Here is a 98,050-nt window from a genome sequence, read left to right on the forward strand (position 1 = left end):
GAGCGGGTGTCGAACGCATTTTGCGCTTTGCGTTCAAGCTGGCGCAGTCGCGTCCGCGCAAGCTGCTGACGGTGGTGACCAAATCGAATGCGCAGCGCCACGCGATGGTGATGTGGGACGAGATCGCGCTGCAGGTCAGCCGCGAATTTCCGGACGTGACGTGGGACAAGGAACTGGTGGACGCGGCCACCGCGCGCATGGTCAACCGACCGGCATCGCTGGACACCATCGTGGCCACCAACCTGCACGCCGACATCCTCAGCGATCTGGCCGCGGCGCTGGCAGGCAGCCTGGGCATTGCGCCGACGGGCAATATCGATCCCGAACGCCGCTATCCATCCATGTTCGAACCCATCCACGGGTCGGCTTTCGACATCATGGGCAAGGGGTTGGCGAACCCGGTGGGCACGTTCTGGTCGGTCGTCATGCTGCTTGAGCACCTGGGCGAAAACGCCGCCGCCGCCCGCTTGATGCAAGCCATCGAAAGCGTGACCGCGAATCCGGCCTTGCATACCCGCGACCTGGGCGGCGCCGCCACGACGGAGCAGGTGACGGCGGCGGTCTGCGCGCAGCTGGAGGCGGGTGGGCAGGCGCGGGCGGCGTAGACGGGCATTACCCGGAGACCAGACCCCAGGCATAAGACCCGGGGCGGTGTCCGGCGACACAACAAGAAGCGAAGTCCATTCGTATCCCAAGGAGACAAGCATGTCCAAGCAAGCCTTATGCGCGCGCGCCCTGGCGTTCGCGTGCCTGTTGAGCCTGCCGCTGGCGGGCGGCATCGCGATGGCGCAGCCGTATCCCGCGCGGCCGGTGAACCTGGTGGTGCCTTTCCCGGCCGGCGGCACGACCGACGTGCTGGCCCGCGCGCTGGGACAGGAACTGGCCAAGCGGCTGGGCCAGCCTGTAGTCGTGGAAAACAAGCCGGGCGCGGGGTCCACCCTGGGCGCGGATTACGTGGCCAAGGCTGCGCCCGACGGCTACACGTTACTGATGGGCGCGGTGCACCACACCATCGCCACCAGCGTCTACAAGAGCCTGCACTACGACTTTCAGAAGGACTTCGCGCCTGTGACGACGGTGGCGCTGGTGCCCAACGTGCTGGTCATCAACCCCAAGCTGGACGCGAAGAACGTGCAGGGGCTGTTGACGCTGGCGCGGGCCGCGCCGGGCAAGCTGACCTATGGGTCCAATGGCATGGGCACGGGGCAGCACCTGATCGGCGCGCAGTTCGAGCACGCAGGCCACGTGCAGTTGCTGCACGTGCCGTACAAGGGCAGCGGTCCGTTGACGACCGACCTGCTGGGCGGCCAGATCGACATGTCGTTCGACACCATCACGCCCGTGCTGGCGCACATCCAGAGCGGCAAGTTGCGCGCACTGGCCGTAACCACCAATCAGCGGTCGGCGGCGCTGCCCGACGTGCCCACGATGGAAGAGGCGGGGTTGAAGCCCTTCAACATGGGGACGTGGTTCGGCGTCTTGGCGCCGGCCGCCGTCCCGAAGGACATCGTGACGAAGCTGAACGCCGACATGGTTGCGATCATCAAATCGCCGGACTTTTCGCGTCGCATGGCGGAGATCGGCGCGGTGCCCATCGGCGACACGCCGGAGCAAATGCGGGCCCGGATCGGGACCGACACCGAAAACTACGCCAAGCTGGTCAAGGACGCAAAAGTCGCGATTAACTGAGGGGGCCGGCCAGGCGCGGCCGGCGAGGCGCGGTCCGCTAGGCGCGGCCGGCTAGGCGCGGATCCAGCCCCGGGCGATGGGCAGCGCCAGCAGTTTGCGGTAGACGTCCTGCGTGGCCCGCGTGAACGGGGCGCCCACGCGGCTCCAGAGTGGCGCGGCCACGCCCGCCGCGATGGGCGCCAGGATCAAGCCGCCCGCAATGTCCAGTGGGAAATGCACGCCCAGGTACACGCGGGACGTGCCGACCACGGCGGCAGCCAGCAGGGTCGTCCAGCCCCATCCCGCCCAGCGCCGGTCAAAGAGCAGCGCCCACGCGAAAGTGGCGATGATGATGGTGTGGTTGCTGGGGAACGACGACGTTGCCTTGTGCGGGAAGAACGCCTGTCCCAGGCCAATCGCGAAGGGGCGCGGATGCGGCCACAGCGCGCCGCACAGATAGCTGGCGAACAGCGCGACGGCGATGCTCGCCAGCACCTTCAGCGCCAGGTTGCGTTGCGCCTCGCCGCCCCACAGCCACAGCGCGGCAAGCGCCACCGGCACCAGCAGGATCAGCGGGTTGGCCACCAGCATGGCCGTGTGAATGCGCCAGGCTGGGGTGGAGGGATCGGCGTTGATCAGAAGAAAAAGGGACTGGTTGAGACTTTCCAGAAAACTCATGACACGTCATCGCAGCGTAATAATCGATAGCCGCGATGGTAATGAGCGTTCCCGTCAATCCGCTTCCAAAATGCGCCGTCCGCGCCCGCTTTTACTTCTGGATGCGTTTGCCGTCCGCATTGACGACGAGCTCGCCGTCTTCCTTCGTGAAGGCGCCCTGTTGGGGCGTCGGAAGGATGTCCAGGACCAGTTCGCTGGGGCGGCACAGGCGTGCGCCCAACGGCGTGGACACGAAGGGCCGGTTCAGCAGGATGGGGTGCTGCTCAATGGCGTCCAGCAGCGCGTCGTCGGACAGCGAGGTATCGTCCAGGCCCAGCTCCAGGTAGGGCGTGCCCTTTTCGCGCAGCGCGTCTCGCACGCTGACGCCGGCCTGTTTGAACAAGGCTTTCAGCGTGGCGCGGGACGGCGGTGTTTCCACGTACAGCACCACGTTCGGCTCGATGCCGGCATTGCGGATCATGGCCAGCGTATTGCGGGACGTGCCGCACTTGGGGTTGTGATAAATGGTGACGTCGGACATGGTGACTCCTTGATGCGGTAGTTCGTCTGCAAGAGGGTGAGCATAGTGCATCCGCGGCGCGCGATCAGGCGCGCAGCTTCTTGCCCAGCCGGCGCCAGCCGATGACCACGCCGGTCAGGCTCAGCGCGGCGCCGCCCAGGCTCAGGAAAATCAGCAGCGCGTCCCATAGCGGCCGGCGCGACAGCAGGCCCGTCCAGTCCCAGCTATGCAAAAAGGCGAACAACCAGCGGCTGACGCGGTTGCTGCGGTCTTGCCGGCCCTGGATCAGGCCGGTGCGCGGGTCCAGATAGACCCAGGTGGCTTGCGGGTTGTCGTAGACCAGCCGCCACATGGGCAGGGGCTTTTCGATGTGGCCAAGCATGGCGTGTTCATCGCGCGCGTAGTAGTAAAGGTCATAGGCGCGCAGTACCTGCACCTTGCGCAGCGCCGCGCCGGGCACCAACTGCGTGGCCGCCTGCCGCAGATCCGTTTCGGTGAAGGCATGCGGTGTTGCCTGGGTGGCGGATAGCACCTGGGGCGCGCTGGCGGGGCCACGCGCCAGCACCACGTCCTGCCCGGCGGCGTGCGTCCAGCTCAGTTCGCGCGGTGCGGCGGGCAAGGCGGCGATCAGTGCCTTTGGCGGCGCCAGGGGGGCCGTGCCGGCCGGGCCTGCATACGCCGCCCGGTCCAGCGGCGCGGCCGTGCTGGTGAAGAGCTTCCAGGGGTTCATCGACATCAGCCCGCTGAAGATCCATGTCAGGGTGACGGCGGCGAACAGCAGGCCGCTAAGGTGGTGCCAGCGCATCATGGGTTCACGATAGGGCGAGCGGCTGCCGCTGGCGTAGGGCCGCGAAAAGCGCCAGCGCAGGATCCCCACGAGGGTGCCCGTCAAGGCCACGGCGACACCCGCGACGGACAGCCACACCACGATGTCGTGCCACCAGGGGTCCAGCGCATTGCCGCGGAATGGATACAGCCAGTGGATCCACGCGCCCGCATAGTTCCACAGGCGCTCGCTGCGCGTGGCGTCCAACACCACCGCGCCGGTCGCGGATGAGATATAGAGCCGCGTCCGGTCGGGGTCGTCCATGTCGACGCGGTGCAGCGGGCGGTGCGGTTTAAGCGCGCCAGAATGCGTGTACACGTCTTCCTGGATGGCGCCGCGGTAATGCGCGGCGTATCGGCCGCCGAACCAGGCGCTGGCGGTGGCCTGCGCGACGGCGGCGTCGGCGGGCGGCAGCACGGCGCCCGTGACGGCATCCACGATGCTGGGCGCGTCGCGCGGGCCGCCGGGCACGGCATAGACCGGCGCGCCGCCGCGCGTGGCGGCCAGGCTCAGGCCCGATGCGCCGCGGGCGCTGGCGCCAACCGCCGCCAACGCCTGTTCGGGGGTGATGGCGACCGTGGCGATCATGGCGGCGTCCAGGGGCGCCAGGTGCGACAGGCGTTCCTGTGGCGTCACCTTGGGGTAGCCCACGTACATCATCACCACGCCGCTTACGAACCACATGGCGAAGAACAGGCATAGCACGACGCCCGCCCAGCGGTGGATCAGGTAGAGCCAGCGCTTGGCGCGGGCGGTCAGCGGCGGGCCGGCAGGATGGCGCGGCGAAGGGGGCGAACGGGGCGAAAGGGGCGAAGGGGGCGAAAGGGGCGGACGGGATGGCGTGGCGTTCATGGCATGTCCATTTTCGCGGGTCAGAATCGCGCCTGCAGCGTCAGCTCCACCGAGCGCGGCGCGCCCAGGTAGAACATCGTCGGCGTCGCGTTGGCGGCATAGACCTTGTCGGTCAGGTTGCGCACGCGTGCCGTCACATTCAGCCGGGGGTTGATCCGATGCGACAGTGCGGCGTCGAACACCGTGTAGGACGGCGCCCAGACCGTGTTGGCCGCGTCCGCGTAGGCGCGGCCCACATGGCGCGCGGCCAGGCTGGCGTTCCAGTCCGGCACGAAGGCGTAGTCCAGCCACACGTTGGCGATGCGGCGGGGCGTGTTGGTGGGCACGTTGCCATTGCGCGATACCGCGACGCCGCCAACGGATTGGGAAAAGTCGTCGTACTTCGGGTCCACGAACGCCACGTTGCCTTGCACGGACAGCTTGGACGTCAGCTGCAGTCCGGCGGCTAATTCGATGCCGCGCGCCGACTGCGCGCCGACGGGAACGCTGACCCCGGGGTTGTCCGGGTCGGACGTGGCCATGTTCTTGCGCTTGATCTCGTAGACCGACACCGTGGCCGAACCACGACCGTCCCAGAAGTCGAACTTGCCGCCCACTTCGGTTTGCGTGCCGGTGGTGAGCTTGTCGTTGTTCAACACGTCCGCGAACGAGGCGGTGGCCAGCAGGCCGGATGGCGGATCCGCCGCCGTGGCGTACTGCGCATACAGCGAGGCCTCCGGGGTGATCTCCCAGTTCACGCCCAGGCGTCCCGTCACGGGCGAATAGCGCCGGGATGCGCTGGCGGGCGACGCCGCCGTGACGGCGCGGCGGTTGGTCAGATCCAGGTCGATGAAGTCCTTGCGCAAGGCCGATACGATCGCCACGCCGGGCAACACCTCGGTGCGGTTCTCCAACGTCAGCGCAATCGTGCGAATGCGGTTGTCGCGGTCGGCGGCGTGGCCGCGCGTCATGCCGGGAATGTCGTAGAAGTCGCCGGGCGAAAAGTCGTACGGGTCCACGGCGTCCACCTGGGCGGGCCGGCTGGTGGGATAGCGCGTGACCTTGTTCTGACTGATGTCCGCGCCGAACGACCAATCGCTGGGCAGGCCGCCAAGCGTCGACCGCAGCACGCCTTCCACGCGGTTGCCCAGCAAGCTTTGCTCGTGGCGCTGCAACAGCGCGCCGGACCGCAGCACCAGGCTGTTGCCGGCGTTGAAGCGGTAGTTCTCCAGATTGCGGAAATCGCGTTCGGCGCGGTAGTAGTACAGCGTGTTCTTGAACGTCAGCGCCGGCCCGGCGCGCCATTCGGTCAGGGACCGGGCCCACAGCACCGATTGCTCGTACAGGCTGTCGTTGACGTTGTAGTTCTTGAACCGCGTGCCATCCAGGATGCGGCCGGCGCCTTGCACCACGCCGCCTGTGCCGGTTTTCAGCGGCGTGCCCCAGTAGGGGCGGTCCACCTGCTCGCGCTGGTACTCGAAGGCGAAGGTCTGGGTCACGTCGTCGCCCACATCGGACAGCAGCGAGACCGCGATCTGGCTTGCTCGAGACGCGTTGCCGTCGACCCAGCCGTGGCTGGCGCCGGTGTTGGCGTCGATGCGCAGGTAGTGCCCACGGCCCCCAGGTGCGCCAGCCAGTTGCTGGTTCACGCCCGCCGACCCTTGACGGCTGTCGAACGAACCCAGCCGGAATTGACCGTCGTAGAAGGTGTCGCGCTGGGGCAGCTTGGTCACGTAGTTGATCGCGCCGCCCACCGCGCCCGCGCCGAACAGGAAAGTCGAGGGCCCGCCGATGGCCTCGACGCGGTCGTAGATCCAGCTATCCACCGGGCGCGCGGCCACGGCGTCGTACTGCACCGAGATGCCGTTGAACAACTGCGTCACCTGACCGCCGGAAAAGCCCCGGTAGCTGACCGCCCCGGCGTTGCCGGGGGGCGATGCGTTGTCCACGCCGGGGATGCCACGCGCGATGTCTTGCGTGTTCAGCGATCCGCGGGCGTCGATCTGTTCGCGCGAGATCACCGTGACGCTGGCGGGTGTTTCACGCAGGGTCAGCCCCAGGCGGCTGCCCGTGCTGTCGCGGGCGTCCAGGTTGATCGGGCCGTTGGGGGCGGGTTCCGGCTGCCCGGCGCCGTAGACGGTGGTGGGCGCCAGCGTTTCCACGGCGGGTTCGGTGGTCAGGGCCTGGGCCGAGGCGCTGGCAAGCGCGCCCAGCAGCAGGGTGTAGCGGGTGGTTTTCTTCATGTCTGGAACCGGAGGGCGGCCCATGCGCCCGGTACCCCGCCGGGTAGCAGGCAGGGCAGGCGGGATCGCAAGGCCGTTCGCAGGGATCGGGATGACGGCACGCGACCTGGCGCGTAACGCGCGCGGACGTAACGTGCCGACGGCGAAGGCGGGCAGGCGCGGACAGGTTCCGCCGTCAGGCGGCAGTGCTGCGCCGACTTAGTTCGCGGGCGGTGCGCGCGGCTGGGCCGCGCTCCAGGCATGAAGGGGATTGGCCGCCAGGAAGAACAGCGGCGGGTAGGTGATGGCGCGGCCGATGGGGGCGGGCAGCACCGGCACGGGCGCGGGCAAGATGCCCACGCCGGCCTGTGGGTTGCGGCACAGCGGGCAGTGATGGCCATCGCCATGGGCGTCGGCCTGGCTGCCGTCGCCGCCATCGCGCGGCACTTCCAGCGTCAGGCCGGACTGCGTGTCGCCGTCGCTGACGCAGTAGTCCACGCTGATGCGAAGCGTGTGGTGACCGCCCGGGGACAGGCTCAGGGCATGTGCAAGCGACGGCGCCAACGACGCCCACAGAATCGCGGCAAGCGCGATCCACAGGGTGGGGCGGGTCAGGAAGGAAGCGAAGCACATGGAGCCGGATTATATCGGAGCAGATCGGCCATCCGCACGCGATATCCCGGCCTGCCTGCGGCATTTCGCCGCAGTTTCACACGGACAGGTGCCGACGAACGTCCTCGCCGTCGATGGCGCTGCGGTCGCCGCTGGCCACCACCTCGCCGCGCGAGAGCACGACGAACTGGTCCGCCAGTTCCCGGGCGAAATCGAAGTACTGTTCGCACAGCAGGATGGCGATGTCGCCCCGTTGGCGCAGCATGTGGATCACCCGTGCGATGTCCTTGATGATGGACGGCTGGATGCCTTCGGTAGGCTCGTCCAGGATGATGAGCTTGGGCTCGGCCACCAGCGCCCGCGCGATCGCCAGCTGTTGCTGCTGCCCGCCGGACAAGTCGCCGCCGCGCCGCGACAGCATGCTCTTTAGCACCGGGAACAATTCGAAGACGTCTTCCCGGATGCGGCGCGCGCGCGACGCGGGCTGAGTCGCCATGCCCATCAGGATGTTCTCTTCCACGGTCAGGCGGGCGAAGATGTCGCGGCCTTGCGGCACATAGGCGATACCGCGCGCGGCGCGTTGATGCGGCGCCAGGCGGGTGATGTCGGCGCCGTCGAAAACGATGTTGCCGCTGGCGACGGGCAGCACGCCCATCACGCATTTCAGCAGCGTGGTCTTGCCGACGCCATTGCGGCCCAGCAGCGCCAGGCATTCGCCTTGCGCCACCGACAGCGATACGCCGCGCAGCGTATGGCTGCCGCCGTAGTATTGGTTGATCCTGCTTACGTCCAGCATGTCAGCGCCCCAGATAGACTTCGATCACGCGCGGGTCGGCCTGCACCTTGCTCATTGGCCCTTCGGCCAGCACCGAGCCTTCATGCAGCACCGTCACCTTGCCGTCGCCCGCGATCTGATTGACGAAATCCATGTCGTGTTCCACCACCATCAGCGAGTGCCGTCCGCGCAATTCGTTCAGCAGTTCCCCGGTGCGTTCGGTCTCGGCGTCGGTCATGCCCGCGACCGGTTCGTCCAGCAGCAGCAGTTGCGGTTCCTGCATCAGCAGCATGCCGATCTCGAGCCATTGCTTCTGGCCATGCGACAGCAGGCCCGCGGGCCGCCATACCTCGGGGCGCAGCCGGATCAGGTCCAGCGTTTCGCCGATCTTGTCGGCCTGTTCGCCCGTCAACCGCGAAAACAGCGTGGGTCGGACGCGTTTGTCGGTCTTCATCGCCAGTTCCAGGTTTTCGAAAACGGTGTGCTGTTCGAACACCGTCGGGCGCTGGAATTTGCGGCCGATGCCGGCATGCGCGATCTGCGCCTCGTTCAGGGTCGTCAGGTCGATGCTCTGGCCGAAGAATGCGGTGCCCGCCGTGGGGCGGGTCTTGCCGGTGATCACGTCCATCATCGTGGTCTTGCCCGCGCCGTTGGGGCCGATGATGCAACGCAGCTCGCCCACGCCGATATCCAGCGTCAGGTCGTTCAGCGCCTTGAAGCCGTCGAAACTGACCGTGATGCCTTCCAGGTAGAGGATGGCGCCGTGGCTGGTGTCCAGGCCCTTGGGGCTGACGCGGCCGTAGCCGGCTTCACCGCTGGGGCCGCCTTCCAGCGCGGCGGATTCGATGTGCGTGCTGGTCATGCCTTGTTCTCCTGGAAGCGGGCCGCCACGCGGCGGGCCAGGCCGACGATGCCGGTGGGCAGGAACAGCGTGACCAGCACGAAGATCAGGCCCAGCGCATACAGCCAGTATTCGGGCAGCACGCTGGTGAACCAGGTCTTCAAGCCGTTGACCGCGCCGGCGCCGATGATGGGGCCGATCAACGTGCCGCGTCCGCCAGTGGCCACCCAGATGACCATTTCGATGGAGGTCTCGGTGGACATCTCGCTGGGATTGATGATGCCGACCTGCGGCACGTACAAGGCGCCCGCGATGCCGCACAGCACGGCCGACAACGTCCACACGAACAGCTTGAAACCCAGCGGGTCGTAGCCGATGAAGCGCAGCCGGCTTTCGGCGTCGCGCACCGCCGTCAGCACGCGGCCCAGCTTCGATTGCGTGACCAGGCGCGCCAGGACCAGGGCGCCGGCAAGCGCCGCCAGCGTGATCCAGTACAGCGCGGCACGCGTGCCCGGCGCCGTGATGTCGAAGCCCAGGATGCGCTTGAAATCGGTAAAGCCGTTGTTGCCGCCGAAGCCGGTATCGTTGCGGAAGAACAGCAGCATCGCGGCAAAGGTCAGCGCCTGCGTGATGATCGAAAAGTACACGCCTTTGATGCGTGACCGGAAGGCGAAGTAGCCGAAGACGAAGGCCAGCACGCCCGGCACCAGCACGACCAGCAGCATGGCGTACCAGAAGTGTTCGGTGAAGGACCAGTACCAGGGGTAGCTTTTCCAGTCCAGAAACACCATGAAGTCGGGCAGGTTGCTCTGGTAGACGCCGTCGCGGCCAATGGCGCGCATCAGGTACATGCCGTGGGCGTAGCCACCCAGGGCGAAGAACAGGCCATGGCCCAGCGACAGGATGCCGGCGTAGCCCCACACCAGGTCCAGCGCCAGCGCGGCCATCGCGTAGCACATGAACTTGCCCAGCAATGCCACGGCATAGGCCGACACGTGCAGCGCATGGCCCGGCGGAAACACCAGGTTCAACAGGGGCAGCAGCGCAAGCAGGGCGACGGCCACCGCCAGCGCCGTCCAGACGCGGCCCGAAAACAGGGGGCGCCGGGCCAGCAGGTTCAGATCGGTCAGCGCGGTCTGTTTCATTCAACGCTCCGGCCGCGGGGGGCGAATAGGCCTTGCGGCCGTTTTTGGACAAACAGCACGATAAGCACCAGGATGGTGATCTTGGCCATGACGGCGCCCGCGTAGGGCTCCAGGAATTTGTTGACGCCGCCCAGGCCCATCGCGGCGATGACGGTGCCGGCCAGCTGGCCCACGCCGCCCAGCACCACCACCATGAAGGAGTCGACGATGTAGCCGCGGCCCAGGTCAGGCCCCACGTTGCCCAGCTGCGACAGTGCCACGCCGGCCAGCCCGGCGATGCCCGAGCCCAGGCCGAAGGCCAGCATGTCCACGCGTCCGGTGGGTACGCCCACGCAGTCGGCCATGCGCCGGTTCTGCGTGATGGCTCGTACGAACAGGCCCAGCCGCGTGTGGTTCAGCAACACCCACACCAGGAACACCACGAAGAAGGCGAAGCCGATGATCACCAGCCGGTTGTAGGTCAGCACCAGCCCGCCCAACACGGTGATGCCGCCGGACATCCAGCTGGGATTGCCCACTTCCACGTTCTGGGCGCCGAACAGCGTGCGCACGCCTTGCATCAGCATCAGGCTGATGCCCCAGGTGGCCAGCAGCGTTTCCAGCGGGCGGCCGTAGAGCCAGCGGATGACGGTGCGTTCCAGCGCCATGCCGACCAGCGCCGTGATGGCGAAAGCCAGAGGCAGCGCGGCCACCACATACCAGTCCAGCCAGCCCGGCAGCCACGCGCGAAACAGCGTCTGCACCAGGTAGGTCACGTAGGCGCCAATCATCAGCAGTTCGCCGTGCGCCATGTTGATGACGCCCATCAGGCCGAAGGTGATGGCCAGGCCCAGCGCGGCAAGCAGCAGCACGCTGCCCAGGCTGATGCCGTAGAAGAGGTTGCCTGCCCATTCGATCGTGGCCAGGTGGCGGTCGATCTGCTTTAGCGCGTTGACGGCGGCTTCGCGCACGCCGGCATCCGGCTCGGCATACACGCCGCCCTGTTCCTGCGTCAGCGCGGCAAGCGTCGGGCGGAAGGCGGCGTTGCGGGTCTCGCCCAGCAGTTCCACGGCGTGGCGCCGCTTGGCGGGGTCGGTGCTTTTTAATTCCAGGTTGGCCTGCGCGATCAGCAGCGCGTCGCGCACGGCCTCGTTCTTTTCAGACGTCAGCGCTTTTTCCAGCATCGGCAGGCGCGCGGGATCGCCGGTCTGCTGTAGCCGGCGGGCGGCGGCCAGGCGTTCGTCCGGCTTGTCCGAAAACAGGCGAGAGCCCGCCAGCGCCGCTTCGATGGCGCGGCGCAGGCGGTTATTGATGGTGACGGTGCCGCTGCCCGCAGGCAGGTCGACGGATGCGCCAGTCACGGGATCGGTGGCCCGCGCACCACCCGTGCCAATCAGCACGCGGCCATCGGTCGTTGCATAGAGCTGGTCGTTGCCCAGCGCTTGCAAGACCGCGGCGGCCGCGGGTTCAGGCAGTTGGCCCAACGCGGCAATCGCTTGCAGCTTGGCGTCGGTGTCGTCGCCGGCCAGCGGCGCAAGCAAGGCCGGGTCCACGCCGGCCGCCGCCGCGGGCGCGGTCAGCAACGGCACGGCAAGCAGCCATGCAAGAAGGAAACGACGCAAGAAGTGTGCGATTGCCGCGATATGCATGGCTGCTGTTCCGCTTAGAGGCCTTGCTTGCTTTCGTTGCCCGGGATGTACGGGCTCCAGGGTTGGGCGCGGATCGGGCCCTTGCTTTTCCATACCACGTTGAACTGGCCGTCCGCCTTGATTTCACCGATGTAGACGGGCTTGTGCAGGTGGTGGTTGGTCTTGTCCATTTCGATGGTGTAGCCGTCAGGCGCGTTGAACTTCTGGCCGCCCATCGCCGCGATCACCTTGTCCACGTCGGTGGTCTTGGCCTGTTCCACCGCCTGCTTCCACATGTGGATGCCGACATAGGTGGCTTCCATCGGATCGTTGGTCACGACCGTGCTGGAATTGGGCAGGTTCTTGGCCTTGGCATAGGCCTTCCACTTCTTGATGAATTCCTCGTTGACCGGGTTCTTCACCGACTGGAAGTAGTTCCAGGCGGCCAAATGGCCGACCAGCGGCTTGGTGTCCACGCCGCGCAATTCTTCTTCGCCCACCGAGAACGCCACGACCGGCACGTCGGTGGCCTTCAGGCCGGCGTTGCCCAGTTCCTTGTAGAAGGGCACGTTCGAATCGCCATTGATGGTGGAGATGACGGCCGTCTTCCCGCCCGTGGCGAACTTCTTGATGTTGGCCACGATGGTCTGGTAATCGGAATGGCCGAACGGCGTGTAGACCTCGTCGATGTCGCTGTCCTTCACGCCCTTGGAGTGCAGGAACGCGCGCAGGATCTTGTTGGTGGTGCGCGGATAGACGTAGTCGGTGCCCAGCAGCACGAAGCGCTTGGCGCCGCCGCCGTCTTCGCTCATCAGGTATTCCACGGCGGGGATGGCTTGCTGGTTGGGCGCCGCGCCCGTGTAGAACACGTTCTTCTCAAGCTCTTCGCCTTCGTACTGCACGGGGTAGAAGAGCAGGCCGTTCAGTTCCTTGAAGACCGGCAGCACCGACTTGCGCGACACCGACGTCCAGCAGCCAAACACCACCGCCACCTTGTCCTGCGACAGCAGCTGGCGTGATTTTTCGGCAAACAGCGGCCAGTTCGACGCGGGGTCCACCACCACGGCTTCCAGCTTCTTGCCCATCACGCCGCCATTGGCGTTGATTTCGTCGATGGTCATCAGCGCAACGTCCTTCAGCGACGTTTCCGAGATGGCCATGGTGCCCGACAGGGAATGCAGGATGCCGATCTTGATGGTGTCTTCGGCGGCGAATACCTGCGGCATCCACCCGGTCATGGCCAATAGGCTCACGGCGGTCAGTTGCTTCAAGGCTAGTCTGCGTTTCATGGTGACTCCTGGATGGAATGTGCCGGCTTGGCCGGCAGGAACGATCTGAACAACACCCGACAACCTGGACTTCAAAGCAAAAGGCATGCCAACTGCGCGGCGCGTGGCGTGCCGCTGTATGAAAAGGGGGTGTTTACGCGAAGGCGCAGAGACCAGGCATGGCAAGCGGGCGCGGATCAAAACAGTGCCGCGTGCACAAAACAGGTGCGTCGTCTGCCCGGATACGGTGCGGATGGGCGGGCGCGGAGCGGGCCGCAAAAGCGCGGCTGGAACGATCTGGCCGGGGCTGCCAGAGGAGAAACGGAAAACTCGGCCGACATGGCACGGCGATTGCTTGGGAATCCGTACTTGTATACAAGAAAGGATTCCAGCATGAATGCCGCAGCAACGCAGAAGCACACCGCCGGTTGGACGATTGCGCAATGGCAAACCGCCTACCGCGAAGGCGGGGCGCAGCCCGAAACGTTGTTGGCGGATTACGCCGCCACGCCCGACGACCCGGCGGACAACGCCTGGATACGGCGAGTGGACCGCGCCACGCTCGACGAGCAACTGGACGGACTGCGGCTGATGCGCGAGGCGGCTGGCGGCGATATGTCGCGCCTGCCCCTGTACGGCGTGCCCTTCGCGATCAAGGACAACATTGACGCGGCCGGTTGGCCGACCACCGCGGCATGCCCCGAGTTTGCCTATACGGCGGGCGAGGACGCGACGGTGGTGCAGCGGTTGCGCGCCGCTGGCGCCATCCTGGTGGGCAAGACCAACCTGGATCAGTTCGCGACCGGACTGGTCGGCACGCGGTCGCCACATGGCGCCGTGGCCAACACGTTCAACCCCGAATACGTCAGCGGCGGTTCCAGCTCTGGATCGGCATCGGTCGTGGCGCGCGGCCTGGCGGCGTTTTCGCTGGGCACGGATACGGCGGGATCCGGCCGCGTGCCGGCGGGGTTCAACAATATCGTCGGGTTGAAACCGACCAAGGGCTGGCTCAGCACGGCGGGCGTGGTGCCCGCCTGCCGCACGCTGGACTGCGTGTCGATCTTTGCGCTGACGGTGGCCGACGCCGCGCTGGTGGCGGAAGTGGCCGGCGGCTTCGACGAACGCGATCCGTATTCGCGCGCCATGCCGGCCGGCGCATCGCTACCCTGGCCGACGGCGCCTCGGATCGCGATTCCGGCCACGCTGGAATTCTTCGGCGACGCGCAAGCCGCCGCCGCGTTCGACGACGCCGTGCGGGCCTTGCAGGCCGCCGGCGCCGAAGTGGCCGCCATCGACTTCGCACCGTTCAACGAGTTGGCGGCGCTGCTGTATCAAGGCCCGTGGGTGGCTGAACGCTTTGCCGCGGTCGAGGCGTTGTGGAAGGACACGCCGGAAGTCATCAATCCGGTGGTGCGCGGCATCGTGGAGCAGGCGGCGAACTACAGCGCGCTGGACGCGTTCAAGGCCGAATACCGCCGCGCCGACCTGACGCGCGCGATCCATCAATCGCTGGCAGGGTTCGACGCGCTGGTCGTGCCGACGTCTCCGTCCATCTACACCATCTCGCAGTTGGAGGCGGACCCGGTGACCTTGAACTCGCGCCTGGGCGTCTACACCAACTTCGCCAACCTGGCGGACCTGTCGGCGCTGGCCGTGCCAGCGGGCATGCGCGCCGATGGCCTGCCGTCGGGCATCACGTTGATCGGGCTGGCCTGGCAGGACCGTGCCCTGGCGCAGTTCGGCAAGCGTTGGCAGGCGCAACGAGGCCTGCCGCTGGGGGCCACCGGCGCGCCGTTGCCCGCCGGGATCGCGCGGGATCAGGCGCCCGCCGACACGGTGCGCGTGGCCGTGGTGGGCGCGCACCTGACGGGCATGCCGCTGAACCATCAATTGACTTCGCGCCACGCGGTATTGGCCGAGAAGACCCGCACCGCCGCGGATTACCGCCTGTACGCCCTGGCCAACACGACGCCGCCCAAGCCGGGGCTGGTCAAGTCCGAGTCCGGCGCGCCCATCGAGGTGGAGCTGTGGGATGTGCCGGTGACGGCATTCGGCGCGTTCGTCGCCGAAATCCCCGCGCCGCTGGGCATCGGCACGCTGGAGCTGGAAGACGGCCGCCTGGTCAAGGGATTCATCTGCGAGCCGCGCGGCCTGGACGGCGCGCGCGACATCACCGCCTTTGGCGGCTGGCGCGCCTATCTGGCCAGCCTGAACGCCACCCCCCGATAACCGCCAGACCCCAAGGGAGTCGCATCGTGTTCGATACCGTTCTGATTGCCAACCGCGGCGAAATCGCCGTCCGCGCCATCCGCACCTTGAAGCGGCTGGGCATCCGCAGCGTGGCCGTTTATTCCGACCCCGATCGCAACGCCGCGCACGTGCGCGAAGCGGACGTGGCCGTCGCGCTGGGCGGCGAAAAGGCCGCCGACAGCTATCTGCGCATGGACCTGCTGCTGGCCGCGGCCCGCGAGCACGGCGCGCAAGCCATCTATCCCGGCTATGGGTTCCTGTCCGAAAGCGCCGAGTTCGCTGACGCCTGCGAAGCGGCGGGCATTGCGTTCGTCGGCCCCACGCCGCTCCAGATCCGCGAATTCGGGTTGAAGCACCGGTCGCGTGAATTGGCGGCCGAAGCCGGCGTGCCGATGACGCCCGGCACGGGCCTGCTGGCCAGCCTGGGCGAAGCGCTGTCCCACGCCGAACGCATTGGCTACCCCGTGATGCTCAAAAGCACGGCGGGCGGTGGCGGCATCGGCCTATCGCGCTGCGACAACGAAGCCGAACTGACGGTGGCGTTCGACAGCGTGCAGCGCATGGGCGAGCATTTCTTCCGCGACGGCGGCGCGTTCATCGAACGCTATGTGGACAACGCGCGGCACGTGGAAGTGCAGATCTTCGGCGATGGGGCGGGGCGCGTGCTTGCGCTGGGCGAGCGCGACTGCTCGGTGCAGCGGCGCAATCAGAAAGTCATCGAGGAAACCCCGGCGCCCTTGTTGCCTGCCGCGACCCGCGCCGCGCTGCTCGCGGCGGCGGTGCAGTTGGGCGAGTCGGTAAGTTACCGGTCGGCGGGCACGGTGGAATTCATCTATGACCCCGCGCGCGACAGCTTCTATTTCCTGGAGGTCAACACCCGCCTGCAGGTGGAGCATCCGGTGACGGAAGCCGTGACGGGCCTGGACCTGGTGGAATGCATGCTGCGCGTGGCCGCGGGTGAACCGCTGGACATCCCCGCCATGTCGCGCGCCCCGCAGGGCGCGTCGATCGAAGTGCGGCTGTATGCCGAAGACCCGCTGCGCCAGTTCCAGCCGTCGCCCGGCGTGCTGACCGAGGTGTCGTTCCCCGACGGCGTGCGAGTGGATGGCTGGGTGGCCACCGGCACCGAGGTGCCGGCCTTCTACGACCCCATGCTGGCCAAGCTGATCGTGCATGCCGATACGCGCGAAGCCGCGCTGGACAAACTGGCTGACGCGCTGGCCCGCACGCGTCTGCACGGCATCGCCACCAACCTTGACTACCTGCGCCAGATCGTCGCCGACGAGCGTTTCCGCGCCGGCAAGCTGTCCACGCGCTTCCTTGAAAGCTTCGCCTACCGCCCCGCCGCCGTCGAAGTGCTGGAAGCCGGCACCTATACCAGCGTGCAGGACTATCCCGGCCGCGCCGGCTATTGGGACATCGGCGTGCCGCCGTCCGGTCCGATGGACGACTACGCCTTTCGGGTGGCCAACCGCATCGTCGGCAATGCGCCTGACGCGGCCGGCATCGAGGCCACGCTGGTCGGCCCCACGCTGCGCTTTCACGGCGACACGATCGTGGCGCTGACGGGCGCCGAGTGCGCCGCCACCCTGGACGGCGAACCGGTGCCGATGTGGCAACCGATCGCGGTACGGTCGGGGCAGGTGCTGGCCACCGGCCGCGCGCTGTCGGGTTGCCGCAGCTATCTGGCCGTGCGCAACGGCCTGGACGTTCCCGTCTACCTGGGCAGCCGGTCGACTTTCGCGCTGGGCCAGTTCGGCGGGCACGCCGGCCGCACGCTGCGGGTGGGCGATATGTTGCCCGTGGTGCGGCCCGAGCTGGGCGGGGCGCAAGCGCCCGTGGCCGCGCCGCAGGGTGCGCCAGCCGAGATGGTTCCCGTCTACGGCAACACGTGGCAGATCGGCGTGCTGTACGGTCCGCATGGCGCGCCCGACTTCTTCCAGCCGGAAGCCATCGAGACCTTTTTCGCTGCCGATTGGGAGGTGCACTACAACTCCAACCGGCTGGGTGTGCGTTTGATCGGGCCGAGACCGACCTGGGCCCGCGAGAACGGCGGCGAGGCCGGCTTGCATCCGTCCAACATCCACGATTGCGAATACGCCATCGGCAGCATCAATTTCACCGGCGACAGCCCCGTCATCCTGACGCGCGACGGCCCCAGCCTGGGCGGTTTCGTCTGCCCGGTCACCATCGCGCGGGCCGAGCTCTGGAAGGTCGGACAGGTCAAGCCGGGCGATCGTATCCGCTTCGTTCGCATCGACTACCCCGAAGCGGTCGCGCTGGAAGCCGCGCAGGACCAAAGCGTGGCGGCCCTGTCGGCGGTGGCGCCGGCATCGACCGCGCCCGCGCCCGTTCCCGCGACCGCATCCGAGACCATCGTCGCGGCGCTGCCGGCGGCAGGAACGCGTCCGTCGGTGTCGTACCGCCAGGCGGGCGACGGCTACCTGCTGCTGGAATACGGCGATAACGTGCTGGACCTGGCGTTGCGCATGCGCATCCATCTGCTGATGGAGGCGCTGAACGCCGAGCCCATTGCGGGCGTGCAGGAATTGTCGCCGGGCGTGCGGTCGCTGCAGATCCGCTACGACAGCCGGGTGATCCTGCAAGGCGCGTTGATCGCTCGCTTGCTGAAAATCGAAGACAGCCTGGCCGACGTGGCAACCCTGAAGGTCCCCACGCGCGTCGTCTATCTGCCGATGGCCTTCGAAGATTCGGCGACCTTGGGCGCCGTGCAGCGTTACCAGGAAACCGTGCGCGCGAACGCGCCGTGGCTACCGAATAATGTGGACTTCATTCAGCGCATCAACGGCCTGGCCAGCCGCGACGATGTTCGCGACATCGTGTTCGATGCCAGCTACCTGATCATGGGGTTGGGCGACGTTTATCTGGGTGCGCCTTGCGCCGTGCCGATCGATCCGCGCCACCGCCTGCTGACGTCCAAGTACAACCCCGCCCGCACGTTCACGGCCGAGGGCACCGTGGGCATCGGCGGCGTGTACATGTGCATCTACGGCATGGACTCGCCGGGCGGCTATCAGTTGGTCGGCCGCACCCTGCCCATCTGGAACAAGTTCCTGAAGAACCCCGTGTTCCAGGATGGCAAGCCTTGGCTGCTGCGCTTTTTCGACCAGGTGCGTTTCTATCCGGTGACGGAGGCTGAACTGGACGTGCTGCGCGAAGACTTTCGTGAAGGCCGGGCCACGGTCCGCATCGAGGAAGAAGTGTTCGACTTCGCCGCGCACCAGCGCTTTCTGCAGGAACAGGCCGACAGCATCGCCGTGTTCCAGATGCGGCAGAAGAGCGCGTTCGACGCCGAAGTGGCGCTGTGGAAAACGGAAGACACGGTGGTCGAGGCCACGATGGCGGAACCCGAGCCCGAGACGGCGCTGCGCGAAGGCGAACGCCTGGTCAGCGCCGATATGTGCGGCAACATCTGGAAGATTCCGGTCCAGGTGGGCCAGAGCGTATCGGCCGGCGACACGCTGGTCGTGGTCGAGGCAATGAAGATGGAGCTGTCCGTCATCGCACCGGCATCCGGCACCGTCACCGCGATCCGCTGCATGCCCGGCAAACCGGTCAATGCGGGCGATCCGCTGATCGTGTTGGCCGAAGACAGCACCTGCACCGTGGCGGGATGATGCGCCTGGAATCCGTCCAAGTCAGTCCGGCCATCCGGCAGACGCCGGCGCTGGCCGGGTCGCTGGCCGACCAGGTCTATCAACGCATCAAGGACGATCTGTTCGACTTCCGCATGTTGCCCGGTGAACGCTTTACCGAGGCCGACCTGGTGGCGCGGTTGGGCGTCAGCCGCACGCCGGTGCGGCTGGGGCTCGTCCGGCTGGAGCGCGAAGGCTTCGTGCTGGCGCGGCCACGCAGCGGTTGGCAGGTGCGGCCGTTCGACTTTGAACGGTTCGAAGCGCTGTACGACGTGCGCGTGGTGCTGGAGCAGGCGGCTGTGGACAAGCTGTGCGCGCGACAAAACATGGATGAAACCGGCATCCTGGGCGCGCTGACGGATGTGTGGCTGGTGCCGCCGCCGCAGCGCATCCTGGACGGCAGGTTGGTGGCGCAGCTGGACGAGGCGTTCCATTGTTCGCTGGTGGCCGCCGCCGGCAATCCGGAGATGGCGCAGATCCACCGCGATGTCACGGAAAAGATCCGCATCGTGCGGCGGCTGGATTTCACCAAGGACTTTCGCGTGGATGCGACCTACGACGAACACGCGGCCATCTTGCGCGCCGTGCTATCGCGCCGCGCGGATGAAGCGGCGCGCATGTTGCGTTCGCATATCGAGATGAGCAAGGCGGAAGTGCGCAAGATTACGCTGCACATGCTGCATGAAGCCAGGGAAAACGGGGCAGGGTGACGACGGGTTGCGCGGGCACCCCATCACCCTTGCAACTGCTTATAAACCTCTTGCGATACCCGCTGCAATTCTTCGCGGCTGACGGCGCCCGATAGCGCGTAGCCGAACTGCCCTTCGACCCAATAAAACACCCGCACCGGGCCTTCTTGCGTGAATTGGAACGCGGTCTGCCCCCCTGCGGCTTCGCGGGTCACGTATAGGGTCAGGCGCTGTCCGTCGGCCGCGCCGTACATGAACTGCGCCACCGGGCCCGAGCCGCCCGGCAACAAGCGGCCGCCCACCAGCTCGTAGCCGGCCTGCGACAGCGACGGCGCGCGCACTGGCGCGCCCATGCGTTTGGTCAGCCAGGTGACCAGGCCTTTTTCGTTTTCGGCGCTGACCTCAACGGGGCGGCCCATGTCGGGCGCGTAGACCGCGTGGGCGATGGCGGCCCGCTGGGCGTACCCGCCAGCGGCGCGGTCGGGGCTGGCGGTGGCCAGCACGGTTTGCAGGTGGCGCGCATCCATCGCGCCACGCGTGATCCAGGCGGCGCCGGCGCTGACGGCGGCGATCGCCACGCTGGCGGCCAGCGCGCGCCAGGGAAAGCGGCGCGCGGGCGCGCGCAGCGGCAACCGCAACGGCAGCGGTTCGTCCAGCACGGGGTCCAGCAACGCGTGCAACGCGCGGCGTTGCGCTTGCCAGTCGTCCACGCGGGTCTGGTCTTGCGGATGCGCCGCCAGGAAAGCCCCCACGTCGGCGTGGCGCGCGGGGGGAAGCTGTCCGTCCGCATAGGCGTGCAGATCCGCTTCGGTGATGGGGCTGCCCGCGCCGGGGATCGGATGAAGGTGTTTGTCGTTCATGTCATTTCACGCGATGCAGCCGGCTGACCGTGTCGCGCCCTTGCATCAGCGCGCCCAGTTTTTCACGGGCGCGGGACAGCCGGGACATGACCGTGCCGATGGGTACGTCCAGCACCTGGGCGGCCTCCTGATAGGACAGGTCTTCCACGCAAATCAGCAACAGTACTTCCCGCTGCTCGGCCGGCAGGGTTTGCAGGCAGCGGTCCAGGTCGCGCACCTCCAGGTGGTCGGTCTGCGTGGCGCGCACCGGCGCATCGGGCATGTCGCCCGGAACGGTCTGATCGGCCCGGCGGTTGTTGGCGCGCACGCCGTCGATGAAGTGGTTATGCATGATGCCGAACATCCAGGCGCGGAGTTCCCCGCGCCGTTGCCATCGCGAATAGCGGCTCCATGCGCGCTCCAGGGTGTCCTGGACCAGGTCGTCGGCCCGATGGAGGTCGCCCGTCAGCCCGCGGGCGTAACGCCGCAGGCTGGGGATGCAAGCCAGGATCAGGGCTTCGTCTTCGGCGCGCATGGACGCTGGGATGACGGGACGCGTCGGGCGGGATCAGGGCTTGATGACGTGCCAGACTTCCTTGAAGTTGTCGCCGGTCTTGTCGCCCGGCTTGGTGTCTTTGGCGTACAGGTAGACGGGCTTGCCCTTGTGGGCCCATTGCTTGGAACCGTCGTCGCGGGTGATGACCGTCAGGTCGCCCATGGGCTTGGCGTCGGCGGGCGCGGTAACCGGGGGCCAGACCTTGGCGCACTGGTCGTTGCAGGCGCTTTTGCCTCCGGCGTCCTTGTCGAAGGTATAGAGCGTCATGCCCGCGCTGTTGACCAGGATGCCGTCCTGGGTTTTAACGGCCTGGGCGTGGGCGCCGGCCGAGAACAGGACGGCGGAACCCAGGACCAGGGCGGCGGCGATGTGATTGCGCATGTTGTGCCTCGTAGATAGGAAAGTGGGGACTGCCCTCTACAGACGCCGGCCGCTGCGGCTTTATTCCGCCCGGCCAAAAGAATTTGCAAAGGTCAGACGGCCGGCCGGACAGCACCGGGTTCGTAACGCATTTCAAGTTCCAGCGCGGTCTCCTCGATGGGGGTGAAGCCCAGTGACTCATATAGCCGTTGGGCGGGGTTGCCTTTCAGCACGCTCAGCGTGACGGGCGCGCCTTCCGAATCCGCCTGGTCCAGCACGCCTTGCAGCAGGCGGCGGCCCAGCCCCTGGCCCTGGAAAGCCGGGTCGATCTGGATCTGCACGATGCGCCAGCCGGCGGTATCGCGGTAATGCTTGAACAAGCCGGCGGGCCGGCCGTCCAGCCAGACGATCAGGGCATCGTCGAAGTGGTAGCGTACGCGGACCAGATGATGCGCGTCGTCCAGCGGCGCGCCGGCACGCTGCAGGTGCACCTGCATCGTGGATTTGCGCAACGCCAGCAGATAGGGAATATCGTCGTCGGTGGCGGGCTGCAGGGCCAGGGAGTGGGTCGGGGTCATGGGGTGATGGGGGCGATGGCGGAAGCGGGTTTGCGTTTGGCCGTCTTGCCGGCCTGATGGATCAGGTTATAGAGCTGTTGGGCGGCGGGCGCCAGGGGGGGGCGGCCGCGCCGGGCGATCAGGCCCGGCCCGGCTTCCACCAGGCCCAATAGCGTCATGACGTGGCTGACCTCGAATGAGTCAGGCGACCGGCAGCAAGTGCAGGGCGTCCGCGTCGAAATGTCTCAAGTTGGGAAACACCAGCCTCAGTTCGTCGCGGCCGGCGCCGAACCAGGCGCCCAGCGACGCGCCCAACTGGTCCACCGCCAGCGTTGGCAGCAACCGTCCGTTGTCGACGAACCCCGGGCCGTCCAGGGCGATCTCCGGATGGCTGCCGTAATAGCGGCCGCCATTGACCGCGCCGCCCAGCACCAAATGATGCGAGCCCCAGCCGTGGTCCGAGCCGTTGCCGTTGGAACCCAGCGTGCGGCCGAACTCGGATGCCGTGAACGTCGTCACCTGGTCCGCCACGCCCAGCGAGGACAGCGCCTGCTGGAATACCGCCAGCGACTGTCCCAGTTCCCGCAGCAAGGCGGGATGGGTGTCGTTCAGGCCGGTATGGTTGTCGTAGCCATTCTGCGATACGAAGAACACCTGGCGGCGAGCCCCCAGCGTCTGCCGCGCCCCGATGATGCGCGCCACGATCTTCAATTGTTGCGCCAGCGGCGAATTGAAATCTCCCGGCACCGCCACATCGGCCAGCGTGGCGCGCAATTGTGTGTCGGCGTTGATCGACTGCGCGGCGATGCGCGACAGCTCGCGCTCCATCAGGTGTTCGCGTGGTTGCGTGATCAGCCGGCGCAGCAGGGCGGTGCAGGCGCTGGAGCCGTACATGTCGCGGTACAGCAGTTCAATCGGCGTCGATCCGTTGATGCCCACCCGATAGCCCGCGACCTTGCGGCCGGCCAGCAATACGGTGCTGCCGCCGGCCGTGATGCCGGTGAACGTTCGCTGCGCATTGGCGCCGGCGAACAGGTCGGTCAGGCGGCCGCCCCAACCCGATGCCGCGCCTTCGGGCGCCAGCGCCTGCCAATACGATTGCTGATCATTGTGGGAGAACAGCTTGGGCGGCAGCGGTACGCGGGCGCCGACGTAATCCGCCTTGGTCGTGGGCGCCATCAGCGGGCCCACGTTCAGCACGATCGCCATCCGGCCGTCTTCGTACAGCGGCGCCAACGGCGCCAAGGCGGGCGCCAGGGCGAATTGCGCGCCGCCCGCGGCGGGTGTCTTGCCGCGCAGGGCGGTCGCCTTCAGCGCGTCGCGAGGCAGGGCGATGTCCCCACGGGCAGCGGCATAGGCCCGATAGGCGGCGCCGTCGAAGGGTACGACCGTGTTGTAGGGGTCGTTGCCGCCGTAAAGGAACACGCAGACCAGCGCCTTGTATGACGGGGGCGCCGACTGCGCGGCAGCCGCGCCCAGCGCCGCCAGGTTCAGGGCCAGTGGCGCGGCGGCGCCCGTGGCGCCCAGCGCGCAGGCGCGCAATAGAAAGGCGCGGCGGTCGGCATCGTGGGATCGCGTCATTTCTGCACCAGATATTCGGGGGTGGCGGCGACAAGCAGGATGGCGGCCCGCACCCGGTCGCGCGGGCGGCTGGCGGGCAGGGTGGCGACGGCCTCCGCGATGGCGTCGGCCGTTTGCGCGCTGAACGCGTCGCCCGCGAGCAGCAGCGTGACCCGACCGACCAGCGCCTGCGGGTCATGCGCCAGCGCCATTTCCGGCGCGTAAGCAGTTTGCAGGTCTTCCCAGCCGCGGTCGGCATAAATGGCCAGGAAATTCAGGTAGCCCGCGATGCTGGTCTCATCCGTGATCTGCAACTCGGGCGCTACCAGATGCCGGCGGGCAAGCTCGGTGACGGGCGGCGTATACCGGGGGCGGAAGAAGTTGAAGACCGTGGCGGACCGCATCGGGCTCTGCGCCAGCCGTATTGTGTTGTCCGTCGTGTCCGGCATGGCCCACGCGCCGTTGGTGGACGTGGCGCCAAAGGCCCGCGCCCAGCCGGAGAAACGCAGGATGGGGTCGCGCACCTTGCCCCATCCCGGGTCGTTCAGGTCGGGATGCCGGGCTTCGGGGTCCAGCAGGATGGCGCGCACCACCGCTTTCAAGTTGCCCCGTACACCTTGGCCGTCGTCGTCGAACGCCGCGGACACGCGGCGGACATAGGCGGGGCTGGGGTTGCTGGTCACCAGCCGCTGAATCAACTGCATGCCGATGAAGGGGCCCACGTTCGGATGCGCGCAAATGACCTCCATGGCGCGTTTCAGCGAGAGTTGCCCGTCGGTGCCTGGCGGGATCACCGCGCCCAGAAATCGCTTTTCCGCCATCGAGTGCAGCGCGTTGTTCAGCGCCATCGGCCGCCGGTGGAATTCCACATCGGTTTCCGGCCCGTTGATGTCCCATCCCGTGAACACCTTGGCCAACCCTTGCACGTCGGCGTTGGTGTACGTTTCGACCGGCGCGCCGTTCACCTGCCGGACGGTGCCGTCCGGCTCAAGTTGCAACAGGCCGATGCTGAACAGCTGCATGACCTCGCGCGCGTAGTTCTCGTCGGGGTGGCGTCCGGTCTTGGGATCTTCCTTGCGATTGCCGCGATAGGTCAGCATGCAGCCCATCGACAGATTCTTGGTGACGGCGGTCAGCAGCGCTTGATAATCGCCCAGCGCATGCTCGGCCAGCAGGTCCATGAAGCCGGCGGCGCCGAACAGCGGCCAGGACGCCGTGATGGACTGCACGCCCACGACGAAGATCTCGGACAGCGCGAACGCCACGCGCGTGCGCACCTGGTCTTCGGCGCTGATGAACTTGCGCCACAGCGTCGATTCCAGGGGCGCGTTGATGCCGTTGCCCTTGAAGGCTTCGGTGTTCTTTCGTTGTTGCAGCAACCAGTCGAAATGGGTCTGCGAAGGCGGCATCGCCAACTGCGCATCCAGCCACGCCGCATACCCGTCGCGCACCACGGCGTCGATCTGGGAAGGCGTGGGCCCGAAGGTGGCTTGCGCAAGGAAGCGCGACGCCTGGCCTGGGGTAACCGTCATCGCAAGCCTCTCGTCGAATGCGAAAACCTACGGTACTAAAAGCGCCGGGCGGGCTTCAATACCGTCATTCGGACGAGAGGCTTAGTCCAAAAGCATGAGACTCAGACCGAGCGCGTGATGCCGCCGTCGATGCGGATGTTCTGGCCGGTGATGTAGGACGATGCGTCAGACGCCAGGAACGCGATCAGGTCGGCCACTTCTTCGGCGGTGCCGTAGCGGCCCATGGGGATGCGCACGCGGCGGTCATCCTTTTCGGGCAGGCTGTCGATGAAGCCGGGCAGCACGTTGTTCATCCGCACGTTGTGTTCGGCGTATTCGTCCGAGAACACCTTGGTGAACGCGGCCAGGCCGGCGCGGAACACGCCGGACGTCGGAAACAGCGCTTCGGGTTCGAAGGTGGCGTAGGTGGAAATGTTGACGATGGCGCCCGCCTTCTGCTGCTTCATCACCGGTGCGACCAGGCGCGTGATGCGCACCACGTTCAGCAGGTAGAACTCCATGCCCAGGTGCCAGTCGTCGTCGCTGATTTCCAGTAACGGGCCTTTCGGGCCGTGGCCGGCGCTGTTGACCACGGCATCCACGCGGCCCCATTTCTGCAGTGTGGCTTCCACCAGGCGGGCCAGGTCTTCAGGCGAACGGTTGGAGCCGGTGACGCCCAGTCCGCCCAATTCCTGCGCCAGCGTCTCGCCCTTGCCCGATGAAGACAAGATGGCCACGCGATAGCCGTCGGCGGAAAGCTTGCGCGCCGCCGCCGCACCCATGCCGCTGCCGCCCGCCGTCACGATCGCTACTTTTTCCGTGCTCATGCCCGCTCCTTTGCGTTGTCGAGGATGGGCCATTGTAGGAGGGCGGATGGCGGCGCGGGCGGGTTCCCGCGTTGGCGGCAGGGACGGCGCGAATTCGTTTCCGTCCGCCATGGAAACGGGCTCCGGGACCCTGGCGGACCAGGGGCGCGGAGCCCGTGCAGGCAAGCGGTGGGGCGGCATGCCGCCCCGGGGGTCAGTCGACCAGCTTCAGCGTGCCCTTCATCAGCGCGAAATGGCCGGGGAACGAGCAGAAGAAGGTGTAGTCCGTGCCGGCGGCAAGCTTGCTGACGTCGAACGTGACGGAATCCGTCTGTCCGCCGCCGATGACCTTGGTGTGGGCGATGACGCGGGCGTCGCCTTTCTTGACGTAGTCGTTGTCCAGACCGGCAGCCATGCCGTCGTTCACCGCGCCTTGCATGTCGGCCGTGGTAGTCAGGACCCAGTTATGGCCCATGACGTTCTTGGCCAGGGTGCCGGGGTGCTTCAGGTTCACGGTGAACTGCTTGCAGCTCTTGCTGACCGTGATTTCCTTCTTGTCGAACTGCATCTGGTCATTGCCAGCGATATCGATCGAGCACTCGGCGGCCAGGACCGGGGCGGATGCGACAGCGAGGACCGCCGCGACGCAGAGTTTCTTGAACACCATATTCATGCCTCCAATATTTCGAGGGGAGCGGAAATTTCCGGGCCAGCGCTGTGCGCGGGAACCGGCGATACGACATTCTCTTCCTACTGTACGCCAGAATGCGCGACCTCATCCGCGGCGGGTTTGACCGAACGCAAGCGGCGCCCATTGTGTTGCGCCGGCTGCGCCGAGGCATCACGGATTGGGACTGACGCGCCAGATCACATTGCCCACGTCGTCGGCCACCAGCAGGTCGCCCCGCCCGTCGACCGCGACGCCTACGGGACGGCCCTGCGCCTGCCCGCTTTCGTTCAGGAAACCGGTCAGCACGTCGCGTGCCTCGCCGTCGGGCGCCCCGCCCGCGAACGGCACGAAGATGACCTTGTAGCCGCTGCGCGGATCGCGGTTCCACGAGCCGTGCTGGCCCACGAACATGCCGCCGGCGTACGGCGCGGGCAGCCTGGCATTGCCGGACCAGGCCAGCCCGAGTGACGCGGTGTGCGGGCCCAGGGCATAGTCGGGCACGATGGCGCGCGCCACCAGGTCGGGACGGGCCGGCGTGACGCGGGTGTCGACGTGCTGGCCAAAGTAGCTGTAGGGCCAGCCATAGAAGCCGCCGTCGCGCACGGACGTCATGTAGTCGGGCACCAGATCGCTGCCCAGTTCGTCACGTTCGTTCACGGCGGTCCACAGGGTCTTGCCGTCGGGCGCCCAGGCCATGCCGACCGGGTTGCGCAGACCGGTGGCGTACAGGCGCTTGGCGCCGCTTGCCACGTCGATTTCCCAGATGGCGGCGCGCCCCTCTTCGATCTCCATGCCGCTTTCCGCGACGTTGCTGTTGGACCCCACGGACACGTACAGCTTGCGGCCGTCGGGGCTGGCGATCAGGTTCTTGGTCCAGTGGTGATTGATGCCGGCAGGCAGGTCCGTGACTTTCACGCCCGGCGCACGGATTTCCGTTTGCCCGGGTTCATATGGAAAGCGCAGGACGGCGTCGGCGTTGGCGACGTATAGCTGATTGCCCACCAACGCCATGCCGAAGGGCGAGTTCAGGCCCTGCAGCAACACGCTGCGGGTCTCCGCGATGCCGTCGTGGTCGGCGTCCCGCAGCAAGGTGATGCGGTTGGCGCTGGGCGTCCGGGCGCCGGCGCGTTTCATGACGATGCCGGCGGCCCACGCTTTCAGTCCGCCGGAAGCGCCTTCGGGCTTGGGCGGTGCGTTGGTCTCGGCGACGAGCGCGTCGCCGTTGGGCAGCACATGCAGCCAGCGGGGATGGTCCAATCCGCTGGCAAACGCGTTGACCGCCAGGCCGGCGGCCGCCACGGGCTGCGCGCCCGCGATCCAGCCGACGGCCTTCGCCGTGTTGACGGTGGGGATCACGGTGGTGTTGGGAGGAGGCAGCTTCGGCGTCGGCCCCATGCCCGCTTCGACGGGCAGGGTGGCGATTTCGCCGCAGGCGCTCAACGCGGCCAGCGTCAGGCTCAGGCTGGCTGCCGCCAGGATACGCGGGACGGGCATGGTGCGACTCCAGGGCTATCTGTGCGTTCCATCATACCCATACGGCCTGCTCGCCGCGCGCCGCATTCAGTCGTCGAAGCGGCTGCGCGTGACGGCGCCCGATTGCGGATCCACATACAGTTTCACGCGCTGGCCTTGGGGGTCATATGCTTTGACCTCGTATCCGTGCTTGCTGGAGCGTTCGATCTCGGAGATATTGCGGTAACCGGCGGCTTCCATCTTGTCGTAGACCTGGCGGATCGTCAGCATCGGCGCGGCGGGCGAGACGGCGGCGGGCGCGGTTGCCGCCGGGGTCGCGGCGGGCGTGGCCTGGGCGTGGGCCGTGGTGCCCGCGACCAGGGCGGATGCGCCAATTGCCAGGGCGGCCAGGGTGTTCTGAATGCGCGTCATGATGGATAACTCCTAGTGTGAACGGGTGAAATGAAGCAAAAAGGCAGGCCGTTGTTGCGACCTTGTGCCCATTATTCGGGTTGCCGCATGAACCTTTTCTGAAGCCGCCGTTCATGTCCGGTTCATGCGCCACGCGGTATAAAAGACGACCCATCCCCCATTTTTCAAGAGGCCCGGCATTGCGGCAGCTCTTCTCGACCCGGCGCAAACGCAGCGGCATCCTGTTGTCCAGCGGCGTGCTGGCGCTTGCGCTGATCGCCGGGCCGGTCAGCGGGCTGGCCAGCGATAACGATCACGAGCGCGCGCGCCAGGCGTTGGAAGCGGGCAAGGTATTGCCGTTGGGCGCGGTGCTGGATATTGTCGAACGCGATTTCCCCGGGCAGGTCGTCAAGGTCGAGTTCGAAGAGGACGATGACGAATTCATCTACGAGATCCGGGTGCTGCAAAGCGGCGGAGGCATCCTGAAGCTGAAGATCGACGCGCGCGACGGCGCATTGCTGGCCGTGAAGGGCCGGGACATCAAATTCAAGGGCAAGGACTGATGCGCATACTCGTGGTCGAAGACGAACCCACGCTGGCGGGCCAGCTGGCCGATGCGCTGCGCGGCGCGGGCTATACCGTGGACGTGTCCGGCGATGGCGGATCGGCGCGTTTCCTGGGCGACGTGGAAGCATTCGATGCCGTGGTGCTGGACCTGGGCCTGCCCGTCATGGACGGGCTTACCGTGCTCAAGCTGTGGCGGGCCGCCCAGCGCAACATGCCCGTGCTGATCCTGACGGCGCGCGACAACTGGCACGAGAAAGTGGCCGGCATCGACGCCGGCGCGGACGACTACCTGACCAAACCCTTCCACATGGAAGAGCTGCTGGCGCGGGTGCGCGCGCTATTGCGGCGCAGTACGGCACATGCCAGCGCGCAGTGGCGTTGCGGTCCGCTGATGCTGGACACGCGTCAGGCCAAGGTCACCATCGACGGCCAGGCGCTGACCTTGACCAGCCACGAATTCAAGGTGCTGTCGGTGCTGATGCAGCGCGCGGGCGAAGTCGTGTCGCGCACCGAACTGGTCGAGCACATCTACGCGCAGGACTTCGACCGCGACTCCAACACCATCGACGTGTTCATCGGACGTTTGCGCAAGAAACTGCCGCCCGAGACCATCGAAACCGTGCGCGGGCTGGGTTACCGGCTGGCGGCGCAGGGATGATGCGGGCGCGTGCCGGCATGCTGGGTTCGCTGCGGCTGCGGCTTTTGGCTGGCACGCTGGCCTGGATTCTCGTATCCGTGGCCTTGGCCGGCTGGGGGCTGGCCAGCCTGTTTCGCCAGCACATCACGCAGCAATTGCAGGCCGAGCTGACCTTGCACCTGAATCAGTTGACGGCGGCGGTCAACCCCGGCGCGGATGGCCGTCCCCGGGTGGACCCGCCACCGAATGACCCGCGTCTGGAGCAGCCGCTGTCCGGCCTGTATTGGCAAGTCGACCGGTTGGCCGACGGCGGCCGGCCGGCGCTGATCGGCGCGGCGCGCTCGCGGTCATTGTGGGACCAGACGCTCGAAACACCGGGGGCGTTGGAACAAGCGGCCGAGACCGGGGACCAGACCTACGACATCGCCGGGCCCGCCGGGCGTCGGCTGGAGGCGGTGGCGCGTATCTTGAAGCCCGCCGAAGAGGATGCGGCGCCGCTGCGCCTGGTGGTGGCGGCCGACCGCCGCGTGCTGGCCGAACCCATCAGCCGTTTCAACGGCATGCTGGCCGTTGCCCTGGGCGCGCTTGCCGCCGGCCTGACGGCGGCCGCGGTGGTCCAGGTCGTGGTCGGCTTGCGGCCGCTGGCGCGCCTGCGGCGCCAGCTGGCAAAGCAGAACGCCGGCGGCAGCAGCCGTATCGAAGGCCGTTTTCCCAGCGAGATCCAACCGCTGGTCGACGACTTCAACAAGGCGCTGGCGATGAACGCCGAGATCGTGCAGCGCGCCCGGACGCAGGCCGGCAACCTGGCGCATGCGGTCAAGACGCCGCTGACCATCCTGGCCAACGCGGCGGCCCGCGAGGGTAGCGTGCCGGCCTTGTTGGTGGCAGAGCAGGTAGGGATGGCCAACCGCCAGATCGACTATCACCTGGCGCGCGCGCGGGCAGCGGCGTCCTCGGGCGCCGCCGACGGCCGGGCTCCGTTGCAAGACGCGGTGCAGGGGCTGGTGCGCGTCATGCAGCGCTTGTACGCGGAACGTGATCTGCGTATCGGGATGGCGGGAATTGCCCCGGATCTGGTGTTCCGGGGCGAGCAGCAAGACCTGCAGGAGATCCTGGGCAACCTGCTGGACAACGCCTGCAAATGGGCGGCAGGCGAAGTACGCATCACCGCCGAGCCGGCAGAGGCGGGGCGCTTGCTGCTGCATATCGACGACGATGGCCCGGGCATCGAGGATCACGAGCACGAACGCATTTTCCTGCGTGGCGTGCGCATGGACGAGCAATTGCCCGGTTCGGGCCTGGGCCTGGATATCGTGCGCGATCTGGCGGGCACCTACGGCGGCGAGGTCCGAGCTGGACGCTCGCCGCTGGGCGGGCTGCGGGTGTCGTTGTGGCTGCCCGCCGCCTGAGCGCAGCCCCGGCGCCTTACTTCACCAGCGTGACCGGCACTTCCGCCAACTGCAGCACCTGATTGGCGACCGATCCGATCAGGATGTTGGCCAGGCTGCCATTGCCGCGCGTGCCCATCACGATGCGGGCGCAGCCGTGGTCGCGGGCATAGCCGGCGATTTCGGTGGCGGCGTGGCCGAATTCGACATGGCTGGTGTAATCCACGCCGGTGGTGTCCAGAAGCTGGCGCGCTTCGTGGGTGGCCTCTTGGCCTTCGCGCGTATAGAACTCGTTGATCATGTCTTGCGTGATCAGCCGCGACAGGCCCGCTCGCCCTTGCGTGGGCGTCTGGACGTTGATCAGGTGGATGCGCGCGGCGCCGGCGCCCGCGGCCAGTTGGCGGGCGTACAGTACGGCGCGGTTGGCATTGTCGGAGCCGTCGACGGGGACCAGGATGTTCAGCATGGATGCTCCTTGATGCGTTACTTGACCAGCGTGACGGGCAATTCCGTCAGGTGCAGGACGCGGGTGGCGACGGACCCCATGAACAGCGACGACACCGAACCCAGCCCGCGCGAACCCATGTAGATTTCGTCGGCGCCGGTTTCGTCGGCGATGCGGGCGATGGTGTCGGCGGCGGCGCCGATTTCGACGCGGGCTTCAAAGGGCACGCCGGCCTTTGACAGCAAGCCGCTGGCTTCCTGTAGCGCCGCGCGGCCCTCGTCCTGGTAATAAGCGTCGATCTCGGCCTGCGACAGGCCACGGCCGATCTTGCCGGATTTCAGCGGAATCTGGACGCTTAGCAGATCGACCCGTTCGACGGGGTCGTAGGCGCGGGCGGCCAGCATGGCTTGTACGGCGTGGATGGCGGGTTGCGAGCCGTCTACGGGGATCAGGATGCGCTTCATCGTCGTCTCCTTATTGTGTGTGCGAGCCGCGAAAGGCGGATGGCCCTACTGTATTCCAATTATTCGCCCGTTTTGGCGTCTACGCGATGCGCGGGATCAAAGCGGTTCGCGTGCGATTGCCGCGCGTGCCCGGCCCGCCGCTCAACGCCAGCGTTCCGGCGTGGGGCTCGCGTCCATGGGTGTGCCCAGCAAGCGGCTGGCCAGTGCCGCCAACGCGGGCGCGCTGCCAGTGGTCTCCAGACGCGTTTCGCCCACGCTTGCCGTGCCCAGCAGGCCGCGCTCTTGCAATTGGTGCCGCAGCCAGCGGGCGACGGGCGATCCGGTTTCCAGCAGCGGCACGCCGGGACCGGCCGCGGCCTGGATCGCATCGCGCAGGAACGGAAAATGGGTGCAGCCCAGCACCAGCACGTCGGCGCCGGCGGCACGCAATTCCGCCACGGGCGCGCGCACGGCGGCGTCAACGCGGGGGCCGCTAAGTTCGCCTTGCTCTACCAGCCCGACCCATTCCGGGCAGGGCCGCAACAGGATGCGCACTTCAGGCGCTTCGCGCTGGACCAGCGCGGCGAACTTGGGGCTGGCGAGCGTGCCGGTGGTGGCGAATACGCCCACGACGCCGCTGTGCGTCAGGTGAGCGGCGGGCTTGATGGCGGGCTCCACGCCGATGATGATCAGGTCGGGATGGCGGCGGCGCAACTGCGCGATAGCGGCGGCGGTGGCGGTATTGCAGGCCACCACCACGGCTTTGGCCTGGCGCGAGACGAAGTAATCGGTCAGCGCATGGGCGCGCTGCTCGACGAAGGCTTGCGTCTTTTCGCCATAGGGCACATGGGCGGAGTCGGCCACGTACAGCAGCGATTCATGGGGCAAGGCATCGCGAATCGCGCGCAACACGCTCAGGCCGCCAACGCCGGAGTCGTACACGCCGATAGGGGATTCGGAAGACATGGTCGACATTACAGGACGGGGGCAGGGGGCAAGGTCGGACGGGAACGTCGGGCAGTGTAGCGCCGCGCGACGGCGGCGGGGCCTGGCTAGGAGGCCAGCGGAGCCGCTTCGGCGCGATGGCGGCGCACTTCCTCGATCAGCTTGCGGGTGGCGCCGGACTGGGGCGCGTCGCGCCAGATCAGGTTCAGCGGGGCACGCAGCTCGACCGGTTCTTTCACGCTGACGTACACCACGCCTTCGATGTTCACGCGGCGTAGCGAGGCAGGCACCAGCGACACGCCCAGGCCGGCCGCCACCAGGCTCAGCGTGGACAGCATGCGCGGCGCTTCCTGCGCGATGCGGGGGCTGAAGCCCGACGCGCTGCACGCCGTGATGATCGCGTCGTATAGGCCGGGGCCGCTATGACGCCGATACAGGATCAGGGATTCCTCGGCCAGTTCGGATAGCGCGATGTGGCGGCGCGTGCGGCCCTTGACCGCCGGGTGGTCGGCGGGAAACGCCGCCAGCATGGTTTCTTCCAGCACGGTTTCCTCGACCACGCCGGGGCCGGGGCCATACGCGCCCCGGATGAACGCCACGTCCACGCGGCCTTCGCTGACGGCTTCGCGCAGTTCGCCCGTGCTGCTTTCCTCAAGCACCAACCGGACGTTCGGCGCGCTTTCGCGGAAGCGCCGGATGACCGACGGCACGAAGGGATGGAACGCCGCCGATCCGGTGAAGCCGACCGTCAGCCGGCCCGCTTCGCCTTGCGATACGCGACGCACCCCGTCCACGGCCTGGTCCACCAGTGCGATGATGTTGCGCGCGTCGTCGACCAGGGCGCGACCGCTTTCGGTCAGCTCCATGCCGCGCGGCAAGCGGTGGAACAGGGTCACGCCCAGCTCGTGCTCCAGTACGCGGATCTGCTGGCTGAGCGGCGGCTGGCGGATGCCCAGCCGGGCGGCGGCCTTGGTCAGATGGGATTCCTCGGCCACGGCCAGGAAGTAGCGCAGAAGACGCAGATCGACTGATGCCATATGCTGTGAATATGATTTGTTAGGTAGTCATATATTAGACATTATCTGACGCGAAGAGTAGGCTGACATCTCGTTATTCCTCTCTTGGCGCAGCAACGCGCCAGCCTTCGTCCACCGGCCTTGGGCCGGTCATCACAACATGAATGCAGCACTTTCCACCCCCGAGGCCGCTGTTCCGCCTCCGCCCACCTGTGGGCAATTGTTCTACGGTTTTCTGATGCTTGGCTTGACGGCATTCGGCGGCGCGTTGCCCCTGGCGCGCCGCATGGTCGTTGAAAAGCACCGCTGGCTAAGCGGCGCCGAATTCACCGATCTGCTGGGCCTGTGCCAGTTTCTGCCCGGCGGCAACATCATCAATCTGTCGGTCGCGCTGGGCATGAAGTTCCGCGGCCCCCGCGGCGCGTTCGCGGCGCTGATGGGCTTGATCCTGGCGCCGTCCGCCATCGTCATCCTGCTGGGCATGGTGTACGACCGGTTCCAGAGCGACCCCCACATTCAGCACTTGTTCGCCGGCCTGGCCGCCGCGGCGGCCGGACTGCTGATTTCGATGGCGGTGAAGATCGGCGTGCCAGTGGTGAAGCGCCGCGACTGGCTGGCAGGCGTGGTCGCCACGGTCTGTTTCGTGGCAATCGCCGTGTTGCGCATCCCGCTGTTGCCCACGATGGCAGTCCTGACGCCATTGAGCATCCTGCTGGTCTGGAGGCAACGTCGATGATCCAGACCCTGATCTCGCTGGCCCTGATCTTCTCGCAGCTGTCCGTGCTTGCGTTCGGCGGTGGAAACACCATCCTGCCCGAAATGCAGCGTCAGGTCGTGGACGTGCACGGCTGGATGACGGCAGCCGATTTTTCCGCGCTGTTCGCCTTGGGCCAGGCCGCGCCCGGGCCCAACCTGATGGTGGTCACGCTGGTCGGCTGGCACGTGGCGGGCGGGTGGGGCGTGCTTGTCACGACCATGGCCAAGTTCGGTCCGTCCTCGCTGATCACCATCCTGGCGCTGGGCTTGTGGGAACGCTTCAAAGACCGCCCGTGGCGCGGTGTGATCCAGGCGGGCATCTTCCCGATGACCGTGGGCCTGGTCGCCGCCAGCGCCGCGCTGATCACCGAGGCTTCGGTGCATACCTGGCTGCTGGGGGCGATTACCGCCGTGGTGGCGTTGTTGGCCAGCACCACGCGCATTCATCCGCTGTGGCTGCTGTTTGGCGGCGCGCTGGTGGGTTTGCTGGCGATTGGTTAGCGCTGCGGCGCTAGCCAATCGCCGCGCGGGCGTCACGGCTGTGACGACCCGCGCGTTGCGCCTTGCCGAAGATCAGGCGGCGGCGCCCAATCTCCACAAAGACGTGACTTCCTTCGAGCGCGCTGCGTATAGCGGGTCGCTCGGGTCTTTGGCGCGGGCGTGCGTCGGGCGTGTGTCGATGCGTTCAATGACGCGCAAGCCGGCGGCCTGGATCATTTCCATCAGCTGTTCACGGGTGCGCAGGCCCAGATGTTCCGCCAAGTCGGACAGGATCAGCCAGCCTTCGCCGTTGGGCGTCAGATGTTCGGTCAGGCCGTTGAGAAACCCGCGCAGCATGCGGCTGTCGGGGTCGTACACGGCATGCTCGACGGGCGAGCTGGGACGGGCGGGCAGCCAGGGCGGATTGCAGACGATCAGCGACACGCGGCCTTCGGGGAACAGGTCGGCCTCGACGATATCGACCTGTTTCGCCAGGCCCAGCCGTTCCAGGTTTTCGCGGGCGCAAGCCAGCGCGCGCGGGTCCTGGTCGGTGCCGATGACGCGCTTGCCGCCACGGCGCGCGATCACGGCGGCCAGGACGCCGGTGCCGGTGCCGATATCGAAGGCGACGCCGCCACGCGGCATCGGCGTATTCGCCACCAGTTCAACATATTCGCCGCGCAGCGGCGAAAACACGCCGTAGTGCGGGTGGATGCGGTTGTTCAGGGCGGGAATCTCAACGCCCTTCTTGCGCCATTCAAAGGCGCCGATCAGGCCCAGCAATTCGCGCAGCGACGCCACGTAGGGCTCGTCGGCCGGGCCGTGGACTTCTTCGCAGGCTTGCCGCGCGTCGGGCGCGCGGCGCAGCGAAATACCGTGGCCGGCGTCGAACGGGATCAGCAGCATGCCCAGGATGCGGGCGCGCTGCGACTGGATCTGGCGGTGCTGGTTGAAGGCTTCCAGCAAGGTTTCCACCGGTTTGCGCGGACGCTTGTCCACGCGCCGGGTCATCGCCTGCAGCAGCAGGCGGGCGTTCTGGAAGTCGCCGCGCCACAACAGGCCCACGCCTTCGCAGGCCTGGCGGTACGCCATGTCCGCGGTCAGGGTGTCGTCCACCACCACCACGCGCTTGGGCGGCGTCGCGCCGGTTTCAGAGCGCCAGCGGGCGGAATGGGGGACACTATTTTCTTCCCAGTGCAATTCAGGGGCGGTCAACGCGGCGCTCCGGTAGAGACGGGGGGACGGGGCAGGATCATGGGGCAGGAGATAAAAAGAAAGGGCGCGGGCTGCCAATGTAGCAGTTTCGCGCCCTGTGACGTTGCGCGGCACCCGGGTTGCCCCGGGCGTCAGGCCGGCCGGACCGCCTTCTACTGGAACAGCACGACCGCTTTCTGCAGCGTGATCCAGATGCCCCAGGCCAGCGGGATGCCCACGCAGGCCCAGGCGAACATCACCAGCGCCGCGGGCGTGCGGAACGTGGAGGTGCCCACGCCATGGGTTTCGGCGGCGACGGCGCGTTCATGCGCCAAGGCCTTCTCATGCGTCAGTTCGGCGTCCGTCATGAAGTACTTGGGGTTGACCGGGCGGATCGCCAGGTTGCACAGGAAGCCCAGCACCAGCATGCCCGCCAGGATGTACATGGTGATGTCGTAGACCTGCGCGCGCGGCACGCCGATCGACAACTGGTATTCACGGATGTAGTTCACCAGCACCGGCCCGAAGATGCCCGCCGCCGACCACGCCGTCAGCAGGCGGCCATGGATGGCGCCCACCATCTGCGTGCCGAACAGGTCGGCCAGGTACGCGGGCACCGTGGCAAAACCGCCTCCGTACATGGACAGGATCACGCAGAAGGCCGCCACGAACAGGGCCAATGCGCCGATATGCGCGGTCCAGGGAATGGCGGAATACAGGACGAAGCCCAGCACCAGGAAGATCAGATAGGTTGTCTTGCGGCCCAGCTTGTCCGACAGGCTGGCCCAGAAGAAGCGGCCACCGATGTTGAACAGGCTGAGCAAGCCGGTGAAGCCCGCCGCGATGGCGGCGATGGCGGCCAGCTGATCCTTGTCCAACTGGCCAAAGCCCAGTTCCGGCTTGTTGATCAGACCTCCGCCGAACACTTCTTGCAGCAAGGGAGAGGCCATGCCCAGGATGCCGATGCCCGCCGTCACGTTCAAGCACAGCACCAGCCACACCAGCCAGAACTGCGGCACGCCCCAGACGCGCTTCACGTGGACGTGGCCCTTGGTGATCATGGCGTTGTTGGCCTGCTTGGCGGGGGCGCTCCAGCCTTCGGGCTTCCAGCCCGTCGGCGGCACGCGGTAGCCCAGCGCGCCGGACATCATGAAGATGAAATACACCGCCGCCATGGTCAGAAAGGTCTGCCAGACGCCCGGCGAGGTCGGCGTGGCGAAGTGGCGCATCAGCAGGTCGGCCAGCGGCGCGCCGATCATCGCGCCGCCGCCGAAGCCCATGATGGCCATGCCGGTGGCCATGCCGCGGCGGTCCGGAAACCATTTGATGAGCGTGCTGACGGGCGAGATATAACCCAACCCCAGCCCGATGCCGCCGATGACGCCGGACCCCAGCCACAGCATCCACATCTGGTGCAGGTATACGCCGATGGCCGAAATCACCAGGCCGCCGCACCAGCACAAGGCCGACACCACGCCCGCCTTGCGGGGGCCGGCGCGTTCAAGCCAGCCGCCCCATAGCGCGGCGGAACATCCCAGCAGCACGAAGAACAGGGTGTACATCCAGCCCATCGTGGAAATCTTCCAGTCGCAGCTGGTCGTGAGCAGCTCGGCGGCCAGGCTCATGTCGGCCGGGCAGGCCAGCGGTTTGGTCCCGCCCACCATCTTGGACAAGGGTATCCAGAACACCGAGAAGCCATAGGCCATGCCGATGCACAGGTGGATGGCCAAGGCGGCCGGCGGGACCAGCCAGCGCGAGAATCCCGGTCCGGCGATGGTGCGTTCTTTATCAAAAAACCCCGGCCTTGCGCCAGGCAGGTCCAGTGTGGCGGTGCTTTCCATGTTGTCTCCTCAGGGGTGCGGCTTTATCGAGCACGCCGACCGGAAATACAACGGTGGCGCGGCTTCTTTTTGAATCCGTCACTGCGTACTGACTGCGGTAAAGCGGTTGCGCGCGCCTATCCCACGCGGGGCGCTGGCGTCAGGCGCTGGCGGTTCTGCGTGACCGCGTCCAGCACCAGGGGATGCAACTGTTCTTCGCCGGCATCGCCGTCGGGGCGTTGCGCCAGAAAGCCCAGCAGCTCGTTGCGCATGCGGGGTTCCCAGAACTTGTGGATATGGTTGGCCACGCCTTCCAGCGCTTCGTGCCGGTCCGGCATGGCGTCGAAGAACTGGCCGATGCGGTTGGCCATGCGGATGAGGTTGCCGATTTCCATTGCGTGTCGGGGTCCGGTTCAGGGGATGAGGCGGTCGGGGTGGGAATAAAGCGTGGCGTCGTCGTTGCGCAGGAAGCCCACCAGGCTGACGTTGGCATCCTGCGCCAGCCGGATGGCCAGGGCGGTGGGGGCGGATACGGCCGCCAGCACGGCCACGCCGGCCGCGGCCGTTTTCTGCACCATTTCGAAGCTGGCCCGGCTGGATACCAGCACGATGCCGTCGCCGGCATTCATGGCCTGGCGCGCCAGCGCGCCCACCAGCTTGTCCAGCGCGTTGTGGCGGCCCACGTCCTCGCGCACCAGCGCGACGACGCCGTCGGCGCCCGCCCAGCCCGCCGCATGGGTCGCGCCGGTGATGTCGTGCAGCGCCTGGCGGGCGCGCATGTCGCGCATGGCCGCCAGCACTGATCGGATGCGCACGGGAGACCCGTTGGTGACCGGCGCCACCGGGCGCAGCACCTCCGGCAGCGTCTCCACGCCGCACAAGCCGCAGCCCGTGCGCCCGGCCATCGCGCGTCGCCGCGATTTCAGCCGCACTTCACAGGCGCTGGAGATCTCCAGCTGGATCACGATGCCGTCGCATTGCGGCAGCAGGTCGATGCCGCGCACGTCGCTGACGCTGTCGATGATGCCTTCCGACAGGGCGAAGCCCACGGCGAAGTCTTCCAGGTCTGCCGGCGTGGCCAGCATGGTCGCGTGGCTGATGCCGTTGAATTCCAGCGCCACCGGGGTTTCCTCGGCGACGAAGTCGGTTTCGGGGGCGGGGGCGATGGCGCCGCCCCGCACACGCTTGACCTGGGTCTGCGTGCAGTCGGGGCGGGAAGACGGGGGCGTGGTCATGGCATCCAGGGCGGTCGTGGCCGGCAGGGGTTACTTCCCGGTCAGCGCCGCTTCGCTTTCGCGCGATCGCTCGCGCAGCAGTTTTTGCTGAATGTCGGCAAAGCGCGACCACTGGCGCTGCCATTCCGAAGGCTGGGACACGCGCGTGACCTGCACGGCCGTGACCTTGTATTCGGGGCAGTTGGTCGCCCAGTCGGAGGCGTCGGTCGTGACGACGTTGGCGCCGGATTCGGGAAAGTGGAACGTGGTGTATACCACGCCCGGTTGCACCCGGTCGGTCAGCGTCGCGCGTAGCACGGTTTCGCCCGCGCGGCTTTGGATGCCGACCCAATCGCCTTCGGCCACGCCACGGTCCTCGGCGTCTTGCGGGTGCAGTTCCAACACGTCCTCGCCATGCCACATCACGTTGGGCGTGCGCCGCGTCTGCGCACCCACGTTGTACTGGGACAGGATGCGGCCCGTCGTCAACAGCAGCGGGAAACGCCGCGTGCTGCGTTCATCGGTGGGCACGTACTTGGTGATCATGAACTTGCCCTTGCCGCGCACGAAGGCGTCGATGTGCATGATGGGCGTGCCTTCTGGCGCGTCGTCGTTGCACGGCCACTGCAGGCTGCCCAGCCTGTCCAGCTTGTCGTAGCTGACGCCCGAGAACGTCGGCGTCAGCCGGGCGATCTCTTCCATGATCTCGCGCGGGTGCTTGTAGTTCATGGGGTAGCCCAGCGCGTTCGACAGCGCTACGGTCACCTCCCAGTCAGACTTGCCGTTCTTGGGCTCCATCACCTTGCGCACGCGGGAAATGCGGCGTTCGGCATTGGTGAAGGTGCCGTCCTTTTCCAGGAAGGACGAACCGGGCAGGAACACGTGCGCGTACTTGGCGGTTTCGTTCAGGAACAGGTCCTGCACCACGATGCACTCCATCGCCGCCAGCGACGCCGCCACGTGCTGCGTGTTGGGGTCGGACTGCACGATGTCTTCGCCCTGGCAATACAGGCCCTTGAACGAGCCGCCCAGCGCCGCTTCGAACATGTTCGGAATGCGCAGGCCGGGTTCGGGTTGCAGCGTCACGCCCCAGTCCTTCTCGAACTGCGCGCGCACGACGTTGTCCGAAATGTGCCGGTAGCCGGGCAGTTCGTGCGGGAACGAGCCCATGTCGCACGAGCCTTGCACGTTGTTCTGGCCGCGCAGCGGATTGACGCCCACGCCCTCGCGGCCGATGTTGCCGGTGGCCATCGCCAGGTTGGCGATGGCCATCACGGTGGTGGAGCCCTGGCTGTGCTCGGTCACGCCCAGGCCGTAATAGATGGAGCCGTTGCCGCCGGTGGCGAACAGGCGCGCCGCGCCACGCACGGCCTGTGCCGGCACGCCGGTGATCTCTTCCATGGCTTCCGGCGAATTCTCGGGCAGCGACACGAAGTCGCGCCATTCGTTGAACGCCTTCGTTTCGCAGCGCTCGGCCACGAAGGCTTCGTCGATCAGCCCTTCGGTGGCGATCACGTGGGCCAGCGAGGACAGCAGCGCCGTGTTGGTGCCGGGCCGCACCTGCAGATGGAAGTCGGCCTTGATGTGCGGCGAACTCACCAGTTCGATGCGGCGGGGATCGATCACGATCAGGCGCGCGCCCTGGCGCAGCCGGCGCTTCAGCCGCGAGGCGAACACCGGGTGGCCGCTGCTGGGGTTGGCGCCCATCACGATGACGACGTCGGTGTGCATCACCGAATCGAAGGTTTGCGTGCCGGCGGATTCGCCCAGCGTTTGCTTCAGGCCGTAGCCGGTGGGCGAATGGCAAACCCGTGCGCACGTATCGACGTTATTGGTGCCGAACGCCGCGCGCACCAGCTTCTGCACCAGCCAGGTTTCTTCGTTGGTGCAGCGCGACGACGTGATGCCGCCCACCGCATCGCGGCCGTATTGGCTTTGGATGCGGCGGAATTCGGACGCGGCGTAATTGATGGCCTCGTCCCAGGACACTTCCTTCCAGGAGTCCGTGATGTGCTTGCGGATCATGGGCTTCGTCACGCGTTCCTTGTGCGTGGCGTAGCCCCAGGCGAACCGGCCCTTCACGCAGGAATGCCCACGGTTGGCCTGGCCGTCTTTCCAGGGCACCATGCGCACGACTTCCTGGCCTTTCATTTCGGCCTTGAACCCGCAGCCCACGCCGCAATAGGCGCACGTGGTCACGACCGAGTGTTCGGCCTGGCCCATCATGATGACGGTCTTTTCCTGCAGGGTAGAGGTCGGACAGGCCTGCACGCAGGCGCCACAGGACACGCATTCGCTGTCCAGGAACGATTGGTCCTGCCCCGGCGACACGCGGGAATCGAAGCCCTTGCCCGAGATCGTCAACGCAAAGGTGCCCTGCGTTTCCTCGCAAGCGCGCACGCAGCGGTTGCAGACGATGCACTTGGACGCGTCGTAGCTGAAGTACGGGTTGGAATCGTCGGTCTTGGCTTTCAGGTGGTTGGCGCCGTCATAGCCGTAGCGCACGTTGCGCAGGCCCACGACGCCCGCCATGTCCTGCAGTTCGCAATCGCCGTTGGCGGGGCAGGTCAGGCAATCCAGCGGGTGGTCCGAGATGTACAGCTCCATGACGCCGCGGCGCAGGTCATGCAGCTTGGGCGTCTCGGTGTAGACGACCATGCCGTTTTCGGCCGGCGTGGTGCAAGACGCCGGATAGCCGCGGCGGCCTTCGATCTGCACCAGGCAAAGCCGGCACGAGCCGAAGGGTTCAAGGCTGTCGGTGGCGCACAGCTTGGGAATGTTGATGCCGGCCTCGGCGGCGGCGCGCATCAGGGATGTGCCCTCGGCGACGCTGATTTCCTGGCCGTCGATGGTCAGGGTGACGGTTTTTTCCGAGACGCGTTCGGGCGTGCCCAGGTCGCGCTCGCGCTTGATGACGGTTTCTAGCATGTCGGTCTCTCGGGTTCAGGCCGCGTGCGCGGCAGACTGGGAGGACTCGATGCCGAAGTCCTGCGGAAAATGGTTCAGCGCGGACAACACCGGGTAGGGCGCCATGCCCCCTAGCGCGCACAGCGAACCGCCCATCATCGTGTCGCACAGGTCGCGCAGCAGGTGCACCTGCTGTTCGCGCTGCGACGCGTCGCCGGTTGCGATCTTGTCCAGGGTTTCGACGCCGCGCGTGGAACCGATGCGGCAGGGGGTGCATTTGCCGCAGGATTCGATGGCACAGAATTCCATCGCGTAGCGCGCCATGCGGACCATGTCGACGGTGTCATCGAAGGCCACCAGTCCGCCGTGGCCGATCATGGCCGAAATCTGGATATAGGCCTCGTAGTCCAGCGGCACGTCCCATTGCGATTCCGGCAGGTAGGCGCCCAGCGGGCCGCCCACCTGCACGGCGCGCAACGGACGCCCCGAGGCGCTGCCGCCGCCGAATTCATAAAGCAGGTCGCGCAGGCTCAGGCCGAAAGCCTTTTCAACCAGGCCTCCCTGCTTCAGGTTGCCGGCCAGTTGGAACGGCAACGTGCCGTGCGAGCGGCCCACGCCGTAGTCGCGATAGTAGGCCGCGCCCTTGGCCAGGATGATGGGCACCGTGGCCAGCGAGATCACGTTGTTGATGACGGTGGGCTTGCCGAACAGGCCGGATATCGCCGGCAGTGGCGGCTTGGCGCGCACCACGCCGCGCTTGCCCTCCAGGCTTTCAAGCAGGGATGTTTCTTCGCCGCAGATGTAGGCGCCCGCGCCCTTGCGCACTTCCAGGTCGAACACGCGGCCGCTGCCGTGCACGTCGCTGCCCAGCCAGCCTACGCTGCGCGCCCGCGCAATGGCGGCTTCCAGCGTGGCGATGGCGTGCGGGTACTCGGAACGCACGTAGATGTAGCCGTAGGTCGCGCCCACCGCCAGCCCGGCGATGGTCATGCCCTCGATCAGCACGTAGGGGTCGCCTTCCATCAGCAGGCGGTCGGCGAACGTGCCCGAGTCGCCTTCGTCGGCGTTGCAGACGATGTACTTCTGGTCGCTGGGCGACCCGGCCACCGTTTTCCATTTGATGCCGGTCGGGAAGGCCGCGCCGCCGCGGCCGCGCAGGCCCGAGGTAACCATTTCGTCGACAATCTGCGCCGGCTCCATCTCCAGCGCCCGCTTCAGGCCGGCCAGGCCGCCGTGCGCCGCGTAGTCTTGCAGGGACAACGGGTCGATGACGCCGACGCGGGCAAATGTCAGCCGTTCCTGGTGTTTCAGGTACGGGATGTCTTCGGTCAGGCCCAGCCGCAGCGGGTGCGCCCCGCCCGTCAGCCAGCCGGCGTCGAACAGCGCGGCCACGTCTTCCGGGGCGACCGGGCCATACGCCACCCGGCCGTCGGGCGTGGCGACTTCCACCAGGGGTTCCAGCCACAGCAGCCCGCGCGACCCGTTGCGCACCACTTGCACGGACAGGCCGCGTTCGTCGGCGACGCGTTCGATGCCGCGCGCCACCGCGTCGGCGTCCATGGCCAGCGCCGCGGCGTCGCGCGGCACGTAGATGACGACGGGGGCGGTCATGATGAGGCCTCCAGCGTGCGGGTCAGCAGGCGGTCAAGCTTGTCGGGCGTAACCCGGGCATGCGGCTGGCCGTCGATCATCACGGCCGGGGACTGGGCGCACAGGCCCAGGCAATACACGGGTTCCAGCGTGAAGTTGCCATCCGCCGTGCTGGCGTGAAAATCGCAGCCCAGCGCGGTGCGCGCGTGGGCGGCCAGGTGCTCGCCGCCCATCGCCTGGCAGGACTCGGCGCGGCACACTTCCAGCGTGTGGCGCGCGGCCGGCTCGCCGCGGAAGTGGGGGTAGAAGGTGATGACGCCATGGACTTCGGCGCGGGACAGGTTGAGGGCCTCGGCGATGGTCTGCACCGCCTCGGCCGGAATACAGCCCAGCTCGTGCTGCACCTCGTGCAGGACGGGAAGCAAGGGGCCGGGCAGGTCTTTCAGCCGGGCGACGATGCGTGCGGTGGCCGCGATGGCCGGGGTGGGGGACGCCTGGGCCGCGTCCAGGGCCAGTTTGCCGCCCCGGGCGCCGCCGCTGGACGCCAAGTCGGATTTTGCCTCGCGCTGATGCACGGTGGTCTCCTCCTGTGTTGCTGGGCCCCGCTGTCGGGGGCGTGGTATCGGGTGGGATCTTGGGATATTTAATATGTTTTTTAAAACATAAAAAAATCCCTTCCACCGCATTATTTGTGTACTCTAGCCCCGTAATTCATTGCCTTCAATAAGAAATAAATGACATATAAGTTCCGTATCGGCTTGCGGGCGCAATGGACCTTGGGTGGCGACGACAATTCCGATCCCGTGCCGCTGCAAGACATGCTGGCCCTGTTGGCCGCGATTGACGCCACGGGCAACATCGCGGGCGCGTGCCGGGCCTGCGGCCTGTCGTACCGGCACGCCTGGGGCGTGCTGCGCCGTTTTGAAGGCATCTTCGGCACCCAACTGCTGATCACCAACCGGCGCCAGGGCACGCAGCTGGCGCCGTTCGCGCAGCGGCTGCTGTGGGCCAACCGCCGCATCGAGGCACGGTTGATGCCCACGCTGGACAGCATGGCCTCCGAGCTGCAGGAAGAACTGGAGCGTCTGCTGCCCGAAAGCGGGCCGCACCTGCGGCTGCACGCCAGCCATGGTTTCGCGGTGGAATCGCTGATGCAGCACATGAGCGCCCGCAAGCCGGGGCTGGAATTGCGCTACCGCACGGCAATCGAAGCGCTGGCCTCGCTAGAGCGCCATGAATGCGACCTGGCGGGATTCCAGGTGCCGCTGGGCGATTTCGAATCGCCCATCATGGAGCGTTATGCGCAGTGGCTGCACGCGGACGAATACGTGCTGATCCATCTGGCCGTGCGCAACACGGGCCTGTTCGTCACCGCCGGCAACCCCAAGCAGATCCGCGGCATGGCCGACCTGGCGCGACCCGATGTGCGCTTCGTGAACCGGCAGATCGGCTCCAGCACGCGCTATCTCGTTAGCTTGATGCTGCAGCGGGCCGGCGTGTCCATCGGCGAAGTCCTGGGTTACGAAACCAACGAATTCACCCATATGGCCATCGCCGCGCACATTGCCAGCGGCATGGCGGACACGGGCGTGGGCGTCGAGACGGCCGCGTGCCGCTTCGGCCTGGATTTCATCCCCCTGGTGCGCGAGCGCTATTTCTTCGCCATCCGCAAGTCGTCGCTGGAGACGCCCGCCATGCAAGACCTGCTGTCCATCATGCGCAGCCCCGATTACGTGGGCTACGTCGGACAACTGGTCGGCTACGACGCCCGGGACACCGGGCGGTTACAAACCTTGGAAGAGGCGTTCGCGTAGGCGTGTCTTGCCTGCGCCGGTATGCCTCGCGCCGGGATATGATGGCCCCATGAGCAAAGTGATTTTCCTTGCCGACCGCCGGTCCGACCGTTCGGCCTGGCCCACGCCCGGCGAACTGCCGCCGGCGGGGCAGCCCGCGCTGGATGCGCGCGCACGCCCGTTGCGCGACCTGCGCATCTCGGTCACTGACCGCTGCAATTTCCGCTGCACGTACTGCATGCCGCGTGAAGTGTTCGACAGCAGCTATACCTTCATGCCGCATTCGGACCTGCTGTCCTTCGAAGAGATCAGCCGGCTGGCCGGCATCTTCACGCAACTGGGCGTAGAGAAAATCCGCCTGACCGGCGGCGAACCGCTGCTGCGCAAGCACATCGAAAACCTGGTGGGCCAGCTGGCCGAATTGCGCACGCCGGCCGGCCGCCCGCTGGACCTGACCCTCACGACCAATGGCAGCGTGCTGGCCCGCAAGGCCGCTGCGCTGAAGGCCGCGGGGCTCACGCGCGTCACCGTCAGCCTTGACGCGCTGGACGCGGCCATGTTCCAGGAGATGAGCGACAGCGGCTTCACGCCCGACGACGTGCTGCGCGGCATCGACGCGGCCGCCAGCGCGGGCCTGGCGCCCGTGAAGGTCAACATGGTGGTGCGGCGCGGCCTGAACGACGGGCAGATCCTGCCCATGGCTGAACGCTTCCGCAACAGCGGCCATATCCTGCGTTTCATCGAATACATGGACGTAGGCAACAGCAACGGCTGGAATCTTGCCGAAGTGGTGCCCAGCCAGGAAGTGCTGGATCGCATCGGCGCGGTCCATCCCCTGGAACCCGTGCAAAGCAGCGAAATGGGCCGCGTGGCCGAACGCTGGCGCTACCACGACGGCGGCGGCGAAATCGGCGTCATTTCCAGCGTCACGCATGCGTTCTGCGGCGGCTGTACGCGCGCGCGCCTGTCGCCGGAGGGCAAGCTCTTCCTGTGCCTGTTCGCGCACGAGGGGTACGATTTGCGCGCGCCGCTGCGCGGTGGCGCCACCGACGCCGAACTGGCAGCCATCCTGTCGGGCATCTGGGGCGCCCGCAACGACCACTATTCAGAACTGCGCGGCCGCAACGCGGCGGCTCCCACGCCGGATCCGGGGCGCAAAGTCGAAATGAGCTATATCGGTGGCTGACGCCGCATCGCCGCGCGAGCGCATCGCCGGGCTGATCCTGGCGGGCGGGCAGGGCTCCCGCATGAACCAGCAAGACAAGGGGCTGGTGCTGCTGTGCGGCCAGCCGCTGGTGGCGCACGTGGCGGACCGCCTGGCGCCGCAGGTGGGCCGGTTGATCGTCAGCGCCAACCGCCATCAGGACCGCTACGCGCAGTACGGGCAGGTGGTCGAAGACGGTGAACCGGCGCTGGGCGCGTTCCAGGGACCCTTGCTGGGCATCGCGGCCGGGCTTGCCGCCGCCGCGCAAGACGACTGGCTGGTGGTGGCGCCTTGCGACACGCCTTTCCTGCCTACCGACCTGGCTGCGCGCCTGATCGGCACGGCCCGATCGGCCCGCGCGCCGCTGGCCTACGCCGCGGCCAACGGCCAGCGCCATTCCGCCTGCATGGCGGTGCGCACGTCGCTGCTGCCGGATCTGCGCGCCTACCTGCTGGGGGGCGACCGCAAGGTGGGCCTGTGGCAGGCCCGCGCGGGCGGCGTCGAAACCTGCTTTGACGACACGCCCGACGCCTTCATGAACGTCAATACGCCGGAAGAACTGGCCGCGGCCGAACGCTACGCCAGCCAGTGACGCAGGTCGTAGTACGGCACGCGGTCCATGTCGTTGATCTGCACGTCGGCCGGCAGGCGCGCCAGGCCCGTCGCCCACGGCATCGAACTGATCACGCCCGACCCCTGATGGCCGTAGGCCACCAGTTCGCCGCTGCCGTCCTCGGCCGCGCGGCGCTGGACGCGCAGGAATTCCTCGCGGCTGTCCCGGCGCGGACGTTCCGTGCGCAAGGGCAACAGACTGACCGGCGGAAAGATCTCTTCGCGGCCCTGCATGCGCCGCACCAGCGGCGACACCAGCATCGCGAACACGGCATAGGCCGACACCGGATTGCCGGGCAGGCTGACGACGGGTTTGCCGCCGATCTGCGCCAATGCCACGGGCTTGCCCGGTTTCATGCGCACCTTCCATAGCGACAACTCACCGCCCAGCGTGGCCAGCGCGGGCTTGACCAGGTCGCGTTCGCCGACGGACACGCCGCCCACGCTCAACACCAGGTCGCAATCGGCCAACAGCGTCTTGAACGCGGCCAGCAGATCGGCTTCGGTATCGCGGGCATGCAGCACGTGCACGGGCAATGCGCCCAGGCCGTGCACCAGCGCGGCCAGCATTGGGCCATTCGAGTTATAGATCTGTTCGGGCGCGCGGGGCATGCCGGGCGGCACCAGTTCGTCGCCGGTGGTCAGGATGCCGACGCGCAACTGGGCCACGACCGACACGCGGGCAAGGCCTTGCGACGCCAGCAATGCCACATGGGCGGCCTGCAGCACCGTGCCGGCGGGCAGCAACGGCGCGCCGGTCATCGTGTCTTCGCCACGGCGGCGGATATGCTGGTTGGACGCGGGCTGGCGCGTGATCTCCACAAGGTTGTCGGCTTCGACGGTGTCTTCCTGCATGACCACCGTGTCGGCGCCGTCGGGCACCAGGCTGCCGGTGAACAGGCGAATCGCGTGGCCGGGCTTGAGCGGTTCGGGCACGTCGCCCGCATAGCACCGCTGTTGAATGGGCAGGCGGCCGCCCGCGCGCCAATCGGCCACGCGCAAGGCGTAGCCGTCCATGGCGCTGTTGTCGGCCGGGGGAATGTCCACGGTGGCGGTCAGGTCGGCCGCCAGCACGCGGCCGGCGGCGTCGTTCAGGCCGACGTCTTCATGGCGTTGCAGCGGCCCTGCGGCATTGGCCAGCAGGGTCTGGGCTTGATCGAAATCCAGCATGGGTCAGTTGTCTTCTTGTTGAGGCTTGAAATGCGAAGCGAAGTTGCAGGGCCGATGGCTGCTGTCGAGCTGTTCGCGCAGGATCTGCGCCCAGGCAGTTTCGCAGGCATTGTTGGAGCCGGGCAGGCAGAAGATCAGCGTGTGGTTGGCTGACCCTGCGAACGCGCGCGACTGGATGGTCGAGCTGCCGATCTCGGTGTAGGAAATCTGTCGGAACAGCTCGCCGAACCCGGGAATCTCGCGGTCCAGCAGCGGCAGGATGGCTTCCGGCGTGTGGTCGCGATGCGAGAAGCCCGTGCCGCCCGTCGTCAGGATGATCTGCACCTCGGGGTCGGCGATCCAGTCGCTGATGACGCGGCGGATCTGGTAGATGTCGTCGCGCACGATGTCGCGGCGCACGCATTGGTGCCCGGCGTGCGCCAGGCTATGGGCAAGCAGGTTGCCGGAGGTGTCGTCGCCTGCGCTGCGGGTGTCGCTGACGGTCAGCACGGCGCAGGTCAGCGACAGGGGGACGGGGCTTTCTTCGCTCATGGGTGTTCCTTCTTCGAAGCGGAGTCTTCATCCCAGGCATCCGTGCGGTCCTGGTCGGATTGGCGTTGTTCGACCCAGAAGCTGCTGCCGCCCGAGAGCGTTTCGCGCTTCCAGAAAGGCGCGCGCGTCTTGAGCGCGTCGATGATGTATTCGCAGCCGCGGAAGGCGTCGCCCCGGTGCGCGCTGGCCGCCGCCACGAACACGATCTGGGCGTTGCGGGGCAGGGCGCCCACCCGGTGCACGATCACGGTGCCGTCCAGGTTCCAGCGCGCGCGGGCGGTTTCGGCGATGGTCTCAAGCTCGCGTTCGCACATGCCGGGGTAGTGCTCGAGAAAGAGCGTGTCGGTGGGCGAATCGGGCGCGTAGTCGCGCACGTAGCCCACGAAAGTGACGATGCCGCCCACGCCCGACCCCGCGCCTTCCCGCAGCGCGGCGGTCAGCGCGGCGCCGTCGAAATCGGCTTCCTGGACGCTGATCATGGCCTTCACCCTCCGGTGACGGGTTCGAACACCGCGACCTCGTCGCCGGGCCGGATCGGCGCCGTCGGCTTGGAGTGGGTCTGGTTGATGGCCAGCTTCAGGCGGCTGGCGGGCGCCAGCTGGGGATAGCGTTCGCCCAGCGCGGCCAGCAGCTGCGCGCCCGTGGACTCGCCATCCAGGGGCCAGCTTTCGCCGCGCTTGCCGACCAGCTCGGCCACGCGAGCGAAGTACAGGAGATCAATCGTTGCGCCATTCACCGCTTTTTCCTCCCGCCTTGTACTTAAGGCGTACTTGTTCGACCACGATGCCTTTGTCCGCGGCCTTGCACATGTCATAGATGGTCAGCGCAGCGACGCTGCACGCCATCATGGCTTCCATTTCAACGCCGGTCTTGTAGCTGGTGCGGCAGGTGGCCAGGATGTCGATGCGGTGCGCGGCGTCGTCCAGCGAGAAGTCGACGCCGACAAACGCCAGCGGCAGGCTGTGGCACAGCGGGATCAGCTCGGCGCAGCGCTTGGCGGCCAGGACGGCGGCCACGCGCGCGGTATTGAGCACTTCGCCCTTGCCCTGGCCCGGTTGCGTCAGGAGGCCGTAGGCCACGGCGTTCATGCGCACGCTGGCGGTGGCGATGGCGACGCGCTCGGAATCCGTCTTGGCGATAACGTCGACCATGCGGACCTGGCCGGCGTCATCCAGGTGGCTCAAGGTGGGGGTGGATGATGGCATGGGATTCGGGATCGAGAATTGTTAATGTTTGAAAAGAGCGGCCCCGGCTGGCCGGGGAAGGCCGCTGTTACGCCTATGATAGACGAGCGCTAACCGGGGCGCGATAATCGCCTTCAACTCGTATCAGGAGACTCGCGATGCCCTTGCGGAGCCTTAAGCTTCGGTTTACCCGGCGCGCCGGCAAGATTCTTATAGGCATCGTGGCGGTCGTGCTGGTCCTTTGCGGCATCGCCGCGTGGCAAGTCCCCAAAGTCCTGCAAAACGTCCTGACCGGCGACGTGTCCAAAATGATCGGGCGCGAGATTTCCGTCGGCAAGATCAGCTTCAATCCGTTCACCCTGACCGTGCGCGCCCACGACCTGGCGGTGGCCCAGCCCGGGTCGCAGACGCCCTTGCTGTCGTTGGCCGAACTGGATGTCAGTGCTGCCTGGAGCTCCTTGTTCTGGTTCGCGCCGGTCGTCGATCGTCTGACGCTGCGGCAGCCTAACATTGCCATCGTCCGCGAAGACGTCACGCGCTTCAATTTCTCTGACATACAGCAACGAGTGGCCGAAATGACGGCCGCCAAACCCGACGAGCCGCCCAAGCCGGACGAAGGGCTGCCGCGCTTTTCCCTGAACAACATGGTGATCGAAGGCGGCGCCATTACGCTGGACGACAAGGTCACCGGGCGTAAGCAAGTGGTGGATGAACTGGGCATTGGCGTGCCGTTCATCTCGACCTTCGGCTACGCCACCGACATCGACGTGCAGCCCCGGCTGCACCTGCGCATCAACGGTAGCCCGTTCGACCTGACCGGCGTGGCCCGGCCGTTCGACGAGGTGCCCTCGTCGACACTGCGCGTGGCGTTCAACGGCCTGCAGCTTGAAAAGTGGGCCGACGTCTGGCCGATGCCGTTGCCGTTCAAGCTGGACAGCGCGCTGCTGGACTCCAATCTGCAGGTCGTGTTCGAGCAACCCAAGGATGCCCCGCCGAAGATCCGCGTGGTGGGCGACCTGGGCCTGCGGCGCTTCGACCTGCGCGACACCGCGGGCGAACGCCTGGCTGGCTGGAGCGCCCTGACCGTTACCCGGCTGGAACTGGAGCCGATCGCGCGCACGGTGTATGTGGGCGAAGTGGGCCTGTGGGCGCCGCAGTTCCACGTGCGCCGCTATGCCAACGAGCACCTGAACTGGCAGGATGTCGTTGCCAAGCTGAAGGAACTGGGCGGCGTGGCGCCGGACGCGACGCCGGTGGCCGACAAGCTGAAGCGCGACATGGGCTTGAAGGTGGCGCCGAAGACGGAAACCGCCAAGGCCGATACTCCCAAGGCCGACACTGCCAAAGCCGACTCGGCCAGCCCCGGCGTTTCCCCGCCCGGCGCCGCCAGTCCGGCCGCCGCTGCCCCGGCCGCCCCCTCGCCGCCGCCGCCGCCGGCCCCGGCGGAATGGAAAGTCACCCTTGATGCCTTCAATCTGCATGAAGGCGAACTCTACGTCACCGACGCGATCAGCAAGCTGGATTACGTCATGACGGGCATGGCCGTGACCGTCGAAGGCGTCGCGATACCTGAAGTGAAGGATCAGCCCGTCAATCTGTGGCTGACCGTGGACAACAGCACTGACGGGGGCTGGATCCGCGCCAAGGGGCCGCTGGTCCTGAAGCCGTTGTCCCTGGATCTGGGCGTGCGCATGGGCAATGTGGCCCTGGCGCCCTTGGCGCCGGCCGTCCGCAGCGTGGCGCCGATCATGCTGCTGGATGGCCGTCTGGGCGCGACCGCGCAAATCCACGTGCTGGAAAAAAATGGCGCCGTGGACGCTTCCGCCACCGCCGTCCAGGCCGACCTGACCCAGTTCAAGGCGCGCGACGAATCGCTCAAGCCCGCGCTGGACATCGCCCTGCAAACCTTGCGCGTCACCGCCGACCGGCTGGCGATGGGACCGGGGCAAAGCCAGTTCACCCTGGCGGCCGCGGGCATCCAGGGCAACGGCAAGCTGGACCTGAAAGGCATGTTCACGCCGCAACCGCTGACGCTGAAATCGTCCGTGGACCTGTCCGAACTGAACGTCGCGTCCTTTGCGCCCTACGCCGCCTCAAGCCTGAACGCCACCGTGCGCGCCATTACGCTGGGCGCCAAGGGCGATGTGGATTTCGCCGCCGCGGCGGGCAACGCCCCGATGAAGGTCAACTGGAAGGGCGGCGTCGAGATCACGGGCGTGGACCTGCAGGACCGGGTCAACAACGATGACTTCCTGAATTGGAAGCGGCTGGGCTTCTCGGGCATGGACATCTCGGTGGCGGGCGACAAGATCGGCGCCAAGCTGGGCGACATCGCGCTGGAGGATTTCTACGGCCGCATCCTGCTGAACGCACAGGGCCGCCTGAACGTCATGGACCTGATCGCAGCGCCGGGCCAGGCCGGCGGCTCGATCACCCAGGATACGCAGACGCCGGGCAGGCAGGCGGCTCCCCCTGCGCCGACGCCCGCGGCCGCCCAGCGCAGCGCCGGCGCGGGCATGCCGGATATCTCGGTCAACAGCGTCACGCTGTCGCGGGGCCGCATGACGTTCACCGACCGCTTCGTCAAACCCAATTACGTGGCTGAAGTGTCGGCTATCGAGGGCGCGATCACGGCGGTCTCGTCCACCAATCCGCAGCCCGCCAAGGTCAAGGTGACGGGCCGCGTCTACACCACCGCCCCGTTGTCCATCAGCGGCATCGTGCAGCCGTTCGCCAAGTTCCTGACTCTGGATCTCAAGGTCTCGGCCAAGGGCGTCGACCTGCCGCGCTTCAATACCTATTCCGCCAAGTACGTGGGCTACCCGATCAAGCGGGGCAAGCTGTCGGTGGACCTGGAATACAAGATCAAGGACCGCGCGCTGCAGGCGTCCAACCACGTGGTGCTGAACCAGCTGACCTTCGGCGACAAGACCAACAGCCCGGACGCGACCAAGCTGCCGGTGTTGCTGGCCGTGGCGTTGCTGAAGGACTCGCGCGGCAATATCGACATCAACCTGCCGATTTCCGGGTCGCTGGACGACCCGGAATTCTCGGTGGGCGGCATCGTCGTCCGCGTGGTGATGAACCTGGTGGTCAAGGCCGTGACGTCGCCGTTCAGCCTGCTGGCCTCGGCCTTTGGCGGGGGCGAAGAGCTGTCCTACGTGGAATTCACGCCGGGCAGCGCCGCGCTGACGGAAGACTCGCAGCAGCGTATCGATACGCTGATCAAGGCACTGACGGACCGGCCGGCGCTGAAGATGGACATCAGCGGCCGCGCCGACCCCAAGACCGACATGGAAGGCCTGCGCCAGGCCTGGGTCGACGGTCAGATCCGCGCCGCCAAGGCCGCCGACACTGCGCCGCGCGGCAAGAAGCCGAACCCGGCCGGGGTGCAGGTGTCGGCCGCCGAACGCACCAAGTATCTGGAAGAGGTCTACGACGACGCCGACATCAAGGACAAGCCGCGCAATTTCATCGGCATGGCCAAATCGGTGCCGACGGATGAGATGGAAGCCATGCTGCGCGGCGTGGCGCCGGTGGGCGACGAGCAGCTACGCCAACTGGCCGATGCGCGCGCGCAAGCGGTTTATGAGAAGTTGCTAGCCCAGGAAGGACTCGCGGACCGTGTATTCATCGTTGCGCCGCAGCTGGACGCGGACGGCATCAAGGACGAGGGGCAACCCTCGCGCGTGGACTTCTCCCTGAAGTGAACCCAGCCGGCCATCAGGGGTACGCCTGCCGTCCCCGGCCGCGCTTTTGCCAGGAGATTCTTCATGAAAGACCAGGATGCGCACTTCGACAGCCTGTTGCCGCCTCTGCGGCTGGATCGGCGGGGCTTCATCGCCACGACGGTCGCCGCGGGCTTTTCCCTGGCTGCGGGGCCAGCGGTGGCGCAGACGGCCATCGCTACCGACACCAAGGGGCTGACGGCCGGCAAGGTCGATATTCCGACGACGGACGGCAAGATGCCCGCCTATCGCGCGGCGCCGCAAGGCAAGAAGAATCTGCCGACCGTGATCGTGGTGTCCGAGATATTCGGCGTGCACGAGTACATCCAGGACGTCTGCCGCCGGCTGGCGCACCTGGGCTATCTGGCGATCGCGCCTGAACTGTTCGCGCGTCAGGGCGACCCGTCCAAGTACACCGAGATCCCCAAGCTGCAAGCCGAGATCATTGGCAAAGTGCCGGACGCGCAGGTCCAGCGCGACCTGGACGCGACGGCGAAGTGGGCGGCGGCCAACAGCGGGGACGCGGATAAGCTGGGCATCGTCGGCTTCTGCTGGGGCGGCCGCCAGGTCTGGCTGTACGCCGCCCACAATCCGAAGCTGAAGGCGGGCGCGGCGTTCTATGGCCAATTGGCGGGCGAACCCAGCGAGCTGAAGCCGAAGTCGGTGCTGAGCCTGGTGAACGAACTGAAGGCGCCGGTTCTTGGCGCCTATGGCGGCAAGGACGCCGGTATTCCGCAGACGGACGTGGACCGGATGCGGATCGAACTGGCGAAGGGCCCGGCGGCAGCGAAAGCATCCCGGATCGACGTGTATCCGGATGCGCCGCACGCGTTCCATGCGGATTACCGGCCGTCTTATCGGAAGGCAGAGGCCGAGCAGGCGTGGACGCGCATGCTGGATTGGTTCAAGCAGAACGGCTTGGGGTAACGGGTAGCGTCCGGGGCGTGGAGAAAGCTATTGCGCCTTTTCTCCAGGCAATCCGTCGCTGACCTCGGCCAGCGCGTTCTTCATGTCCTTGTAACTGATCGCCCGTTCGTTCTGGAAGCTGCCCAGCACGCCGCGGCATCCGTCCACGCCGGACCGCTTCATGTCCTCCATCATGGACTTGCCTTCCCCCAGGCCCTTCTGAAAGAGCGCCTCGTAGCTGTTCGAGGCAAACCCGTATTCCTGGGCGTACTGCATCAGGTTTTTCTTGGCGGTGGCCTGGTGCTGCGCCAGGTCGGGTTCCGAGGCGCCGCAGGCGCGGGCAGCGCCGTTGGAGGCGCCGGCGGCGACCACGAAGGAGTCGTATTGGGCCTGTTCGCTGGCGTCCGGGGCGGCCCAGGCCGGGGCGGCGGCGGTGGCCAGAATCCACGCCAGGCCAGTCAAGATCTTTCGCATCGGTGAATCTCCGCTTGGTGCCCGCCGGCCGGTCAACACGGGCGCGGCGGGCGTGGGTCACTACTGCATTATGGCAAGCAGCCGTTTCCATGCAGTGAGGCGGGGGTGTGGAGTCGTTTCAGACTGTGCGGTTTTTTTTCCTGGGGCGCCCACGCAGCAGGCCGGCCGCGCACGAACTATGATGGAGGCTGTGAGGCACTCCTGCTTCAATGCAACACCCCCTACATCCTGGAGATCTACATGACGATCAAAGTCGGCGACCGCGTGCCGGATGGCACCCTGACCGAATTCATCGAAACCGAAACCGCCGGCTGCTCGCTGGGCCCCAACGCGTTCCAGGTTGCCGACCTGACCCGCGGCAAGACCATTGCGCTCTTCGCGGTTCCGGGCGCCTTCACCCCCACCTGCTCGGCCAAGCATCTGCCGGGCTACGTCGAGCAAGCCGCCGCGCTGAAGGCCAAGGGCGTGGATGAAATCTGGTGCGTGTCCGTCAACGACGCGTTCGTCATGGGCGCCTGGGGCCGCGAGCAAAAGACCGACGGCAAGGTCCGCATGCTGGCTGACGGCTCGGCCCTGTGGACCAAGGAACTTGGCCTGGAACTGGACCTGATCGCGCGCGGCATGGGCGTGCGTTCGCAACGCTATTCGGCCCTGATCGTCGACGGCGTGGTCAAGCAACTGAACGTGGAAGCGCCTGGCAAGTTCGAAGTCAGCGATGCCGCCACGATGTTGTCGCAAGCCTGATCTAACGTAGTTCCTGTTTTACCGCTCAACGCGGCGGGCCGCCTTCGCAGCCCGCCGTGCTAATGCCAGCAGCGGTTGCCAACGCCATGCTCGCCACCCTCTCTTCTTTCTCGTCGCTCTACGTCGCGACCTTGCTGATGCTTATCGGCACGGGTCTGTTCAACACCTACATGGGCCTGCGCCTGACCGCGCAGTCGGTCAGCGAGGTGTGGATCGGCGTGCTGATCGCCGGCTACTACCTGGGGCTGGTATGCGGCGCGCGGCTGGGGCACCGGCTCATCATCCGCGTCGGCCATATCCGCGCATTCGTGGCCTGTGCAGCCATTGCCACCTGCATGATCCTGGCGCAGACGCTGGTCGACTCCATGCCGCTGTGGCTGGTATTCCGCATTATTTCCGGCGTGGTGATGGTGACTGAATTCATGGTCATCGAAAGTTGGCTGAACGAGCAAACTGAAAACCATCAGCGCGGCCGGGTGTTTTCCGTCTACATGGTGGTGTCCGGGCTGGGCACGGTGCTGGGGCAATTGGCGCTGACTGCCTACGCCACGCTGGACCTGCGTCCGCTGACCCTGGTGGCGATGTGCCTGGTGCTGTGCCTGGTGCCGATCGCCGTCACGGCGCGTTCGCACCCGCCCACGCCGCTGCCAGCGCCACTGGACATCCGCTTCTTCATGCGCCGCGTGCCGCTGTCGATGACGGTGCTGTTCGTGGCGGGCAACCTGTCCGGGGCCTTCTATGGCCTGGCCGCCGTCTATGGCGCCAAGCACGGTTTGTCCACGTCGCAGGCCGCGATTTTCGTGGCCGCGGCCGTAACCGCCGGTCTGTTGTCGCAATGGCCGATGGGCTGGCTGTCCGATCGCATCAACCGCGCGGGCCTGATCCGCTTCAACGCCTTGCTGCTGGTGCTGCTGCCCACGGTGATGTGGGGCTGGCTGGTATTGCCCTATTGGGCGATGGTGGCGTTGTCGTGCGTCTTTGGCGTGTTGCAGTTCACGCTGTATCCGCTGGGTGCCGCGTTCGCGAACGACCACGTGGAATCCGAGCGCCGCGTCAGCCTGTCCGCCGTGCTGCTGATGACCTATGGCGTGGGCGCGTGCATTGGCCCCATGGTCGCCGGCTTGCTGATGTCGCTGGCCGGACCCAGCATGTACTACGTCTTCATTTCGGCCTGCGCCTTGATCCTGGTGTGGCAGGTGCGTCCCACGCGGGTTACCGGTGCGCACCAGGTGGATGAAGCGCCGACGCACTTCGTGCCCATGCCCGACACCCTGCAAAGCTCGCCCGCGGCGGCCGTGCTGGATCCCCGCGTGGATCCCGAAAACGATATCGCGATGGAGATGGTGCAACCGGACCCGTCGGCCGCGCCCACGCCGGCGGTCGTTGAACCGGCCGTGGCGGATACCGCGGCAGCCGATGCTGCGGCACCCGCCGATGTCTCTTCGCCAGCCGAAGACACCGGCAAACGCGAACGCCGCACCGGCACCTGATCCTGCAGGGCTACCAGGGCGCCATCAGCACGATGGCGGCCAGTGCCAGGGCGATGCCCGAGAGGTTCAAGCGTGTCAGCGGCTCGCGGAATGCCAGCGCGCCGACCAGCGTGCCCAGCGTGATCACGCCCATGTTCATCGACGCGAACACCAGTGCCGGATGCTCGGGCAGCGACTGATGCGCGCGGATGTAGGTAAGGATATTGCCGAAGTTGGCCAAGCCCAAGGCGACGCCCGCGGCCAGGTGGCGGCGTTCCCAACGCACCCGTCGGCACAGCAGATACGCCAGCATCAGCACGCCCGCCAGTACGAAGGCCAGCAGCAAGCCGCCCGCGAAGGCGGTGCCGGCGCGCGCCACTTGCTTGAACAGGATGTCGATCACGCCGTAGCCCGCCCAGACCACCAGCGGCCAGAGCCAGGCGGCGCGGCTGTCCGCAGGCGTCTGCGCGGCGGCGGGCCGGCGCAACAGACAGGCCAGCGCGCTGAACGCCAGCAGGATCGCTGCCAGCTTGCGGCTGCTGACGGGTTCGCCGAACAGCACGAACGCCGCCAGCAAGGGAATGAAGAGCGACAGGCGCTGTGCGGCGTCGCTGCGTACGATGCCGGCGTGGCGCACCGCCGCTGCCATCGCCAGGAAGACGCTGGGCAACAGCAAGCCCAGCGCCGCCAGGACGGCCCAGGGCGTCTGCGGTGTGACCAGCGTGGACGGATCCGGGCGAAGCACCGCCCAGCAGAGCAGGGCGGCCACCGCGTAATTCACGGTGATCGCCTGGCGTACGTCCACGTCGTACCGGCGGGCCAGCTTCAACAGCACCGCGACGGTGACGCTGCACGCGACGCTAGCCAGCAAATACAGGACGCCAGGCGTCAGCGGCACGTTGCGCCTTCGGCGTGCTGATGGTGTTGTTGCGACGCGTCGACCCGCATCCCTAAGCGTTGCAGCAGACGCTGGTCGGCCTCCATCTGCGGGTTGGCGGTGGTCAGCAGCGCGTCGCCGTAGAACATGGAATTGGCGCCCGCCATGAAGCACAGCGCCTGCAACGCATCGTCCATGGCTTCGCGGCCGGCCGACAGCCGCACGGCGGCGTTCGGCATGGTGATGCGGGCGACCGCGATGGTGCGAACGAATTCAAACGGGTCCAGGGCTTCGACGTTGGCCAGCGGCGTGCCTTCGACCTGCACCAGGTTATTGATCGGCACGGACTCGGGGTAGGGTTCCATGCTGGCCAGCTGCGCGATCAAGCCGGCACGTTCTTGCCGCGATTCGCCCATGCCCACGATGCCGCCGCAACACACGTTGATGCCGGCGTCGCGCACGCGGTCCAGCGTGTCCAGGCGGTCCTGGTAGGTTCGGGTGGAAATGATCTTGCCGTAGAACTCGGGCGACGTGTCCAGATTGTGGTTGTAGTAGTCCAGGCCCGCCTCTTTCAGCTGTTCGGCCTGGCCGTCGCGCAGCATGCCCAGTGTCACGCAGGTTTCCAGGCCCAGCGCCTTCACGGCGGTCACCATTTCGGCCACGGCTTCAAGGTGATGCGGCTTCGGGCTGCGCCATGCGGCACCCATGCAGAAGCGCTGCGCACCGCCAGCCTGGGCGGCGCGGGCGGCGGCGACGACGTCGGCAAGCGGCATCAGCTTGTCGGCGTCCAGCCCGGTGTCGTAGTGCGAAGACTGCGGGCAGTAGGCGCAGTCTTCAGGACAGCCGCCGGTCTTGATCGACAGCAGGCTGGACAGCTGGATGGTGTTCGGATCGAAGTGGGCACGGTGGACTTGCTGGGCACGATGCACCAGGTCCATGAAGGGCAGCTCGTAAAGCGCCATGACGTCGGCGGCGCTCCAGGCGGGCGCAGGCAAGTGCTTTGACGTCGTCGGGACGGGGATGTAGGCGGTCTGCATGGACGGGGCTCCTGTCGGTCTTACGGAAATCGCGCCTGCCGGAAAGCAAGGACGGGATCGGCGGATCGTAAGAACCTGCGCAGGGTTTGCGCAATGCAGGCCGCATGGTGATAAATGCGGGCGAATTAGGGGAGGATTCGCGGAAATTCAAAGCATTTGAGGGTCGCCGGGGATTAACGCGGCGTCATCTTCGTTGACGCCGCACCCCTGGATATTTTGATTCAAATTGTAATTTTCAGGCCGCGAGCCTATTCTGCGCCCGGTTTGGCTCGCGTCCGGGGGGATTCGTGACCGGTGATGCCGCGGTCGCGCGCCCACACGATCGCCGCACTGCGCCGGTGCACGCCGATCTTGCTATAGATCGTGGCCACGTGGTTGCGGACGGTGTTGCGAGACAACTTCAGGTTCTTGGCGATGCCATCGTCGTCATGGCCCTGGCATAGCAGACCCAGCACTTCGCGCTCTCGCGTCGTCAACTGCGCCAGTTCGGCCACATCGCGGGTGGCGGGCGTGGGCTGGCGCAATTGCGCCAGCTTTTCGATGATGCCCCGGCTGAACCACGACGTGTCCTGCATCACGGCTTCGATTGCCGCCAGCAATTCGGTCTCGGAGCGTTTGCGCTCGGTGATGTCCTGCATCACGATCAGCAGTCGGTGCTGGCCGCCGATCATCACGGGCTCGGCGGACACCAGGCAGTCCAGTTTGCCGCCGTCCTGCGTGCTCAGGGTGGCTTCGCGGTTGCGCGCGCTTTCCCCGCGCGCCAGGCTGGCGGCCATTCCCTCGTAGGGCTGCAGGCCCAAATCGGTCAGGGCTTTGCCGGCGGCAGTATCCGGGGCCGCGCCAGTGGCGGCCGCGAATGCCTCGTTGATGTCCAGCACAAGCAGCGCGTCGCCTTCGCACACGGCCATCGGCACGGGCGCCAGCCGGAACGCCTTCGAGAAGCGTTCTTCGCTTTCGCGCAGCGCAAGCTCGGTGCGTTTGCGGGCCTCCAGGTCGATGAACGTGAACAGCATGCACGGTTCGTCCTGCATGTCGATCGGCTGGCCGGCGACCAGCACGAACTTCGCTTCGCCGTTCGCCACTTTCACCGTGCCTTCGCGCTGCGGGATCGTCTGGCCTTCGTTCAATCTGGCCACGGCGGCTTCCTTGTCTTCACCGCCGTCCAGCACATCCAGTTCATAGGCCGACTTGCCCAGCACCGCCTCGCGCGTATAGCCGGTCATTTCCAGGAAGCCCTGGTTCACCTTGACGTAGCGCAGATCGGAAAGCCGGCAGATCAGCGCGGGCGCCGGGTTCGCGCCAAAGGTCCGCTCAAAGCGCTGCTCGGCGTTCAATTGCTCGGTCTGGTCATGCAGGATCAGGACGCGATATTCCACGCCGTTGTCGTTGCCCAGGTTCAGTCCGCGTGCGCGCACGTTACGCAGGAATTCCTCGTCGTCCTTGCGGCGCAGGTCCAGCAGCAGGTCATCGAAAGGTTCGCCGGCCGCCAGGCGGTCCAGCGGAAACTGGCGAGCAGCCACGCGATGGCGGTTGCGGTAGGTCAGCGTGTAACGCTTGCGGTAGCCGGCGGGCGTGCCGCCCAATGCTTCAAGCGTATCGACGCCGTGTAATTCAAGCGCGCTGTCGTTGGCCCACGCGATGGCGCCATCGGGTTCCAGCACGATGATGCCTTCGTTCAAACCCGCGATGATGTTCTGCAGGTGCTGGCGATGCGCTTGGGGTGCGGCGGCGTTTGTTGTCACGTAAGCCTCTTTGGTTCGCATGCATGAGCACACAGGATGCAGGCGCATGGCGACGCTGTCCAGAGAGCAAAACGGACGAGTCTTCGAGGCGGGGGGAGGGTAGAGACGGGAGGGGCGTGGATACCGCGGACGCAGAAAAGCAAAAAGCTCCGGAATCCGGAGCTTCAGCGATATGCAGCCATGCGATCAAGCACAAGGTGCTTGGCGGAGCGGACGGGGCTCGAACCCGCGACCCCCGGCGTGACAGGCCGGTATTCTAACCAACTGAACTACCGCTCCGCAGCGGCGTACTCAACTACTTTGTCACTTCAACTGCACTTATCTACTGCTTTACTGCAACCTGCATGCCAGTAAACTGGCGTCCCCTAGGGGATTCGAACCCCTGTACTCACCGTGAAAGGGTGATGTCCTAGGCCTCTAGACGAAGGGGACCTGAACTGAACAGAACTGCAAAACTACTTTACTACGGTACTGCGATACTGGTGGAGGTAAGCGGGATCGAACCGCTGACCTCTTGCATGCCATGCAAGCGCTCTCCCAGCTGAGCTATACCCCCCAGGGCGCCTTGATGTTCCACACAACAAACAACAAGGTCTCACACTCTATAAAAGCAAAAAGCCCCGAAGACGGAGCTCTTGAAAGACTCAGAGCGAGAGCGCTAATGGCGGAGCGGACGGGGCTCGAACCCGCGACCCCCGGCGTGACAGGCCGGTATTCTAACCAACTGAACTACCGCTCCGCAGCGGCGTACTCAACTACTTTGTCACTTCAACTGCACTTATCTACTGCTTTACTGCAACCTGCATGCCAGTAAACTGGCGTCCCCTAGGGGATTCGAACCCCTGTACTCACCGTGAAAGGGTGATGTCCTAGGCCTCTAGACGAAGGGGACCTGGACTTGCAAACTACGTTCTTCGCTGTTGACTGGTGGAGGTAAGCGGGATCGAACCGCTGACCTCTTGCATGCCATGCAAGCGCTCTCCCAGCTGAGCTATACCCCCGTTCTTCTAATCAATTCCTGCCACGTTTTACGACTTGAACACACGTTTTATGGTGCGTTTTTCGTAGTTCGTTGCCGGTTTTGTTTAGTGCCGTTGGCGAAGAAACGAGATTATGCACGAACAAAATCGGGTGTGCAAGTCGCTTTGCGGCAAAAAGGGTAAAACAGGCAAAAAAAATGGGGATAGATGGCCTTTTTTGCGCATTTTGTGCGCGATGGGGCTCGGCTGCGGTATCCGGTGATTGGTGCAGATTCCAGGAAAATCAAAGACTTGTGCGGATGCTATGGTGGGGGTGAAATTTTTTATTCATCATGTGACTTTCGCGTGAAAAAAATGCGGTCGCATTCACACGGGCATCCAGGCATGAGCACACAGACATCCTTTCCCACCCGGCCATTGGGGCGCACCGACATGGCCATCACGCGTATCGGCCTGGGCGCCTGGGCAATTGGCGGTAATGGGTGGGCGGTGGGCTGGGGGCCGCAGGACGACGCCGATTCCATCGCCGCCATTCGCCTGGCCGTAGACCGGGGCATCAATTGGATCGACACCGCAGCGGTGTACGGGCTGGGTCATTCCGAAGAAATCGTGCGCCGCGCGCTGGCGCAGATGGCGCCCGGCGACCGGCCCTATGTCTTTACGAAGTGCGGGCTGACGTGGTCGGCCAACAACCCGATGGCCACGCCGCGGCGCACGGGCGCGCCGGCCAGCATCCGCCGCGAGATCGAAGATTCGTTGCGGCGGCTGGGGGTGGAACGCATTGACCTCTACCAGATGCACTGGCCGGCGGGCGACGGCACGCCGACCGACACTTACTGGCAGGAATTGCTGGACCTTAAGCAGGCGGGCAAGGTCCGCGCCATCGGTTTGTCGAACCACAACCTGGCCCAATTGCAGGATGCGCAAGCGCTGGGCCATGTAGATTCTTTGCAGCCGCCGTTTTCGGCGATCCAGCGCGCAGCGGGGGCGGACTTGATTCCGTGGTGCGCCGCGCATGACATCGGCGTGATCGTCTACAGCCCGATGCAGTCGGGCCTGCTGACCGGCGGATTTTCAGCCGAGCGCGCGCGCGCCTTGCCGGCGGACGATTGGCGCTCGCGGCATGCGGAATTCATGGCGCCCAATCTGGCCCGAAACCTGGCGTTGGCCGACGCGCTGAAACCCATCGCCGAACGCCATGGCACGACGGTGGCGGCGGTTGCCGCCGCCTGGACGCTGGCGTGGCCCGGCGTCACGGGCGCGATTGTCGGCGCGCGCAGCGCAGCCCAAGTCAATGGACTGCTGGGCGCGGCAGCACTGGAGCTGGACAGCGACGACCTGGACGAGGTCGCGGTGGCGATCGAATTGACGGGCGCGGGCGCCGGGCCTCTGCGCCCGCCAGAGGACAGCGCCAAGCTGCCCGCCAACTTGTTTGCCTGAGGCGGACTCAGCCGCGCCGCGTCTTGCGGCTGCTGCCGAACGCGCCGATCAGCGCCAAGCCCACCAGCGCCAATGCGATCTTGTCGCCGAAGCGGGCGTAGGGCGTCAGGCCCGTCATGCCTTGGACAGACACGGGCAGCACTCCCGCCTGCAACGGCGCCAGCTGGGCCGCGACGCGACCCTTGGCGTCGATGGCGGCGGTGATGCCGGTATTGGTGGACGTCAGCATCGGGCGGGCGGTTTCCATGGTGCGCAGCCGGCCGATTTGCAGGTGCTGGCGCAAGGCCCAGGAATCACCGAACCATCCCAGGTTGCTGACGTTGACCAGGATGGTCGCGCCCGGTTCGCCGTTGGGGCCGGGCAGCAGCGCCGGCAGCAGATCGGGACCAAACAGGTCTTCGTAGCAGATGTTGAAGGCGATGTGCTGGCCGCCTACCGCAAAGGGGGTCTGACGTTGCGCACCGCGGTCGAAATCCCCCAGCGGGATGTTCAGCATGTTCACGAACCAGTGGAAGCCTGGCGGGACGTATTCGCCCCAAGGCACCAGGTGGCGCTTGTCATAGCGCATGGCGGTGCTGCCGGCGACCAGGTGTTCGACCGGCGTATTACCGTCGAAGCCCATCACGCTGTTGGTGTAGCGGTCGCGGCCATTGACGCGGTCGTGCAGCGGCACGCCCATGGCGATGGTCATGTTGCCCCGGGCGGCTACGCCGCGCCAGGCGTCCCACGCCCGCGGATCCAGTTGGTCCTGGAAGATCGGCAGCACGGTTTCGGGCAAGATCACCAGTTGTGGCGCGGGTACGCCCGCGGCCGGCGGCAACGCCGTCAGTTCCAGGTGGCGCACCAGGCTTTGTTCAAGCAGGGCCGGGTCGAACTTTTGCGATTGCTCGATATTGCCCTGGACCAGCCGCACGTTGAGTGGGTCGCCGCTGGGCGAAGACCAGTCCATGCGCGACAAGGGCCAGCCCGCGGCGGCCAGCGCGACGGCGACGCCGGCGGCCAATGCCTGGCGTGAGTCCATGGATGTCTTGCGGGACGGCTGCCACAGGCTGGCGATCGCGGCCGCGACGAATGCGGCAACGAACGCCATGCCATGCACGCCCACGATCGGGGCCCAGCCGGCGATGGGGCTGTCCACCTGCGCGTAGCCGATGTTCAACCACGGGAAACCGGTCAGCAGCACGGCCCGCAGCCATTCGAAACCCGCCCACAGCGCGGCCCAGGCCAGCGTGGCAGACAGGATGCGGGAGGGCGCCGCGTCGGGGGTCAGCGGTGTGAAACGGCGTGCCAGCGCGCTGGCGGTGGCCGGGAACAGCGCCAGGAATGCCGACAGCGCCAGCACCCCGGCCACGGCCAACGGCGCGGCCAGGCCGCCGTAGCGATGCATGCTGATGAAAAGCCAGTACAGCCCCACCGCATAGGTGACGAAGGCGAACAGCCAGCCGCGCCCCCACGCCTGTTTGGCGGAGGGGGCCGTGAGCGTGACGCGCGCGGCCACGGCCAGCGCCAGGATCTGCGTAAGGGCCAGCGCCCAGTCCGGCAAGGGGCCGGGGGCGAAAGTCAGGGCGTGCACGGCGCCCGCCAGCGTCAAGCCGGCGGCGCCGCGCAGGAGTCGGCTGCGCGGGGTACGGCTCATGCGTCGTCGGTGGGGCGGGAGATTGAGTCGGGGTTGTTGCGCTTGACGCGCAGCCAGATGGCGCGGCGGGCGTCGCCGCGCGCCACTTCCATCCGAAGGCCGTCGAATTCGGCGATGTCGCCGCGGCGCGGGATACGGCCCAATTGACCGCCCATCCATCCGCCGACGCTGTCGTATTCGTCGTCGGGCAAATTGCAGCCGAACACCTCGTTGAAGTGCGAGATATCGGTCGCGGCCAGCACGCGCCACTGGTTTTCGCCTTCCGGGAAGATCGAGTCTTCTTCGGTTTCATCGAATTCGTCTTCGATGTCGCCGACGATCTGCTCCAACACGTCTTCCATGGTGACCAGGCCGGAAATGCCGCCATGCTCATCGATGACGATGGCCTGGTGGTTGCGGCTGGCGCGGAACTCGTGCAGCAGCACGTTCAGGCGCTTGGATTCCGGGATGAACACGGCCGGGCGGACCAGCGTGCGGACTTCGATGCCGGGTTCCAGCATGCAGCGCAGCAGATCCTTGGCCAGCAGGATGCCGATGATGTTGTCGCGATCGCCTTCATAGACCGGAAAACGCGAATGCGCGGTTTCGATCACGGTCGCCACAAGGTACGGGATGGGCTGTGTGACGTCCAGCAGGTCCATGCGCGAACGCGGAACCATGATGTCGCCGACGGTGCCTTCGGACACGGCAAGCGCGCCCTTGATCATCTTGTAGGATTCCGCGTCGAGCAGCTTGCGGTCGTGCGCGGCTTCCAGAATGGCCTTGATGCCTTCGCGGTCCTCGGGCTCTCGGCGCACAAGGGAAAGCAGGCGGTCTAGAAGGGATTTGGTGGCGGGTTTGGCTGAGCGAGCAGAGGTCGCTTCGGGAGCAGGGTAAGGGTCAGACATCGTCCGGGAGGACAAGTTATGGAGGGGCCAGCATAACCGAAACTGGCCTCTCGTTTGTAACGGGAGCCATGAAAATGGGGCCAAACGCCGTCATCTGCGCGTTGCTTGGCGCCATTTTCCGTGAATTTCTAGGGGTAGACCCGAACGCGCGAACGGCCTGTGGCTAGTCGGTGGCCAGGTAGGGGTCGGCGATCCCCATTTTTGCCAGCGTGGCGGTTTCCAGCGCTTCCATGCGCTTGGCGTCCCGGGCCTTGATGTGGTCGTAGCCCAGCGAATGCAGCACGCCGTGCAGGGTCAGGTGGGCGGCGTGGTCCAGCAGCGCCTTGCGCTGCTCCCGGGCCTCGCGCACAAGCACGGGCACGCACATGACGATGTCGCCGCGCGCCACGCCCACGGGGTCGACGCCGTACTCGAAGGTCAGCACATTGGTGGCGTAATCGCGTTCACGGAAATCGCGGTTCAGGCGCCGGCCTTCGGCGCTGCCCACCAGGCGCAGGCTGAGTTCGGCGGCCGAAAACGCGACCAGACCGTCTTCCGCCGCCGCCGCCAGGGCGCGTTCCGCCCACCGGCGCAGGCGCCAGCGGGGCAAGCGGGCCTCTTCAACCCCGTATTGGATGGACAGGGACAGCTCAGGCTTCATTTTCGGAGGCGCGGTCGTAGGCGTCGACGATGCGGGCGACCAGGGGGTGGCGCACGACATCGCGGCTGGTGAAGCGGGTGGTCGCGATGCCTTGCACGTCTTCCAGCACCTTGACCGCATGGGCCAGGCCGCTGTCCTGGCCGCGCGGCAGGTCCACCTGCGAGGGGTCGCCGGTGATGACGGCCTTGCTGCCGAAGCCGATCCGCGTCAGGAACATCTTCATCTGTTCCGGCGTGGTGTTCTGCGCTTCATCCAGGATGACGAAGGCATGATTCAGCGTGCGGCCGCGCATGTAGGCCAGCGGGGCGATCTCGATGGTCTGCTTTTCGAACAGGCGCTGCACCTTCTCGAAGCCCATCAGATCGTAGAGCGCGTCATACAGCGGACGCAGGTAGGGGTCAACCTTCTGGGCCAGGTCGCCGGGCAGGAAGCCCAGCCGCTCGCCCGCTTCGACAGCGGGGCGCGTCAGCACCAGACGCTGCACGGTGTCGCGTTCCATCGCGTCGATGGCGCAGGCGACTGCCAGCCAGGTCTTGCCGGTGCCGGCGGGACCCACCCCGAACGTGATGTCGTGCTTGAGGATGTTGTTCAGGTAGTCACGCTGGCGCGGTGTGCGCGGACGCAGGTCGCTGCGCTTGGTGCGCAGCGCGATACCGTCGCTTTCGTCGTCCAGGGCAGGCAGCGGATCCGCTTCGCGCGCCGGCGTTTCCTTCAGCTTCTCTTCCTGGCGCCCCACGCCGATCTCGACCAGGCCAAGCTGGATGTCGTCGACCGACAGGGCGCGGTGCACCGCCTGTTCGTGGAAGCGCCGAAGCACCCGTCCGGCCAGTTCGGCCTGTTCGCCTTCAATGGTGACGCGATTGCCGCGGCGCGAGAGCTTGACGCCCATGCCGTCGGCGAGCTGGCGCAGGTTTTCGTCCAGCGGGCCGCACAGATTGGCCAGGTGGGTGTTGTCGCCGTCCAGGTTGACGATGGCGGGCATGCTGCGACGGGCGCGGGAACGGGGAGTGGTCATTCGGCCTCTGGGGGAACGCGGTCCACGTCGGCCACCCGGGCGCGCAACGAATTGGTGTGCGCTTCGGTGATGATGACGTCGACCATTTGTCCGATGAGCCGCGCGGGCGCGGCGAAATTCACGATGCGGTTGTTCTCGGTGCGGCCCATCAGTTCGTTGGGGTCGCGGCGCGAGGGGCCTTCCACCAGCAGGCGCTGGCGCGTGCCGACCATGTTGCGGGCGATGGCGGCGGCCTGATCGTTGATCAGGGCCTGCAGGCGCTGCAGACGGCGCAGCTTCACGTCCTGCGGCGTGTCGTCGGCCAGGTCGGCGGCGGGCGTGCCCGGGCGGCGCGAATAGACAAACGAGAACGAGGTGTCAAAGCCGACGTCTTCGATCAGCTTCATCGTCTTTTCGAAATCTTCTTCCGTTTCGCCGGGGAAGCCCACGATGAAGTCGGATGACAAGGTCAGGTCGGGGCGGGCGGCGCGCAGGCGGCGGACCACCGACTTGAATTCCAGTGTGGTGTAGCCACGCTTCATCCCGGCCAGCACCCGGTCGCTGCCGGCTTGCACGGGCAAGTGCAGGAACGACACCAACTTCGGCAGGCGGGCGTAGGCGTCGACCATGCGCTGGGTCATTTCCTTGGGGTGCGAGGTCGTGTAGCGGATGCGTTCGATGCCCGGGATTTCGTGCACGTACTCCAGCAACATGGCGAAGTCGGCGATGTCGTCCGTGCCTTCCATCTTGCCGCGGTAGGCGTTTACGTTCTGGCCCAGCAACGTCACTTCCTTCACGCCCTGGTCGGCCAGGTCGGCCACTTCGACCAGCACGTCTTCGAAGGGGCGCGAGACTTCTTCGCCGCGCGTGTACGGCACGACGCAGAAGCTGCAGTACTTGCTACAGCCTTCCATGATGGACACGAACGCCGTGGCGCCATCGACGCGCGGCGGCGGCATGTTGTCGAATTTCTCGATCTCGGGGAAGCTGATGTCCACCTGCGAACGGCCTTCGGCGCGGCGGCGCGCGATCAGGTCCGGCAGCCGGTGCAGCGTCTGCGGGCCGAACACGACGTCCACGTACGGCGCGCGCTTGACGATGGCCGCGCCTTCCTGGCTGGCCACGCATCCGCCGACGCCGATCACGAGGTTCGGGTTCGTTTTCTTCAGGTGCTGCACCCGGCCCAGGTCCGAGAAGACTTTTTCCTGCGCCTTCTCGCGCACCGAACAGGTGTTGAACAGGATGACGTCGGCTTCTTCCGGATTGTCGGTGAGCTCCAGGCCCTGGTCGCCGCGCAGGACGTCGGCCATCTTGTCCGAGTCGTACTCGTTCATCTGGCAGCCGAAGGTGCGGATATACAGTTTGCGGGGAGAGCCGGCTGCGGTGTCCACGGGGGGCGTTGCGGGGGCGTCTGCGAGGGGGGCAGCGGCGTTGCCGCCGTCACGCGCATTGTCGCGCTTCAGGGAGGTTGCTTGCATGATGGTCGCCGTGACGGGTGTAGATCCCGGGGGCTGATAGGCTGGAAAGGCCGAATTTTAACCCTTGCGCGAAAATTGTTTCTTGGTCTGGCAGGCGGCGGCCGTTACGATATCGGTCCGCCCCGCATTCAGCGGGCGGTAATATTTCTCATTTTCCTTGAGCGGTACCGATGATTCCCAATCCCGTGACGCCTCCGGCCGTTGCTTCCGTGGTGCCTGCCGCGCCCGGCCTGCCCGTGCCCGACGAAGTGCGCAATCCGTTCTCGCTGGCCGTCTGGCTGTCGCTGGGCGCCGCGTTGGCGATGGCGGCTGCCGCCTGCGCGCTGTGGGTGGATCTGCCCCTGGCCATCTGGATCAAGCAATCCGTGTCCGACGGCGTGAACGAGTCCTTTGAATGGGTCGGAGAGTTAGGCGAAAGCGGTCCGTACATCGGCGTCGCCCTGGCCTTTTATGTCGTGGGCCTGGTCGGCGTGGCCCGCGGCTGGCACAACCCTTTGCGCATGAGCTACGCCAGCATGGCGCGCGGCAGCCTCCTGATGCTGTCCACGATGGCGGTGGGCGGGCTGGTCGTGCTGGTGCTGAAACGCTCGGTGGCGCGGGCGCGTCCCGAGCTGTTCTTCGAAAAAGGCATCTACGGCCTGGGCGAATCGTTTTCGCGCGTGCAGCAGTTCAATTCCTTTCCGTCCAGCCACAGCTACGCTGCGTTTGCGGTGGCCGTCGTGCTGGGCATCCTGGCGCCGCGCTGGCGCGCGGTCTTCCTGTTGCTGGCGGCGCTGGTGGCCATGAGCCGGCTGGTCAATCTGGACCATTACCTGTCCGACGTGATGACCGCAGCAGGCATCGCCGTGCTGGTCGGCCACGTGCTGGCCCCGCGCGTGCTGTGCAGCAAGTACCAATGGCCGTTGCGGGCGCCCTGGCGGTGGTGGCAAAAGGGGTGAACCCTTGCACGGAATAAAAAAGGGGCCGCGATTTTTATCGCGGCCCCTTTTTTTTGGTGTCGAACGCCTTGGGAAGCGGTCAGGCGAAGCCGACGACGACGCGCCGGTTGGTGCGGCTTTTCTTTTCGATCTTGGTGACGGCGATGGCGCCGATCTCTGCCGTGTTGCGCACGTGCGTGCCGCCGCAGGGCTGGCGGTCCACGCCAGGGATGTCGATGATGCGGATCTTGGCGGTGCCGGCGGGCGGCGCCGCGCCCACGGTGCGGACCAGGTCGGGTTGCGCGGCCAGTTCTTCCGGCGTGATGCCGTTGACCGCGACGTCGAGGCTGCGGTTGATCAGCGCATTCAGGCGCTCCGTCAGGTCCGTTTTTTCCAGCGTGGATTCGGGCAGGTCGAAATCGATACGCGCGGAATCGGGCGAGATGCTGCACCCGGTGACCGGGGCGGGCACCAGCGAACCCAGCAAGTGCAGACAAGTGTGCAGGCGCATCAACCGGTGGCGGCGGGGCCAGTCGATGGCGACCGTGACGCGGTCGCCGACTTGCGGCGCCGTATCGCCGTCCAGCACATGCAGGATGCGCTGGCGGTCGTCGGCGTAGACGGTGTCGGCGAGCGTCAGGACGCGGCCGTCCGCGAGGGTCAGCGTGCCGCTATCGCCTGCCTGGCCGCCGCTGCGCGCGTAGCAGACGGTCTCGTCCAGTTCGATGCCCTCGGGATTGACGGCGATGACGGTGGCGTCGCATTGGCCCAGATAGGGTTCGTCGTCGAATCGTTTGCGGGTGGCGGACATGGGAGGTCTCCGTATTGGGGTGTCGTGTTGTTGTTGTGGGGAATTCACGCCAGGGTCTTCAGGCCTTGAGGCGTCTCGATCAGCGCCCGCAGGCGGGGCGCCCCGGCGGACTGTTCCAGGTCGATCAGGGTATCGGCGCCCATCCAGGTCAGCCCCTGGCGCAGCAGGCCGGCTTCGGGATGGCTGCCGGTCAGGCGCACCAGCTTCAGCGGCTGGCGCGGCAGGCTGACGCCGGGGTAGGCGTCCACATCCCACTGGATCAGCGTGGGCAGCAGGCCGTCGCCCGCGGCATGGCCGGCTTCGCGCCAGACGGGCAGGCTGCCATCGTCCGGCACGGTCAAGCGCCAGCGCAGGTCGCCCCGCGTCATGGGAATCACGGGCGCGATGCGCTCGGGATGTTCGGCCTGCATGCGGGTCAGGTCCATGGGCGCGTCGACGCGCGCTGCCCAATGCGCCAGAAAGGGGCCTTGTTCGAGCCGTGCGCGGACATCGCCGTGGTCCAGGCCAAACCAGCGCGGACGCTCGGGAGGCGGCGCATCGGGATCGATGGCGATCACTTCCAGGTAGATGCCGTCCGCCAGGCCCAGCACGCGGTTGTGCGTGCCCATGCGCGGGTGCGCGCCGCCGCCTTGGGGCGCGACGCCCAAGAGGCCGGCGACAAATTCCGTGCCGCTGGCAAGGTCCGCCGCAGCGATGACGAGATGATCGATGGATAGTTTCATGGTGCGCCTATGGTAGCGAATCCTGCGGGATTCGTACCCGTACACCGTGGCAGTGTGGGGCGGTACAGTGGCCGCACAGAAAACAAAAAACCCGTCGCAAGCGACGGGTTGTGTTTGTAGCGGCAGGCGGATCAGGCGACTTCGCCTTCTTCGCCGTCTTTCTTGACCGGCTTGATCAGGTCTTCGCGCTTCACGCCCAGCCACATGGCCAGCGCGGCGGCAACGAACACCGACGAATAGATGCCGAACCAGATGCCGATGGTCAGGGCCATGGCGAAGTAGTGCAGGGTGGGGCCGCCGAAGAACAGCATGGCCAGCACCATCATCTGCGTCGAACCGTGAGTGATGATGGTTCGCGAGATGGTCTGGGTGATGGCGCTGTTGATGACTTCCTGAACGTCCGCCTTGCGGTACTTACGGAAGTTCTCGCGGATCCGGTCCATGATGACCACGGATTCGTTCACCGAGTAGCCCAGCACGGCCAGCACGCCCGCCAGCACCGACAGCGAGAATTCCCACTGGAAGAAGGCGAAGAAGCCCAGGATGATCACCACGTCGTGCAGGTTGGCGATCACGCCGGCGACGGCGAACTTCCATTCGAAGCGGAAGCCCAGGTAGACCATGATGCCGATGACCACAACCAACAGGGCCATCAGGCCGTTGTGCAGGAGTTCTTGGCCCACCTGCGGCCCGACGAATTCCACGCGGCGCAATTCGACGCCCGAGTCGGCGGCCTTGAGCGCGGCCATGACGGTTTCGCTCTGGGTCGCGGACGTTTGGCCTTCTTGCAGCGGCAACCGGATCATTACGTCGTGCGAGGTGCCAAAGTTCTGCACCTGGAAGTCGGTGTAGCCCAGTTTGGATACCACGCCGCGCACGTTTTCAAGCTGCGCCGTCTGGGCGTAGTTGACTTCCATGACCGTGCCGCCGGTGAACTCGATCGACAGGTGGAAGCCGCGGGTGGCGATGAAGAAGACCGCCAGGATGAACGTGACGAGACTGATGATGTTCAGCACCAACGCGTGGCGCATGAACGGGATAGTGCGGTGAATCCGGAAAAATTCCATTTTTCGCCTTCGGTTCTTTGCTGTGGCGAACGGCTCGCGCCGCCCGCCTTATGTTCAGTTTGCCTTCGGTTTCCAGATTTCGCCGATGGAGATCGTGGTGAGCTTCTTCTTGCGGCCGTAGTACAGATTTGCCAGGGCGCGCACGCCGACCACCGACGAGAACATCGAGGTCAGGATGCCCAGGCAGTGCACCACCGCGAAGCCCCGGATCGGGCCCGAACCGAAGGCCAGCAGCGCCAGACCGACGATGAGCGTGGTGAGGTTCGAGTCAAGAATCGTGCCCCAGGCGCGTTCGAACCCCTGGTGGATCGCCTGTTGCGGCGTGGCGCCCGCCCGCAGCTCTTCCCGTATCCGTTCGTTGATCAGCACGTTCGAGTCAATGGCCATGCCAAGTGTCAGCGCGATAGCGGCGATGCCTGGCAGGGTGAGCGTGGCTTGCAGCATGGACAACAGCGCCAGCAGCAGCAGCACGTTCAGGGTCAGGCCGACCGTGGAGAACACGCCGAACAGGTGGTAGTACAGGATGATGAAGACGGCGATGGCCAGGAAACCGTACAGCGTCGAATGGAAGCCCTTCGAGATGTTGTCGGCGCCCAGGCTCGGGCCAATGGTGCGTTCTTCGATGATGGACATCGGCGCGGCCAGCGCGCCGGCGCGCAGCAGCAGCGCGGTGTCGGCGGCTTCTTCCGAGCTCATGCTGCCCGAGATCTGCACCTGGCCGCCCGCGATTTCGCTGCGGATGACCGGCGCCGTGACCACTTCGCCCTTGCCGTTTTCGAACAGCAGGATGGCCATGCGCTTGCCGATGTTGTCGCGGGTGACGTCGCGGAAGATGCGGGCGCCCTTGGAGTCCAGCGTCAGGTGGACGGCGGCCTGCTGGGTCTGCGAATCGCGGCCCGGCTGGGCATCTTGCAGGTTCTCACCCGTCAGGACGACCTGGCGGCGGACCAGGATCGGGCGGCCGTCGCGGTCGTTGTAGCGTTCCAGCCCGAAGGGAACGGTGCCGCCCAGCAACGCGGCTTGCGCGGTGGGGGTGTCGTCGACCATGCGGATTTCCAGCGTGGCGGTGCGGCCGAGCAGTTCCTTGGCCTTGGCCACGTCTTGCACGCCGGGCAACTGCACCACGATGCGGTCCGAACCTTGCTGCTGGATGACCGGTTCGGCCACGCCCAGCTCGTTGATCCGGTTATGCAGGGTGTTGATGTTCTGCTTCAGGGCGGAATCCTGCACGCGCTGGACGGCGGCCGGATTCAGCGCGCCCAGCAGCAGTTGCTTGCCGCTTTCTTCGCGCTCGGTGAATTCCAGGTCGGGCAGGCGGGTGCGCAGGGTGGCGATGGCGCGGTCGCGGTCGTCCGTGTTGGCGAAGGTGGCGGCAATGCCCATGCCCGACCGTTCGACGCCGGCCACGTTGACCTTCTGGTCGCGCAGCACCGAGCGCACGTCGGCGGCCAGCGAGTCGTAGCGGGCGGTCAAGGCGCCCTGCATGTCGACTTGCAGCAGGAAGTGCACGCCGCCGCGCAAGTCCAGGCCCAGGTACATGGGCTTGGGGGCGAACCAGCCCATCGCGCGCATCCAGGCGGGCGATGCGGGCAGCAGGTTCAGCGCCACGGTGTAGTGGGGATCGCCGGCGACGGTATTGAGGGATTTGTCGATCAGGTCGCGTGCCTGCAATTGCAGGTCGGTCGACGTGAAGCGGGCGCGCACGGTGCCGAGCGTGCCATTCGTTTCGAAGAAGACCCCTTCGTTGGGGATCTTGGCGTCCGTCAGGATCTGTTCGACCCGGCTCAGCATGGCCGGATCCACCTTGATGGTGGCCTTGGCGCTGGAAACCTGGACGGCAGGCGATTCGCCGTAGAAATTGGGAAGCGTGTACAGCAGGCCAATGATGACCGCGATCAGGACCGTAATGTACTTCCAGAGGGGATAGCGGTTCATTGCCGGCTACTTCATGTAAGAGTGATGAAAGGGCCGCCCGAGCGGCAAGCGCAGCGGGCGGCGGCAGGCGCCATCGGACAAAAGAGCCCGACGGGGCTCTATGGGACGCTTACAGGGCCTTGATGGTTCCCTTGGGCAGAACCGTCGACACCGACGATTTCTGCATGATCACTTCAACCGGCTTGTCGGCCAGCTCGGAGACTTCAACGGTCACGTAGCTGTCGTTGACCTTGGTGACCTTGCCAAGCATGCCGCCGGCGGTAACCACTTCGTCGCCCTTGGCCAGGGCGGCGATCAGGTTACGGTGCTCTTTTTGGCGCTTCATCTGGGGACGGATCATCAGGAAGTAGAGGATCACGAACATCAGGACGATGGGCAGCATGCCCATCAGCGCATTGCCTTCAGGGGCGGCGGCTTGGGCCACGACGAGGCTGGCGGTATCGATAACGGACATTGAATTCTCCTGCGTTTAAGTCTGTTTGGGTTGTATGTTGCTACGGCTGACAATGCCCGGGTTTTCTGTGTAACAGTGGGTCAGCGTCAAACCTCTTAGCTGTGTTGTTATGCGCCCATCCCCGCGCGAGCCATGGATAGGGCAAGCCGACTATTGTATCTATCTTATTGCCGGCCTTTCACTGGGGGGGATCCCAATCTATGGGGGCGAACTCCCAATAGAAAAGACCCCCGGGGAAAAAGACCGGTTTACTCGATGCCGCGCGCCCGGTCGGCGGCGAACTGTGCGCGCCATGCGTCAAAGCGCCCTTCGGCGATCGCTTCGCGCATTTCCTTCATGATAGTCAGATAGAAATGCAAATTGTGCAGCGTGTTCAGGCGCGCGCCGGTGATCTCGTTCGCCCGCTGCAAATGATGCAGATAAGCGCGCGAAAAATTCCCGCAGGTGTGGCACGAGCAGCTGGGGTCCAGCGGGCGGGTGTCGTCACGGTACTTGGCGTTGCGGATCTTGACGTCGCCAAAGCGGGTGAACAACCAGCCGTTGCGGGCATTGCGGGTGGGCATGACGCAGTCGAACATGTCCACGCCGCGCGAGACGCCTTCCACCAGGTCTTCCGGCGTGCCCACGCCCATCAGGTAGCGCGGCGCCTGGGCCGGCAGCTTGGGCGTCACGTGCGCCAGGATGCGCATCATGTCTTCTTTGGGCTCGCCCACCGACAAGCCCCCGATGGCGTAGCCATGGAAGCCGATGTCTTGCAGGCCGGCCAGGGATTCATCGCGCAGCGATTCGTACATGCCGCCCTGGACGATGCCGAACAGGGCATTGGGATTGCCCAACCGGTCGAATTCCTCGCGCGAGCGGCGCGCCCAGCGCAACGACATGCGCATCGAGCGGGCGGCCTCCTCTACCGTGGCGGGGCGGCCGTCGATCTCGTAAGGCGTGCATTCGTCGAACACCATGACGATGTCGGAATTCAGCGACCGCTGGATGCGCATGGACTCTTCGGGCGTCAGGAACAGGCGCGCGCCGTCGATCGGGGAGGCGAACTTCACGCCTTCTTCGGTGATCTTGCGCATGCCTTGCAGGCTGAACACCTGGAAACCGCCGGAATCGGTCAGGATCGGCTTGTCCCACTGCATGAAACCGTGCAGGCCGCCGTGCTTTTCCATGATGTCCGTGCCCGGGCGCAGCCACAGGTGGAACGTGTTGCCCAGCACGATTTGCGAGCCGATCTCTTTCAGCTCGTGCGGCATCATGGCCTTGACGCTGCCATAGGTGCCGACGGGCATGAAGATGGGGGTCTCGACCACGCCGTGGTTCAGCGTGATGCGGCCGCGGCGGGCGCCGCCGTCAGTGGCGAGCAGTTCGAAGTTCAGTCCGGTCATGGGGCAGGGGATTCGATGAACATGGCGTCGCCATAGCTGAAGAAGCGGTAGCGCTGGGCCACCGCATGGGCGTAGGCGCGGCGGATCGGCTCGACGCCGGCCAGCGCCGACACCAGCATCAGCAGGGTCGACTGGGGAAGGTGGAAGTTGGTGACCAGGGCGTCCACGACGCGGTACTGGTAGCCAGGGGTGATGAACAGGCGGGTGTCGCCCTGGGCGGCGGCCAGCGGCAGCCCAGGGGCCGTGCGGCCTTCGGTCAGGGCAGCGGCGGATTCCAGGGCGCGCACGCTGGTGGTGCCCACGGCGATCACGCGGGCGCCGCGGGCGCGGGCGGCGGCGATGGCGTCCACCGTGGCCTGGGGCACGGTGAACCATTCAGCGTGCATGATGTGGTCGGCCAGGTTGTCCACGCGCACCGGCTGGAACGTGCCCGCGCCAACGTGCAGCGTGACGAAGGCGCGCTCCACGCCCAGGCCGGCCAGGCGGTCCAGCGTGGGCTGATCGAAGTGCAGGCCGGCGGTAGGCGCCGCCACCGCGCCGGGTTCACGGGCGTAGACCGTCTGGTAGCGGTCATCGTCGCCGGCGTCGGCCGCGTGCGTGATGTAGGGCGGAAGCGGCGTGGCGCCGTGGGCGTCCAGCAGCTCCAGCACCGGGCCGGGGAAGCGGATGTCGAATAGTTCGCCCTCGCGGCCCAGCACCGTGGCGTCGAAGGCGTCGGCCAGGCGCAGCACCATGCCGGGGCCGGGCGACTTGCTGGCGCGCACATGGGCCAGCACGCGGTCGGTCTCGGTGATGCGTTCGACCAGGACTTCGATCTTGCCGCCGGTAATCTTGTGGCCGGGCAGGCGCGCCTTGATGACGCGGGTGTCGTTGAAGACGAGCAGGTCGCCCGCCCTCAGCATGCCGGCCAGATCGGCGAACTGGCGGTCATGCAGCTGGCTGGCGCCGTCCAGGTGCAGCAGACGGCTGCCCGTGCGTTCGGCGGCGGGCGTCTGCGCGATGAGTTCGGGCGGCAGCTCGTAATTGAAATCGGAAACGGTCAGGGACTGGGTCACGCGGGTATCTGTCTGTCAGAGGGGGGCGGCCCGGCGAAAACCGGGGGGCCGCGCCGGCCGGGCTGGCTCGGGGCAACCCAATATTGTAAAGGGGACCGCTAATAGGGGCGGAACCGTGGCGAAACGCCGCTTCCCGCCGTATAACTGCGTTCTACGCCGTAGCAGATCGGCGCAATGCAAAAAACGATATCCGCGTACCGAAGGAGACAACCGCATGACCCCTTGTCGCACCCTGATGGCCGCCGCCGTGGCGGCCTTGCTGGCTACGGGCGCCGCGCCCGCGCTGGCGCAAGTGAAGATCGGCGCCACCCTGTCCACGACCGGCCCGCAAGCGTCGCTGGGCATCCCGGAGCGCAACACCATCAGCCTGCTGCCCACCGAGATCGGCGGCATGAAGGTCGAGTACATCGTGCTGGACGACGCGTCGGATACCACCCGGGCCGTCAGTAATTCCCATAAGCTGATTTCCGAGAACAAGGTCGACCTGATCGTCGGGTCCACCACCACGCCGAACACGATGGCCATGCTGGACACCGTGGCGACCGGCGCCACGCCGGTCATCACGCTGGCTTCGTCGGCCCGCCTGATCGAACCGGTGGATGACAAGCGGCGCTGGGTGTTCAAGACACCGCATTCGGATTCGCTGATGGCCGAAGGCATTGCCCGCCATGCCGCCGCCAATGGCGTGAAAAAACTGGGCTTCGTCGGCTTCAACAACGCCCTGGGCGAGACGTTCTGGGTGGAAATCGAGAAAGCCGCCAAGAAGCACGGCATCGAGGTCGTCGGGAAAGAGAGCTTCGCGCCAACCGATACGTCCGCCGTCGCCCAGACCCTGAAGCTGATCGGCGCGGCGCCCGACGCCGTCGTGGTCGGCGCATCCGGCACGCCGGCCGCCATGCCGGCCCGCGCCCTGCGTGAACGGGGCTTCAAGGGCAAGATCTATTTCAACCACGGGGTGGCGAACAACGACTTCCTGCGGGTGTGCGGCGCGGCGTGCGAGGGCGCGTGGGTGCCGGTGGGACCGGTGATGGTGGCCGACCTGCTGCCAGACACCCATCCCGTCAAAGCCACGGCGCAAGCTTTCGCGAAGCAGTACGAGGCCGCCAACGGCGCGGGCAGCGTGTCCTTGTTCGCCGCCTATACCTGGGACGTGGGGCTGCTACTGCAGCAGGCGATCCCCGTCGCCCTGAAAGCGGCCAAGCCCGGCACGCCCGAGTTCCGGGCGGCGTTGCGCGATGCGCTGGAAAGCGTCAAGAACCTGCCGACGGCGACCGGCGTGGTCAGCATGAGCCCCACCGACCACAACGGGCTGGACGAGCGGGCGCTGGTGATGGCAACGGTGGCGTCCGGCAAGTGGCGGCTGCAGTAAAGTGCGCGGCGGGCGGGTCGCTCCCGCCCGTAACCGTCCCAGGTTTTGTATGCTCTCGGTTTTGCAGGACTAGCAACCGGGTGGACGCAGCATGACGGGACAAGCGAGAAAGCGGGTGGGCGGGCCGAGGCAATGGCTGGCCGGCGGATTGCTGACCCTGTTGGCCAGCGCCGCTTGCGCGCAGGTCCAGGGTCTGCCGCCCAATGTGGTGAATGCCTGGAAGGCCAGCAAACTGCCCGATAGTTCGCTGTCGCTGGTGGTGCAGGAGCTGGGCGGGCAGCGCATGGTGGCATTGAACGCCAAGGAAGCCCGCAACCCGGCATCGGTGATGAAGCTGGTCACGACCTGGGCCGCGCTGTCCGAATTGGGGCCGAACTACGTTTGGCGCACCGAATTCATGACGGCGCCGGGCGCCAGGCCGGACGCCAAGGGCGTGCTGGCCGGCCCGCTCTACCTGCGGGCGGGCGGCGACCCCCAATTCCTGATGCAGGACTTGTGGGCCCTGCTGCGCGAATTGCGTTTGCGCGGGGTCAAGCAGATCAATGACCTGGTCATCGACCGCAGCATCTTCGGCCAGGTCGCCACCGACCCCGGCGCGTTCGACGGCGCGCCCGACAGGGCTTACAACGCCAGCCCCGATGCCTTGATGGTGGGGTTCGGCGCGCAGCGCCTGTTGTTCACGCCGGACGCTGCCGCCCATAAATGGGTGCCGCTGATCGATCCGCCGCTGCCCGGCCTGAAGATCGAAGGCAATGTGGAATGGAGCGACATCCGTTGCCCGGGCCCCCCGGTGGTGACGACCGAACCGCTGATCACCCAGCAGGGGGTGACGATCCGCGTGGGCGGCAAGGTGGCGGGGTCTTGTGGCGAATTCAGCCTGTACCGCCTGGCCCTGTCGCAGCCCGACTTCGCCACTGAAATTTTCCGCATGCTCTGGAAAGAGCTGGGCGGCACGTTCAAGGGGCAGGTGCGGTCCGGCATGGTGCCGGCGGACGCGGTGGTGCTGGCGTCGCACGAATCCCCGACCTTGGCCGAGGTGATCCGCCAGATCAACAAGCGCAGCAACAACGTCATGGCGCGCACGTTGCTATTGACGCTGGGCGCGGAAAAGGGCCGCCGGCCCGCCACCGTGACCAGTAGCGAAGCCGTGGCCAAGGGGCTGCTGTCCAAGCAGGGGCTGGATATGCCCGAGCTGGTCATCGACAACGGCGCCGGCTTGTCGCGCGATGCCCGGGTGTCGGCCGACAGCCTGGCGTCGATGCTGACGGTGGCCTGGAATTCGCCGGTCATGCCGGAGTACATTTCATCCTTCGCGATCGCCGGGGTGGACGGCACCGTGCGCCGCCGCCTGAAGGGCGACGGCACGCTGGGCATGGCCCACCTGAAGACCGGATCGTTGCGCGACGTGCGTTCGATCGCCGGTTACGTGTTGGGCGCCAGCGGCAAGCGCTATGTGGTGGTCAGCATCGTCAACCACGAGCAAGCGGGTGCCGTCCGCGCTTTCGACGACGCGCTTATCGCCTGGCTGGCAGAACAATAGGCCAATTTCCTTCTAAACCGATTACGATCCTCGGGTGTGCCCCACGCGCGCAACGCGAGTGCGTTGCGCCGTTCCGGTCACGCCTGAGGCGAAAAACCCGTCTTTTCAATATTCTGGAGTGTTACGCACATGCCTGTGCACGAAATCCGCCATCCGTTGATCCGCCATAAGCTCGGGATCATGCGTCGCGCCGACCTCAGCACCAAGAGCTTCCGAGAGTTGTCGCAGGAAGTGGGTGCGCTGCTGACTTATGAGGCCTCCAAGGACCTGCCGCTGGCGCCGGCCACCGTGCAGGGCTGGTGTGGCGAGGTCCAGGTCGAGAAGATCGCCGGCAAGAAAGTCACCGTGGTGCCCATCCTCCGTGCCGGCATCGGCATGCTGGACGGCGTGCTCAGCCTGATTCCGGGCGCCAAGGTCAGCGTGGTGGGCGTGGCCCGCAACGAAGAGACGCTGGAAGCGCATACGTATCTGGAGCGTCTGGTGGGTGAACTGGACCAGCGCCTGGCGCTGATCGTCGACCCGATGTTGGCCACGGGCGGTTCGATGGTTGCCGCCATAGACCTGCTCAAGCGCGCCGGTTGCAAGGAAATCCGCGCGCTGGTGCTGGTGGCCGCGCCCGTCGGCATCGATGCCGTGCTGGCCAAGCACCCGGATGTGCATATCTACACGGCCTCCATCGATGACGGCCTGAACGAGCACGGCTACATCATGCCGGGCCTGGGCGACGCGGGCGACCGGATCTTCGGCACCACGCAGAAAACGGAATAACGCCTATCGGGGCGATGGGTTGCGCGCAGGGCGGGGCAGGCACCAAGCCGTCAAGCGCGCGTAACCCGCGTAACCCTTCAGGCCGCCAGTTGCTGCGCGCGGCCGTCGGTGTGTTGGCCAAACCACTGCAACTTCGGCGCCAGCCCGGCCACTTCGCCCACGATCAGCAGGGCAGGCGATTGAATGCCGTGCGTGGCGGCCAGGCGCGGCAGATCTTCCAGCGTGCCCGACACCACGCGCTGTTCGGGCCGGCTGCCGTTCTCGATCAGCGCGAAGGGCGTTTGGGCAGACCGGCCGTGATGCAGCAGGCGCCGGGTCAGCAGGTCAAGTTGGCCCACCCCCATGTAGAACGCCAGCGTCTGCCGCTCGCGCGCCAGCGCGGGCCAGTCCAGGTTGTCTTCATCCTCGCGGCAATGCGCCGTGATCAGCCGCACCGACTGCGCGTGTTCGCGATGCGTCAGCGGGATGCCGGCGTAGGCCGCACAGGCCAGCGCGGCCGTGATGCCAGGCACCACTTCATAGCGCACGCCATGCGCGCGCAGATATTCCAGTTCTTCGCCACCTCGTCCGAAAATGAACGCATCGCCCCCTTTCAGGCGAACCACGCGGCGGCCCGCCCGCGCGTGCTCGACGAGCAGCGCGTGGATGCGCACCTGGGTGGCGTGGTGGTTTTCGCCGGGCAGCTTGCCCACCGGCACGCGGTCGGCGTCGCGGCGCGCCAGCGACATGACGTCGTCGCTGACCAGCCGGTCATAGAGAATCACGTCGGCTTCGTTCAAGGCGCGCAGCGCCTTCAACGTCAGCAGGCCGGGGTCGCCGGGGCCTGCCCCCACCAGCACCACGCTGCCCTCGGCGGGCTGAAGCGGCGCGGCCAGCGCGTCGGCCAACGCCGCTTCAGCCTGCGCGGGCTGTTGCTGGCGCAGGAAGCCCGCCACAGGACCATCCAGCAGCCAGTCGTAGAAACGGCGGCGTGCGCCCAGGTCAGGATGACTGGCCCGTATGCGCTTGCGGTAGGTAGCGGCCAGCCCGGCCAGCTGGCCTAAGGTGTGGTCGAACAGGGATTCAATGCGTTCGCGGATGCGGCGCGCCAGCACTGGCGCCACGCCGGAAGACGAAATGGCCACGATGACGGGCGACCGGTCCACGATGGACGGCACCTGGAACGATGACAATTCCGGGTCGTCCACGACATTCGTGAAGATGCGGCGAGCGCCGGCGGCGTCGGATACCGCGGCGTTGGCCGCGCGGTCGTCGGTGGCGGCGACCACAAGCCAGACCTCATCCAGCCAGGCGGGATCAAATCGGCCTTCCAGATGGCGGATACGGCCCTGGGCGGCCAGCGCGGCCAGAGCCGGTGTCAGTGCCGGTGCGCCCACGACGACGTCGGCCGTGGCTTCCAGCAGGGCCAGCGTCTTGCGCTCGGCGACCGCGCCACCGCCCACTACTAGCACCAGCCGGCCTTTCAGGTCGGCGAAAATCGGGAAAAGCTTCATCAAATGCCCGCTCCGGGCGTACCCGGTGAAATATCAACTGATCATAGGGAGCGGGTTTCGTCCCCACAACTTTTGATTTCTTGAATCCATATAGCTAAAAGTCATGTGGCTAGGCTTTACCCAGCCATTGGCTCATTTCGACGACCTCGCGGGCGACTTCGCCCAGACGCTTCTGGCTTTGCATGGCGCGTTCGCGCAACAGGCGGTGCGCTTCGTCTTCGGGAATGGCGCGCGCCTTCATCAGAATCCCCTTGGCCTTTTCCACCCATTGCCGGTCCGCCAGGCGCAATTGCGCTTCGCGCAGTTCTTCGCGCCGCGATTTCTCCATGGCGAAGCGTTCGATCGCCACCGTCAATAGCGGTTCGATGCGGGCCGCCGGCACATCGCCCACCACATAGGCCGCGACGCCGGCCCGCAAGGCGCTGCGGATGGTGTCCCGGTTGCCATTGTCGGTGAACATCACGACCGGGCGGTCGCTGTGTTCGCTGGCCACGCAGACGTTTTCCAGCGTGTCGCGCCCGGGGGCGTCGCTGTCGATCAGCACGACGTCGGGCGCCGCCTGGGCAATGGCGGCGGCCAGGTCCATGCCAGGCGCCATTTCCGCGACGACGCGCACCCCCGCTGCGGCAAGCGTCTGCCGCAGCGACGCCGCGCGTCCTTCGCCATCGTTCAGCAGCATCACCTTCAGCATGAGACCCCCCGGATGCTTCCAATCATGCAAGTTCCGTGCCATCCGGCCGGCGCGCGGGCGGCGGCGGCAAGGCACAGTCGCAGGGCGTGCGCCGCACAGGCATGGTGCGCCGCCGCGTCGGGGCTTGCACCAATTTGGTTCGCGGCAAGGCGCGTCGGCGTCGTCCAGCGCCAGGCCACTTGACCGGAAAGCCCCTATTGGCGCGGGCTGCGGCGCCGCCGGGGCAACAAACCGCCCTCCTGGCACGGGGCTTGCTTAAGAACCATCGGGGGCCAACGGCGGTCGCCCAACGCAACGCGCCGCGATTCGCGGCAAGGGACAACGACGTTCCGCAGCGCCAATGGACTGGATTCCATGGCGCGCGGGACGTTTTTTTTTGCCAGGAGCCATGCATGACGCCAGTGACACGTAGCCCCTCGACCCGCCCCGCCGTCGGCGCGGACCTGACCGCCGACGCCGGCCGCCGCAAGTGGTTGAGCGGAACGGTGCGCGCGGTGGCAGGCGCAAGCCTGTTGTCGCTGGTCGATCCGCTGGTGCGCGCGGGCGCCTGGGCGGCAGGCACCGATGCGCCCGAGAAGACCGAGGTGAAGATCGGCTTCATTCCGCTGACGGATTGCGCCTCGGTGGTGATGGCCTCGGTGCTGGGCATCGACAAGAAGTATGGCGTGACGATCACCCCATCCAAGGAAGCCTCGTGGGCGGCCGTGCGCGACAAGCTCATGAATGGCGAACTGGACATGGCGCATGTGCTGTACGGGCTGATCTACGGCGTGCACCTGGGCGTCGGCGGACCGAAGAAAGACATGGCCGTGCTGATGAACCTGAATCAGAACGGCCAGGCGATCACGCTGTCGAACAAGCTATTGCAGGCGGGCGCGCGCGATGGCGAATCGCTGGCCAAGCTGATGGCGACCGACAAGCGCGAATACACGTTTGCGCAGACCTTTCCGACCGGCACGCACGCCATGTGGCTGTACTACTGGCTGGCGGCCTACGGCATCAATCCGATGAAGGACGCCAAGGTCATCACGGTGCCGCCGCCGCAGATGGTGGCGAACATGCGCGTGGGCAATATGGACGGCTTCTGCGTGGGCGAACCGTGGGGCGCGCGCGCCATCATGGACAAGATCGGCTTCACCGCCGTGACCACGCAGGGCATCTGGCAGGACCATCCCGAAAAGGTGCTGGGCACCAGCGCCGAATTCGTGTCGCGCCACCCGAACACGGCGCGCGCCGTCACCGCGGCGATCCTGGAGGCCGGAAAGTGGATCGACGCGTCGCCCGCCAATCGTCAGAAGACGGCAGAGACCATTGCCGCCAAATCCTATGTCAACACGGACGCCAGCGGCATCGTCGATCGCATGCAGGGACGCTACGAGAACGGCCTGGGCAAGTCGTGGACCGACGAGCACGCGATGCGCTTTCACGCCGACGGTGCGGCCAACTTTCCGTATCTGAGCGACGGCATGTGGTTCCTGACGCAGCACAAGCGCTGGGGCCTGTTGAAAGCGCACCCGGACTATCTGGCGATGGCCAAGCAGGTCAACCGCATCGACCTCTACAAGCAGGCCGCGTCGGCTGCCGGCGTGGCCTTGCCCGCCAGCGAAACGCGCAGCTCCACGTTGATTGACGGCGTGGTGTGGGACGGCAGCAATCCCGCGGCCTATGCCGACGGGTTCAAGGTCAAGGTTTGAGCGCCGATACGAAAAAGGGGCATGCAATGTCTACCGTAACGAATGTGGGCCGCACCGACGCGATACTCGCCGCCGGGCGCGAACGGCTTGAATCGGTGCTGAAAGCCGTGGCGGGCCCGGTGGCCGGCTTCGCGCTGTTCGTGCTGGTGTGGCAGGTGGTGGCCATGCGGATCCCGGAGATTCCAACGCCGGGCGTCACCTGGCATGCGGCCGTCGAACTGTTCTCGGATCCGTTCTATGACAACGGCCCGAACGACAAGGGCATCGGCTGGAACCTGCTGGCGTCGCTGGAGCGCGTGGCGATCGGCTTCGGGCTGGCGGCGGTGATCGGCATACCGGTCGGGTTCGCCATCGGCCGGTACGCCGCGGTCAACGCCATGTTCTCGCCCATCGTGAGCCTGCTGCGGCCCGTGTCGCCGCTGGCCTGGCTGCCGCTGGGCCTGCTGCTGTTCAAGGCGGCCAACCCGGCCGCGATCTGGGCCATTTTCATCTGTTCGATCTGGCCGATGATCATCAACACGGCCGTAGGCGTGTCGCGCGTGCCACAGGACTACCTGAACGTGGCGCGGGTGCTGAACCTGTCGGAATGGAAGGTCACGACCAAGGTGCTGTTGCCGGCGGTGCTGCCCTACATGCTGACCGGCGTGCGCTTGTCCATCGGCACCGCGTGGCTGGTGATCGTGGCGGCGGAAATGCTGACCGGCGGCACCGGCATCGGCTTCTGGCTGTGGGACGAGTGGAACAACCTGAAGGTGGAGCACATCGTCATCGCCATCTTCGTGATCGGCATCGTGGGGCTGCTGCTGGAAACCCTGCTGGTCGCGCTGGCTCGCCGATTCACCTACACCGAGGAGTAGCGCCATGAAGAAATTCGTACGTATCGAACGCGTGGGCCAGACGTTCACGACCCGCAAGGGCGCTTTCGTGGCGCTGCGCGACATCGACCTGACGGTGGACCAGGGCGAGTTCATCACGCTGATCGGCCATTCGGGCTGCGGCAAGTCCACCTTGCTGAACCTGATCGCGGGGCTGACGCGCCCGACCAGCGGCGTGCTGCTGTGTGCCGAACGGGAGATCACCGGGCCGGGGCCGGACCGTGCCGTCGTGTTCCAGAACCATTCGCTGCTGCCGTGGCTGACCTGCTTCCAGAACGTGTACCTGGCGGTCGAGCGCGTGTTCGGCGGCAAGGAAAAACGCCCGCAACTGGCCGAGCGCACGCGCGCCGCGCTGGAACTGGTGGGCCTGGTGCCGGCGCAAAACAAGCTTCCGCGGGAAATCTCGGGCGGCATGAAGCAGCGCGTGGGCATTGCCCGGGCGCTGGCGATCGAGCCGGGCGTGTTGCTCATGGACGAGCCATTCGGCGCGTTGGATGCGCTGACCCGCGCGCACCTGCAAGATGAACTGCTGAAGATCGTGGCCAAGACCCGCACCACCACCATCATGGTCACGCATGACGTGGACGAGGCCGTGTTGCTGTCCGACCGCATCGTCATGCTGACCAATGGCCCGGCCGCGACCATCGGCGAGATCCTGCCCGTGCCGCTGCCGCGCCCGCGTGACCGCGTGCGGCTGGCCAATGACGCGACCTATCTGGCATGCCGCGCGTCCGTGGTGGATTTCCTGCACCGCCGCCACGGCAATCCCGAGCGGTCGCAGGCGGCGGCGCAGGCCAATGCCGTCCTGGACGCCGCCGATTCCGAACGGGCGGCGGAGAACGACGGCGCCGCCGTCGCGACCCGCGCCGCGGCCTGAAGGCGGGTCACGGGGACTGACATGGGCGCTAAGCAAAAGCTGGTGGTGGTGGGCAACGGCATGGCGGGCATCCGCACCGTGGAGGAATTGCTGGCGCTGGCGCCCGATCTATACGACATCACGGTGTTCGGGGCCGAGCCTCACACCAACTACAACCGGATCCTGCTGTCACCCGTGCTGACCGGCGAGCGGACGTTGCAGGACATCGTGCTGAACGACGAAGATTGGTATGCCCGCCACGGCATACGGCTGTTGCGCAACCGCAAGGTGACGCGGGTGGACCGGGTGCGCCGTGTTGTGCAGGCCGACGACGGCGCCGAAGCGCCATATGACCGCCTGCTGCTGGCCACCGGTTCGAACCCGTTCATTCCATCCATTCCGGGCACTGGTCTGGGCGGCGTGGTCGCCTTTCGCGATATCGCCGACGTGAACCGCATGATCGAAGCCTCCTCGCGCTACCGGCATGCCGTGGTGGTCGGGGGCGGGCTGCTGGGCCTGGAGGCTGCCAACGGACTGGCCGCGCGCGGCATGCACGTGTCGGTCGTGCATCTGGGCCACGCGTTGCTGGACCGCCAATTGGACGGCGAGGCGTCCGCGATGTTGCGGAACAGCCTGGAGGCGCGTGGCCTGACCTTTCTGCTGGGACGCCAGACGCAGGCGATTCTGGGGGGCGATGACGGCCGCGTCCGTGCGCTGCGCTTTGCCGACGGGCAGGAGATTCCGGCGGACCTGGTGGTGATGGCAGCGGGCGTGCGGCCCAACACCGAGCTGGCAGAACGCTGCGGACTGCATGTGGACCGGGGCGTGGTGGTGACCGACACCTTGCAGACTTACGATCCGCGCATCTATGCGGTGGGTGAATGCGTCAGCCATCGCGGCACGGCCTACGGCCTGGTCGCGCCCTTGTTCGAACAGGCCAGGGTGGCGGCCAACCATCTGGCCCTGCACGGTATCGGCCGCTACGAAGGCAGCGTGACGTCGGCCAAATTGAAGGTCACCGGCATTGATCTCTTTTCCGCCGGGGACTTCGCGGGAGACGCGCAGACCGAGAGCATTACGTTGTCCGATGCGCTGGACGGCGTCTACAAGAAGCTGGTCATCCGCGGCGACAAGCTGGTGGGCGCTTGCCTGTACGGCGACACGGCGGACGGCGCCTGGTATATGCGTCTGATCCGCGAAGGCCGGGACATCGGTAGCTTGCGCGACCGGTTGATGGCGGGCGAAAGCGTGGCGGGAGGATAAGCGATGGACATGCCGTCACTTGCGCGGGTGCCGATCGTCGATGCCAGCGAAGAACGCGAGGTAGCGTCGGTGTGCTGTTACTGCGGCACGGGCTGCGGCGTGCGTGTTCATGTTCGGGAGGGCGCCGTGCTGCGCGTCCGCGGCGACGAGACGCACCCCGCCAACCACGGCAAGCTGTGCAGCAAGGGGCTGGCGCTGGGTGACACGGTGCGTCGCGACGGCTCGCGCGTGCTGTCGGCGCAATGGCGCGAGGCGCGGGACCAACCCCTGCGGGATATCGGGCTGGGGCAGGCGCTGGACCTTGCCGCCGAGGCCCTGGCCCGCGCGATCCGCTTGCACGGCCCCGACGCCGTGGGCTTCTATCTGTCGGGCCAGTTGCTGACGGAAGACTATGCCGTCTTCAACAAGCTGGCGCGCGCCCTGGCCGGCACCAACAATATCGACACCAATTCCCGACTGTGCATGTCCAGCGCGGTGTCGGGCTATAAGCGCACGCTGGGCGCCGACGCGCCGCCCGCGTGCTACGACGACCTGGAATTGGCGGACACCGTGCTGATCGCCGGCTCCAACATGGCTTACGCGCATCCCGTTCTGTTTCGCCGCCTGGAGGCGGCCCGCGCGCGGCGGCCAGACATGAAGGTGATCGCGGTGGACCCGCGGCGCACGGATACGTCCGCGTTCGCGGACCTGCACCTGCCGATCGCGCCGGGCACCGACGTGGCCCTGTTCCACGCCATGCTGCACGTCATGGCGCGTGAAGGCTTGATCGATACCGGCTACATCCAGCGCCACACCGAAGGATTCGAGGCGTTGCTTGCACGCGTGGACGCCTTCTCGCCGCAAGTCGCGCAACGCATTTGCGGCGTGCCCGCCGAGGACATCATCCAGGCGGCCCGCTGGTTCGGTGGCGCACGATCAGCGCTGTCGCTCTATACGATGGGGCTGAACCAGTCGACCCGCGGCACCGACAAGAACATGGCGCTGATTCATCTGCATCTGGCGACGGGCCAGATCGGCAAGCCGGGCGCGGGCCCGTTTTCGCTGACGGGCCAACCCAACGCGATGGGCGGCCGCGAGGCCGGCGGCATGGCCACGTTACTGCCGGGCCACCGGGATCCTGCTTGCGCCTCGGACCGCGCCGAAGTCGCCGCGCTATGGGGCGTGGACCGCCTGCCCGATGCGCCGGGAACCCCGGCATTGGACATGTTCGACGCGGTGCTGGAAGGGCGCATCAAGGTGTTGTGGATTGCGGCGACCAACCCGGCGCAGTCCTTGCCAGACCAGGCTCGGGTGCGCGCGGCGCTGGCGCGTGCCGAATGCGTCATCGTGCAGGAGGCCTTCGCGGGCACGGAAACGTTGGCGTACGCCGACGTGGTGCTGCCCGCCGCGACGTGGCCGGAGAAATCCGGCACGGTGACGAATTCCGAACGCCGCATCAGCCGCGTGCAGGCGGCCATTGCGCCGCCTGGCGATGCCCAGCCGGATTGGCGGTTGGCGCAGGCGGTGGCGCAGCGGCTGGCCGCCCGCATCGCGCCGGACAAGGTCGCGCGGTTCGCCTATCGCGATGAAAGCGACGTGTTCGCCGAACACGCGCGCATGACCGCAGGGCGCGATCTGGACTACAGCGCATTGGACTATGGCGTTCTGGACCGCGACGGGCCGCAGCAGTGGCCCTATCGCGCAGGCCGGGGCGCCGTGCGTTTGTACGCCGACGGCGTCTTCCCCACGCCCAGCGGGCGCGCCCGCTTTTGCGACGTGGACTATCTCCCCCCCGCCGACGCGGTGACGCCCGAGTTTCCCCTTCGACTGACGACCGGCCGGCTGCGCGACCATTGGCACACGATGGCGCGCACGTCGCTCGCGCGGGTATTGACGCAGCATGTCGAAGAGCCGTGGGTGTCCCTGCATGGCGACGATATGCGCCGGCTCGCGCTTGCGCCAGGCCAGCTTGCGCGGCTGCGTTCCCGGCGCGGCAGCGTGGTGTTGCCGGTGCGCGAAGACGACGGTGTGCAACCCGGGCAGGCCTTTCTGCCGATGCACTGGGGTAGCGCGTTCATGGCGGGTCTGGGCGTCAACGCGTTGACGAGTCCGGCGGTGGACCCGGTGTCGCGCCAACCTGAACTGAAGTTCAGCGCCATTTCGGTCGAGCCCGCCGACTTGCCGTGGCAGGCGTCGGGCTGGCTGCAGGGCGACGGCGCGGCCGTGCGCGCGCATCTGGCGCCCTGGCTGCGCGGTTTTGATTACGCGGTGGTGCTGCCCATTGGCGCCGGTGGCGCGCGGATCCGGCTGGCGGCCGCCGCCGCGCCGGAGCCCGCGCGCCTGGCCGAGCTGGCCGATGCGCTGGGGTTGAGCCGTGCCGACGTGGTGTTCGATGACACGGCCCGCGGCAGGATGCGCCGGGTAGCGGTGGAGCAGGGCGCGTTGCGCGCCTTTCTGCTGGCCGGCGATTTGCGGGCGCAGGACGCGCTGCTGTCCTGGGCGGCGGGGGCGCCGGCGCCGGCCAGCGTGTCCGCCTTGCTGACCGGGCGCGTGACGGGCGCCGCGCGGTCGCGCACCGTCTGCGTCTGCAACGGCGTCAGCGAGGCGGCCATCATCGCGGGCATCGGACGCGGCTGCGATATGGCGGCGCTGAAAACCACCCTGGGTTGCGGTACCGGCTGCGGCTCCTGCGTGCCGGAAATCCAGGCCCTGATCAGCCGGATGCCCGCCGCGGTGGCGGCGGCAGCATAGGCTGACCGGCGGCCGCCGCGGCGGTCACGAGTGGACATACGCCGGGCACGGCAACCGGTGTAGTATCAAGCCAGCCGTCGCGGGTAGCGGACGGCGTTTTCTGATTTCTGGAGTGGCTTGTGACGATGCGAAAAATGGCATCCCTGATTTTGGCGGCGGGCGCGTTGGGCGCGGCCGCTTCGGCGCAGGCCGGCGTGTGCGACGCGCAGTTCATGCATGATGGCGGCGCGGTGCAGTTGACCGGCACGGGCAACCTGTCGCTGGGCGCGGACCTGACCTTCGCCGAAGTTACAAAAAGCAATGGCGACAATTGCCGCGCGCGCGTGCAGGGCATAGCAACCTTCAGCTACGCCGGTTTGCCGCCAGGAAAATCCAAGCTGGACTATTTGATGACGGTGAAGGGCGGCCAGGCCACCTTCCTGAAGTACGCCAGCGCCGGCGAGGCCCCGAAGCCTTCCGAAGGCCAGTTCGACCTGCGCATGCTGGGTCTGTTCGCCTACGACGGCAAGCTCAATGCCGGCCAGAAACTGCCGGGTTCGTCGTTCCGCTTGAAGATCGGCAAGGAAGCGCCGGTGGGTGGTCAGCCCAGCACCACGGTGCGTATCGGCGAAAAGAGCGTGGGCCAGAAGACGCCGGTGAACACGGCGTTGGGCCAGCAGTCGTGCCATCCCATCACGTACTCGCGCAATTCCGATCCCACCATGGCCACCTTCCAGGGCTTGACCATCCCGATCCCCGGCATGAACACCACGGTCACCGACTGGTACTGTCCGTCGGTGAATCTGGTGATGAAGCAAGACATCGATCAAGGCGGCGTGAAGTCGGCCGTCGAAATTACGCAGATCAAGTAGCAGACGGTAGCAAGCATGCCATGCAGCGGGCATGGCGGCTGGTATGATGGTTTTGTCATAGACACACAACAGGAGCTCAAAAAATGGCCACGAGAAAATCCGAAGAAGTCGCAAAAGAAAAACTCATCGACAGTGTCAAGACCAGTTTGAATGACGCGGAAAACCTGCTGCGTGAAGCAGCGGGCACCACCGGCGAAAAGGCAAACGAATTGCGCGACCGCGCCATGACCTCGCTCAAGCGTACGCGCGAAGCCCTTTACGAGGCGCAAGACGCCGTGCTGGAACGCGGCCGCAAAGCCGCCCGCGCCACGGACGACTACGTGCACGACAATCCCTGGCAGGCCATCGGCATCGCGGGCGTGACCGGCCTGCTGCTCGGCTTGCTGATCAGCCGCCGCTGATAAGGCTTGAATGTCCGGGCGGGCGGCGTCGGCCATGTGCCGCGTTGCCCGCCCGGCGTTCTTGACGCCATGGGTCTACGAAAATCTGTTTTCGGCGTTGCGTCCAGTCTGGTCGGGCTGACGCGCACGCGCCTGGAGTTGCTGGCGCTTGAAGCCGCCGATGAAAAGGCGCGCTTGCTCAAGTTGCTGGGCATGGCTTTTGCTGCGTTGCTGTTCCTGACGCTGGCGGTGCTGGTGTTCACGGTGACGGTGGCGGTGCTGTTCTGGCCCACCGAAGACCGCTATCTGGCCCTGGGCCTCTTGGCGGCTTTCTATGGCGTGGTCGGCCTTGGGCTGCTGCTGGCGGTACGCCACGGGCTGGTATATGGCGCGCCGCCGTTCGCGGCCACCCTTGAAGAGCTGGGCCGCGATGCGGAACTGCTGGACCGGGTCCGCGATGCGCAGGACGACGACGACGCGCCGGTACGCCGGCGCGAGGAGGACTGAACCATGTCGAAAAGGTCTCCTACCGTTGATCGCGCCGTCCGCATTGAATTGCTGCGCGCCCGCGCCGCGATTGAACGCGAGTCGCTGGCGCAAGGCATCATCAGCACCGGCCGCAGACTGGAACCGTCCTCGATCCTCCGCGGCTTGCTGCCCCGGCTGGCTTCGGGTGGCGCCTCGCGCTGGGCGTTGCAGGCGATCACGCTGGCTCGGCGTTATCCGCTGGTCAGCTCGTCGCTGTCGACGCTGCTCATGCGTGGCGGCAAGCGCTTCAAGCTGCTGAAGGTTGCTGGCGGCGCATTGGTCGGCTGGCAGTTGTACAAGCTGTGGCAAAGCTCCAAAGAGGACGGAAAATCGGATTCGCGTTAGCAGACGCGCGTAGCAGACACGCGTCAGTGGCGCGATTTTCCGCACCGTCCAAAACAAACCCCGCCACGCAGGCGGGGTTTGTTTTGGAGCAGCAGCCGTTGCCGCCCGGCAAGGGTCACAGGCCCAGCTGGCCCCACAGGTCGTCCACGCGCTTTTTGACGTCGGCATCCATGGTGATGGGGGTGCCCCATTCCCGGTGGGTTTCGCCGGGCCACTTATTGGTAGCGTCAAGGCCCATCTTGCCGCCGAGGCCGGACACGGGTGACGCGAAGTCCAGATAATCGATAGGCGTGTTCTCGACCAGCAGGGTGTCGCGCACCGGGTCCATGCGCGTGGTCATCGCCCACACCACTTCCTTCCAGTCGCGCGGATTGATGTCTTCGTCCACGACCACGATGAACTTGGTATACATGAACTGGCGCAGGATGCTCCAGAGGCCGAACATGACGCGCTTGGCGTGCCCCGCGTATTGCTTGCGGATCGACACCACGGCCAGCCGGTAGCTGCAGCCTTCCGGCGGCAGGTAGAAGTCCACGATTTCCGGCAACTGGCGGCGCAGCAAGGGCACGAAGACCTCGTTTAACGCCACGCCGAGCACGGCGGGTTCGTCGGGCGGTTTGCCGGTGTAGGTCGAGTGGTAGATGGGATTGCGGCGCATCGTGATGCGCTCGACCGTGAAAACGGGGAACCAGTCTTGCTCGTTGTAGTAACCGGTGTGGTCGCCATACGGACCTTCCAGCGCCATTTCGTAGTCGCTGTTGGGCGGCGGGTTGACGCCTTCGGGCACCACGGGCTTGACGGCGCGCGGGTCGGACGACGGCAGTAAATGGCCCTCGAGCACGATTTCGGCCCAGGCCGGCACAGACAGGTTGCTGCCCAGGGCCTGAGCGACTTCGGTGCGGGAGCCGCGCAGCAGGCCGGCGAACTGGTATTCGGACAGGCTGTCTGGCACGGGCGTGACGGCGCCCAGCGTGGTGGCCGGGTCGGCGCCCAACGCGACGGCGATGGGGAAGGGCGTGCCCGGGTTGGCCAGCGCGTGATCGCGGAAGTCCAGCGCGCCGCCCCGGTGCGACAGCCAGCGCATGATCAGCTTGTTCGGTCCCAGCAACTGCTGGCGGTAGATGCCCAGGTTCTGCCGCTTGGCATTGGGGCCGCGCGTGATGACCAGGCCCCAGGTCAATAACGGGGCCACGTCACCGGGCCAGCAGGTCTGGATCGGCAGGCGGGTCAGGTCCACGTCCTTGCCTTCCCAGACCACTTCCTGGCACGCCGGGCTCTTGACGTTCTTCGGACTCATGTCCCACAAGGCGGCCTTCAGCATCGACACCTTGGCCAGCGCGTCGCGCAGGCCCTTGGGGGCTTCGGGTTCGCGCAGGGACGCCAGCAGTTCGCCGATGTCGCGCAGCGCGCTGACGTGGTCGGCGCCCATGCCGCGGGCCACGCGCGAGGGCGTGCCGAACAGATTGGTAAGCACCGGCATCTGCGCCGGCTTGCCGTCATGCTGGGCTTTTTCGAACAGCAGGGCAGGCCCTTCCGCACGCAGGACGCGGTCGGAAATTTCGGTCATTTCCAGCCGTGTCGACACCGGAGCGGCAATCCGTTTCAGGTCGCCCATCCGTTCGAGTTGAGCGAGGAAGTCTCTAAGGTCGCGGTATTTCACTACAGATCCCAGCGATTTGGTTACATTTTAGGGAGAAAGAGAGGTTAACATTGACTCCCTCTTTTTTACGCAGGAGGTTTTATGCCCGATGCGTCAGTGGCCAGCCTGTTCAGGAATATGGCCCAAGGAGTGCACGAATATCTTGCCGAGTCCTTGCGTATCTGTTCAGTCTATCTGGGCATCGCAGTGATTGTGACGGTAAGCATGGGATTTGCCCTGCCTGGTTTGCGCGACCAAGCATTGCAAGTGCACAAAGCCTTGTTGACCGCCCTTGCGCCTTCATCCATGCAATCCGGCACCGAATCCGATGTCGGCTCCGAATTGGGTTCCGACACTGCGTCGGCAATTGCCATGGCCGTTCCAACCGCTCCCGCCAGCAATGCCACCGGCATGCTGGGGCCGGCCCGCGTTGCGCCTCCGGTACCGAAAAAGCCCGCCAACGTGGCGACCGGTCCACAGGCGGAAGCGTTGCGCAACTATATCTCGCGCAAATACAAGGTGGCGTATGACGCCACCGGTCCGCTGTTGAATACCGTGTACAAGGTCAGCCGCGAAAAGCAGCTTGACCCCTTGCTGGTCCTGGCCGTGATCGCCATCGAGTCCCGCTACAACCCCCTGGCCGAAAGCCATGTGGGTGCGCAGGGCCTGATGCAAGTCATGACCAGCGTGCACCAGGAAAAGTTTGACGCCGTCGGCAAGACCGCGCTGGACCCGGTTGCCAATATCGGCGTCGGGGCCACGATCTTGCGCGACTGCATCAACCGCCGCGGTTCCATCGATGGCGGCCTGGCCTGTTACGTGGGTTCCACCGGGCCGGACGACAACGGCTACGGCGCCAAGGTGCAGGCTGAACGCCGGCGCCTGGCGCTGGCGTCGGGCATTGCACTGGCCCGGGACTGATTCCGGGGCAACGCCAGCCCGCAACGCCTGATTGCAAAACGCGCCCCATCGGGGCGCGTTTTGTTTTGGGTTCAACCTTGCAGCAGTTTGCCGATGCGGGCCACCGCCTCTTCCAGGCGGTCCAGCCCCGTGGCGTAGGAAAAGCGCATGGTGTGGTGGCCGTGGGCCGGCCCGAAGTCCAGGCCCGGCACGGCGGCGACGCCGGCTTCCAGCAGCAGGCGCTGCGAGAACGTGGCGCTGTCCATGCCCAGGCTGCCGATGTCGGCATAAATATAGAAGGCGCCATCCGGTTTGACCGGCACCTGGATGCCCAGCCGCTCGAATTCGGGCAGCAGGTAGTCGCGGCGCTGCTTGAAGGCTTCGCGGCGGTGCTCGAAAGTCTTCAACGCCTGTTCCGTGAAGCAGGCCAGGGCGGCGTGCTGGGCAAGCGTGGGCGCGCAGATCGCCAGGCTGGCGGCGATCTTCTCCACCGGGGCCACCATGTCCTCGGGCACGATCATCCAGCCCAGGCGCCAGCCCGTCATGTGGAAATACTTCGAAAAGCTGTTGATGATGATGACGTCGTCGTCCAGCGTCAGCGCGGAGCGGGCTTCGCCCTCGTAGGACAGGCCCAGGTAGATTTCGTCGACGATGGCGAAGCCGCCGCGCTCGCGGACCTGCGCCAGCAGGTCGGCAAGTTCATCCGGGGCGATCGACGTGCCGGTGGGGTTGCTGGGCGAAGCCACCATCACGCCTTGCGTGGCCGCGGACCAGTTTTGCGCGACGTCCTGGGCCGACAACTGGAAGCGCTTTGCCGCCGAACTGGGAATCAGGCGAGGTACGCCGCCGGCCGCCAGCACGAAATTGCTGTTGGCCGGGTAGGACGGGTCCGGCATCAGGACTTCGCCGCCGCTGTTGACCAGCGCCGCGCAGGCCAGGGTCAGCGCGCCCGAGGCGCCTGCGGTCACGATGACGCGTGCCGGATTTATCCTGGCGCCGAATTTGTCATGGTAGAACTGCGCAATGGCTTCACGTAGCGGCATCAGGCCGGCGGGCGGGCTGTAGCCGCTAAGTCCGGCGCGGGCGGCGCGCTCCAGCGCTTCCACGACCTGAGGGGGCGCGGTAAAGTCCGGTTCGCCGATGCCCAGGCTGATAATGTCTTTGCCTGCCGCTTGCAGCGCCTGTCCCTGCTTGAAGAGTTCCACTGCGTGGAAAGTCAGAAAATCATGGGTGCGCGTGGCAAGGCGGGGCATTGGATTCTCGAAAGCGTTTTGTAGCGGAAAAAGGAATTGTAGTCATGCAGCCATCCCGGCGCGCTTTCCTGCTTGGCCGCAGGCCGGCCCAGACGCCCTGGGCAGCCTTCATGCAGCGCCTGAAGCTGCTGTGCCAAGGACAGGTCCATGATCTGGGTGAAGACGGACCCGGCGGGGCGCAGGCCATCCTGACCCCGTTGCGCGATGCCGATGTGGCGCATGCGCGCACGCTGTGCGCGGAGTACCGCGTCGTCATGGTGCTGGAGGGGGCGACCGGGCCTTACGCGCCAGCCGCCGGCCCGCGCCTGCGGATCGATCCGGCCCGAATGGCCGGCCTGGCCCGCCTGGCAGGCGATGCGCCGAGCTGGCGGGCGCAGCCGGGTGTGCCGCTGGCGGCCCTGACCCAGGCCGGTTTGCGGCAGTTCGAAGGCTATCCCGGCGCGATGACGCTGGCGGAATGGCTGGCGGCGCCGGCGCCCTGGCCGGCCGGGGGCTGCGCGGCCTCCGGCGTGCTGTCGGTGGACGTGATGCTGGCCGATGGCATCGAAGAATCGCTGGGCCCCTTCGGCGAGGCCGACGTGCAGCCGCTGCGCTCGGCAACCGTGCAAAGCCTGGTGCCCGCGCTGTTCAAACTGGCCTCGGGCGGAGACGCCTTTGCCACGCGCGACGGTTGCCACTGGCTGGGCCGCTACCGGCTGGACGCGCTGAAACCTGACGCGCCGGCAACCGTGAACCTGGCGCATCTTCTGCTTGGGCACGGCGGCACGCTGGCCTGGGTGCAAAGCGTGACGCTGACCGACGCGCCGGCGTGTCCGGCGGCGGGCCCGACGGCCGAGGCGCCTGGACTGGCGACGGTCCGGCTGGACGCCCGCGTCAAGGCGCTGTTTGATCCCGATGGTCGTTTTCCCTTATTCATGCCTCGTGCAACCTGACTGCGTTTCAGCTTGCTGTAAGATTTCGCCGCTCGTCTCGAAGAAGCGGGGCGGGCGCCGTGGACGTATCGCGCTGCCCGTCATGGGAATAGAATTCCCCCCTCTTCCGTGTCTCACCTAATTAGCCAGTAGCCGCCCTATGGATGCCAACCTTCGTAAAGCCGCCCTTGAATATCACGAGCATGGGCGCCCCGGCAAAATCTCGGTCACGCCGACCAAGCAACTGACCAACCAGCGCGATCTGGCCCTGGCGTACTCGCCCGGCGTGGCGGCGGCCTGTGAGGAGATCGTGGCCGATCCGGCCAATGTTTTCCGCTACACCGCACGCGGCAACCTGGTGGGCGTGATCACCAACGGCACCGCGGTGCTGGGCCTGGGCA

89 protein-coding genes, 6 tRNA genes and 2 pseudogenes (1 of these 97 cut by a window edge) are annotated in these 98,050 nt (G+C 66.5%); 34 read left to right on the top strand and 63 right to left on the bottom strand.

From position 1 onward, the window contains the following. On the top strand, positions 1-605 hold the 3' portion of the coding sequence (locus CQ050_RS18735) for a tartrate dehydrogenase (RefSeq protein ID WP_105558339.1). The gene continues 481 nt to the left of window position 1, outside the view; only the last 605 of its 1,086 coding nucleotides appear in the window; the start codon falls outside the window, past its left edge; the stop codon is at positions 603-605. A 100-nt stretch (positions 606-705) separates the two neighbouring features. Then, positions 706-1,689, top strand: coding sequence for a tripartite tricarboxylate transporter substrate binding protein (locus CQ050_RS18740; RefSeq protein ID WP_105558340.1), 984 nt, complete (start codon positions 706-708; stop codon positions 1,687-1,689). Between the two features lie 51 nt (positions 1,690-1,740). On the opposite strand, the gene CQ050_RS18745 is transcribed toward CQ050_RS18740, so the two are convergent. The 10 genes from CQ050_RS18745 to urtA form a co-directional block, all read right to left on the bottom strand. Further along, a complete protein-coding gene (locus tag CQ050_RS18745) occupies positions 1,741-2,346 on the bottom strand; it encodes a phosphatase PAP2 family protein (RefSeq protein WP_105558341.1) in 606 nt (201 codons plus the stop codon). Positions 2,347-2,437: 91 nt separating this feature from the next. After that, positions 2,438-2,866 carry an arsenate reductase (glutaredoxin) gene (gene arsC, locus CQ050_RS18750; RefSeq protein WP_105558342.1) on the bottom strand — a complete coding sequence of 143 codons (429 nt, stop codon included), beginning with the start codon at positions 2,864-2,866 and terminating at the stop codon, positions 2,438-2,440. Between the two features lie 64 nt (positions 2,867-2,930). Further along, complete coding sequence (locus CQ050_RS18755; RefSeq protein WP_105558343.1) at positions 2,931-4,523, bottom strand: PepSY domain-containing protein; 1,593 nt, start codon at positions 4,521-4,523, stop codon at positions 2,931-2,933. A gap of 20 nt (positions 4,524-4,543) precedes the next feature. After that, entirely contained in the window at positions 4,544-6,745 is a 2,202-nt protein-coding gene (locus tag CQ050_RS18760; protein WP_105558344.1) for a TonB-dependent siderophore receptor, read from the bottom strand. A 198-nt stretch (positions 6,746-6,943) separates the two neighbouring features. Next, positions 6,944-7,357 carry a DUF2946 domain-containing protein gene (locus tag CQ050_RS18765; protein WP_105558345.1) on the bottom strand — a complete coding sequence of 138 codons (414 nt, stop codon included), beginning with the start codon at positions 7,355-7,357 and terminating at the stop codon, positions 6,944-6,946. Positions 7,358-7,433: 76 nt separating this feature from the next. Further along, positions 7,434-8,132 (bottom strand): urea ABC transporter ATP-binding subunit UrtE, encoded by a 699-nt coding sequence (gene urtE / locus CQ050_RS18770; protein WP_105558346.1) that lies wholly within the window; start codon positions 8,130-8,132, stop codon positions 7,434-7,436. A gap of 1 nt (position 8,133) precedes the next feature. After that, positions 8,134-8,973 carry an urea ABC transporter ATP-binding protein UrtD gene (gene urtD, locus CQ050_RS18775; RefSeq protein ID WP_105558347.1) on the bottom strand — a complete coding sequence of 280 codons (840 nt, stop codon included), beginning with the start codon at positions 8,971-8,973 and terminating at the stop codon, positions 8,134-8,136. Then, positions 8,970-10,097 carry an urea ABC transporter permease subunit UrtC gene (gene urtC / locus CQ050_RS18780; protein WP_105558348.1) on the bottom strand — a complete coding sequence of 376 codons (1,128 nt, stop codon included), beginning with the start codon at positions 10,095-10,097 and terminating at the stop codon, positions 8,970-8,972. The genes urtD and urtC overlap by 4 nt, the downstream gene beginning before the upstream one ends. After that, complete coding sequence (urtB, locus tag CQ050_RS18785; protein ID WP_105558349.1) at positions 10,094-11,725, bottom strand: urea ABC transporter permease subunit UrtB; 1,632 nt, start codon at positions 11,723-11,725, stop codon at positions 10,094-10,096. The genes urtC and urtB overlap by 4 nt, the downstream gene beginning before the upstream one ends. Before the next feature lie 14 nt (positions 11,726-11,739). Beyond that, on the bottom strand, positions 11,740-12,993 hold the full coding sequence (gene urtA / locus CQ050_RS18790) for an urea ABC transporter substrate-binding protein (RefSeq protein WP_105558350.1): 1,254 nt from the start codon (positions 12,991-12,993) through the stop codon (positions 11,740-11,742). 372 nt (positions 12,994-13,365) lie between these two features. On the opposite strand from urtA, the gene atzF reads away from it, so the two are divergent. The 3 genes from atzF to CQ050_RS18805 are packed head-to-tail and all read left to right on the top strand — an operon-like array spanning position 13,366 to position 19,588. Continuing rightward, a complete protein-coding gene (gene atzF / locus CQ050_RS18795; RefSeq protein WP_105558351.1) occupies positions 13,366-15,201 on the top strand; it encodes an allophanate hydrolase in 1,836 nt (611 codons plus the stop codon). A 26-nt stretch (positions 15,202-15,227) separates the two neighbouring features. Further along, positions 15,228-18,860 (top strand): urea carboxylase, encoded by a 3,633-nt coding sequence (uca, locus tag CQ050_RS18800; protein WP_105558352.1) that lies wholly within the window; start codon positions 15,228-15,230, stop codon positions 18,858-18,860. Further along, entirely contained in the window at positions 18,857-19,588 is a 732-nt protein-coding gene (locus CQ050_RS18805; protein WP_105558353.1) for a GntR family transcriptional regulator, read from the top strand. The genes uca and CQ050_RS18805 overlap by 4 nt, the downstream gene beginning before the upstream one ends. A gap of 23 nt (positions 19,589-19,611) precedes the next feature. Here the strand turns inward: CQ050_RS18805 and CQ050_RS18810 are convergent, their stop codons facing one another. The 11 genes from CQ050_RS18810 to CQ050_RS18860 all read right to left on the bottom strand — a co-directional run bounded on the left by CQ050_RS18810 (position 19,612) and on the right by CQ050_RS18860 (position 28,310). Continuing rightward, complete coding sequence (locus CQ050_RS18810) at positions 19,612-20,427, bottom strand: anti-sigma factor (protein ID WP_105558354.1); 816 nt, start codon at positions 20,425-20,427, stop codon at positions 19,612-19,614. A 1-nt stretch (position 20,428) separates the two neighbouring features. Beyond that, complete coding sequence (locus CQ050_RS18815) at positions 20,429-20,941, bottom strand: RNA polymerase sigma factor (RefSeq protein WP_105558355.1); 513 nt, start codon at positions 20,939-20,941, stop codon at positions 20,429-20,431. A 33-nt stretch (positions 20,942-20,974) separates the two neighbouring features. Next, positions 20,975-21,343 (bottom strand): hypothetical protein, encoded by a 369-nt coding sequence (locus tag CQ050_RS18820; RefSeq protein ID WP_105558356.1) that lies wholly within the window; start codon positions 21,341-21,343, stop codon positions 20,975-20,977. Positions 21,344-21,435: 92 nt separating this feature from the next. Continuing rightward, positions 21,436-21,900, bottom strand: coding sequence for a GNAT family N-acetyltransferase (locus CQ050_RS18825; protein ID WP_105558357.1), 465 nt, complete (start codon positions 21,898-21,900; stop codon positions 21,436-21,438). Continuing rightward, positions 21,897-22,058, bottom strand: a complete 162-nt coding sequence (locus CQ050_RS18830) for a hypothetical protein (RefSeq protein WP_233214163.1) — start codon at positions 22,056-22,058, stop codon at positions 21,897-21,899. Before CQ050_RS18830 ends, CQ050_RS18825 begins: the two co-directional genes overlap by 4 nt. Before the next feature lie 22 nt (positions 22,059-22,080). Next, a complete protein-coding gene (locus tag CQ050_RS18835; RefSeq protein WP_105558358.1) occupies positions 22,081-23,460 on the bottom strand; it encodes a DUF1501 domain-containing protein in 1,380 nt (459 codons plus the stop codon). Then, the gene (locus CQ050_RS18840; protein WP_105558359.1) at positions 23,457-24,971 is read right to left on the bottom strand and encodes a DUF1800 family protein; all 1,515 of its coding nucleotides are present in this window, start codon (positions 24,969-24,971) and stop codon (positions 23,457-23,459) included. The genes CQ050_RS18835 and CQ050_RS18840 overlap by 4 nt, the downstream gene beginning before the upstream one ends. A 101-nt stretch (positions 24,972-25,072) precedes the next feature. Continuing rightward, positions 25,073-25,777: an SDR family oxidoreductase gene (locus CQ050_RS18845; RefSeq protein WP_105558360.1), complete on the bottom strand. Its 705-nt coding sequence runs from the start codon at positions 25,775-25,777 to the stop codon at positions 25,073-25,075. Between the two features lie 193 nt (positions 25,778-25,970). Then, positions 25,971-26,423 (bottom strand): azurin, encoded by a 453-nt coding sequence (azu, locus tag CQ050_RS18850; protein WP_199196869.1) that lies wholly within the window; start codon positions 26,421-26,423, stop codon positions 25,971-25,973. Between the two features lie 174 nt (positions 26,424-26,597). Further along, a complete protein-coding gene (locus tag CQ050_RS18855; RefSeq protein WP_105558362.1) occupies positions 26,598-27,920 on the bottom strand; it encodes a sorbosone dehydrogenase family protein in 1,323 nt (440 codons plus the stop codon). A 66-nt stretch (positions 27,921-27,986) separates the two neighbouring features. Next, entirely contained in the window at positions 27,987-28,310 is a 324-nt protein-coding gene (locus tag CQ050_RS18860; protein WP_105558363.1) for a PepSY domain-containing protein, read from the bottom strand. A 179-nt stretch (positions 28,311-28,489) separates the two neighbouring features. Here CQ050_RS18860 and CQ050_RS18865 point away from each other — a divergent pair, with 179 nt between their 5' ends. Genes CQ050_RS18865 through CQ050_RS18875 form a run of 3 tightly spaced genes read left to right on the top strand, consistent with a single transcriptional unit; the run spans position 28,490 to position 30,902 of the window. Next, the gene (locus CQ050_RS18865; protein ID WP_233214164.1) at positions 28,490-28,852 is read left to right on the top strand and encodes a PepSY domain-containing protein; all 363 of its coding nucleotides are present in this window, start codon (positions 28,490-28,492) and stop codon (positions 28,850-28,852) included. Next, complete coding sequence (locus CQ050_RS18870) at positions 28,852-29,514, top strand: response regulator transcription factor (protein ID WP_105558364.1); 663 nt, start codon at positions 28,852-28,854, stop codon at positions 29,512-29,514. The genes CQ050_RS18865 and CQ050_RS18870 overlap by 1 nt, the downstream gene beginning before the upstream one ends. Continuing rightward, positions 29,511-30,902 carry a sensor histidine kinase gene (locus CQ050_RS18875; protein ID WP_105558365.1) on the top strand — a complete coding sequence of 464 codons (1,392 nt, stop codon included), beginning with the start codon at positions 29,511-29,513 and terminating at the stop codon, positions 30,900-30,902. The genes CQ050_RS18870 and CQ050_RS18875 overlap by 4 nt, the downstream gene beginning before the upstream one ends. A 16-nt stretch (positions 30,903-30,918) precedes the next feature. On the opposite strand, the gene CQ050_RS18880 is transcribed toward CQ050_RS18875, so the two are convergent. From CQ050_RS18880 to CQ050_RS18895, 4 genes are all read right to left on the bottom strand, one after another. Next, on the bottom strand, positions 30,919-31,347 hold the full coding sequence (locus CQ050_RS18880) for a universal stress protein (RefSeq protein WP_105558366.1): 429 nt from the start codon (positions 31,345-31,347) through the stop codon (positions 30,919-30,921). A 17-nt stretch (positions 31,348-31,364) separates the two neighbouring features. Beyond that, positions 31,365-31,790: a universal stress protein gene (locus CQ050_RS18885; protein ID WP_105558367.1), complete on the bottom strand. Its 426-nt coding sequence runs from the start codon at positions 31,788-31,790 to the stop codon at positions 31,365-31,367. Positions 31,791-31,931: 141 nt separating this feature from the next. After that, positions 31,932-32,735 (bottom strand): glutamate racemase, encoded by an 804-nt coding sequence (gene murI / locus CQ050_RS18890; protein WP_105558430.1) that lies wholly within the window; start codon positions 32,733-32,735, stop codon positions 31,932-31,934. A gap of 86 nt (positions 32,736-32,821) precedes the next feature. Continuing rightward, positions 32,822-33,751 carry a LysR family transcriptional regulator gene (locus CQ050_RS18895; RefSeq protein ID WP_105558368.1) on the bottom strand — a complete coding sequence of 310 codons (930 nt, stop codon included), beginning with the start codon at positions 33,749-33,751 and terminating at the stop codon, positions 32,822-32,824. A 139-nt stretch (positions 33,752-33,890) separates the two neighbouring features. On the opposite strand from CQ050_RS18895, the gene CQ050_RS18900 reads away from it, so the two are divergent. Then, complete coding sequence (locus CQ050_RS18900) at positions 33,891-34,466, top strand: chromate transporter (RefSeq protein WP_105558369.1); 576 nt, start codon at positions 33,891-33,893, stop codon at positions 34,464-34,466. Further along, positions 34,463-34,987: a chromate transporter gene (locus CQ050_RS18905; RefSeq protein ID WP_105558370.1), complete on the top strand. Its 525-nt coding sequence runs from the start codon at positions 34,463-34,465 to the stop codon at positions 34,985-34,987. Before CQ050_RS18900 ends, CQ050_RS18905 begins: the two co-directional genes overlap by 4 nt. Before the next feature lie 72 nt (positions 34,988-35,059). On the opposite strand, the gene CQ050_RS18910 is transcribed toward CQ050_RS18905, so the two are convergent. The 7 genes from CQ050_RS18910 to CQ050_RS18940 all read right to left on the bottom strand — a co-directional run bounded on the left by CQ050_RS18910 (position 35,060) and on the right by CQ050_RS18940 (position 44,266). Next, positions 35,060-36,181 carry a class I SAM-dependent methyltransferase gene (locus CQ050_RS18910; protein WP_105558371.1) on the bottom strand — a complete coding sequence of 374 codons (1,122 nt, stop codon included), beginning with the start codon at positions 36,179-36,181 and terminating at the stop codon, positions 35,060-35,062. Positions 36,182-36,333: 152 nt separating this feature from the next. Beyond that, on the bottom strand, positions 36,334-38,001 hold the full coding sequence (locus tag CQ050_RS18915) for an OFA family MFS transporter (RefSeq protein WP_105558372.1): 1,668 nt from the start codon (positions 37,999-38,001) through the stop codon (positions 36,334-36,336). A 116-nt stretch (positions 38,002-38,117) separates the two neighbouring features. Beyond that, positions 38,118-38,375: a formate dehydrogenase subunit delta gene (locus CQ050_RS18920; protein WP_105558373.1), complete on the bottom strand. Its 258-nt coding sequence runs from the start codon at positions 38,373-38,375 to the stop codon at positions 38,118-38,120. A gap of 18 nt (positions 38,376-38,393) precedes the next feature. Continuing rightward, on the bottom strand, positions 38,394-39,215 hold the full coding sequence (fdhD, locus tag CQ050_RS18925; RefSeq protein ID WP_105558374.1) for a formate dehydrogenase accessory sulfurtransferase FdhD: 822 nt from the start codon (positions 39,213-39,215) through the stop codon (positions 38,394-38,396). Positions 39,216-39,245: 30 nt separating this feature from the next. Beyond that, the gene (fdhF, locus tag CQ050_RS18930; protein ID WP_105558375.1) at positions 39,246-42,122 is read right to left on the bottom strand and encodes a formate dehydrogenase subunit alpha; all 2,877 of its coding nucleotides are present in this window, start codon (positions 42,120-42,122) and stop codon (positions 39,246-39,248) included. 15 nt (positions 42,123-42,137) lie between these two features. Next, positions 42,138-43,712, bottom strand: coding sequence for an NADH-quinone oxidoreductase subunit NuoF (locus tag CQ050_RS18935; RefSeq protein ID WP_105558376.1), 1,575 nt, complete (start codon positions 43,710-43,712; stop codon positions 42,138-42,140). Then, complete coding sequence (locus CQ050_RS18940; RefSeq protein WP_105558377.1) at positions 43,709-44,266, bottom strand: formate dehydrogenase subunit gamma; 558 nt, start codon at positions 44,264-44,266, stop codon at positions 43,709-43,711. The genes CQ050_RS18935 and CQ050_RS18940 overlap by 4 nt, the downstream gene beginning before the upstream one ends. 159 nt (positions 44,267-44,425) lie before the next feature. Between CQ050_RS18940 and CQ050_RS18945 the strand changes: the two genes are divergently transcribed. The 3 genes from CQ050_RS18945 to mobA all read left to right on the top strand — a co-directional run bounded on the left by CQ050_RS18945 (position 44,426) and on the right by mobA (position 47,280). Then, positions 44,426-45,505 carry a substrate-binding domain-containing protein gene (locus CQ050_RS18945; RefSeq protein ID WP_105558378.1) on the top strand — a complete coding sequence of 360 codons (1,080 nt, stop codon included), beginning with the start codon at positions 44,426-44,428 and terminating at the stop codon, positions 45,503-45,505. Between the two features lie 49 nt (positions 45,506-45,554). Continuing rightward, on the top strand, positions 45,555-46,670 hold the full coding sequence (moaA, locus tag CQ050_RS18950) for a GTP 3',8-cyclase MoaA (protein WP_105558379.1): 1,116 nt from the start codon (positions 45,555-45,557) through the stop codon (positions 46,668-46,670). A 61-nt stretch (positions 46,671-46,731) separates the two neighbouring features. Further along, positions 46,732-47,280 (top strand): molybdenum cofactor guanylyltransferase MobA, encoded by a 549-nt coding sequence (gene mobA, locus CQ050_RS18955; protein WP_233214165.1) that lies wholly within the window; start codon positions 46,732-46,734, stop codon positions 47,278-47,280. Here mobA and glp read toward each other — a convergent pair. The 5 genes from glp to moaC are packed head-to-tail and all read right to left on the bottom strand — an operon-like array spanning position 47,265 to position 50,206. Beyond that, positions 47,265-48,470, bottom strand: a complete 1,206-nt coding sequence (gene glp / locus CQ050_RS18960) for a gephyrin-like molybdotransferase Glp (protein ID WP_105558380.1) — start codon at positions 48,468-48,470, stop codon at positions 47,265-47,267. The two genes, mobA and glp, sit on opposite strands and share 16 nt — an antisense overlap. Before the next feature lie 3 nt (positions 48,471-48,473). Continuing rightward, positions 48,474-49,001, bottom strand: coding sequence for a molybdenum cofactor biosynthesis protein B (gene moaB, locus CQ050_RS18965; protein ID WP_105558381.1), 528 nt, complete (start codon positions 48,999-49,001; stop codon positions 48,474-48,476). Beyond that, positions 48,998-49,480 carry a molybdenum cofactor biosynthesis protein MoaE gene (locus tag CQ050_RS18970; protein ID WP_199196867.1) on the bottom strand — a complete coding sequence of 161 codons (483 nt, stop codon included), beginning with the start codon at positions 49,478-49,480 and terminating at the stop codon, positions 48,998-49,000. The genes moaB and CQ050_RS18970 overlap by 4 nt, the downstream gene beginning before the upstream one ends. 5 nt (positions 49,481-49,485) lie before the next feature. Continuing rightward, entirely contained in the window at positions 49,486-49,737 is a 252-nt protein-coding gene (locus tag CQ050_RS18975; RefSeq protein ID WP_105558383.1) for a MoaD/ThiS family protein, read from the bottom strand. Beyond that, positions 49,718-50,206: a cyclic pyranopterin monophosphate synthase MoaC gene (gene moaC, locus CQ050_RS18980; protein ID WP_105558384.1), complete on the bottom strand. Its 489-nt coding sequence runs from the start codon at positions 50,204-50,206 to the stop codon at positions 49,718-49,720. The genes CQ050_RS18975 and moaC overlap by 20 nt, the downstream gene beginning before the upstream one ends. A gap of 137 nt (positions 50,207-50,343) precedes the next feature. Between moaC and CQ050_RS18985 the strand changes: the two genes are divergently transcribed. Further along, complete coding sequence (locus tag CQ050_RS18985; RefSeq protein ID WP_105558385.1) at positions 50,344-53,895, top strand: DUF748 domain-containing protein; 3,552 nt, start codon at positions 50,344-50,346, stop codon at positions 53,893-53,895. Between the two features lie 63 nt (positions 53,896-53,958). Continuing rightward, a complete protein-coding gene (locus CQ050_RS18990; RefSeq protein WP_105558386.1) occupies positions 53,959-54,840 on the top strand; it encodes a dienelactone hydrolase family protein in 882 nt (293 codons plus the stop codon). A gap of 27 nt (positions 54,841-54,867) precedes the next feature. Here the strand turns inward: CQ050_RS18990 and CQ050_RS18995 are convergent, their stop codons facing one another. Then, a complete protein-coding gene (locus tag CQ050_RS18995) occupies positions 54,868-55,293 on the bottom strand; it encodes a hypothetical protein (protein WP_105558387.1) in 426 nt (141 codons plus the stop codon). A 240-nt stretch (positions 55,294-55,533) separates the two neighbouring features. Here CQ050_RS18995 and CQ050_RS19000 point away from each other — a divergent pair, with 240 nt between their 5' ends. Next, positions 55,534-56,037, top strand: coding sequence for a peroxiredoxin (locus tag CQ050_RS19000; protein ID WP_105558388.1), 504 nt, complete (start codon positions 55,534-55,536; stop codon positions 56,035-56,037). 86 nt (positions 56,038-56,123) lie between these two features. Beyond that, positions 56,124-57,527, top strand: a complete 1,404-nt coding sequence (locus CQ050_RS19005) for an MFS transporter (RefSeq protein WP_105558389.1) — start codon at positions 56,124-56,126, stop codon at positions 57,525-57,527. A 10-nt stretch (positions 57,528-57,537) separates the two neighbouring features. Here CQ050_RS19005 and CQ050_RS19010 read toward each other — a convergent pair whose 3' ends face one another. From CQ050_RS19010 to CQ050_RS19050, 9 genes are all read right to left on the bottom strand, one after another. Beyond that, positions 57,538-58,398 carry a DMT family transporter gene (locus CQ050_RS19010; RefSeq protein ID WP_199196870.1) on the bottom strand — a complete coding sequence of 287 codons (861 nt, stop codon included), beginning with the start codon at positions 58,396-58,398 and terminating at the stop codon, positions 57,538-57,540. Then, the gene (gene bioB / locus CQ050_RS19015) at positions 58,395-59,420 is read right to left on the bottom strand and encodes a biotin synthase BioB (RefSeq protein WP_105558391.1); all 1,026 of its coding nucleotides are present in this window, start codon (positions 59,418-59,420) and stop codon (positions 58,395-58,397) included. Before bioB ends, CQ050_RS19010 begins: the two co-directional genes overlap by 4 nt. Before the next feature lie 248 nt (positions 59,421-59,668). After that, positions 59,669-61,183: a helix-turn-helix transcriptional regulator gene (locus CQ050_RS19020; protein ID WP_105558392.1), complete on the bottom strand. Its 1,515-nt coding sequence runs from the start codon at positions 61,181-61,183 to the stop codon at positions 59,669-59,671. Positions 61,184-61,364: 181 nt separating this feature from the next. Then, a tRNA-Asp gene (locus CQ050_RS19025) sits at positions 61,365-61,441 on the bottom strand. Between the two features lie 77 nt (positions 61,442-61,518). Next, positions 61,519-61,594, bottom strand: a tRNA-Glu gene (locus tag CQ050_RS19030). A 48-nt stretch (positions 61,595-61,642) separates the two neighbouring features. Beyond that, positions 61,643-61,718: transfer RNA gene (locus CQ050_RS19035), tRNA-Ala, on the bottom strand. A 106-nt stretch (positions 61,719-61,824) separates the two neighbouring features. Further along, positions 61,825-61,901, bottom strand: a tRNA-Asp gene (locus tag CQ050_RS19040). Between the two features lie 77 nt (positions 61,902-61,978). Further along, a tRNA-Glu gene (locus tag CQ050_RS19045) sits at positions 61,979-62,054 on the bottom strand. A gap of 33 nt (positions 62,055-62,087) precedes the next feature. Beyond that, positions 62,088-62,163, bottom strand: a tRNA-Ala gene (locus CQ050_RS19050). Between the two features lie 363 nt (positions 62,164-62,526). Between CQ050_RS19050 and CQ050_RS19055 the strand changes: the two genes are divergently transcribed. Beyond that, a complete protein-coding gene (locus CQ050_RS19055) occupies positions 62,527-63,582 on the top strand; it encodes an aldo/keto reductase (RefSeq protein WP_105558393.1) in 1,056 nt (351 codons plus the stop codon). Between the two features lie 7 nt (positions 63,583-63,589). On the opposite strand, the gene lnt is transcribed toward CQ050_RS19055, so the two are convergent. From lnt to miaB, 5 genes are all read right to left on the bottom strand, one after another. Continuing rightward, on the bottom strand, positions 63,590-65,218 hold the full coding sequence (lnt, locus tag CQ050_RS19060) for an apolipoprotein N-acyltransferase (RefSeq protein WP_105558394.1): 1,629 nt from the start codon (positions 65,216-65,218) through the stop codon (positions 63,590-63,592). Further along, entirely contained in the window at positions 65,215-66,105 is an 891-nt protein-coding gene (locus CQ050_RS19065) for an HlyC/CorC family transporter (protein ID WP_105558395.1), read from the bottom strand. The genes lnt and CQ050_RS19065 overlap by 4 nt, the downstream gene beginning before the upstream one ends. Positions 66,106-66,268: 163 nt before the next feature. Then, complete coding sequence (gene ybeY / locus CQ050_RS19070) at positions 66,269-66,745, bottom strand: rRNA maturation RNase YbeY (RefSeq protein ID WP_105558396.1); 477 nt, start codon at positions 66,743-66,745, stop codon at positions 66,269-66,271. Beyond that, positions 66,735-67,760, bottom strand: a complete 1,026-nt coding sequence (locus CQ050_RS19075) for a PhoH family protein (protein ID WP_105558397.1) — start codon at positions 67,758-67,760, stop codon at positions 66,735-66,737. Before CQ050_RS19075 ends, ybeY begins: the two co-directional genes overlap by 11 nt. Then, positions 67,757-69,217 (bottom strand): tRNA (N6-isopentenyl adenosine(37)-C2)-methylthiotransferase MiaB, encoded by a 1,461-nt coding sequence (miaB, locus tag CQ050_RS19080; protein ID WP_105558398.1) that lies wholly within the window; start codon positions 69,215-69,217, stop codon positions 67,757-67,759. The genes CQ050_RS19075 and miaB overlap by 4 nt, the downstream gene beginning before the upstream one ends. A 170-nt stretch (positions 69,218-69,387) precedes the next feature. On the opposite strand from miaB, the gene CQ050_RS19085 reads away from it, so the two are divergent. After that, positions 69,388-70,155 carry a phosphatase PAP2 family protein gene (locus tag CQ050_RS19085; RefSeq protein WP_105558399.1) on the top strand — a complete coding sequence of 256 codons (768 nt, stop codon included), beginning with the start codon at positions 69,388-69,390 and terminating at the stop codon, positions 70,153-70,155. Between the two features lie 79 nt (positions 70,156-70,234). On the opposite strand, the gene CQ050_RS19090 is transcribed toward CQ050_RS19085, so the two are convergent. The 7 genes from CQ050_RS19090 to queA form a co-directional block, all read right to left on the bottom strand. Then, positions 70,235-70,945 (bottom strand): alanyl-tRNA editing protein, encoded by a 711-nt coding sequence (locus CQ050_RS19090; protein WP_105558400.1) that lies wholly within the window; start codon positions 70,943-70,945, stop codon positions 70,235-70,237. 44 nt (positions 70,946-70,989) lie between these two features. After that, positions 70,990-71,667: a VOC family protein gene (locus CQ050_RS19095; RefSeq protein ID WP_105558401.1), complete on the bottom strand. Its 678-nt coding sequence runs from the start codon at positions 71,665-71,667 to the stop codon at positions 70,990-70,992. 131 nt (positions 71,668-71,798) lie between these two features. Beyond that, positions 71,799-72,734: a protein translocase subunit SecF gene (gene secF / locus CQ050_RS19100; RefSeq protein WP_105558402.1), complete on the bottom strand. Its 936-nt coding sequence runs from the start codon at positions 72,732-72,734 to the stop codon at positions 71,799-71,801. 54 nt (positions 72,735-72,788) lie between these two features. After that, the gene (gene secD, locus CQ050_RS19105; RefSeq protein ID WP_105558403.1) at positions 72,789-74,669 is read right to left on the bottom strand and encodes a protein translocase subunit SecD; all 1,881 of its coding nucleotides are present in this window, start codon (positions 74,667-74,669) and stop codon (positions 72,789-72,791) included. Between the two features lie 109 nt (positions 74,670-74,778). Beyond that, the gene (yajC, locus tag CQ050_RS19110; protein ID WP_006221220.1) at positions 74,779-75,123 is read right to left on the bottom strand and encodes a preprotein translocase subunit YajC; all 345 of its coding nucleotides are present in this window, start codon (positions 75,121-75,123) and stop codon (positions 74,779-74,781) included. 248 nt (positions 75,124-75,371) lie between these two features. Further along, the gene (tgt, locus tag CQ050_RS19115) at positions 75,372-76,508 is read right to left on the bottom strand and encodes a tRNA guanosine(34) transglycosylase Tgt (RefSeq protein WP_105558404.1); all 1,137 of its coding nucleotides are present in this window, start codon (positions 76,506-76,508) and stop codon (positions 75,372-75,374) included. Beyond that, complete coding sequence (gene queA, locus CQ050_RS19120) at positions 76,505-77,563, bottom strand: tRNA preQ1(34) S-adenosylmethionine ribosyltransferase-isomerase QueA (protein ID WP_105558405.1); 1,059 nt, start codon at positions 77,561-77,563, stop codon at positions 76,505-76,507. The genes tgt and queA overlap by 4 nt, the downstream gene beginning before the upstream one ends. A 214-nt stretch (positions 77,564-77,777) precedes the next feature. On the opposite strand from queA, the gene CQ050_RS19125 reads away from it, so the two are divergent. From CQ050_RS19125 to upp, 3 genes are all read left to right on the top strand, one after another. Then, positions 77,778-78,932 (top strand): ABC transporter substrate-binding protein, encoded by a 1,155-nt coding sequence (locus CQ050_RS19125; RefSeq protein WP_105558406.1) that lies wholly within the window; start codon positions 77,778-77,780, stop codon positions 78,930-78,932. Between the two features lie 91 nt (positions 78,933-79,023). Further along, entirely contained in the window at positions 79,024-80,472 is a 1,449-nt protein-coding gene (dacB, locus tag CQ050_RS19130) for a D-alanyl-D-alanine carboxypeptidase/D-alanyl-D-alanine-endopeptidase (protein ID WP_105558407.1), read from the top strand. Positions 80,473-80,601: 129 nt separating this feature from the next. Continuing rightward, positions 80,602-81,240 carry a uracil phosphoribosyltransferase gene (upp, locus tag CQ050_RS19135; RefSeq protein ID WP_105558408.1) on the top strand — a complete coding sequence of 213 codons (639 nt, stop codon included), beginning with the start codon at positions 80,602-80,604 and terminating at the stop codon, positions 81,238-81,240. A gap of 77 nt (positions 81,241-81,317) precedes the next feature. On the opposite strand, the gene cysG is transcribed toward upp, so the two are convergent. Together cysG and CQ050_RS19145 are read right to left on the bottom strand one after the other, a co-directional pair. Continuing rightward, positions 81,318-82,733 (bottom strand): siroheme synthase CysG, encoded by a 1,416-nt coding sequence (gene cysG / locus CQ050_RS19140; RefSeq protein ID WP_105558409.1) that lies wholly within the window; start codon positions 82,731-82,733, stop codon positions 81,318-81,320. Between the two features lie 109 nt (positions 82,734-82,842). After that, a complete protein-coding gene (locus tag CQ050_RS19145; protein ID WP_105558410.1) occupies positions 82,843-83,424 on the bottom strand; it encodes an ANTAR domain-containing response regulator in 582 nt (193 codons plus the stop codon). A gap of 392 nt (positions 83,425-83,816) precedes the next feature. Between CQ050_RS19145 and CQ050_RS19150 the strand changes: the two genes are divergently transcribed. From CQ050_RS19150 to CQ050_RS19190, 9 genes and pseudogenes are all read left to right on the top strand, one after another. Continuing rightward, on the top strand, positions 83,817-85,118 hold the full coding sequence (locus tag CQ050_RS19150; RefSeq protein ID WP_105558411.1) for a CmpA/NrtA family ABC transporter substrate-binding protein: 1,302 nt from the start codon (positions 83,817-83,819) through the stop codon (positions 85,116-85,118). A 26-nt stretch (positions 85,119-85,144) separates the two neighbouring features. Further along, the gene (gene ntrB, locus CQ050_RS19155; protein WP_105558412.1) at positions 85,145-85,975 is read left to right on the top strand and encodes a nitrate ABC transporter permease; all 831 of its coding nucleotides are present in this window, start codon (positions 85,145-85,147) and stop codon (positions 85,973-85,975) included. 4 nt (positions 85,976-85,979) lie between these two features. Beyond that, positions 85,980-86,870, top strand: a complete 891-nt coding sequence (locus tag CQ050_RS19160; protein ID WP_105558413.1) for an ABC transporter ATP-binding protein — start codon at positions 85,980-85,982, stop codon at positions 86,868-86,870. A gap of 21 nt (positions 86,871-86,891) precedes the next feature. Further along, positions 86,892-88,106: pseudogene (locus tag CQ050_RS19165) on the top strand (NAD(P)/FAD-dependent oxidoreductase); the annotation flags it as partial. Between the two features lie 9 nt (positions 88,107-88,115). Beyond that, complete coding sequence (locus CQ050_RS19170; RefSeq protein WP_105558415.1) at positions 88,116-90,842, top strand: nitrate reductase; 2,727 nt, start codon at positions 88,116-88,118, stop codon at positions 90,840-90,842. A gap of 125 nt (positions 90,843-90,967) precedes the next feature. Next, positions 90,968-91,693: a hypothetical protein gene (locus tag CQ050_RS19175; RefSeq protein WP_199196871.1), complete on the top strand. Its 726-nt coding sequence runs from the start codon at positions 90,968-90,970 to the stop codon at positions 91,691-91,693. 83 nt (positions 91,694-91,776) lie between these two features. Beyond that, complete coding sequence (locus CQ050_RS19180; RefSeq protein WP_006221213.1) at positions 91,777-92,094, top strand: YqjD family protein; 318 nt, start codon at positions 91,777-91,779, stop codon at positions 92,092-92,094. Positions 92,095-92,163: 69 nt separating this feature from the next. Further along, positions 92,164-92,580: a phage holin family protein gene (locus CQ050_RS19185; protein WP_105558432.1), complete on the top strand. Its 417-nt coding sequence runs from the start codon at positions 92,164-92,166 to the stop codon at positions 92,578-92,580. Between the two features lie 3 nt (positions 92,581-92,583). Continuing rightward, a complete protein-coding gene (locus CQ050_RS19190) occupies positions 92,584-92,946 on the top strand; it encodes a hypothetical protein (protein WP_105558417.1) in 363 nt (120 codons plus the stop codon). Positions 92,947-93,061: 115 nt separating this feature from the next. On the opposite strand, the gene ubiD is transcribed toward CQ050_RS19190, so the two are convergent. Beyond that, complete coding sequence (ubiD, locus tag CQ050_RS19195; protein WP_105558418.1) at positions 93,062-94,606, bottom strand: 4-hydroxy-3-polyprenylbenzoate decarboxylase; 1,545 nt, start codon at positions 94,604-94,606, stop codon at positions 93,062-93,064. Between the two features lie 81 nt (positions 94,607-94,687). On the opposite strand from ubiD, the gene CQ050_RS19200 reads away from it, so the two are divergent. Then, positions 94,688-95,506, top strand: a complete 819-nt coding sequence (locus CQ050_RS19200; RefSeq protein WP_105558419.1) for a lytic transglycosylase domain-containing protein — start codon at positions 94,688-94,690, stop codon at positions 95,504-95,506. 71 nt (positions 95,507-95,577) lie between these two features. Here the strand turns inward: CQ050_RS19200 and CQ050_RS19205 are convergent, their stop codons facing one another. Continuing rightward, the gene (locus CQ050_RS19205) at positions 95,578-96,738 is read right to left on the bottom strand and encodes a pyridoxal phosphate-dependent aminotransferase (RefSeq protein WP_105558420.1); all 1,161 of its coding nucleotides are present in this window, start codon (positions 96,736-96,738) and stop codon (positions 95,578-95,580) included. Positions 96,739-96,782: 44 nt separating this feature from the next. Here CQ050_RS19205 and CQ050_RS19210 point away from each other — a divergent pair, with 44 nt between their 5' ends. Both CQ050_RS19210 and CQ050_RS19215 read left to right on the top strand, forming a co-directional pair. After that, positions 96,783-97,670: an FAD-binding protein gene (locus CQ050_RS19210; RefSeq protein ID WP_105558421.1), complete on the top strand. Its 888-nt coding sequence runs from the start codon at positions 96,783-96,785 to the stop codon at positions 97,668-97,670. Between the two features lie 139 nt (positions 97,671-97,809). Beyond that, positions 97,810-98,050, top strand: a pseudogene (locus CQ050_RS19215) (NADP-dependent malic enzyme); the annotation flags it as partial.

It is taken from the genome of Achromobacter sp. MYb9, from assembly GCF_002975275.1.
In the GTDB taxonomy this organism is placed as follows: domain Bacteria; phylum Pseudomonadota; class Gammaproteobacteria; order Burkholderiales; family Burkholderiaceae_B; genus Achromobacter.

Excerpts from the sequence above, each read along its gene's own strand:
- CQ050_RS18935 (WP_105558376.1), bottom strand. The coding sequence starts at position 43,712 with ATGACCGCCCCCGTCGTCATCTACGTGCCGCGCGACGCCGCGGCGCTG.
- CQ050_RS19075 (WP_105558397.1), bottom strand. The coding sequence starts at position 67,760 with ATGACCACTCCCCGTTCCCGCGCCCGTCGCAGCATGCCCGCCATCGTC.
- urtD (WP_105558347.1), bottom strand. The coding sequence starts at position 8,973 with ATGACCAGCACGCACATCGAATCCGCCGCGCTGGAAGGCGGCCCCAGC.
- CQ050_RS18815 (WP_105558355.1), bottom strand. The coding sequence starts at position 20,941 with ATGCGCGCCGAAGACGAAGCCCTGATCCTGGCTTGCATCCCCAGCCTG.
- CQ050_RS19170 (WP_105558415.1), top strand. The coding sequence starts at position 88,116 with ATGGACATGCCGTCACTTGCGCGGGTGCCGATCGTCGATGCCAGCGAA.
- bioB (WP_105558391.1), bottom strand. The coding sequence starts at position 59,420 with ATGCAGACCGCCTACATCCCCGTCCCGACGACGTCAAAGCACTTGCCT.
- CQ050_RS18900 (WP_105558369.1), top strand. The coding sequence starts at position 33,891 with ATGAATGCAGCACTTTCCACCCCCGAGGCCGCTGTTCCGCCTCCGCCC.
- CQ050_RS19125 (WP_105558406.1), top strand. The coding sequence starts at position 77,778 with ATGACCCCTTGTCGCACCCTGATGGCCGCCGCCGTGGCGGCCTTGCTG.
- fdhD (WP_105558374.1), bottom strand. The coding sequence starts at position 39,215 with ATGACCACGCCCCCGTCTTCCCGCCCCGACTGCACGCAGACCCAGGTC.
- CQ050_RS18820 (WP_105558356.1), bottom strand. The coding sequence starts at position 21,343 with ATGCGCAATCACATCGCCGCCGCCCTGGTCCTGGGTTCCGCCGTCCTG.
- mobA (WP_233214165.1), top strand. The coding sequence starts at position 46,732 with ATGAACCAGCAAGACAAGGGGCTGGTGCTGCTGTGCGGCCAGCCGCTG.
- miaB (WP_105558398.1), bottom strand. The coding sequence starts at position 69,217 with ATGCAAGCAACCTCCCTGAAGCGCGACAATGCGCGTGACGGCGGCAAC.
- azu (WP_199196869.1), bottom strand. The coding sequence starts at position 26,423 with ATGGTGTTCAAGAAACTCTGCGTCGCGGCGGTCCTCGCTGTCGCATCC.
- CQ050_RS19020 (WP_105558392.1), bottom strand. The coding sequence starts at position 61,183 with ATGCGAACCAAAGAGGCTTACGTGACAACAAACGCCGCCGCACCCCAA.
- moaA (WP_105558379.1), top strand. The coding sequence starts at position 45,555 with ATGAGCAAAGTGATTTTCCTTGCCGACCGCCGGTCCGACCGTTCGGCC.
- CQ050_RS18915 (WP_105558372.1), bottom strand. The coding sequence starts at position 38,001 with ATGGAAAGCACCGCCACACTGGACCTGCCTGGCGCAAGGCCGGGGTTT.
- atzF (WP_105558351.1), top strand. The coding sequence starts at position 13,366 with ATGAATGCCGCAGCAACGCAGAAGCACACCGCCGGTTGGACGATTGCG.
- CQ050_RS19205 (WP_105558420.1), bottom strand. The coding sequence starts at position 96,738 with ATGCCCCGCCTTGCCACGCGCACCCATGATTTTCTGACTTTCCACGCA.
- CQ050_RS19085 (WP_105558399.1), top strand. The coding sequence starts at position 69,388 with ATGATTCCCAATCCCGTGACGCCTCCGGCCGTTGCTTCCGTGGTGCCT.
- CQ050_RS19000 (WP_105558388.1), top strand. The coding sequence starts at position 55,534 with ATGACGATCAAAGTCGGCGACCGCGTGCCGGATGGCACCCTGACCGAA.
- CQ050_RS18855 (WP_105558362.1), bottom strand. The coding sequence starts at position 27,920 with ATGCCCGTCCCGCGTATCCTGGCGGCAGCCAGCCTGAGCCTGACGCTG.
- CQ050_RS18845 (WP_105558360.1), bottom strand. The coding sequence starts at position 25,777 with ATGAGCACGGAAAAAGTAGCGATCGTGACGGCGGGCGGCAGCGGCATG.
- CQ050_RS18765 (WP_105558345.1), bottom strand. The coding sequence starts at position 7,357 with ATGTGCTTCGCTTCCTTCCTGACCCGCCCCACCCTGTGGATCGCGCTT.
- CQ050_RS19150 (WP_105558411.1), top strand. The coding sequence starts at position 83,817 with ATGACGCCAGTGACACGTAGCCCCTCGACCCGCCCCGCCGTCGGCGCG.
- lnt (WP_105558394.1), bottom strand. The coding sequence starts at position 65,218 with ATGAGCCGTACCCCGCGCAGCCGACTCCTGCGCGGCGCCGCCGGCTTG.
- glp (WP_105558380.1), bottom strand. The coding sequence starts at position 48,470 with ATGCTGGATTTCGATCAAGCCCAGACCCTGCTGGCCAATGCCGCAGGG.
- CQ050_RS18760 (WP_105558344.1), bottom strand. The coding sequence starts at position 6,745 with ATGAAGAAAACCACCCGCTACACCCTGCTGCTGGGCGCGCTTGCCAGC.
- CQ050_RS19090 (WP_105558400.1), bottom strand. The coding sequence starts at position 70,945 with ATGTCCGCCACCCGCAAACGATTCGACGACGAACCCTATCTGGGCCAA.
- CQ050_RS18920 (WP_105558373.1), bottom strand. The coding sequence starts at position 38,375 with ATGGAAATCGGCAACCTCATCCGCATGGCCAACCGCATCGGCCAGTTC.
- CQ050_RS18860 (WP_105558363.1), bottom strand. The coding sequence starts at position 28,310 with ATGACGCGCATTCAGAACACCCTGGCCGCCCTGGCAATTGGCGCATCC.
- secD (WP_105558403.1), bottom strand. The coding sequence starts at position 74,669 with ATGAACCGCTATCCCCTCTGGAAGTACATTACGGTCCTGATCGCGGTC.
- CQ050_RS18830 (WP_233214163.1), bottom strand. The coding sequence starts at position 22,058 with ATGACGCTATTGGGCCTGGTGGAAGCCGGGCCGGGCCTGATCGCCCGG.
- CQ050_RS19065 (WP_105558395.1), bottom strand. The coding sequence starts at position 66,105 with ATGTCTGACCCTTACCCTGCTCCCGAAGCGACCTCTGCTCGCTCAGCC.
- CQ050_RS18810 (WP_105558354.1), bottom strand. The coding sequence starts at position 20,427 with ATGAACGACAAACACCTTCATCCGATCCCCGGCGCGGGCAGCCCCATC.
- CQ050_RS18745 (WP_105558341.1), bottom strand. The coding sequence starts at position 2,346 with ATGAGTTTTCTGGAAAGTCTCAACCAGTCCCTTTTTCTTCTGATCAAC.
- secF (WP_105558402.1), bottom strand. The coding sequence starts at position 72,734 with ATGGAATTTTTCCGGATTCACCGCACTATCCCGTTCATGCGCCACGCG.
- CQ050_RS18755 (WP_105558343.1), bottom strand. The coding sequence starts at position 4,523 with ATGAACGCCACGCCATCCCGTCCGCCCCTTTCGCCCCCTTCGCCCCTT.
- moaC (WP_105558384.1), bottom strand. The coding sequence starts at position 50,206 with ATGCCATCATCCACCCCCACCTTGAGCCACCTGGATGACGCCGGCCAG.
- tgt (WP_105558404.1), bottom strand. The coding sequence starts at position 76,508 with ATGACCGGACTGAACTTCGAACTGCTCGCCACTGACGGCGGCGCCCGC.
- arsC (WP_105558342.1), bottom strand. The coding sequence starts at position 2,866 with ATGTCCGACGTCACCATTTATCACAACCCCAAGTGCGGCACGTCCCGC.
- fdhF (WP_105558375.1), bottom strand. The coding sequence starts at position 42,122 with ATGCTAGAAACCGTCATCAAGCGCGAGCGCGACCTGGGCACGCCCGAA.
- CQ050_RS18995 (WP_105558387.1), bottom strand. The coding sequence starts at position 55,293 with ATGCGAAAGATCTTGACTGGCCTGGCGTGGATTCTGGCCACCGCCGCC.
- CQ050_RS18990 (WP_105558386.1), top strand. The coding sequence starts at position 53,959 with ATGAAAGACCAGGATGCGCACTTCGACAGCCTGTTGCCGCCTCTGCGG.
- urtC (WP_105558348.1), bottom strand. The coding sequence starts at position 10,097 with ATGAAACAGACCGCGCTGACCGATCTGAACCTGCTGGCCCGGCGCCCC.
- CQ050_RS19210 (WP_105558421.1), top strand. The coding sequence starts at position 96,783 with ATGCAGCCATCCCGGCGCGCTTTCCTGCTTGGCCGCAGGCCGGCCCAG.
- CQ050_RS18880 (WP_105558366.1), bottom strand. The coding sequence starts at position 31,347 with ATGCTGAACATCCTGGTCCCCGTCGACGGCTCCGACAATGCCAACCGC.
- CQ050_RS18805 (WP_105558353.1), top strand. The coding sequence starts at position 18,857 with ATGATGCGCCTGGAATCCGTCCAAGTCAGTCCGGCCATCCGGCAGACG.
- CQ050_RS19055 (WP_105558393.1), top strand. The coding sequence starts at position 62,527 with ATGAGCACACAGACATCCTTTCCCACCCGGCCATTGGGGCGCACCGAC.
- CQ050_RS18945 (WP_105558378.1), top strand. The coding sequence starts at position 44,426 with ATGACATATAAGTTCCGTATCGGCTTGCGGGCGCAATGGACCTTGGGT.
- CQ050_RS18740 (WP_105558340.1), top strand. The coding sequence starts at position 706 with ATGTCCAAGCAAGCCTTATGCGCGCGCGCCCTGGCGTTCGCGTGCCTG.
- CQ050_RS19145 (WP_105558410.1), bottom strand. The coding sequence starts at position 83,424 with ATGCTGAAGGTGATGCTGCTGAACGATGGCGAAGGACGCGCGGCGTCG.
- CQ050_RS18985 (WP_105558385.1), top strand. The coding sequence starts at position 50,344 with ATGCCCTTGCGGAGCCTTAAGCTTCGGTTTACCCGGCGCGCCGGCAAG.
- CQ050_RS18840 (WP_105558359.1), bottom strand. The coding sequence starts at position 24,971 with ATGACGGTTACCCCAGGCCAGGCGTCGCGCTTCCTTGCGCAAGCCACC.
- cysG (WP_105558409.1), bottom strand. The coding sequence starts at position 82,733 with ATGAAGCTTTTCCCGATTTTCGCCGACCTGAAAGGCCGGCTGGTGCTA.
- CQ050_RS19175 (WP_199196871.1), top strand. The coding sequence starts at position 90,968 with ATGCGAAAAATGGCATCCCTGATTTTGGCGGCGGGCGCGTTGGGCGCG.
- CQ050_RS19095 (WP_105558401.1), bottom strand. The coding sequence starts at position 71,667 with ATGAAACTATCCATCGATCATCTCGTCATCGCTGCGGCGGACCTTGCC.
- CQ050_RS18835 (WP_105558358.1), bottom strand. The coding sequence starts at position 23,460 with ATGACGCGATCCCACGATGCCGACCGCCGCGCCTTTCTATTGCGCGCC.
- CQ050_RS18885 (WP_105558367.1), bottom strand. The coding sequence starts at position 31,790 with ATGAAGCGCATCCTGATCCCCGTAGACGGCTCGCAACCCGCCATCCAC.
- CQ050_RS19180 (WP_006221213.1), top strand. The coding sequence starts at position 91,777 with ATGGCCACGAGAAAATCCGAAGAAGTCGCAAAAGAAAAACTCATCGAC.
- CQ050_RS18870 (WP_105558364.1), top strand. The coding sequence starts at position 28,852 with ATGCGCATACTCGTGGTCGAAGACGAACCCACGCTGGCGGGCCAGCTG.
- CQ050_RS18970 (WP_199196867.1), bottom strand. The coding sequence starts at position 49,480 with ATGATCAGCGTCCAGGAAGCCGATTTCGACGGCGCCGCGCTGACCGCC.
- moaB (WP_105558381.1), bottom strand. The coding sequence starts at position 49,001 with ATGAGCGAAGAAAGCCCCGTCCCCCTGTCGCTGACCTGCGCCGTGCTG.
- CQ050_RS19200 (WP_105558419.1), top strand. The coding sequence starts at position 94,688 with ATGCCCGATGCGTCAGTGGCCAGCCTGTTCAGGAATATGGCCCAAGGA.
- ybeY (WP_105558396.1), bottom strand. The coding sequence starts at position 66,745 with ATGAAGCCTGAGCTGTCCCTGTCCATCCAATACGGGGTTGAAGAGGCC.
- CQ050_RS19160 (WP_105558413.1), top strand. The coding sequence starts at position 85,980 with ATGAAGAAATTCGTACGTATCGAACGCGTGGGCCAGACGTTCACGACC.
- ntrB (WP_105558412.1), top strand. The coding sequence starts at position 85,145 with ATGTCTACCGTAACGAATGTGGGCCGCACCGACGCGATACTCGCCGCC.
- CQ050_RS18825 (WP_105558357.1), bottom strand. The coding sequence starts at position 21,900 with ATGACCCCGACCCACTCCCTGGCCCTGCAGCCCGCCACCGACGACGAT.
- CQ050_RS18895 (WP_105558368.1), bottom strand. The coding sequence starts at position 33,751 with ATGGCATCAGTCGATCTGCGTCTTCTGCGCTACTTCCTGGCCGTGGCC.
- yajC (WP_006221220.1), bottom strand. The coding sequence starts at position 75,123 with ATGTCCGTTATCGATACCGCCAGCCTCGTCGTGGCCCAAGCCGCCGCC.
- CQ050_RS18875 (WP_105558365.1), top strand. The coding sequence starts at position 29,511 with ATGATGCGGGCGCGTGCCGGCATGCTGGGTTCGCTGCGGCTGCGGCTT.
- upp (WP_105558408.1), top strand. The coding sequence starts at position 80,602 with ATGCCTGTGCACGAAATCCGCCATCCGTTGATCCGCCATAAGCTCGGG.
- urtE (WP_105558346.1), bottom strand. The coding sequence starts at position 8,132 with ATGCTGGACGTAAGCAGGATCAACCAATACTACGGCGGCAGCCATACG.
- dacB (WP_105558407.1), top strand. The coding sequence starts at position 79,024 with ATGACGGGACAAGCGAGAAAGCGGGTGGGCGGGCCGAGGCAATGGCTG.
- CQ050_RS19190 (WP_105558417.1), top strand. The coding sequence starts at position 92,584 with ATGTCGAAAAGGTCTCCTACCGTTGATCGCGCCGTCCGCATTGAATTG.
- CQ050_RS18905 (WP_105558370.1), top strand. The coding sequence starts at position 34,463 with ATGATCCAGACCCTGATCTCGCTGGCCCTGATCTTCTCGCAGCTGTCC.
- CQ050_RS19005 (WP_105558389.1), top strand. The coding sequence starts at position 56,124 with ATGCTCGCCACCCTCTCTTCTTTCTCGTCGCTCTACGTCGCGACCTTG.
- murI (WP_105558430.1), bottom strand. The coding sequence starts at position 32,735 with ATGTCTTCCGAATCCCCTATCGGCGTGTACGACTCCGGCGTTGGCGGC.
- urtB (WP_105558349.1), bottom strand. The coding sequence starts at position 11,725 with ATGCATATCGCGGCAATCGCACACTTCTTGCGTCGTTTCCTTCTTGCA.
- CQ050_RS19185 (WP_105558432.1), top strand. The coding sequence starts at position 92,164 with ATGGGTCTACGAAAATCTGTTTTCGGCGTTGCGTCCAGTCTGGTCGGG.
- urtA (WP_105558350.1), bottom strand. The coding sequence starts at position 12,993 with ATGAAACGCAGACTAGCCTTGAAGCAACTGACCGCCGTGAGCCTATTG.